Genomic DNA, 112,045 nt, shown 5'->3' with positions numbered 1-112,045 from the left:
CGGCCGGCTTCGACGTGACGACGCCCGTCATCATCACGAACGCCGAACTGTACCCGGAGATCACGAGCCAGGTCACCGGCCCCATCTCGCACGGAGAGGCGCTGTACCTCGCGAAGTCGGTCGAGGCCATCGCGCTCGCCAAGTAGGCGCATCCACGCCTCCAGCCCTACATCCACCTGCTCACGAACTCACGCACGAACGCATCGCAGAACGAAGGAGACACGCGTATGACGACAACGAACTTCCCAGACGGATTCCTCTGGGGCGGCGCGACCGCAGCCAACCAGCTCGAGGGCGGCTACCTCGACGGGGGCAAGGGCCTCTCCATCCAGGACGTCATGCCGAAGGGCATCATGTCGCCTCCCACCGAGGGGCCGACGGACGACAACCTCAAGCACGTCGGCATCGACTTCTACAACCGCTACGCGGAGGACATCGCGCTCTTCGCGGAGATGGGATTCAAGACGTTCCGCTTCTCGATCGCGTGGAGCCGCATCTTCCCGAAGGGCGATGAGCTCGAGCCGAACGAGGAGGGCCTCGCGTTCTACGACCGCGTGCTCGACGAGCTCGAGAAGCACGGCATCGAGCCGCTCGTCACCATCTCCCACTACGAGACGCCGCTGCACCTCGCGCAGCAGTACGACGGCTGGGTGAGCCGCGAGCTCATCGGCTTCTACGAGCGCTACGCGCGGGTGCTGTTCACGCGCTACGGCTCGCGCGTGAAGTACTGGCTCACGTTCAACGAGATCAACTCGGTGCTGCACGCCCCGCTCCTGAGCGGTGGCATCCTCACCCCGAAGGAGCAGCTCAGCGAGCAGGACCTCTACCAGGCGATCCACCACGAGCTCGTCGCGTCGGCGCTCGCGACGAAGATCGCGCACGAGATCGCCCCGAACGCGCAGGTCGGCTGCATGCTCATCGCCATGCCCGTCTACCCGCTCACGCCGAGCCCGGCCGATGCGCTCGTGGTCATGGACGTGGACCACTCGAACCTGATGTTCGGCGACGTGCACTTGCGCGGTGAGTACCCGGGCTTCGCGCTTCGCCTCTTCAAGGAGAAGGGGATCAACCTCAACATCACGGATGAGGACCGCGAGATCCTGAGGAACACGGTCGACTTCATCTCGTTCAGCTACTACATGAGCATCGCCGAGACGGCGGACCCCGCGGCTGGCGCCGGCGAAGGCAACATTATGGGTGGAGTGCCGAACCCGACGCTCGAGAAGAGCGAATGGGGCTGGGCGATCGACCCGGTCGGCCTGCGCATCGTCATGAACCAGTTCTGGGAGCGGTGGCAGAAGCCGCTATTCATCGTCGAGAACGGGCTCGGGGCGAAGGACCAGCTCGTCGAGGTCGCCGGGGTCAAGACCGTCGAGGACGACTACCGCATCGCGTACCTCAACGACCACCTCGTGCAGGCCGGCGAGGCCATCGCCGACGGCGTCGAGCTGCTCGGCTACACGACGTGGGGCTGCATCGACCTCGTCTCGGCGAGCACGGCGCAGCTGAGCAAGCGGTACGGGTTCATCTACGTCGACCGCAATGACGACGGCTCGGGCACGCTCGAGCGCTACAAGAAGAAGTCGTTCGACTGGTACGCCGAGGTCATCCGCACGAACGGTGGCAGCCTGCAGGCGTAACGGCCAGCCCCCATCTCCTCCGGTAGTCCATTACTCGGGGGATCGGCGCTCGCAGAGGCGGGCCGCGCACATCGCGCGGCCCGCCTTTCGTTTCGGTGCACGCGATCGGACATACCCGGACAGGGGGATTGCCGAGGGTCACTGACCAACATCAGTGCAATATTCGGGTCTCCAGGCGCCGCGGGGCGCGTTTCGCCCGATATCGCACTGATGTTGGACAGCCGGGCTCAACACGCTCTTCGACCCGACCGCCGGGGATGGCGTCACGCGAGGCTGCGACGACCGCGTGCTGCCTCAGAGGCAACAGCGAGCGGATGCGCTCGCGGCGGCCCTCGAGGCCGAGGCCCCCGGGGTCTTCGAGATCGACGCGCCGGAGGGCGGCCTGTTCCTCTGGCCGCGCATCGCGGACGACTCGATCGACGCCGACAGGCTCGCGGACGACGCGACGGCCGAAGGTATCAGCTACCAGCGCGGCTCGTTCTTCCCCTCAGGGCCTGGCACGGATTCGGATCGACGCCTCCGGCTCTCCTACGGCGACACGTCCGTCGAGCGACTCCAGGAGGGTGCCGTCCGCCTCGGCCGCGCCGTCGCGAAACAGCGCTGATCGTCGCGCGCCTGCCGTCTCGGGCGCCTGCCGTCTCGGGATGGCAGAGTCACTTCGTTGAGGAAAGTTTCCCGGAAAACAGCGAGGTTCCCATCCCGAGGTGAATTTCTTTCCCGAGGCGACTTCTCTCTCGAGGTCACTTCCCAGCACGAGACGCCCCGGGGTGGTTCCGTCCGAGCCAGCTGCCCTCCGCTTCGGGATGGGAAACTCGCTCCGTTCGGGAAAGCTTTCGCCAAGACAGCGACTTTTCCATCCCGAAACCGGGGCCGGGGTCGGGGTGAGTTCGCGGGCCAGTTCGAGGGCGACTTCGCGGGCGAGAGTGGGGGCCGGGACGCGGAGGGCAGCGTCCTACGCGGACGGCTCGTCCGCAGCCGCCGCTGACTCGGCGGGTGCCGCCTGCGGCTCCCGGCCGCTCGTCGAGAGGCGCGCGAGGTGGATCTCGAGGTAGCAGATCTCGGCCTCGCTGAGCTTCCCGCCCTGCGCTTCGATGATGTCCCGCACTCGGTCGCTCGTGGCGACGATCTCGGGATACGAGTCGCGGATGGCCGTGAAGAGCTGCGGGGGAGCGCTGTCGAGCTGTGTGCGGGTCGTCATGCGCGCGTACAGGTAGCGCAGGTGGGTGACGAAGCGGGCGACGTTCGTGGGGTCGGCGGTCGCATCCGCCCCCAAGGTTTCGGTGACCACGTCGACGACGCTCTGCAGGGTCTTCGTCATGGCGACGGTCTGCGAGGTGTCGGACTTCGCGAACTGCGCGTTGACGAAGTGCATGGCGAAGGCGGTGGCCTCGTCGGCGTCGATGGCCGCATCCGCGCCGAGCTCCTCGTTGGCGAAGCCGACGGTCGCCTGCCCGAGCTGCGTCTCGCGCGGGTAGAGCTGCGCGATCTCCCACTTGAGGGGGAAGTCGACGCGCAGGCCGGTCTGGGCTCGGACGACCGCGAAGTGCAGGTGGTCGGCGACGGAGAGCAGGAGCGCCTGGCTCGGCCGCACGTCACCTGCCGTCTCGGCGTGGTCGACGGCCCGGCGCGCCACGCGGAAGACCTCGAGCGGGATCTCGCGGGCGAAGTCGGCGAGCTGCCGCAGCTCGAGCGCGGTGGAGGGGGCGAACGATTCGGTCGCGGAGGCCAGCTCGACGGTGTCGCCGAGGCGCTTCCCGAAGCCGATGCCGCGGCCGAGCAGGATGACGCGGTCACCGGCGGCGTCGACCATGACGGCGTTGTTGTTCAACACCCTCAGCAGGGTTCCCGTCTGCGTCTTCGTCATCGGGTCTCCCCTCCTCACGTTCTCGGGTTCGGCGCGCGGCGTCCGTATTCAGCCGCCGCACGCACAGATGAAGACTACGTCCGCTTGGACGCAGCCCGAGTGGATTCCCGGGGACCCCGACGTGCGGGACCCCCGGGAAGGACACTAGATTCCGGTGCCGTTGGCGCTGATGACGCCCGCGTACCAGTCGAAGGACTTCTTCTTCGAGCGCTCCATGGTGCCGTTGCCGGCGTTGTCGCGGTCGACGTAGATCATGCCGTAGCGCTTCTTCATCTCGCCGGTCGTGAACGAGACGACGTCGATGATGCCCCACGGCGTGTATCCCATGAGGTCGACGCCGTCTTCGGAGACGGCGAGCTCGACCTGCTCGATGTGCGCCTTCAGGTACTCGATGCGCGCGTCGTCGTCGATCGAGCCGTCCTCGTTCACGACATCGATCGCCCCGAAGCCGTTCTCGACGATGAAGAGGGGCAGCTCGTAGCGCTCGGTGAGCACGTTGAGGGCGTAGCGCAGGCCGACGGGGTCGATCTGCCATCCCCAGTCGCTGGCCTTCACGTACGGGTTCGGCACGGAGTTGGCGAGGCCGCCGTTGAAGATCTTCTCGTCGTTCTGCACGTCGGCCTTTGCGACGGTCGACATGTAGTAGCTGAAGCCGAGGTAGTCGACGGTGCCCGCCGCGAGGATCTCGGCGTCGCCGTCCTGCCAGCCGATGTCGTAGCCTTCGCGCTCGCGCTCCCGCACCGCGTAGGCCGGGTAGTGGCCGCGCACGTGCACGTCGGGGAACAGGAAGCGGTCGCGGCTCGAGATCTGCGCCTCGAGCACGTCGGCCGGGTTGCAGGAGTACGGGTAGATCGGGACGTGCGAGATCATGCCGCCGATCTGCAGGTTCGGGTCGACGTCGTGGCCGGCCTTCACCGCGAGAGCGGATGCGAGGAGCTCGTTGTGCGCGACCTGCAGCACGACCTCGCGCGGGTTGTCCTCCGGCGTGAGGAGCACTCCCGAGTTGGTCCAGAGGAACAGCTCGTTGCGGGTGTCGAGCTGGTTGTTGATCTCGTTGAACGTCATCCAGTATTTGACCTTCGTCGCGTACCGCTCGAAGCACACCTTCGCGAAGCGCTCGAAGAAGCCGACGAGGGCACGGTTGCGGAAGCCGCCGTACTCGCGGGCGAGGTGCAGGGGCACCTCGAAGTGCGAGAGCGTGACGACGGGCTCGATGCCGTGTTTCAGCAGCTCGTCGAAGAGGTCGTCGTAGAACTTCAGGCCGGCCTCGTTCGGCTCGAGCTCGTCGCCCTTCGGGAAGATGCGGGTCCACTGGATGGACGTGCGGAAGCACTTGAGGCCCATCTCGGCCAGCAGTGCGATGTCCTCGCGGTACCGGTGGTAGTGGTCGATGGCCTCGTGGTTCGGGTAGAACTCGCCGGCCTCGACGGAGTCGGTGATGCGGCGGGGCACGCCGTGCTCACCCGCGGTGAGCACGTCGACGACGCTCGGTCCCTTGCCGTCCGCATCCCACCCGCCCTCGAGCTGGTGTGCTGCGACGGCGCCGCCCCAGAGGAAGTCGCTTGGGAGTCTGCTCATGGTGATGAGTGCCTTTCTCGTCTGTGATCTCGTCGGGAGTTCTGGTCAGTTGCCGGTGGGCGCGGGGGCGGATGCGGACGCGACGGCGACGGCGAGCTGGTCGCCTGCTGCGACTGCTCCCGCTCCGGTCGCGACGACCTCGCTGTAGCTGCCGGAGTTGGTGATGAGGACGGGGGTGATGAGGGAGTAGCCCTCGGCCTTGATGGCGACGGCGTCGAACTCGAGGAGGAGCGCGCCCTGCTTCACCTTGGTGCCCTCGGAGACGTGGGCGGTGAAGTGCTCACCGTTCAGCTGGACGGTGTCGATGCCGACGTGGATGAGGACCTCGACGCCCTCGTCGGAGATGAGGCCGATGGCGTGCTTCGACGGGAAGACGGAGACGACCGTGCCGTCGAAGGGCGCGAAGACCTGGTGGCCTGCGGGGTCGATGGCCGCGCCCGAGCCCATGACGCCTGCCGAGAAGACCTCGTCTGGCACCTCGGCGAGGGTCAGCACCTGGCCTTCGAGCGGGCTGGCGACGACGCCGGTGCTGTTCGATGCGGTAAGGGCTGCTTCGAAGCGGGCGTTCTGCTCAGGGTCGGTGGGGCGAGCCTGGTCGAGGTCGCTCGTGGGCAGGTTCTCGGCGACGACGTCCTTGAAGCCGATGAAGTACACGAGTGCGGCGGCTCCGAAGAAGGCGACGGCGCATCCGACGACCATGCCGATGATGGAGTTGGGGTTGTCGGGGCTGACCGAGTTGACGATGGTCAGCATGCCCGGCAGGCCGGCGTACGCGTAGTAGCGCGAGCCGAAGAAGGAGATCGTGATCGCTCCGACCGCGCCGGCGATGCAGGCGAGGAGGAACGGGCGCTTGAGTCGGAGCGTGACGCCGTAGATGGCTGGCTCGGTGATGCCGAAGATGCCGGTGACGGCCGCGGAGCCGGAGACGCCGCGCATCTCCTTGTTGCGGGTCTTGAGGAACACGCCGAACGCGGCACCGACCTGGGCGATGACGGCCGCGGTCTGGAATGCCTGGAACGAGTCCTGGCCGAAGCGGTCGAAGTTGTCGAGCACGAACGGCGTGACGCCCCAGTGCACGCCGAAGATGACGGCGACCTGCCAGAAGGCGCCGATGAGGCCTGCTGCGACGGCCGGCGCGATCTCGACGAGCCAGTTGTAGCCGTTGGCGACGCCGGATGCGCCTGCTGCGGAGAGCGGGCCGATGACGAGCAGCACAAGCGGAACCATGACGACGGCCGAGATGAGCGGCACGAGGAGGGCCTGCGCGACGCCGCGAAGGTATCTGTTGAGGAAGCGCTCGAGGTAGGAGAGCACCCAGACGAGGATCAGCGGGGGCAGCACGGATGACGAGTAGGTCGTCGAGTTGAGGGCGATGCCGAGGAAGTCGATGGTCTCGCCACCCTCGATGCGGCCCGCGAGGGCGGCCCAGTCGGGGTTCATGATGGCGGCGGCGCAGAGCACGGCGATGTAGGTGTTGACCTTGAAGTGCTTCGACGCGGTGATGGCGATGAAGATCGGCAGGAACGCGAATGGCGTCCAGGAGATGAACGTGAGCACGAGGTCGGTGCCGGTGCCTTCGAACGCCGGCCAGATCATGCGCGTGATGATGAGCGAGCCCTGCAGGAGGCCTGCGGAGGCGAGGATGTACACGAAGGGTGCGAAGACGGCCGACATGGTCGCGATGACGCGGTTCAGGATGGACGGCTTGTGGGCCGTCGTCTCCGGCACGTTGTTCGAGATGTTGGCGTTCGACATGAGCGCCTCGTGCACCTCGCCGACGTGCGAGCCGATGACGACCTGGAACTGGCCGCCCGCCTCGACGACGGTGATGACGCCGGGCAGCGCGGCCACCTTGTCCTTGGCACCGGCGGGGGTGTCGTTCAGGACGAGTCGGAGCCGGGTCGCGCAGTGCGACGCCGACTGGATGTTCTTCTCGCCGCCGACGAGATCGACGATCTCGCCTGCGAGCCTGGGATAGTTGCGGACTGCTTCAGCCATGGCATTCTCCATTGATGCTTGGGATGGGGACGTTCCCGAGCGGAGAGCCTGACGACATGACGGTGCAAGAACAGATAGCGAGGTCGACGCCCTACGGAGCAGCAATGCTCGCAGTGCGTTGCGTCAGCTCCACTCGGGAGCTGTGACGTGGGTTCTTGCCTCGCTGAGTAACAGGCCCGCAGTCGCCTCGAACTCTAACCGCATCCTCGCCGATTCGGCAAGCGCGGTTCGAGCGCTACACGGGTCCGGCGACCTCCGGCGTGCCCTCGCGGCTGCCGACACCAGTGAGGCCGCGCTCGTCGAGGAGGCGCCGCGCGAGCACCGTGGAGCCTGCGACGGCGGCTGGCATCGTGAAGACCGCGCCGCCTGGAACCATGAAGCAGAGCTGCGTCGCGACGCCGAAGCCGAGCAGCTGTGCCCGGTTGCCGCGGATGACGGACGCGCGCTGATCGCCGAGCAGGCGGCGCGCATCCAGTGTCCTGCCGGTGAGTTCCCGGGAGAGCACGGTGCCGTTGAGGGCGACGCCGACGATCGCTGCGGTGACCGAGCCGACGAGCGGGATCACGCCGATGACGGCGACGACGATGGCGGAGAGGATGCCCATGCCGACGAGCCAGAGGCTGCCTTTCGCGGCGGCCCAGAAGCCGAGGCCCTCCCCGGGGTTCTCGTCGCCGAGGTCGCGTTCGACGCTCAGCCAGATGCGCTCGTAGAACGGGTCGCCGACGGTCAGGGTGATGGCCGTGAAGGTCGTCACCGACAGGAAGACGCCACCGGCGATGATGAGGGTCATGAAGGCGATGCGGAGGGTGTTGCGCCAGACCTCGTCCCACTGCGCGGCCCACGGCGTCGCCCATTCGACGATGTCGTCGACGAAGAAGAACAGCGTCACGAGGGCTGCGCCGACCAGCACGAAGACGATGAACGCCGGGATGAGCCCCAGCAGCATCATGTGCGGCTTCCGCTTCCAGTACCCGAAGCCCTGGAAGAGCGCGCCGACGCCTGCGAAGAACTGCCCGATCATGCCACCGAGACTACTGAGGCGCGGCAGGGAAGCGGATGCGTGCATCCACGTCCCCGCCGCGCCTCAACGCTCGCGGTTCGTGCGAGAAGGAACTACAGCGTGATGAGGCCGTTCGTCTTCGTGGTCGCGGCGTCGTAGCGCTGCTGCACGTTGTTCCAGTCGGCGATGTTCCAGAACGCCTTGATGTAGTCGGCGCGCACGTTGCGGTAGTCGAGGTAGTACGCGTGCTCCCACACGTCGAGCATGAGCAGCGGGACGAGGCCGAACGGCACGTTGCCCTGCTGGTCGAAGAGCTGGAAGATCGCGAGCTGCTCGCCGAGCACGTCGTAGGCGAGCACTGCCCAGCCGGAGCCCTGCACGCCGAGCGCGACGGCCGTGAACTGCGCGACGAACTTGTCGAACGAGCCGAACTGCGCGTCGATCGCGGTGGCGAGCGAGCCGGTCGCCTCACCGCCGCCGTTCGGGGAGAGGTTCGTCCAGAAGATGGAGTGGTTGACGTGGCCGCCGAGGTTGAACGCGAGGTCCTTCTCGAGCTTGTTCACGTTGGCGAGGTTGCCGCTCTCACGGGCTTCGGCGAGCTGCTCGAGGGCCGTGTTCGCGCCCTTGACGTAGGTGGCGTGGTGCTTGGAGTGGTGCAGCTCCATGATCTCGCCGCTGATGCTCGGGGCGAGCGCGGAGTAGTCGTAGGCGAGGTCGGGAAGGGTGTATGCGGTCATGGTGTGACCTTCTTTCTGTCGGTTTTCGTGGAGTGGTTCGTGGTGGCTGTTCGCGCGAGCGCTATTGGTCGAAGGACGACGCGTCGAGGCGACCGAAGCGACGGTTCTGGTACATGAGCGGCGGGGTGCTGCTGCCGTGAAGCACTTCGAGTACCTCGGCGAGCACGATCGTCGAGCCGCCGACCTTGACGGTGCTGGCGATGCGGCACCGAAGCGTCTCCCGCGCCTGGGGGAGGTACGGCTCGCCGGTGGGGAAGTGCTCCCACCCCTGCTCCGGCGTGAAGCGCGGGGCACCGCTTCGGGCGAAGTCGAGGGCGAGCGTCTCCTGGTCGAGGCTGAGGAGGTTCACCGTGATGTCGCCCGCCTCGAGGAGGCCTCCCGCGCTGCCCGTTGCGCGGGTCACCGAGAACGAGAGGGTGGCCGGGTCGACGGCGACGGAGCTGACGCTCGACGCGGTGAGTCCGACCGGGCCGGTGGCGGTCTGCCCGGCGATGATCGCCACGGCGGCGGGATGCTCCCGGAAGGCCGTCTTGAATTCGTCGGCCAGTGCTGCTTGGGCCGATGCCGCTTGAGCTGCTGCCTCGGGGGCGGGATCTGTCATCGAATCGGCTCTCTGCCTTCGCTGAAGGACGGGGATCGGAGTTGCGTGTGCGTTCTGTCTTCGAGGCTAGAACCTCAAGTATGGTTGAAGTCAATTCGAGCGGTGGGATTTCACTGTGAGCGAGACACGCAAGGACACACAGGGGTCGCCCCTGCCCTCCGACGAGCTGCTCACGGTGAGTGAGATGGTGCGACGCACCGGGGTTGCCGCATCCGCCTTGCGCTTCTACGAAGAGCTCGAGCTCATCGCGGCGGTGCGCACTGCGGGCAACCAGCGCCGGTACGCGCGGCACATGATCCGCCGCGTCTCGCTCATCTCGGTGGCGAAGCGCCTCGGCATCCCGCTCTCGGACGTGCAGGATGCGTTCGCGGACCTGCCGCGTGACGCGACCCCGAGCCAGGAGGACTGGCAGCGGGCCTCCGGGCGGTGGAAGCGCACGCTCGAGGAGCGGCGGCGCGGCATCGAGCGCCTCGAGGAGGAGCTCATGGGGTGCATCGGCTGCGGTTGCCTGTCGATGAAGGCGTGTGGGCTCCTCAATCCCGACGACGCCCTAGCGGGCGGCGGGTCCGGCCCGCGCAGGCTGGACTGAAGCGGGCTGTTGCAGTGCTTGCGCGCCGCTTCCGCTGGAAAGGGGTCCGCGATCGTGGGGGACCGCCGTTCCGTGACAAATGTCACGTCAGGAAGTGACGCGCGAGACTGGCTGGTGTCGGTGGTCGCGAATATCGTTCGAAGGACCGGCGCAGAGCCGGGACGGCAGAGAGCCGGAACAGCAAACAGGGGAGAGACCATGGCTGAGTTCAAGATCGGTGACACCGTGCAGGTGACGGGGGACACGATGACCGGCAACGTGGGGACGGTCACGTCCTACGACGAGAAGCGCGAGAAGTACCTCGTGCTCATCAGCGCCGTCACGCAGAACTACTTCACTGCCGACGAGCTGAAGCTCTTCACGGCGTAGAGCGCGGCGGTCCGGAGGAGGCTACGGCGCGGCTAGCTCAGCAGTCTCAGCGGACGCAGCCAGCTCGTCAGGCTTAGCGAGTCGACTGTGCCTGATGACTGTGCCTGGTGACTGCGCGTGGTGACGGAGCCTGGTCTCAGCTGTTCAGGCCGTCGAGGTAGGCGTCCGTGGTGCGCTTCTGTGCGGCGCGGGCGTCCGCCTCGTCTGAGCCCGCGGCGATGGATGCATCCGCCCAGGCTTCTGCGCTCTGCACGAGGAACGTGCTCGCGTCGTCCGTCTGCACCCAGGAGGTGGTCTCGAGGGGCACGCTTGCACCCGTCGCGAGGTGGTGGGCGAGGCTCGCGAAGCTGAGGTCCCAGCCGACTCCCGTCGCGCCGACCCCGAACTTCGGCCACGTCTCCTCGTCGGTCGGCGAGTGGTGCTCGAGTGAGAGGGTCGCGTGGGTCTCGTCGACCTTCGTGAAGTGAACCTCGAGGTGGGAGTGCTCGCCGTCGTACTCCCACGTCGCAGTGAACGAGTCGGGGGCGTGGCATCCCGTGATGTGCCCGTGGGCATTGTCCTGAATCTGGTAGGTGCCACCCTGGCGGAGGCTCCCGTCGACGGGGGCGAACCACTGTGCGAGACGGGAGATCTCGGTTGCGGCGGACCACAGCGAGCTGCGCTTCGCCGCGAACGTCTGCGTGAGGGTGATGACAAAGCCGTCGTGGCCGTCGAGCTCCTGCATCCGCACCGAGCGGGCGACGGCGGCGAGCTGGCCGGCGCCGTCGAACGTCGGAGTGCTGGTGGAGGCGGGCGTCGTAGTCATGTGCCCTCCTTCTGTGTGTCGGCGCGGGTTGAGCTGCGGGGTGAGGGTGATGAGCTGCGGGCGGCGGGGTCTGGGGCGCCTTGTCTTCTGGGGTGCGGGCGTGCGAGGTGGGCGCGCAACCCGTCCCTCAAGGGTCGCACCCCGGCGCATACCTTTGCAGGCTCGGCGCGGGGTTCGCTGTGACGATTACGTGAAGTTGCGGTTGCGGGCGTGCGACGACGCCGCGGGTCGTGCGGGGTGGGTCCCGTGCGTCAGGGAACGCGGATGGCTTGGGTTGCCGCGGTCTCACCCTTCCACGGCAGGAGGAAGAGTGCGAGCAGTCCGGCGATGATGGTGAGCCCGCCGACCATCCAGATGACTCCTGGCCAGTCGAAGTGCTGGAAGAAGACGCCGCCGAGGAACCCGAAGATGCTGGAGCCGCCGTAGTAGCCGAGGTTGTAGAGGGCTGTCGCCTGGGCGCGGCCTCGGCTCGGGTAGGCGCCTGCCCAGCCGACGGCGACGGAGTGGGCGCCGAAGAAGGCGGCGGTGAAGATCGCGAGTCCCGTGATGACGAGCCACAGCTGCGGCGAGAGGGTGAGGGCGAGTCCGCCGAGGGAGATGGCGGTGGATGCGAGAAGCACGAGCTTGCGTCCGTGGCGGCCGGCGAGGCGGGCGATGAAGGGCGACGAGAAGGAGCCGGCGAGGTAGGTCACGAAGACGAGCGACACGAGCCAGACGGGCAGGAAGTAGGGGGCTTGGGTGAGGTGGAAGCCGAGGAAGTTGTAGACGGCGACGAACCCGCCCATGAGGAAGAATCCCTGCGCGAAGAGCCCGAGCATCCTGGTGCTGGAGAGGTGGGCGGTGATGGCCTTCCAGGCGCGGCCGATGCTCGCGCCGAGGGTGCCGCCTGCGTTCTTCGCGAGTGGTGCGAAGCCGCGGGGCTTGGGGATGAGCCAGATGAAGAGCACGGCCATGGCGACGGAGATGAGCGACACCGTGAGCAGGCCGAGTCGCCAGTCGAGGAGCTCGGCGACGGGGGTCGGCACGATTCGGCCGCCGAGTCCGCCGAGGGTGTTGCCGGCGACGAACGTGCCGGCGGCGCCGGCCGCCGCGGTGGGGTGGAGCTCCTCGTTGAGGTAGGCGATGGCGCAGGCGGGGACGCCGCCGAGGGCGATGCCCTCGAGGAGGCGAAGCACGAGGGCGAGCTCGAAGCTGGGCATGAGGATCATGAGCAGGCCGAGGATGGTGGCGCTCGAGATGGAGATCGTGATGGCGCGGACGCGACCCATCCGGTCGGCGGCGATCGACCACGGCAGCACCGAGATGGCGACGCCGAGGGTGCCCATGGAGACCATGAGGGCGGCGGTCGCGGGGTCGATGGCGAAGGTCGTCGAGATCTCCGGCAGCAGCGCCTGCGGGGCGTACAGCTGCGCGAACGTCGCGAACCCGGCGCACAGCATCGCGAGCTGGATGCGCCGGTAGTCGCGGGACCCGCCGAGGTGACCAAGCCAGGGGTTGCCTGTGGATGGGGGCTTCGGGGTGTTGGTGCGGTCGGGCGTCACTCGTTCGAGGGTACTCCGGGGCCTTCGGGTCGGCGTTGTGCGCCTGCATGGGTGCGCGCGCATCGTTCGTCACCTCGCCCGAATGTCCTGCGACCCGCCGGGTTTGCGGACCGGTCGGGTCGTGTGTAAGCTATCCCCTGGTCAATCGCGCAAGCGAAACACCGGGCGCCCGTAGCTCAACGGATAGAGCATCTGACTACGGATCAGAAGGTTAGGGGTTCGAATCCCTTCGGGCGCACAGTACAAGAGCTTCACAGTTCGGGTACACAGCTCTGTGTTGAGACAGATGCAGGAAAGGCTCGCGAAAGCGGGCCTTTTTTGTCGCCTGCTGCATTCTGCCTGGTGGGCCCAGCCTGGTGGGCCCAGCCTGATGTCTCCTGCCTGCCGCCTCGGCCCCGCGAGTCAGTCGCGCCCGCGAGTCAGCCGCGCCCGCGAGTCAGCCGCGCCCGGTGGTCCGGAGCGCTTCGGAGTTCGCCGCCGCGTCGCGGCGCGCGGTGCGCACGAGTGCGATGCTGCCGAGGATTAGCACCGCGAGGGCGCTGACGGGCGCGAGCATCAGGCCGAAGTATCCGAGGCCCACGAGGAACTCGGCCGCCGCGGGGTCATCGGGGCGGAGGCCTGCTGCGAGCGCGAGGGCAGCGAGCGCGACTCCGAGGGTGACTGCTGCTGCGATGAGCAAGGGCTTCATGGGGTGATCCTGGCACACCTGTTCATTCCGCAACGCTGCACTTCCAGAGGCGCTGACCCTTCCGCGGTTCCCCTCTCTCCACAGGTTGGGTCTCTCCACAGGTTGGACGCCGATCCCGGGTCTTTCAGAGTGTGCCTCGTATGGTTGGAGTCGGTATTCGAGATCACTCCGGGGGAGTTCGTGACTGTGCGTAGATCATCACCTGCTGTCGGCGCTGTCGGCGCGCTTGCTGTTGCGCTGCTGCTGAGCGGATGCACGCTCGCGGAACGCATCGGCGCCGAAGGCTCCGGTTCGCCCAGCGCGCCCTCGACGGCCGCGTCCTCAACGGGCGCATCCTCGTCGGGGGTAGCGACGCCCGCGACGCCAGCCCCCACGACGTTCCCGGTCGCCGACGCCCTCGAGGGCGACGCACTCGTGTGCCAGGATGCGAACGCGGCCACGGATGCGATGTTCTCCCTCTCGGCCGATGGCGCGAGCTACGACGGCGATGCGGACAAGCAGGCGCAGTTCACGGCGGCCGTCGACCAGCTGCTCGCTGCACGTGACGCGGAGAAGGCCGACCCGGAGGTCAAGAAGGCGATCAGCGATCTCGTCTTCACGTTCACGGGGCGAGCCTCAGACCGCGACGACTGGCTCATCTGGGATGCTGCGCGGACGCACGCCGCCGACCCAGACTCCGGCACGGTGGATGACGCGCTCGACGATGCGGATGACGCCTGCGACGACGTCGGCTACGACTGGGTCGACTGGGCGCCCCGCACCTAGCCCGGTCAGGCTACGACTGCACGGGTCGGACGTCAGCGTCGGCCCGCACGCCTGGACCTGACCGGCTGTCTCCGCGCGCCTATGCCGGGGCGTCTCTGCCCGCTATCCTCTGCCCATGATCATCGTGACGACCAATGACGTTCCCGGATCCTCCATCACGAGCGTGATCGGCGAGGTCTCCGGCCTCACCGTGCGTTCTCGCAACATCGGTGCCCAGTTCGCGGCGGGCTTCAAGTCGCTCGGCGGCGGGGAGCTGAAGGGGCTCACCACCCAGCTCGAGCAGGCGCGCGCGGAGGCCGTCAAGCGCCTCGAGTCGGCAGCCGAGGCGGCAGGCGCCAACGCCGTCGTCGCGATGCGGTACGACTCGAACGAGATCGACCAGAACTTTCAGGAGATCGTGGCCTATGGGACGGCCGTCGTCATCCGCTGAGGCCACCGGCTTGGTGGGCTGAACGAGCTACGTGTCACGGGCCGCGCAGCCTCGAGACTTTGGGGTCACGCCCGCCCCTTCAGGATGAGGTTCCAGTAGACCCAGGGCAGCACGTGGCGGTCGAACACCCACGTGAGGCGGCGCTCGCGGGCGAGGCCCTTCCAGAACGGGATGCTCGGCCGTTGCTTGAGGGTGTCGTCGAACTCCCCAAAGACGACGCTCGAGCGCGACACCGTGAAGGGGGCGACCGTGTAGCCGTCGTAGTCGCTCTCCGGGGCCTGTTCGCGGAGCACGCTCACGAGGTTCTCGGCGAGCGCCTTCGTCTGCTTCCTCAGCGCACCCCCGGAGCGCTGGCTGCGCGACACGGCGGCATCGCCGAGCGACCACACGTTCGGGAACCGGTGGTGCCGCATCGTGTGCGTGTCGACGTCCACGAATCCGCGTTCGCTCCTCATCTCGGGGGTCGGGTAGGCGAGCTCAGCGCCTGCGAGCCCGGCCTCGGCGATCCATTCGGGAGCCCGCTGCGGCGGCTCGACGATGAGGGCGTCGTAGGGGATGCGCTCGCGGTGTTCCCCAGCGGTCTCGATGACCGCGGTCTTCGCGTCGCCGAGCACCTCGGTGAGCTGTGCCTCGCGGCGCACCTCGATGCCGTATTCGGTGATCTTGCGCTCGAGCTCGCGGTCGATCGCCGGCACGCCGAGCGGCGTCGCATCCGGCAGCACGAGCACGACCCGGATGCGGTCGAGCACGTCCCGGGATCGCCAGTAGTCGCAGGCGAGGTACATGGGCTTCTGGATCGCGCCGCCGAATGACGCGGGCTCAGGCGCCTGCACGAACACGGCCGTTCCCTGCCGCAGCTCGCGCAGCATCCGGGAGGTCTTGTGGGCGAGGCTGATCTCGTAGCTGGACGCGACGTTCGGGGTGTCGAGCGCGGCCTGGAGGCCGGGGATCGCATCCCAGTCCTGCACGACGCCGGGGCAGACGACGAGGTGCTCGTAGCCTATGCTTCGACCGGATGCGAGGACGAGCGACGACGTCTCCGGGTCGACCGAGGCGACGACGTCGCGGATGAGCGTCACGCCGTCCGGCATCACGTCGGCCTGCGGTCGCGCGGCCTGGCTCGCCTTCGCGGTGCCGCCGGCGACGTGCGAGAGGAGCGGCTGGTAGACGTGGTTCTCGCGCGGCTCGACGACGGTGATGTCGTCGACGCCGGCCCGCTGGAGTCGGCCCGCGACGGACAGGCCAGCGTTGCCACCCCCGATGACCAGCACTCGGTAGGTGGTGAGCGTCGGCTGCTGCTTTGGTGTCGGCTTCGGTGTCGTCGCTGACTGCGGTGCTGGCTGGGCGGCGCCGTTCGGGGTGGGGGTCATCAGAGCGACGCTATCCGCCAGTCGCTGTCGGGGGAGCCGCGACCGGGTCATGGTCACGCAACTCCCAGCCTGCTGCCACCATCGCGAAACAACTGAGCGGGTGCGGCGATGCCGCCTACGAACGTGAGCGTCCGAGCCACCAGTCGGGTGACGCGGCGATGATGGTGCGCGCTGCAGCGTCCACGTCCACGTCCCCGTTCACGTCGCCGAGCTCGCCCGAGCGCAGCCACTCCTCGATGGCGCTGACGGTGCCGCTGCCGGCGTAGGCGACGAGGATGCGGTGGTGCCGTTCGTCGTCGATGCCGGGCTGTGCTGGCGGAGCGATCTCGGGGTGCCGCTCGAGGTGGGTGAGGAGGCCCGCCTCGACTCGGTCGACGAGGGTGTCGCGCACGGGCCCCGTGAGGCGAGGCGCCATGGCATTGAGGTAGATCTGCGCGTGGCGGGCGACGTGCCGGAGGAGCTCGCGTTCGGGCTCGTCGAAGACGCTCAGCTCGGTGCCGCTCGTGGCTGGCAGGTTCGCGATCGGGGCCATGAGGGCGTCGATCTCTTCCCCGAGGAAGTCCGCGAGGAGGTGCTCCGGGGTGGTCGCGTGACGGTAGAACGTGTCGCGGGTGATGCCGGCGGCCCTGGCGACCTGGGCGACGCTCACGTCGGCGATGGGCTGGGCGGCCGCGAGCTCGTAGATCGCCGCGCGGAGGGCCGAGCGGGTTCGTGCCTGACGCGGGTCCATTCGCCAACCCTATGGGGTGCGTGGCTCCTTCTCGGCAAACTATCCGACAGGTGACTGATAGCGGGCGTATGGTGAAGGGGCTCGCCAACGAGGGCGGGCAGAACGGAGTGAGCAATGTCACAAGAAGCAAGCTCAAGCACAGCGAGCAGCGCCGGGACCAGCGCCGGGACCAGCGCCGGCCGGTTCGCCGGCAAGGTCGCGATCGTCACGGGCGGGGTCTCTGGCATCGGCGCGAAGATCACGGAACGGCTCGTGGCGGAAGGCGCGTCGGTTGTCGTCGCCGACATCAACGCCGAGCTGGTCGCCTCGACGGGCGAGACATTCGGCGCCAGCGTCGTCGGCCGCCGCACGGACGTGACCGACGAGGACGACTTCGCGGGGCTCGTCACCGAGACCGTCGAGAAGTTCGGCACGCTGGATGCGCTCTTCAACGTCGCGGGCGGGTCGCGCTCCGGCACGCTCACCGACATCTCCTTCGAGGACTGGGACTTCACGGTCCGCCTCAACCTCTACAGCGCCTTCAACGGCACCCGCCTGGCGGCCCGGCAGTTCCTCGCCGAGGGCAAGCCGGGCGCGATCGTCAACGTCGCGTCACTCAACTCGCTGGTGCCGATGCACTTCGGGGTCGGCTACACCGCGTCCAAGGCTGCCGCCGTCATGCTCACGAAGCAGGCGGCGCTCGAGCTCGGCGAGCACGGCATCCGCGTCAACGCGGTCTCGCCTGGCCTCGTCGCGACGCCGCTCACGAAGGGCCTCACCGACCTCCCCGGGGTGCAGGAGGCGTACGACGAACGCATCCCGTTCCGGCGCGCAGCGCAGCCGGAGGAGATCGCATCCGCCGCCCTGTTCCTCGCGAGCGACGACGCCTCGTACATCTCGGGCGACAACCTCGTCGTCGACGGTGCCTGGTCCACGACCGGCTACCCCGACCTGCGGAAGTTCCTCGCATGAAGGCGGCAGTGTTCCACGCGAAGGAAGACGTTCGCGTGGAGGAGGTCGCCGAGCCGACGCCCGGCCCCGGCCAGGTGAAGCTGCGTTGCGCGTACGCCGGCATCTGCGGCTCCGACCTGCACGTCTACTACGCGCCCGAATCCTCCGGGCTCGACTTCGAGCATCCGCACCCCGTCACGGGGTCCATGCCGCCGCAGATCCTCGGGCACGAGTTCTCGGGAACCGTGGTCGAGCTCGGGGAGGGCGTCGACTCGGTTCAGATCGGCGACCGGGTTGCGGTCTGGCCGATCTACGCGTGCGGCGAGTGCGCCGCCTGCCGTCGCGGCAAGCCGAACGTGTGCACGAAGATCGGCTTCCACGGCCTCTCGTCGCACGGCGGCGGCATGGCCGAGTTCACGACGGTGGATGCGACGAAGCTGCACGTGCTGCCCGAGAACGTCGATCTGCGCCTCGGAGCGCTCGTCGAGCCGATGGCGGTCGCGTGGCACGCGGTCGAGCAGAGCGGTGTGCAGGCGGGGCAGACGGCGCTCATCTCGGGTGCCGGTCCGATCGGCATCGGCGTGTGGTTCGCGCTGCGGGCCAAGGGTGTGGAGACGGTCATCGTCTCGGAGCCGAGTGCGGGGCGCCGGGGTGCGATCGCCGGAGTCGGGGCGTCAAACCTCGTCGACCCCACCAAGGAGGACCTGTCGGCTCGCGTCGCGGAGCTCACGGGCGGGGACGGCGTGGATGTCGCGTTCGACGCCGCCGGGGTGGGGCCCGCCGTGGCCGCCTCGCTCGCGAACCTCACGCCGGGCGGTCGGGTCGTGGTCGTCGCCATCCACGAGCGGCCCATGGACTTCCTGCCGACGCAGCTGGTCATGGGGGAGACCGCGATCGTCGGCACCCTCGCCTACCTGCAGAGCGACTTCGACGCGGTGATCGCGGCGATGGCGGCCGGCGGATACACGGCCGACGGCTGGGTGGATGACGTGCCCGTCGACGACGTGGTCGGGGCCATCAAGCGCCTGCGTTCGGGCGAGGGCATGAAGGTGCTCGTGCGCACGTAGGCAGACGCGAGGCTCGGCGTGCGGGGGCTCTCCCGGCGCTGCCCTGCGCTCTCCTTACGCCCTCCCGCAATACCTGTCGCTACCCGCCGTGCACGCGGACCGTGCTCGGCGGGTTCGCGGCGAGCTTCGATGCCGGGCGCACGGGTCGCCGCTCCAGGTTGCCGCCGCAGTTCGGGCACGCGCGACCGGCGAACGTGCCGACGCAGTCTCGGCACCACGTGCATTCGAAAGTGCAGATGTAGGCCTCGGCGTGCGGGGGCAGGTCGACGTCGCAGCGCTCGCAGTTCGGGCGCAGCTCGAGGGCCATCAGGCGAGCCCGTTCTTCACCGCGTAGGGGTCCCAGCTCGCGTCGGCGTGCACCTCGAGCTCGGCGGCGTCGGTGAGCGTGGTCGCGACCTCGGGCCCGTGGATCGCGGCGATGATAGCGGCCGTCATGTCCATGCCGGCGGCGACGCCGGAGGACGTCCACCGGTTCCCGTCCTCGACCCAGCGGGCCTGTGGCACCCAGTCGACGGATGCGCCCTGCGATGATGCCCACGCGAACGCCCGCTTGTTGGAGGTCGCGCGGAACCCGTCGAGCAGGCCGGCCGCCGCGAGGAGCGCCGAACCGGTGCAGACGGAGGTCACGAGCCTCGCATCCGCTGCCCACCTCCCGAGCCAGGCCAGGAACTCGGGGTCGGTGGCGAGCGGGCGCGTTCCCTGCCCGCCCGGGACAAGCACGATGTCGGGGCTCGCGGCGTCGGCGAACGCGCTCGTGGCGATGACCTCCGGGCCCTGCGAGCTGCGGACCGGGCCGGCCTGTGGGGCGATGAGCTCGACGTCGCAGAGGGACGGGTCGATGCGGAACAGCTCGACGGGGCCGAACACGTCGAGGAGCTCGAACCCCTCGAACAGGACGACGGTGACGCGGCGCTTCGCTTCAGGCATGACGCCATTCTCACAGTGCGCGGCCCGGATCTTCCAGCGGAGGCCGCGGATTGCCTCGCCGAGGGCTGAGTTGTGGCCGTCGGGTGGCGACCGGAGCGACCACAACCCCACTTTTGCGGTCTCGGCTGACGCTCATCTGCTTCCGCCAGCATGTTCCGCATGAGCGATTCCCCCGAGACCCAGCCCGCCGGCGACCTTCCCAGCGACGCGATCGACTTCGCGGACCTCAACTTCAAGCTCGCCGTCATCCAGGAGCTGATGTACGAGCAGGAGCTGCTGACGCCCCAGTTCGTGCTCACCGATTTCCTCGAAGAGCACGTGGACCGGGAAGTGGACCTGTCGAAGGAGATCTCGGAGCCGATCCCCGAGGTGCTCGAGTACTTCCGGTCGCTGCCGGTGCCCACCGAGTTCGCGCCGGCTGTCGAGGAGCTGTTCCAGGACGGCGGGAACGACATCTACATGGAGATCGCCCCGCAGTGGAGCGGCGAGGACTCGACCTTCGACATCGCCGACTTCACCGACACCCGCCACTTCCCGAACCTGTCGGCGATGACCCTTCTCGGCGTCGACGAGGAGGTTCTCGACGGGCTTCGCCGGAAGGGCATCGACGCGCAGCTGCTCTGAGCGCCGGTTGGCGAAGGCAGGTGCGCGTCGGTCAGCAGCTTCGGGGCGGCGCGCACCCGTCTGTCGCTGGTGACCGGCGCGCCGCTCAGCGCGTCGGTCAGCGCACGGCGAGAAGGATCTTGCCGACGTGCTCGCCGGACTCCATGCGCCGGTGGGCCCGGTGCGCGAAGTCGAGGGTCTCGACGGTGTCGAGCAGGGGCCGCACCTTGCCCGCTTCGACGAGCGGCCACACGTGCTCGCGCACCTGGGCGATGATCTCGCGCCGCTCTTCGAGTGGGCGCGAGCGGAGGGTCGTTCCCCAGATGCGGCCGCGCTTCTGCATGAGGCGCCCGACGTTGATGGTGGCCTCGTCGCCGCCCTGCGCCGCGATGACCATGATGCGGCCGTTGGTGGCGAGGGCGTCGACATCGCGCGCCAGGTAGTCTCCGCCGACGAGGTCGAGGATCACGTCGACGCCGCGACCGTCGGTGGCGTCGGCGATGACCTCCACGAAGTCCTGGTCGCGGTAGTTGATGCCCCGGGTCGCGCCGAGCTGCTCGGTCGTGGCGACCTTCTGGGCGGTGCCGGCGGTCGCGTAGACGGTGATGCCGAGGGCGGCCGCGAGCTGGATGGCGATGGTGCCGACGCCGCTGGTGCCGCCGTGCACGAGCAGGGTCTCGTCCGCCTTGAGCTGCGCGCTCATGAAGAGGTTCGACCAGACGGTGGCGACGGCTTCGGGGAGGCCGGCCGCTTCGACGAGGTCGACGCGCTTCGGCATGGGGAGCACGAGCCCTTCGTCGACGGCGACGCGGTCGGCGTAGCCGCCGCCAGGCAGGAGCGCGACGACGTAGTCGCCGACCTTCCAGGCCGTGACGGACGCCCCCGCGGCGACGACGGTTCCGCTCACTTCGAGGCCAGGCCAGTCGGGTGCCCCGGCCGGTGACGGGTACTTGCCTTCGCGCTGGGCGACGTCGGCGCGGTTCACGCCGGCGGCGGCCACATCGATGACGACTTCGAGGGGGCCGGGGGTCGGCTCGTCGACTTCGGAGAGGATGAGGGCCTCCGGCCCGCCTGGCGTTGGAACCGTGATTGCGCGCATGGGGGTCAGTGTTTCATGCGGGCCCCTATACTCCCTCACATGTCAGGCCTCCCCACCCCGTCAGGCCTCCCTCCCGAGTCGGGGCGCGAGGACGCGTCGGTGCGGGGCGGTTCGGTGGCGCGGCCGGAGCTGAGCGTGCTCGCCCGCGTGCGCGCCGCATCCGCCGCCCTCGGGCCCAGCGAGCGCAAGGTCGCGCAGATGGTGCTGACGCGACCCGACGAGGTGGTCGAATGGTCGACGGCTGAGCTCGCGGACGCCGCTGGCACGTCGACGGCCACCGTCATCCGTGCGTGTCAGAGTCTCGGGTTCCGCGGCTTCCAGCACCTGCGGCTCGACCTCGCGCGTTCCGCTCCGCTCGCGCCGCGAGAGCAGGCGCAGTCGGTGGAGGCGAGCACCTTCGACGATGCGATCGACGCCGTGCGGCTCGCGCAGGACAGCGTCGACCCGGAACGCATCGCCGCGGCCGTCGACGCCCTTCGCGGTGCCAGGCGCATCGTGCTCGTCGGCAGCGGGTTCTCGGGGCCGCCCCTGCAGGACTTCGCGATGCGTCTCAGCACCCTCGGGCACTCCGTCGAGGCACCGGTGGATGCGCTCGCTCAGCAGTTCGCGGTGCGGTCGCTCTCCAGCGGCGACGCGTGCCTGACGCTCAGCTACTCGGGCGCGAACGTGCAGTCGCTGCGCGCGGCGGAGGCCGCCAGGGCGCAGGGGGCAACCGTGGTGCTCGTCACGAGCTACGCCCGTTCGCCGCTTGGGCGGGTCGCCGACATCGTCGTGACGACGGGGCCGGCGGGAACGGCGCACGACATCGACCCGTTCCTCGCGCGCCTCGGCCACACCGTCGTGCTGCACACGCTGCACTCCACGCTGGCGCAGGCGCTCGGCGACGACGCGGCCGTCGGCATGCGCCACGTCGTGGCCGACGCGCTCTCCGAGGACTGAGCCGACCACCCGCTGCTGCACTGCGGCGACCACCTGCGGCTGCACTGCGGCTGCACTGCGGCGACCACCTGCTGCTGGACTGCGGCGACCACCTGCTGCTGGACTGCGGCGACCGCCTCCTGCTGGACTGCGGCGACCGCCTCCTGCTGCACTGCGGCGACCACCTGCTGCCGGCAGTCGTGCAGGTGCCAGCGGACGTCTGAGTCGCCGCCTCGCGAACTCGCCTCGCGGCGTTCATCCGCTCGCTCGACGCCCGTCACCGCGCGTTCACCCTCGCTCGACACACTCCCGATGTAACGACGTTCCAAGCCGTACGGAATCCGTGTAACGGATGCTCCCCCGGTGCTTGGAACCGAGGCAAGTGGTGGAAACGCAACGGGAGGTGCTCGTGAGAGCAATCGAGATCGACGGGCTGTTCAACGCCCGCGCAGCTGACGCGAACTCGCCGTGGATCGTGCGCGCTGGCTCCCCGGACGCGCTCTCGGCCGACGGTGAGTCAGCGCTGCGGGCGCTGGGCGTCGAGCTCATCCTCGACCTCCGGGAGCGCGCCGAGTCTGGTGACCGCACCCACGGCGTCCAGGTGCGCCAGGTCCCTCTCTACGGAAGCGAACCGCCAGTCGCGGGCCGTCTCGAGGACATCTACGAGACGCTCCTTCGGCGTCGCGGCGGGGCGCTCACGGAGGCTGTCGCCGTGCTCGCCAACGCCGAGCGCGGCGTGCTCGTGCACTGCACCGCCGGCAAGGACCGCACGGGGCTCGTCGTCGCTCTCGCGCAGCTCGTGGGCGGTGCAAGCGAAGCCGACGTGGTGCGCGACTATGCGCTCTCCGGGGCCGCGGTCCGCTCCGTCCGCGAGGCGTTCGCCTTCGCCGTGGCCGACGCGTACCCGTCGGATCAGCGCGACGAGATCCTCCGCCTCCATCTCGACAGTCCGCCGGAAGCGCTCGAGCATGCACTCGACATCATCCGTGAGCTCGGCGGCGCCGAAGCGTACCTGCGCTCGCATGGCCTCACCGACGATCAGGTGCACGCCCTGCGCGGCAAGTCCGGCCGGACCACGGCGAGCGCGCTCGCCCCGTCGGTCGAGTCGGGCTCCTCGACTTCGCGCGCCCCCTCGGTCGCGCCCACCACGACGGCCGCGTCATGACTGCCGACCTCGCGCATCCCGTCGACCTCGCCCATCCTGCCGACCTCGTCCACCCCGCGGGTCGCGTCACGCCCGACGGTCCGCGCCCGTCGGGGTCGCGTCGCACGACGGTGCTCCACCTGAGCGACGTGCACGCAACCGCTGTCGCATCCCTCTACGGGGTTGTCGACGGCATCACGCGGATGCGCGCGGCGAGCGACTACGCGCGCGCCGCGGGTCTCGAACCCGATGCGATCGTCATCAGCGGAGACCTCATCGAGCGCGGGAACGCGGCCGCCTACCCGGCCCTTCGCGACGCCCTCCTCGAGCTGGAGGATTCGTGGGGTGTGCCAGTGCTCTCGGTGCTCGGCAACCACGACGAGAGGGCCGCCGCTCGCATCCTCCCCGGTCATCGGGCGTCGGTGGGTGCGCGCGCGGAGGACGCCTCGCCCCGCGCCGTGCGGGTCGGTGCGTGGCGCTTCGTCTTGCTGGACTCGTCCACGGGGACGCTGGGGGCGGAGCAGCTCGCGTGGCTCGACGCCGAGCTGAGGTTGCCTGCCGGCACCGGCACCGGCACCGGCACCGGCACCGGCACTGGCACTGGCAGCTCCAGCTCCCTCGCGCCCTCGGGGACGGTTGTCGTCATGCACCACCCGCCGCTCGGGTCGCCGCTGCCGATGCTGGCGCGGGCGGGCCTCCGCGACGCCGCAGACTTCCTCGACATCGTCGAGGGCACCGACGTTCGCGCGATCCTGTGCGGGCACTTCCACCATCCGCTGTCCGCCACGATGCGCGGCGTGCACGTCTCTGCGGGGCCGGCGCTCGCCTACCACCAGGTCATGGACGCCGAGCCAGGGACGGTGAGCGGCTTCGACCGCTCGATGTTCTCGCTGGTGCACCTCGGCGCGGACGGCGTCAGCACCTCCAGCGTCGGCGTCGAGCATCCGGCCCTGCTCTTCACTCTCACCCCCACCCCCACCACGTCTCAACCTTCACCTGTCTCCTCCTGAACAGACCCGCTCTCCTCGAACAGTTAGGTCATCATGAACTCTTTCCGTACCCCAGCCGCGCTCGCGGCCTTCGGCCTCGCCGGGGTCCTCCTCGCGGGCTGCGCAAGCTCCCCCAGCACCGCCGCCAGCGGTGACGCCAGCCCATCGGCGGAGTCCACGCTGGAAGCCGCCACCATCACCCTCTACACGTCAGAGCCGCAGGAGAAGGCGGATGCGCTTGTCGCCGCCTTCAACGAGGTGCACCCGCAGGTCACCGTCGAGGTGTTCCGGGCGGGCACGGGCGACCTCACGACGCGAGTCGCGACCGAGCAGGCCTCCGGCGGCGTGCAGGCCGACGTCTTCCTCGCGGCAGACGCCGGAACGTTCGAGGACTACGCGGCCGACGATCTGCTGCTGCAGTACTCGCCGGCCGACGTCGAGTCGCTCAACCAGGACATCGTCGACCCGGAGGGCTACTACACGGGCACGCGCATCATCCCGACCGTCATCGCCTACAACACGGGCCTCGTCAGCGAGCCGCCGACGTCATGGGCTGAGCTCACCGACGCCGAGTACGCGAACAAGCTGGTCATGCCGAACCCGGACGTATCCGGCGCGGCCGCCTACAACGCCGCCGTCTGGCTCGACGAGCCAGCGCTCGGTGAGGAGTGGATGACGAAGCTCGCCGCCAACAAGCCCGTCATCGCGGACAGCAACGGCCCCGTCTCGCAGGCCATCGCGACGGGCGCACAGCCCGTGGGCATCGTCGTCGACTACCTGGCGCGCGAGCTCGCCGCCCAGGGCTCGCCGATCGCGGTGTCCTACCCGACCGAGGGCGTGCCCTACGTGTCGCAGCCCGTCGGCATCTTCGCCGACACCCAGGAGGCGGGCGCGTCGAAGGCGTTCGTCGACTTCCTCGTGAGCGCTGACGGCCAGGAGCTTGCCGTCAGCCAGTCGTACCTGCCCGTTCGCGAGGACGTCGGAACTCCAGAGGGTGCTCCCTCCATGGACGAGATCACGATCCTCTCCCCGGAGCTCGAGACCATCCGCGCCAGCCAGGATGCGGCCGTCGAGAAGTTCCGCACGCTGTTCCTCTGATGACGGCGCTGCTCCTCTCATGACCGCAACCCTCACAACACCCCGGGGCGGTGCCGCTGAACGCAGCGGTGCCGCCTCGGCGGCGGTCCGGAAGACTGCGCGTTCCTGGCTGGATGGGGTCCACGGCCTGTCGCTTGCCCTCTGGGTCGCGGTCGCCGCGTTTGTGCTCGTGCCGATCGGCGCGATCCTCGTGCTCGCCGCCGGCGGCTCGCAGCTGCACGTCCTCTGGCAGGGCGACGTCGTCGAGGCCGCGACGAACAGCCTCGTGTCGGCGGGCGCATCCGCGCTCGGCGCCGTGGTGATCGGCACGGCGCTCGCGGTGCTGCTCGACCGCACCGACCTGGCGGGACGCCGCGGCCTGCGGCTCCTCGCGCTCACCCCGCTGCTCGTGCCCCCGTTTGTCGGCGCGATCGCGTGGCTCGGCATCGCCGGGCCGACGAGCCCCGTGAACCTCTGGTGGTCGCAGGCGTTCGGCGGTCCGCTGTGGTCGATCTACGGCGCGGACGGCGTCATCCTGCTCCTCACCGTGCACAGCTACCCCATCGCGATGCTCATCGTCTCGGCCGCCCTGCGCCGCGTGCCGTCCGACCTCGAGCAGGCCGCGCGCATCGCCGGGGCGAGCCCCGCCCGCAGCGTGTTCACGATCACCGTTCCCCTTCTTCGGCCCGCCCTGCTGTCGTCGTTCGTGCTCATCGCGGTCGGCAACCTCGCCGACTTCGGCATCCCCTCGATCATCGGACTGCCCGAGCAGTACACGACCCTCGCGACGCTCGTCTACCGCTACCTGCAGTCGGGGACCGTGGATGAGCCGCTTGCGGTCGTCGCGACGATCGGGGTCGTGCTGCTGCTGCTTGCGCTCGCGGCGCTGGTCGTCGACTTCCTCATCGGCAAGAGCCGTTGGGAGCTCGACTCGTCGTCGTCCGCGCCGCAACTCCTGCCGCTCGGGCGGGCGCGCATTCCCGCGTCCATCGTGACCTGGGTGCTGGTGCTCACCGTCACCGTGCTGCCGTTGCTCGCGCTGCTGCAGCAGTCGCTGCTCCGCGCGCCGGGGCTCGCCCTGGCGCCCGAGAACCTCACGCTCGACAACGTCGTGAAGGCCGTCACCTCCGCGAACGCGATCCAGGGCGCCACGAACTCGGTCATGCTCGCGGTGCTCGCGGCACTCATCTGCGGGTTCCTCGGGCTCGGCATCGCGGTGCTCGTCACCCGAACTCGGATGCGCGGCAGCGGGCCCCTCCGCGCGCTCGCCATGCTGCCGCAGGCGGTTCCCGGCATCGTCATCGCCGTCGCGTGGCTCGTGCTGGCACCCCACATCGGGCTCTTCAACACGCCATGGCTGATTCTCTGCGCCTACGTCACCTCGTTCACGGCGCTCGTCGTGCAGGCCGTGGCGGCGCCGCTTGCGAGCACCCCGGCGAGTGCCGAGGAGGCCGCGAGGATCGGGGGAGCGGGGCGGATGCGCGCGCTCGTCGACATCTCCAGCCGCATGGCGGCGCCCGCTGCGATCTCCGGTGCGGTCCTCGTCGCCGTCACCGCGGTGCGCGAGCTGACGCTGTCCGTGCTGCTCCTCTCTCCCGGATCGCAGACGCTCGGCGTCGCGATCTTCAACCTCCAGCAGGCCGGGGCGTTCAACACCGCCGCAGCGCTGTCGCTCATCGTGGCGCTCCTCGGCGTCACCGTCATCGGCGTCGCGACGAGGGCGCCGAAGTAGCGGTCGGCGCTCACCTCGACCTTCTCTCTGCATCACCATCCTGGAAGGAAACACCGTGGCATCCGTCACTCTCGACTCAGTCTCCGTCCGCTTCCCGAGCGGCACCGTCGGCCTCGACGACATCGACCTCGCGCTCCGCGATGGCGAGTTCCTGGCGCTCGTCGGCCCGTCCGGGTCGGGCAAGACGACGCTGCTGCGCACGATCGCCGGTTTCCAGGCCCCCACGTCGGGGCGTGTGAGCATCGGCGAGCGGGTCGTCGCCGGCGGGGGATCCGTGGTGCCACCGGAGGCCAGGGAGCTCGGCATGGTGTTCCAGCAGCACGCCGTCTGGCCGCATTGGAACGTCGGCCGCAACGTCGACTACCCGCTGCGCCGCGCCCGTGTCTCGAAGCCCGAGCGCCGTCGCCGCGTCGATGAGGCGCTCGAGATGGTCGGCCTGGACGGCTCTGCGAAGCGCGATCCGGCGACGCTCTCGGGCGGTCAGCGGCAGCGGGTCGCGATCGCCCGCGCGCTCGTCGGGAGGCCGCGGGTGCTACTGCTCGACGAGGCCCTCTCCGCGCTCGACGAGCCGCTGCGCGACAGCCTCAGGCTCGAGCTGCACACGCTCACGCGCGAGCTCGGCCTGACGGTGGTGCACGTCACCCACGACCGCTCCGAAGCGCTGGCCCTCGCCGATCGCGTGGCGGTGCTCGACGGCGGGCGCATCCAGCAGCTCGGCACCCCGGAGGAGCTCGTGACGCGTCCCGCGTCGCCGTTCATCGCGAAGTTCCTGTCCGACGCGACCATCGTGGACGGCACAGTTGGCGGGGCGGTCGACGGCGCAGTCGACGGGGCGGGTTTCGCGGCGGATGCGCACCCGCTGCGCGTGGACCGGGGCGGGCTCGAGGGGCACCAGCAGGAAAGCCGCGGTCCGGTTCAGGCGGCCATCCTCCCGAGCGACGTCGAGGTGGAGATCGTGGGCACGGTTGCGGGCTCGGTTGTGGGCAGGGCTGCGGTCGGTGCTGCGGTCGGTGCGACGGTCGCGGGCCCGACGGATGTTCCAGGCCAGTCGGCCCACGCAGTCGGGGTAGGCGATGTCCTGCGTGAGGGCGTCTCCTGTCAGTCAGGCGAGGCAAGCGATACAGGCGAGGCAGACCTCGCGGGTGACGCGACGGTCAGGTCGGCGCTCTTCACACCGGAGGGCAGCGACCTCGTCCTCGACTGGGCTGGCCTGCGGTTGCGCGCGCGGACCCGCGGCGTTCGGCCGAAGGTCGGCGACCGGGTCACGGTCCGCGTCGCGAGAGCACGGATCTACGGTGCTGGTGTTGGCGCTGATCTCGGGGCTGGCGCTAGTGCTGGTGTTAGCGCAGATGTCACGGCTGCGGTTGCGGGTCCCGCGGCTGCCGACTCGGGGTCCGGAGTCCGCACATCCGCAGCTGCTGACTCCAGCTCCGGAGTCCGAGCATCCGCGGCTCCTGACTCCAGCTCCGGAGTTCGCGCATCAGCGGGTGGTGTCGATGCATCCTCCCCGTCGGCGACTCGCTCGGAAGTGACCGGGCCGACTGCCGGTCCGGCCCCGGCTGGCGCGCCGGAACTCGCAGTCGGCGTTGCCGGCTCCTCGGGGTCGGGGGCATGACGCTCGCGCTGGTGCGGCACGGTCGCACCGCCTGGAACCTGGAACGCCGGCTGCAGGGCCGCAGCGACATCGCCCTCGATGCGCACGGGGCGGCGCAGGCGGAAGCCGCGGGCCGGCTCCTCGCCCGCGCGCAGTGGGGCCGGGTGGTCACCTCGCCCCTTGCCCGTGCGGCGCAGACCGCGGCGATCGTGGGCTCGCACCTCGGCGCCCCCGATCCTGTCGTGGAACCCGGCCTGCTCGAGCGCGACTTCGGGGAGGCTGAGGGGATGCGGGTGGCCGAGGCCGCAGAGCGATGGCCGTCTGGCGACTACCCGGGCTCGGAGTCGGCAGTTGAGCTGGGGAGGCGAGCTGGCAGCGCCCTCGGCGCCCTCCTCGAGGCGCCCGGGACTGCGGTGGTCGTGAGCCACGGCGTCTTCCTGAGGGCGGGGATCGAAGCGATCACGGGTGGCGTGTGCCCTCGCATCCTGAACGGGCAGGTCGTGCTGCTCGAGCCCGGCGCTGGGCGTCGGCCGACGGCGCGCTTCCTGGGGGAGTGACGGGCGCCCCTGGCTACAGTTGATGCCGTGTCTCCCGCTTCCCGACCGGCCTCCGCCTCTGACCTCGCTGGCCAGCACGTCCAGGTCAGGTACATCCGCCACGGGGAGGTTCGGGCGCGGGTGTCGACGATCGGAGCCGACGGCGACCGGGCGTTTGTGCTCGTCGCGGGCATCGGCGTCGCCTCGAACTACTACGAGAACCTCGCACCCGGGCTCGGGGAGTTCGGGCCGGTGCACGCCCTCGACCTGCCCGGTTTCGCGGGCGTGCCGTACCCGAAGCGGCCCATGAGCATCCAGCGTTACGCAGCTGTGGTCGGCACCGTCATCGACGAGCTGGGGCTCGTCGACCCCGTCCTCGTCGGCCATTCGATGGGCACCCAGGTGGTGGCCGAGCTCGCCTCGCAGCGCCCCGAGCTGAGCACGCTGGTGCTCATCGGCCCCGTCACGAACCCCCGCGAGCGGTCGCTGCTGAAGCTGGCGTTCCGGTTCCTCGAGTCGTCGGCGCACGAGCCGTTCAGGGTCGCGATGCTGGCTGTCGGCGCCTACCTGCTGTGCGGGTTCCGCTGGTTCTCCGCCGTGCTGCCGCGCATGATGCGCTACCGGATCGAGGACGTGCTGCCCCACATCCAGGCGCACACGCTCATCATCAGGGGCGAGCACGACTCGCTCGTGCCGCGCTCCTGGCTGCGCGAGATGGCCGGGCTGCTGCCTCGAGCATCCACGTGGGAGATCGAGGGCGCCGCGCACTCCGTCATGTACGACCACGCGAAGGGTGTCGCCGAGCTCTGCGTGGACCACGCGCGGGAACCCTTCGACACGCGAAGCGCGGAGGGTGCCGGGCAGGATCTCGCCGCCGACGCCGCGGCGGGCAAGCTCGTGCAGGTCGCCGACGAGGAAGCGCGCAACCGCAGGGTGCACGTCACACCCCGACTGGTGCTGCAGGTGCTGCGCTCGCGGTGGAACGAGTTCTTCGCAAGCGCCGACAACCGCCCGCAGGACATCGCCGAGGCGAAGACGGAGCACTTCCAAGCCCAGCTCGAGGCGTTCGGCGCTGCCGAAGCCGATTCCGCTGAAGCCGACCCCAATGGTGGAAGCCAGTCGGAGGGTCGACAGAGCCAGGATCATGCCTGACCGGGCCTGACCTTACTTGACCTGACCTGACCTGACCTGACCGGGCCTGACCTGACCTGACCTGACTTGGCCGGGCCTGACTTGGCCTGACCGGGCCGGGCACGTGGCCTGGCATCTGAGGCCTGCCACCTGGCTTGACCCGGTTTGGCACCTGACGTTTGGCGCCTGGCGCCCGATGCCCGAGGTCTAAAGCCTGAGGCTTGCACCTCACTCCCTTGCCTGTCGGTGTGGCCTGATACGCCGTCAGCCGCATCCGTTTGCCCTTGGCTGTTTGTCCTTCGGCGTCAGTCGTTGTGCCGTCAGCCGCTTGGCTGAGCCGGTCCGAGCACCGCGTCGAGGAGGCGCTGGAGACTTTCGTCGCTCGACTCGGTGCGGCTCAGCGCGCGGAGGAGGAGCGCGCCGATGATGGCCTCACCGATCTCCTCGAGCCGTGCATCCGCTGCCAGCTCGCCATCGGCGATGGCGATCTCGAACCGTTCGGTGAGGGAGTGGCTCGCGCCGAGGCTTTCGTGCAAGCGCCGGCCGATGTCGGCGTTCTCGACGGATGCGGCGATCAGCGAGCGGACGAGCAGCTCGCCCTGCGGCTGACCGAGGAGCGCGAGAACGGCGCTGAGCCAGGCCGTGAGGTCGTGGCGCAGCTCACCCGAGTTCGGCACGGTGAAGCGGTTCGGGAAGAGCTGCCCCTGCAGGAGGCAGTCGGAGACAAGCGCGCCCTTCGAGGGCCACCAGCGGTAGATGGTCTGCTTCGAGACGCCCGCCTCTGCGGCGACACCCTCCATGGTGAGGCGCTCGTAGCCGCGCTCGGCGAACAGCTTCGAGGTGGCCTCAAGCACCGCGACCCTGGCGGCTTCGCTGCGCACCGGGCCCTGTCGGTGGCCGGAAGCGGCGCGCTCGTCGACGCCTGGGGCTTGCTCTGAAGCATCTGCGGCTTGCTCTGGCATGCCCGCCATCATATTCACAAACTGCGTAGACGAGACGTTGCGTATGATCTAGGGCGGCGCTCCCTCAAGCGGACGGTTTGGGCTCGAGCGCCACCACGAACGAGCGCGCACGATCTTGTGCGCCGAGAGGATGCTGATGGCCGAACTGCTGTACCGCCTGGGGAACTTCGCGACCCGCCGAGTGTGGGTCGTCGTGGGGGCCTGGCTGGTCATCCTCGGGCTCGCCGTCGGTGGGTTCCTGATCGGGTTCAAGGGCCTCACGTCGAGCTTCGACGTGCCAGGCACGGCATCCGGGGAGGTCATCTCGGACCTCGAGGAGCAGCTGCCCGACTTCGCGGGCGCATCCGGCACCGTCGTCTATTCGACGGCGGACGGGTCGGCGCTCACGGACGCGCAGCGCGCGGAGATCAGCGCGGTCATCGCGGATCGCGGCGACCTCGCCGACGTGGCCGACGTCATCGACCCGTTCTCGGCGACCGCCGAGCTCGAGGGGCAGGCGGCGCAGGTCGAGAGCGGTCGTACGCAGATCGCCGAGGGTCAGACGCAGCTTGACGCGGGCCAGGCGCAGCTCGATGCAGGAAAAGCCCAGCTGGATGCCGCGCAGGCGCAGCTGGATGCCGCGAAGCAGCAGCTCGAGGCGGCGGGCAACCCGGCGCCGCAGGTCGAGGCCCTCGCGGGGCAGCAGGCGCAGCTGGACGCACAGGTGCAGGCGCTCGCCGAGCAGCAGGCGACGTTGGATGCATCGCAGGCTGAGATCGACACGCAGCTGCAGCAGCTGGAGAACGGCGCGACGCTCGTGGAGCTGTCGGACGGCATCAGCCTCGTCTCGGAGGACGGCTCGACGGCGATCGTGAACGTGTCGTTCACGGAGCCTCGCCTGGAGCTGAGCGAGGAAGCGAAGCAGGGCGTCATCGAGTACTTCGAGGCGCACCCCGTCGACGGTGTCAACGTGGCGTTCTCCACGGACATCGCCCAGAGCGTGCCGCAGATCTTCGGCATCGGCGAGGCGGTTGGCCTCGTCTTCGCGGCCATCGTGCTGCTGGTGCTGCTGGGGTCGGCGCTTGCCGCATCCCTCCCCATCCTCACGGCGCTCGTGGGCGTCGCGATCGGCGTCGTCAGCGTGCTCGCGTTCTCCGGGGTCGTGCAGATGGCGTCGGTCACCCCGGTTCTCGGCATCATGCTGGGGCTCGCGGTGGGCATCGACTACTCGCTGTTCATCGTGAACCGGCACCGCAAGCAGCTCATGCAGGGCATGGAGGTGCGCGAGTCGATCGGCCTCGCGAACGGCACCGCCGGCAACGCGGTGGTGTTCGCGGGTGCGACGGTCATCGTCGCCCTGCTTGCTCTCAACGTGACGGGCATCCCGTTCCTCGGCCTCATGGGCACGGCCGGCGCGGTGTGCGTGCTCATCGCGGTGCTCATCGCGGTGACCCTCACGCCTGCGCTGCTCGGCAAGCTCGGGATGCGGGTGCTGAACAAGCGGCGGCGGGCGCACATCCGCAAGCTGCACGGCACGGGCGGCGGGGTTGGCGAGGCCGGCGGCACCGCAACTGGCGGTGTCGGGGTCGTGACGGGTCAGGTGCGTGCCGCGCACGCTGCACCGCTGAAGGCGATGCCGACGTGGCGGGCCATCGTCACCGTGTTCGCGGGCGTTGCCGTGCTGCTGACGATCGCTATCCCTGCGCTCTCCATGAGGGTCGGGCTGCCGGATGGGTCGTCGGAACCTGAGGAGTCAGCGTCGTATCAGGCGTTCACGATCACGGAGGAGCAGTTCGGGGCGGGCACGACTGGTCCGCTGCTCGTGACGGCGACGTTGCCCGAGGGGCTCGATGATGCTGGAGTGCTCGACAAGCAGGTGCTGGTCGCGGAGAAGCTCGCGTCGCTCGAGGACGTGACGGCGGTCGCCCCGATCGGGGTTTCTGACAACAAGAGCCTCACGGCGTTCCAGGTGATTCCGGCGGAGGGGCCGAACAGCGTCTCCACGGAGCAGCTGGTCGGTGAGCTGCGTGCGCTGCCGGAGATCGAGGACGGCATCACGCTCGGCGTCGCGGGTCAGGCGGCGATCAATATCGATATCTCCGAGGGTCTCAACTCGGTGCTGCCGCTCTACATCGCCCTCGTGGTCGGGTTGTCGCTGCTCATCATGATCCTCGTGTTCCGGTCGATCCTCGTGCCGCTCATCGCGACGGGCGGGTTCATCCTGTCGCTGTTCGCGACGTACGGTGCCGTGGTTGCCGTCTTCCAGTGGGGTTGGTTCGCTGACCTCATCGGGCTGCACGCGACGGGCCCCATCCTGAGCTTCCTGCCGGTCATCCTCGTGGGCATCCTCTTCGGGCTCGCCATGGACTACCAGCTGTTCCTCGCGTCCGGGATGCGCGAAGCGTACGTGCACGGGGCGGAGGCGAGGGTCGCGGTCGTGCAGGGCTTCCGCGCAGGCCGGGCTGTCGTCATCGCGGCGGCGCTCATCATGGTGTCGGTGTTCGGCGGGTTCGTGTTCGCCGAGTCGACCATGATCCGTTCGATCGGGTTCGGGCTCGCGTTCGGTGTGCTGCTCGACGCGTTCATCGTGCGCATGCTCATCATGCCGTCGCTCATGCACCTCCTCGGCAGGTCAGCGTGGTGGCTGCCGAAGTGGCTCGACAAGATCATGCCGAACGTCGACGTCGAAGGGGCCGCGCTGGAGCGCAAGCACCCCGTGCACTGAGGCGCGGACGAGGCACAGCTGAATTGCGTCTACGGCGAACCGCTGCCTCGAAATCCGGGGCGGCGGTTCGTCGTAGTTACGCCTGCAGTCGTCGGTGCAACCGTGGTTGTGGTCGTCGGTGCAAACGAGGTCGTGGTCGAGGTCGAGGCGGGAGCGGCTGTGCTCCCGTTCCCGTTCCCGATCCCCGACCTCGATACCCAAACGGCGGTCGGGGCCGGTCAGCGCTCGCGGAGAGCCTCGTCCATGTCGGCCGTCTCCACGGGCCCGCCTGGTCCGTATTTGAGGAGGACGGTGCCCTTCGGGGACGCGACGGGCGGCTCGAGGAGCGTCAACCCGAGGGGTGGCCCGTCGTCGGGGAAGAGGCGCTTCCCGGACCCCAGCACGACGGGATAGACCCACAGGTTCAGCACGTCGAAGAGCCCCTCCCGCACCAGCGCCTGTGCGAAGTCGACGCTCCCGACCACGTGGATGCTCGAGTGCCGCCCCCGGAGCGCGGCCACCTCGGTCGCCAGGTGCGGCCCCACAAGGTGTGACGTCGCCCACGGGAGTTCTGGGTTGCCGCGCGACGCCACGTACTTCGGGATGCTATTGAACACCGACGCGATGCTGTCCGACGGACCGGCCGCGTATCGCGGCCAATACGCCGCGAAGATGTCGTACGTCTTGCGGCCCAGCAGCAGCGCATCCATGCTCTGAATGCCTGCGTTCACCTGCTCGCCGTCCACCTCATCGATGAGCGGCCCCTGCCAACCCCCGAACCTGAACCCACCCTCCGGGTCTTCCTCCGGACCGCCCGGAGCTTGCTGCACCCCGTCCAGCGTCGTGAAGAGGTCGATGATGATCTGGCCGGCCATGGCGTCTCCCTTGATCGCACTCATGAGCGTGCTGCTTGCTGCTTGCTGCTTGTTGCTTTGGGTCTTGCTGCTCTTGCAGTTGGCGTCGCAGCCCCGACCGTTCTCCTGACGGCTCTCGCGTCCGTTGGCGCGGCCGATGCCACGGTCGATGCCCGACCGCCGCCGTCAGCCCTGCTGCGAGCGCGGATGCTTCGCGGCCGTCCCATCGTGTTGTCGCGTTGCACCTGACTGCCGCCGCCCCTGCATCTCAATGTACGACCGTGAGACGCCCTGCCAACGGTGAACGGGGTGGGAATCCGAAGGCCTAAAAGGGCGGTGGATCGTGCGAGGAGTCCGGGTCCTCCTGACCCAGGCGGTCTCCGGTTCCCGCCCCGCCCTCTGGCAGGTTCTGCGCCAAGCCTTCAGCGTTGTCTTGGTGCGCTGTTGGACGGAACTCCGGCTGCCGCGTCCGAGAGCCCGCCGCGTCGATGGCCGCCTTCTTCGCCGCACGTTCACGCCGGAACTCCTCCAGGAAACCGACCTTCGGGAAGCGCCGACCACGATCCTCGTCGCCAGCGTCGCCAGCGTCGCCAGCGTCGCCAGCGTCGCCAGCGTCGTCGGCGTCGGCGTCGCCGGTGTCGCTGGAGTCGCCTGCGTCGGGGGATGCACGGGTGTCGCCAGAGTCATGAGGACTGTGAGGCTGGCCAAGCTCGCCAAGCTCGCCAAGCTCGCCAAGCTCGCCAAGCTCGCCAAGCTCGGCAAGGCGCGCAGGGTCGCCAGGGTTTGCAGGGTTTGCAGGGTTCGCAGGATTTGCAGGGGTGTTTGGCCCTCGCGGGGTTCTCGCGTCTGGCGGGTCGACGGCGTGAGCATCCGCGGCAGGGAGGGGCGGCGGCAAGGCGGTGAGTCTCCCGAACTGCACTGGCTCGTCTCGGAAGAGGAGTCCGGTGGGTGAGCTCCATTCGTAGGTCCCATCCGCCAGTTGCTGCGCGGCCCAGTCACCGTGGTGCTTGCCCGTGTGGTCGCCCTTGCAGAGGTGGCCGAGGTTGGGGAGACTCGTGGGTCCGCCTTCCTCCCAGGCCTTCGTGTGGTCGATCTCGCAGCGGTTCGCCGGCATCATGCAGCCCACAAAGCGGCACCGACCGTCGCGAACGGCGAGCCGGCGTCGCATCGCACTCGTCGGTCGGTAGCTGTCGACCTCGACAAGCGTCCCCTTGATGGGGTCGGTGAAGATGCGCTCGAACTCGGGAGCCGCGTCGATGAGACGGCGAACCTCCGCAGTCGGAACGGGGATGTAACCGTCAAGAAGGGCCGGAGCTGAGGCCACACGCGGCGGCGGAGCGTCGGTAGCGCCAGGCGAATCCGGTGGCACGCCCGGCACCATTCCGCGGTGCTGAGGCGCCGCCGGAGCAAGGTACGCCTCGACGGGGACCACGAAGGCGATCTTCGCCTCGACGGGGTCTCGGCCCTTCAACTCCTCCGGCGTCGCCCGGAGGAAGCTGTCGCTCAGCACGTCGGCTCGCACCTCATCCAGCGAACGTGGCTCGGGCAGAGGGCCCTCGTTCGGGTCAGCTGCATCCGCACGCGTCTCCGCGCCCGCGCCCGCGCCCGCCGTCCCATCCTCGAAGTCGCCCGTAGACAGATGGGAACCGGCCAGCTGCCCGGCCGGATCGCCGGCCTCGGCCTCGAGAGAGTCCGGAGCGTGACCGGAGTCCGCAGCGTGATCAGAGCCTGCAGCGTGACCGGAGTCCGCAGCGTGATCAGAGCCCGCCGCGTGACCGGTGTCGGCAGCGCGATCAGAGTCGGCACGCTCTCTAGCTGCCCGTCGCTCGGCGTCGCTGATGACGCGCGCCTGCCTCGTCGTGCGGTCGAAGACAAGCCTGAGCTTCGCGTAGGAGTCAACGATGGACAGCTCGCCGAGCCCGTCTTCGAGCTGCGCAAGCGTGACCCTCCGAGCGCGGCGGGCCCGCTCGAAGCGCTCATCCAGCGACTCCTCCGTCAGCTCTTCGGCAGCGCGCTCCGCAAGCGCCTTGATGCGGCCAGGCGTCGTCGAGACTGCCTTCTCGAGCACCACCCTGCAGAACTCCGCCCTGCGGCGCTCGAGCTCGGCCGGGTCGGGATGCGCGATGCGAAGACCGGCGTCGACGATCACGAGCGCGTGCGCCCGACTGATCGCTCCGGCCTCCATGGCGCCCTGAACCGGCTCGAAGACCTTGGCAATCGCATACGCCCGACCGAGCTCGATCTGCACCGACCGCTGCGACCTTCCCGACACGGCCCCGATCTCGCCCGCAAGCGACCGAACCTCGAGTGCCGGACTTGACGTGCCAGCGAGCTCATCGCCGCGGAGGCCCATCTCGAGCGCCTGAGCGTGGAGCTCGGCCTGCTCGCCGTGCAGCCTGTTGAGCTGCCGCTGGTTGTCGGCGAGCGCGGAGATCAGCAGGGCGCGGCGTGGGCCGGCCGCGCGGTCTTCGGCGTCTTGGCAGGCCCCGTCGACGACGGCGGGTTCGACGCCAAGTCGTGCCGCGAGGCGGTCGCGCACCTGACGGGTCCTGACGGAACGGGTGGGCACCCCTTGCCGCGAAGCATCGTCGCATGCCCCGTCGACGACGGCGAGTTCGACGCCGAGGCGAGCCTCGAGGCGGTCACGGACCTCACCCGTCGTCGCGGAACGACCGAGCGCCGCTGCCTGCGGTGCCTTGGTGTCGACGGGTTCGTTCTGCATGCCTGCATCGTCTCCCGGACCACCGACATTCTGCGTTTCGGGCGTCACTTCTTGGCCATAGGTGCCACATTTTCCGCGGGAAAGGGGGGACAGGCGAGCCGGCCCATCACCCGACGAACCCCATTCACGGGGGTATCGCTCGGAAGGGGCAGACAGTGGACCGCCGCGAGCGCACCGCGCCCGCGTGAGGTGAGCATCCATCCGCGAGGGCCCAGCACCCACCCGCCTGAACACAGCATCCATTCGCGCGCCCCGGCTAGCGTTGTCGCATGACTTCACCGCTCGCGGCCCCGACGCTCGAGATCCAGCGCACGCTGTGGGTGTGGTGCGGCGTCTACGTGTCGGCCTGGGTGAGCGGCCTGCTGGTCGGTGCCCCCGACGTCGCCCCCAGCGACAGCTCGGCCACCATCGCCGCCGCCTACGCCACCTCGCCGAGCGTGCTCGTCAACGCGGCACTCGTGCATGGCCTCGCCGCCGTCGCCCTTTACGGGATGTCGACCCTGCTCGGCAGCGAGCGGATGCGCAGAGCCACCCGCGGTGCGGGCCTGGCAACGCTTGTGCTCTCGCTCATCCAGTTGGCAGGCGAAGCGCTCCTCACGTTCGGGCTCGCATCCGACGGAGCAGCAGGCGTGATCGGTCTCGACTCCGGGCAGATCTGGGCGGCAATCCAGGTCGTCGACGGCGTGAAGATGCTGGCGCTGGCGGCCCTCGTGCTGATCGTGCTGATCGGCCAGACTCGGCGCGTGCTCTGGGCGACGCTTGTCAGCGGTGCGACCGTCCTCGCGCTGCTCGTATCCGCCGCCAGCTACCTGACGCTGAGCGCACCCCTCATGGCCGGCGCCTACGTCGCGCTGCCGCTGCTCTTGATCTGGGCCGTCGTCGCGGCCCTTCGCTTCGGCACGCCGACCGCCGGTCCGGAAGCCGCGCAAGCCACCTAGCCGCCGAGCTGGACCCCCCCGCAGGCCAGCCGACCGCTGAGCCTCGGACGCTCGGACGCCCGGACGCTCGGACGCTCGGACCCCGAACCCCGGACCCCGAACCCCGAACCCCAACCCGAACGACGCAGCGACGCCCTATGACCTGATCGCGTCGATCACGTTGCTGCGGGTCGCGATGACGGCCGGGATGAACCCTGCCAGCAGCCCGACACCGACACTGACGACGATGCCGAGCACCGCAGCATCGACCGGGAACGGCACCGAGTCGGTGAGTCCGAGCCCACCCGTGATGGCCTCCTGGACAAGCGGATTCTGCAGCAGCACGATCGCGCAGCCGATGCCCACGACGCCTGCGAGCAGCGTCCCCACGACACTCTCCAGCAGGATCGAGAAGAAGACGCGCCCACCCGTTGCTCCGAACGAGCGACGGATGCCGATCTCTCGCACCCGCTGCTTGACCGTCACGATGGACAGGTTCACGAACCCGATCGTGCCGACCAGCAAGACGATGCCGCCGACGGCCGTCACCAGGATCTGCACGGCCAGGAACGGATCGTCGCCCCACGCCAGGTAGTCCATGCGCTGCGCTTCGACCGCTCCGCCTTCCCCGAGCGCCGCCTTCAGGTCCCGAACGATCTGGCTCGACAGCTGCTCGTGGTTCTCGAGGGGCAACCACAGCTCGTAGGTGGGGAACATGGCGGAGTCCCCCTCCGCGCCAGCAGCCAACGGGTCGGTGAAGGATCCGCTCATCATGCCGCCACCGCCCATCATCCCGCCGCCCGAGCTGGCGCCGAGCAGGTGCTGCGCATCGCTGAGAACGTAGAGCTGCTCCGGATAGTCCGGATAGATGTTCGCGGAGACACCGACCACCACGGCCGTGGTCGGAGCGGACCCTGCGACCTCGAGCGTCGGATGCTCAGCCATCGAGGGGTTGCCGAGCCGGTTCCACATGGTCTCGTTGACGACGACCGCTGGCGCGAGGCGGTCGGCGTCGCTGGCCGTGAGCCAGGACCCGTCGAGCAGTTTCACCCGGTGCATCTCCCCATACGCCGGATCGACGATCATCGACTCGACGTCGGCGACCCCGTCAACGAACTGGATGCGCGTCGCCGCGTACCCGGACGTCGACTGGTACGTGATCCCGTACCGTTCGATGGCGGCGGCGTACGCCGCCTCGTAGACCTCCACCTTCTCGTCGGTGGCCTCGCTCGACACCATCAGCTGGTAGCTCGCGGGCCGGCCGCTCGAGCGTTCGGAGATCTCGATGGACGACTGCCGTGTTATCGACCCGAGCCCCGTGACCGCGACGATCGCGAACACGGCGATCCCGATCCCGACGAGCGCCAGCGTGACGCGCACCCGGTGCACTCGCAGCTCATCCCAGGCCTCGATGAACGCGCCGGTGACCTGCGTGAACCAGCTCATGTGCTCCCGCCTTCCGCGGGAGTCGCCTCGGTCGTCCTGGCCCTCGTCGCAGTCGCAGTCGAGGGCGCGGTCGAGTCGACGTCGAGCTCCAGGTCCAATTGCAGGTCTGTCGCCGTGCTCCTGTCCGAATGCAGACCGGTGCCCGGATCCATGGCGGCATCCGTACCCCGGCCGGCGCTCGAAGGAACGAGCACGCCCGCATCGAGCCGCAGCATCCGGTCGGCTCTCGCCGCGACGTTCTCGTCGTGGGTGATGGTGACCAGCGCGGCCCCCGTCTCCTTCGAGATGTCGGCGAGCAGCGTCATGACTCGCGCGCCCGTCTCGACGTCGAGCGCCCCGGTGGGCTCATCGGCGAGGATCACCCGCGGCCGGCGCACGATGGCGCGTGCGATCGCGACGCGTTGCTGCTCGCCACCGGAGAGGCGAGTGGGCAGCGAGTCGAGGCGATGATCGAGGCCCACATCGGTGAGCGCCTCCCTGGCGAGCGCGTCGCGCCGCCAGAACGTGCGGTCGCGGGCGTAGAGCAGCGGCATGGCGACGTTCTCCGCCGCCGTGCGTCCCTCGAGCAGGTTGAACTGCTGGAACACGAAGCCGATCTGGGCCCCGCGCATCCGGTCACGCGCCCGCAGGCGCAGGGCCGCAGTCGGCTTGCCGTCGAAGAGCAGCTCGCCGCTCGTCGGTGCGTCCAGGAGCCCGAGGATGTTCAGCAGCGTCGACTTGCCCGACCCCGAGCGGCCCACGATGGAGAGGTGCTCGCCCTCTTCGATTCGCAGGTTCACGCCGCGCAGGATGTGCAGCTCGCTGTCGTCGGCGGCCCGCACCGACTTCGAGATGTCGCGGAGTTCGATGAACGCCACGTCAGCCGCCGAGCATTCCGCAGACCTCTGTGCCGCTCATCGGGTCGATGAAGCAGTCCTCCGGGCTCGCCTGGTCGGCACCCGGCACGAACTCGAGCACGATGTCGGTCTCGGAGACCCCCTCGGCGATCTGCACGAGCGTGCCGTCGGTGAGGCCCAGCTTCACGTCGCGTTCCTCGATGGCGCCGTCGGCCCCCTGCACGAACACGACGCCCGTCTCTGCCTGGCCCTTCACGGCCGTAATGGGGAGCGTGAGCACGTTCTCCGCCACCCCGCCGTGCAGCACCACGTTGGCTTCGAGGCCGGGGAAGACGGTCACCTCGGCAGGAACACGGCACGTGACGGTCGTCGTGTCCGTCGTCTCAGGGGCACCGGATGCGCCACTCGGGTCCTGCGCGGCGCTGCTGCTCTTCGCCGCTGCACCGGACGCGATGCGCAGCTCGGTGCACGTGAAGGGTGCAGGGCCGGCCGTGATCGTCACCTGCGCATCCGTCGGCGTCGTCGCGAGACGGTACAGCTGGGCCGGTGGGATCGTGCCCTTCACGACGAAGCTCGCCGGAGTGATCGCCACCGGCGCCTCCCCGACGGACACCTGCTGCTCTGCGATGAGGTTGAGCTTCGTGATCGTGCCCGACGTCGGGGCGACGATCTCGTTCCACTCGTACTCCGGCTCGGCCGCCGGCGCGGGCTGGGCCTCGCCGGTCGCATCCGGTGCCGTCGGAACCACGGCGGTCGGCGTCTTCTCGTTGCGGATCGACGCGAGCACGTCGCCCGCCTCGACGCGGCCGCCCTGCGTCGCGTAGACGGCGTCGATCGTGCCCATCATGGGCACCTTCGCCTCGACGGCGGGCGACTCCTGCACGTTCGCGGTCAACGTGACGTCGTTCGTGATGGTGCCGAGCACGGGGCTGATCGTCGGCTCGACGATCTCGCCGGTCGGCAGGGCGGCGGACTCCTCAGGTGCGGAGCTGAAGAAGGCGATCTTGACGAGCGCGACGGCGATCACGGCCACCAGGAGGATCTTGATTCCCGGCCAGATCCAGGACTTCCATGCGCGCACGCCGAGCTCCATTCTGTCCGCATCGCAGGACCGCGACGAGATCTGCGGGTCACGCCGGCCTGATGCGGAAGCCGACCCCGCGCACAAGGTAGCAGGGGCCGACGACACTGGGCGCGCCCATCCTGGACCCGGGGACTCGCCCCCTGCCACAATGAGACGTGACCACTTCAGCGCCTGACCTCGGCCTCCTCCTCGACGTCGACGGCCCCATCGCAAGCCCAGTGACCCGCACGGTCGCGATCCAGAGCATCCTCGATGACCTCGTCACGCTCGCCGCCGCGGGCGTTCCCATCGCGTTCATCACGGGCCGCTCCGAGGAGTTCATCCGCGAGCGAGTCATCGAGCCGCTCTTCGAGAACGGGCTCGCCGAGGCGCTGCAGCAGCCGGGCGCGCGCATGTTCGGCGTGTACGAGAAGGGTGGAACCTGGTCGGCGATTTCACCCGAAGGGATGAGCGAGCTGCAGATCGACGAGACGGTTGTGCCGCCCGCCGCGTACGTCGCCGCGATCCGCGAACTGGGCGAGGGGGAGTTCAGCGACGTCCTCTTCTTCGACGAGACCAAGAAGGCCATGATCTCGGTCGAGCAGCGCACCGACGTCAGCTCTGAGGCCTACCTCGAACGGCAGAAGGCCTTCGACGACGCCGCGTTCGAGCTCGCCGCGCAGCAGGGCGTCGGCATGCGCCACGGCGACCGCGAGGCCCCGGATGCGCAGGGCCTCGTCCCGTTCCGCATCGACCCCACGATCATCTCGACCGACATCGAGTCGGTGAAGCTCGACAAGGACCACGGCGCGCGCCGCGCCCTCGCCGAGTTCGAGGCCGCCGGCCCGCTGCCGAGACGGTGGCGCTCGGTCGGCGACTCGCGCAGCGACTACAAGATGGCCGACGAGCTGCACGCCAGCGGGTACGACGCCGCGCACGTGGACGTCCGTCCCGCCGATGGCATCCTCGAGAAGGACTACGACGTCGTCACGTTCGGCGACCTCATCCACGACGATGCCGGCGCCGCGTTCCTCCGCGAATGCGTGCGCGAGCTCGGGCTGGAGAGCTAGGGCGCGCGAGCGGCCTCCCGCGGGCGCAGACCTGCGAGAAATGCAGGTTCGTCTCGCGGGGAACATGCATCTCCCAGAGGTCTGTGCCTGGACGGCGCGCAGTTCGGCATCATCGCCGCCGCCGCCGCCCTGCTCCAGTTGCTCCTCCTGCGAAAGGGCGCCGCGCGATCCCGCGCACGCTGACCCAGGCTTGCCCCCAGCCTGACGCTCCCCAGCGGCGTAGGTCCGCTCGCCTCAGTCCAGCGTGATGCGCAGCGCCGCCGCGGCCTCGCGCGCCCGCTCCCGCGCCTCGTCGACGTCCGCGCCACGCGCGAGCGCGACGGCGACCCGCCGCTTGCCCGCGACGTTCGGCTTCCCGAAGAGCCGCACCTGCGACGTCGGGATGGCGAGCGCAGCATCCACACCCTCGATGACCGGCACGCCCGTACCCTCGGCGAGCACAGCGCAGGACGCGGCGGCCGGCTCCCCGGACCCAGCTCCGATGCGCAGCGGCTCCGACACCGGAAGGCCGAGGACCGCGCGGGCGTGCAGCGCGAACTCCGAGACATCTTGCGACACGAGCGTCACCAGGCCCGTGTCGTGCGGACGCGGCGACACCTCGGAGAAGAGCACGTCATCGCCGACGATGAACAGCTCGACCCCGAACAGGCCGTAGCCGCCCAGAGCATCCGTCACCGTCTTCGCGACGACCTTCGCCTTCTCGAGCGCAGCCTCGGGCAACGCGGCCGGCTGCCACGACTCGCGGTAGTCGCCGTCGACCTGCGTGTGCCCGACCGGCTCGCAGAAGACGGTGCCGCCGACGTGGCGCACCGTCAGCAGGGTGATCTCGGAGTCGAAGGGCACGAAGCCTTCGACGATGACCCTGCCGCGGCCCGTGCGCCCACCTTCCTGCGCGTAGTCCCACGACGCCTGGATGTCGTCAGGTTCGCGGATCACCGACTGGCCCTTCCCCGACGACGACATGACCGGCTTCACGACACAGGGCAAGCCGACCGCTTCGATGGCGTCCGCGAACTCGGCGAACGTGTCCGCGAAACGGTACGGCGACGTCGCGAGGTCCAGCGCCTCGGCGGCCAGCCTGCGGATGCCCTCGCGGTCCATCGTGAGCTGCGTCGCCCGCGCTGTCGGCACGACGCGTGTGCGCCCCTCAGCCTCGATCTCGGCGAGCACCTGCGTCGCGATCGCCTCCACCTCGGGGATCACGATGTCCGGATGCTCGAGCGCGAGCACAGCGCGCAGCGCAACCGGGTCGAGCATGTCGACGACGTGGCTGCGGTGCGCGACCTGCATCGCGGGGGCGTTCGCGTATCGGTCGACCACGATGACCTCGACGCCGAGGCGCTGCAGCTCGAGCGCGACCTCCTTGCCGAGCTCGCCGGCGCCGAGCAGCAGCGCGCGCGTCGAAGCGGGGGTGAGCGGGGTGCCGAGGGTGCCATCCGTCATGCACGCATTCTCCCACCCCCGTGTTTCCGGCGGGCGAGTCGCGCTCTCCGAACGCGCGAGGCGAGCGTCTAACCGGCCGGCGAGGCGCGCTCCCACGCGGCCCACAGTCGGGCGTATTCACCGCCACGGCGAACCAGCTCGTCGTGAGCGCCCTCCTCGACCACCTTCCCGGCCCGGAGGACCACGATCCTGTCGGCGACGCGTGCCTGCGACAGGCGGTGCGCAACGACAACCGAGGTGCGGCCGCGGGTCGCCGCCGTGAGCGCGGCGTCGAGGCCAAGCGGGTCGTCGCCCCCGCCCTCCGCGGTCGCCTCGTCGAGCACCAGGATCGCAGGATCGCGCAGCAGCACTCGGGCGAGAGCGAGCTGCTGGGCGGCGGCACCGTCGAGCGCGAGGCCGGATGCGCCCACGCGGGTCTCGAGGCCCTCGTCGAGCTCGAGGAGCCACTCGGCCCCGACAGTGCGCACCGCGTCCGCGAGCTGCTGGCCGCTCGCCGCCGGTGCGCTGAAGCGCAGGTTCTCGGCGATCGTCGCCGCGAACACGTGGATCTCCTGCGTCACGAGCATCACGCTCGCGTCGCGCTCGCGGGCCGCCGCGGGCCGCCCACCCACGAGGACCGAACCGCCCGTCGGGTCGAACGCGCCGACGATGAGCTGCGCGAGCGTGCTCTTGCCCGACCCGCTCTCACCGACGAGCGCGACCCGCTCACCCGGCGCGACAGTCAGGGTGACGTCAGAGAGCTGCATCCGCTCGCCGTCGTAGCTGAAATCGACCGCGTCGACTGCGATGGCGGGCATCGCAGGTAGCGGCGACTGCGTTGCTGGTGCCAGTTCGACGAAGGGTGCAGGCGCCACGTCACCCTGACTGTCGCTCCCACGGTGCCGGCCGGCCCCGACGACTCCCACGAGCCGCGCGAGACCGACACCGGCGAGCTGCAGCTCGTCGATGCTCGACAGCAGCGATCCGATGGGGCCGAAGAGCGCGAGGAAGTAGAGGGCAGCAGCGGTCGCGCCGCCGATCGAGACGGCACCCGCCTGCACGAGCCAGAAGCTGACGATCAGGATCGCCGCGACGCCCAGGTACTCGCCCACGTTCAGGCGCCCGAAGAACGTCGTGCGGATGCGAGCCGCCTCGTACTGGAGGTCGATCGACCGCAGGCTGCGCGCATCCACCTCGGCGAGCTGAAGCGCTTGGCGGCGGTGCGCGCGAATCGTGTCGGCCCCGCTGACGCCCTCGATGATGACCTGTCCGCGCTCGGCCTCAGCGACCCGCATCTCCGCATATACGGGGCGGGAACGACGGATGAAGGACCACGTCGCGAGCACCTGCACGGGCACGGCCACCAGCGCGGCGAACCCGAGCCACGGGTTGATGGCGGCGATGCCAGCCAGGGACAGCACGATCATGAACGACGACTGCGTGACCGCAGGCAGCACGCCGGATGCGGCCTCGGTCACGGACTCGACGTCGCCGGTCACGCGCGACACGATGTCCGACGAGTCGGAGCTCTCGGCCTGGCTCGCGCGCATCCCGAGCACGACGCCCAGGGCGTCCTCGCGGAGGGAGCTCACGAGCTCCTGCACCACCGCGACGAGCAGGCGGATGCCCGCGTAGGCGAGCAGCGCTGAGACCGCCGTGACGACGAGCAGCAGCAAGCCGGGCGTGACGAGCGCGGCCACGCCGGCGCCTCCCGTGACGAGGTCGACGAGCCAGCCCAGGAGACGCGGAACGAGCAGCGTCGACGATGACCCGCCGAGGAGCAGCAGCACGACAGCGGCGATCCGCGTCCGGGATGCGCGCAGCAGGGCGGCGACGGCGTGCGCCGTCTCGCGGCCCGTCGCGATGGGCAGGAGGGCAGGCGTGCGCACTGTTGGCGCCGTCTTCGTGGTCATCGGCGGGCCAGTTCCTCGTCGGCGTGCGCTTCGTGGGCTTCGTTCCCCGCCCCGCCGCCAACCTTGCCGCCAACCTCGACGACCCGGTCGCAGGCGGCGAGCAGCAGGGGGCTGCGGGTGACGAGCAGCGTCGTGACCGGATGCTCGCGGAGCGATTCGGCGACACGCGCTTCGGTCGCCGGGTCCAGCGCGGAGGCGGGCTCGTCGAGCACCAGCACGCGAGCGTCACTCGCGAAGGCGCGGGCGAACAGGACGCGCTGGCGCTGCCCACCCGAGAGGCGACGGCCGCGTTCGCCGAGCTGTCGGTCCCACCCGAGGGCGGAGACCTCCGTGAGAGCCGCGCGCTCTGCGGCTGTATCTCGGCGTGAGCTGGAGTTCGTCGGACGCTCGCCCGCCGCCGCGAAAGCCCCAGCCGTCGTCCCTAGTGCTGGCACTTCTGCCAATCCCTCCGTCACCTGCGCCTCGAGAAACAGGTTCTCTTCGAGCGTCGCCGAGAAGACGGTGGCGTCGTGGGGTGGCGCGAAGACGAGGCGGCGGTAGGCGTCGGGGCCGATCGTGCGGGCGTCCAATCCCGCGACGGTCACCTCGCCGGCCTCGAGCGGAACCCGGAAGGCGAGTGTCGCCGCAAGGTCGCGTGCGGCCGCTGGCGTCGAGGGCTTGATGCCGACGAGCGCCCCTGGGGCCACGTCGATGAGGCTCCCGTCCGGTGCCCGCCACGCGAACGACGCGGGGGAGTCTGTGGAAGCGCGCACCGCATCCACGAGCCCGGCCCCGCCGGAGTGCGTGTCCTCGATCGGCACAGCGTGCTCCTCACCGAGCACCGCGACGACTCGGACCGCCGACGCGCGCTTGTGCAGCCAGTTGGAGGCGAAGGTGCCCACGTGCGCGAGCGAGCCCTGCAAGTACTGGCCGAGCCCGACGACGGCGACGAGCTCGCCGAGCGTGATCTGCCCCAGCGAGGCGAGTGCTGCCGCCGAGAACGCGAGGACCGCCAGGAACGCACCGGACGCGACACCGCTGACCGCGAGGTACCGCTGGATGCCGCGGTTCGCGGCGATCGCGCCGGTCTTCGCCTCCGCACTCGCGTCCCGGTACCGACGTGTGGCCTCCGGCTGTGCGCGGATGCCGCGGATGATGCGGAGCCCCGCGACGAGGTCAGTTGCGACGTCGCTGGCGGCGCTCGCCGATGCCTGCTCTCGGGCCCCTCTCGCTTCAATGGGCTTGGACGTCGCGTGCATGCCCACGAGGATCAGCAGCGACGCGACGAGCACCCCGATGCCGAGCGGCACCGAGATGGCGAGCAGCGCGGCGGACGATACGAGGATCGCCGCGGCGCTTGCCCCCTGCTGCACAACCGACCACGAGACGCCCGCGACTCGGTAGCTGTCGGAGGTCGTGATCTGCAGCAGCTCACCCGGGCTGCGGCGACTCGTGACCCCGTTCGGGTGCAGGACCCGCGTCAGCAGCGACCGCCGGAGCTCCAGCTCGCCGTGCCCGTAGATGCGCACCATGAGCCTCGCCGCCCACCGATAGGAGAAGGAGAGGACGAGGAAGTTCACGAGCAGCACGCCGAGCATCAGCGCGAGCTGGGCGACGTCGTCGGTGACGATGGCGCGGTCGATGATGACGCCGACGATGACCGGCACCAGCGCCTCGGCGGCTTCGTGCACGACGTAGCCGAGCGTTGCGAGCGTGAGTCGCCAGCTGCGCCCCGACGCGAACAGTGCGTCTCGCATGACGGATGCGGGGGTCGGGGCCTGGGGGTTCTCACGGGGCATCCGTCGATAGTAAGGTTCACCTAAGTCCCGCTAGCGATGCGTTCGGCCAACTTCTGTTGCGCTCCGGACAACCAGGAGATCCACCGTGTTCCAGGCGCTCGAATTCAGCCAAGGGCCTGCGACCGTCGAGGTCAGGCCCGTTGGCATCCCCGCACCGTTCCTCCTCACGACGGCCGTGCTCCCCGGCCCGAACCTCGGGGACCGGGAGCCGCACGTGCATCCCGAGGGCATGATCATGTGGCCGTCGCGCGGCAGTGTCGTGGTGCTCGTCGAAGGCGCCCTGCGCACGCTCGCCGTCGGGCAGGGCATCTGGGTGCCGCCCTTCACACCGCACACGATGGAGGTCGACGCCTCGTCGACCGGATGCTGCACCTACTTCACGAGCGACGTCGCCCCGGACTGGCCCTCGGTCGGCACCGTGCAGCTGGGCGCCGCCTTCCGCGAGCTGCTGCTGCACCTCGCCGAGTCGCCCATGCAGACCGACCAGCGCCTGCGGGCGCAGACGGTCGTCATCGAACTGCTGCCAGAGGCGACGAGCTACGTCGAGACGGTTCCCGTGCCCCGCGACGAGCGCCTCGCCCCGCTCGTGCGCCGCGTGCTGAACGACCCAGCTGACGATCGTGGCGTCGAGGCGTGGGCGTGGCAGCTGTCGCTGAGCGTCCGCACGATCGCCCGCATCTTCGCGTCGGAGGTCGGCATGACCTTCTCGCACTGGCGCACCATGGTGCGCATGGCCGCGGCCGCGCGGATGCTCGCCGACGACGTCCCCGTCGGCACCGTCGCGGGTCGCGTCGGGTACGCCACGACGAGCGCGTTCAGCGCCGCCTTCCGTCGCGCCATGGGGTCGAAGCCCAGCGACTGGCGGCCGTAGACCCGCGGCCAGCAAGGTGAGGCGTGAGGCGTCAGGCGTGAGGCGTGAGGCGTGAGGCGTCAGGCGTCAGCGTCAGGCGCGCGGCGCTCGGGGCCGGGCAGGAAGTGCATCTGCTCGAAGCGCCCGTACTTCACGACGAGGGCCTCGACGAGGTCGCGCTGGTCCTCGTCGTCGATGCGGATCTGCGTGTGCCCGTTGTAGAGGAGCAGGTCGTGGGCGTTGGAGAAGATGAGCCGCTCCCAGCGGCTCGACCAGAGTCGTCGCCCGCGTTCGTCGAACGCGACGATGTCATCGTCGGTGAGCGTCATCATGGCGACGCCGTCGCTGCCGCGCACGATGAGGCCGACCGGGAACTCGGTCTTCTCGTACTCCTCGAAGTACACGTTGAAGCCCACGAGGGCGAGCGGATACACCGAGCGCAGCTCCCGAGAGACGCGGGAGACGCGCACCTGCCGCACCTCCGGGATCTTCTCGGCGGCTTCAGTCGGAGCGTTGTCCCCGCTGGCAGCTGCGCCTGCGGTGTCGGCGTCTTCCGGCTGGGTGCGGTTGCCGTTGTCGGTGTCGTCCGCGGCTGGCTTCGGCGCGACCGGTTCCGGCTCGACCGGAATGGCGACGATGCTGCCGGGGGTGTGGCTTTCGCGCCAGAGCTCCCACAGGCGCTGCTCGCTTGCCGGGAACGAACCCGTTGAGGTCGCGTAGGGCTGGTCTTTGCCGATGACGCGGTGCGTGTACTGCCAGACGGGCAGGCGGCGCGGCCGGGGGCGGATGCTGAGGTCCCCGAACACCACGATCGTGGCGATCGCGATCACGGCGAGCACGAAGATGACGAGCAGCCCCCCGACCAGCTCACCTTGATTCACTCTCGAAGCGTAGCGCGGCGCGCGGGTGGCCCGCGGCCAGATGCGGTGGCAGGAACGCGACGCCGAGTGACCGCGGAACGATACGCCACGTCCGTAGGCTCGGTGTGTTGTGAGGTAACCCTTACTTCTCGCGTCTGCACTCTGTCGAATGGAGCCACCTTGACCTCGACTGTCACCCGCCGCTCGTCCGCCCCGACCCGACCTTCGACGCACCGTTCCGTGCACCGTCGCTGGACCGGGGCTCTCGCCGCCGCCACCGTCGGGGTGCTCGCGCTCGCGGGATGCGCATCCGGCGACGCTGCGGCAGCCGACGGAGTGATGGCGACGCCAGCGGAGGAGGGCGCCCTGCCAGTGACGATGACCCACGCCTTCGGCGAGACGACGATCACGGAGGCCCCCGAGCGCGTCGTGACCGTCGGCTGGGCGACGCAGGATGTCGTCGCCGCCTTCGGCACTGTCCCCGTCGGGATCCCCGAGACCTGGGGTGGCGATGAAGAGGGCTACTCGCCGTGGTTCCGCGCCGAGGTCGAAGAGCTCGGCGGCACGATGCCCGAGATCCTCAACTACAGCGACGCCGGGGACCTCGACTTCGAGCAGGTGCTCGCGCTCGCACCCGATGTCATCCTCGCCCCGCACTCCGGCCTCACCGAGGTCGAGTACAACCGCCTCACCGAGATCGCCCCCACCGTTGCGTACCCCGAGAAGCCGTGGGCTTCCGAGTCGTGGCAGTCGCTTGTCGAGATCGTCGGCGACAGCCTCGGGCAGCCCGCGAAAGCCGACGAAATCATTGCGGAGACCCAGGGTCAGCTCGACACCGTGAAGGAAGAGAACCCCAAGTTCGCGGACACGACCTTCGCGTACGGCCTCACCCTCAGCGACGGTGGGACGGAAGCCGGTATCTACATTCCGACCGACCTGCGCGTGCAGTTCCTCACCGACCTCGGCCTGCAGAACACGCCAGCCATGGACACCGTCCTCGGCACCGTCGAGGGCGACAACTGGTACGGCGCCGTCAGCCTCGAAGAGCTCGACACCATCCCCGCCGACCTCTTCGTCGCCTGGTCCAACAGCCCGGAAGAGCTCGAGTACACGCTGAACCACCCCACGTTCAAGCTGTGGGAGCCCATCGCCACCGGCAACTACCTGTTCCTCGAGAGCGAGCCGCTTGCCATGGCCACCAACGCGCCGACGCCCCTCTCCATCCCATGGGCCCTCGACGAGTTCGTCCCCATGCTCAACTCGGCGATCGACGGCAACGGAGTAGGCGGCGCAGAATGACCTATCGCACCGCGTCCGAAACCGAGGCGAGCGACTACGTCGAGCGCATCCACCGTGCTGTCGTCACGGGTGTCAGGCAGCTCGGACCCGGCATGATTCGGGTCACGCTCGGCGGCGACGACCTGCACGACTACCCCACGACGGGGATCGGCGACGAGTACGTGCGCCTCTTCTTCCCGGACGAGGCGCACCTCGAACCTCACCTGCCGTTCGTCTCCGGCCGCGGCTGGGACTACGAAGAGGGCGTCGAGCCATCGCAGATGCGCACGTACACGATCCGCGACCACCGGCCGGGTGAGATCGACATTGACTTCGTGATCCACGAGGGTGGCATCGCGAGCACGTGGGTGCTCGGTGCGAAGCCGGGCTACGTGCTCGGCATCAACCCGCCGCGCGACCTCTACGCGCTTCCAGAGGGCGTCACGAAGCAGGTGCTCATCTGCGACGAGCCCGCCCTCCCCGCCGCCTTGCGGGTGGCGGAGCTGACGCCGGACGTCGAGACGGAGATCGTCTGCGAGATCCGGGATGCGGGCTACGAGCTGTTCCCGTCCGTCGGTCTCAAGGCGGCGAACTGGGTGCGCGGCTCCGGCAACGGCCACCGCCCGAGCCGCCTCGTCGAGACCGTCAAGCGCCTCGACATCCCGAACGACGGCAGCGTCTACGTGTGGGTCGCGGGTGAGACGCGCGTGACCCGCGAGGTGCGCAGCCACCTCCGCCACACGCTTGGCCTGCCCGGCTCCGCGTACAAGGTCGTCGGCTACTGGACCTACGAGGTCGAAGCCTGGACGGCAAAGTGGGAGGCGCTCGACGAGTCGATCAAGCAGCAGATCATGGACCTCTACGGTGAGACCGAGAACGGCGAGCCCGAGATGGACGAGGAGGCCCGCATCGACGAGGTCTTCCGCATCTACGCCTCGGTTGGGCTCTAGCCGCATCGTGGTCGCAGTCAGCACTGCAGGGCCGCGGGCAGCAGGGCCTCGTCCAAGCTCGGGCGCCCGCGGCAGCCGCCCGGATTCCCGCGGTAGCGGCCTGGATGCTCGTGGCAGCGGCCTGGCGAGCAGTAACGCGAAGCGCACCCTGGCCCTGGTCATCGCCCTCGTGGTGCTGGCCGGAACGGTCGCGCTGAGCATCTTCGTGGGCGCCCGCGCCATCTCGCCCGACGTCGTCTGGGAGAGCATCCTCGGTTCGCGGGCGACGGAGGAGCACATCATGGTGCTCGACCTGCGCATCCCTCGCACCGTCGTGGGGCTCGTCGTTGGTCCCGCGCTCGGCCTGTGCGGCGCCCTCATCCAGGCGTTCACCCGCAACCCGCTCGCCGACCCCGGCATCCTCGGCGTCAACGCCGGGGCGAGCTTCGTCGTGACGCTCGCGGTCGGCATCTTTGGCTTCACCGCGCCCGGCCAGTACGTGTGGTTCGCCCTCATCGGCGCGTTCCTCGCGACCATGCTCGTCTACGCCATGGGATCCGTCGGCGGCGGCACGGCGACACCCTTGACCCTCACCCTGGCGGGGGTCGCGATCAGCGCCGTGCTGGGCGGGTTCACCTCGGCGATCGTGCTGAAGAACATCGACGCCCTCAATGTGACCCGCTTCTGGGGCGTCGGGTCCATCGGCGGCCGGTCCACGGACGTGCTCCTCACCTGCCTGCCCCTCATCCTCATCGGCGTGGTGCTCGCGCTGTTCTGCGCGCGCTCCCTCAACGCCCTGTCTCTCGGCGACGAGCTCGCCGCCTCGCTCGGGGTGCGCATCCGCTCGACCAGAGTGCTCGTGGTCATCGCCGTGACGCTGCTCGCCGGCACGGCCGTCGCGATCGCGGGCCCCATCGGCTTCGTCGGCCTCATGGTGCCGCACGTCGTGCGCTGGTTCGTCGGCCCCGACCAGCGCTGGATCCTCGTCATGTCGATCGTCATAGCCCCGATCCTCCTGCTGGCCGCCGACATTCTCGGTCGCATCGTGCTGCCCTCCGGCGAACTGCGGGTCGGGCTCGTGACGGCCATCATCGGCGCGCCCGTGCTCATCGGGCTCGTGCGCCGCAAGAAGGTGAGCGGGCTGTGACCGCGACGCGCGAGGAGAAGCCAGGAACCGCATCCGCGCCGAACCTCACAAGCGCTGCGCTCGGCGGAGCCCGCCGACCGATGAGTGGCCCAGCCACTGGTGGCATCGACTTCGGCGACCGCACCTACGCGGTGCGCTTCGGCCGGTTCTCGAACCTGCACCGCCGCCGCGCCGTCATCGTGTGCGGCGCGATCGTCGTCGCCATCCTGGCCCTCGGCGTCGTCTCGCTCGGCTACGGCACGCTGGCACTCTCGCCCGGCGAGGTGCTGGCGGCGCTCTTCGACGCGGATGCGTCGCGCGCGCACCGGCTCGTCGTGTTCGAGTGGCGCCTCCCGCGGTTCCTGTTCGCCGTGCTCGCGGGCCTCGCCCTCGGCGCGAGCGGCGCGATCTTCCAGTCGATCACCCGCAACCCGCTTGGCTCCCCAGACATCATCGGCTTCTCGACTGGCTCCTACACGGGCGCGATCATCGTGATGCTGTGGATCGGCTCGACCTCCTACTACGCGATCGGGGTGGGCGCTCTGCTGGGCGGGGCCGCCGTCGCGTTGGCCGTCTACCTGCTCGCGTATAGGAAGGGACTCCGCCCGTTCCGCCTGATCATCGTGGGCATCGGGGCGAGCGCCATGCTCGCCTCCGTGAACTCGCTCATGATGATGAGGGTCAGCCAGGAGGAGGCGATGCTCGCCGCCGTCTGGGGCTCGGGCTCGCTCAGCGCCCTCGGCTACGCGCAGCTGCTGCCGGCCACGCTCATCTTCGCCGCCCTCATCGTCGGGTGCGGGTTTCTCGGCCGCCCGCTCGCGGCCCTCGAGGTGGGTGACGACGCGGCGCTGTCGCTCGGCGTGCACGCGAACCGGACCCGCGCGTTCTCGACGCTCATCGGCGTCGCCCTCACGGCGCTGGTCACCGCCGCGGCCGGCCCCATCGCGTTCATCTCCCTCGCCGCGCCGCAGATCGCGCGGCGCCTCACGAACAGCGCGAGCCTGCAGCTCCTCCCGTCCGCGCTGGTCGGCGCGCTCCTCCTGGTGGCAGCCGACCTCGTCGCGCAGCTCGTCGACCTCCCCGTCGGCGTGCTCACCGTGTGCGTCGGCGGCATCTACCTCGCCTGGCTGCTCGTCCACGAGCAGACCACGAAGAAGGGACGTCAGTGATGACGATCGAAGCTCACACCGTTCCGGACACCACCCAGGCGAAGCCGGCCGCATCCGCTGCGAGCACAGTCGGTGCTGCCAGCGCTGCGGGTGTCTCCAGTGCTGCCGGCACCGCCGACCTGCGGGCCCGTTCCGTGCATGTCGGCTACGACGAGCAGCGCATCATCGAGGGCCTCGACTTCGAGGTGCCCGCGCACTCGTTCACGGTCATCATCGGCCCGAACGCGTGCGGTAAGTCGACGCTGCTGAAGGCCCTCGCGCGCTTGCTCAAGCCGAGCGACGGCAGCGTGCTGCTCGACGGCACCGACATCTTCACCCTCAAGACGAAGGACGTCGCCAAACGCCTCGGCCTGCTGCCGCAGACGTCGCTCGCCCCGGAGGGCATCCGCGTCGCCGACCTCGTCGCGCGCGGCCGGTTCCCGCACCAGGGCATGTTCGACCGATGGTCGGCGGCCGACGAGCGAGCCGTGACCGAGGCGATGGCCGCGACGAGAGTGGATGCGCTGTCGTCGCGCTTCGTCGACGAGCTGTCCGGTGGACAGCGGCAGCGCGTGTGGGTTGCCATGGCGCTCGCGCAGGAGGCGCCCGTGCTGCTGCTCGACGAGCCGACGACGTTCCTCGACATCTCCCACCAGTACGAGCTGCTCGAGCTGTTCCGTCGGCTCCGCGGCGAGGGGCGCACGCTCGTCGCCGTGCTGCACGACCTCAACCAGGCGGCCCGCTTCGCGACGCACCTCCTGGTCATGCGCGACGGCGAGATCGTCGCGCAGGGAAAGCCAGGCGAGGTGCTCACGGCGGGGCTCGTCGAGGACGTCTTCTCGCTGCCCTGCCGCATCATCGACGACCCCGAGACGGGCACGCCGCTCGTGATCCCCCGCGAAGGGGCGTGGGCGGAGTAGGGGCAGGTCTCTCTGCTCTTCTTCTCCCGTTCTCCTCTGCCGTTCTCATCTGTTCCGCTGTTGCTCCGCGCCTAGCCTGCGCAGTGCCGCCCTCTGCAGACCTGGGCCTCACGCATCCGCTTCGCGCAAGTTGGCTGCAGAAGCCCCAGGTCTGAGCCCGGCCCCTCTGCAGACCTTGGGGGTTGCGCATCCGCGTGGCGGGGAGTGGATGCGTGAGGCCCAGGTCTGTCCTGCGCGGGAGAGGGATAGAGCGCGGAGGAGGCGCGGAGGGGCGGCGGGAGACAGGGGAGAGGGTGCCACGGGGTGGCGCCGTTGGCCCTCTCCGAAGAAGAGTGGCGCCACCACGTGGCCATCGTGTGGTTGCCGCCGCCACAAGGAGGCGCAGCGGCGGCAACCCGATCAGGGGATCGAGGCCTGCTTACAGCCCCTGCGCGAGGCGGTAGTAGGCCTGGTTCCAGCGCACTTCCTTGCTGAACTCGCGCAGGGTGGTGTCGGCGTCGATGCGCAGCAGCTCGGTCTTCGCGATGGTCGCGAAGTCCTCGAACACGTCGATGCCAACGGCCGTCGACATGACCGTGTGGTGCGCGGCGCCCGCCGTCAGCCAGGCAGCGGCCGACACCTCGAACGACGGCTCCGGCTTCCACACGGCGCGGCCGACGGGCAGCTTCGGCAGGGGAGCGGTGGGCTCCACGACCTCGACGACGTTCGCAACGAGGCGGAACCGGTCGCGCATGTCGCTGAGGGCCACAACAACCGCGGGGCCGGGGTCGGCCGTGAAGACGAGGCGCACCGGGTCGTCCTTGCCGCCGATGCCAAGCGGATGCACCTCGAGGGTCGGCTTGGCCGTCGTCAGCGAGGGGCTCACCTCGAGCATGTGCGCGCCCAGGATGAGCTCGCTGCCCTCCGTGAGGTCGTACGTGTAGTCCTCCATGAGGCTCGCGCCACCGGGCAGGCCGGCGCCCATGACGTTCGCGGCCCGCACGAGGATGGCCGTCTTCCAGTCGCCCTCGGCACCGAAGCCGTAGCCCTCCGCCATGAGTCGCTGAACGGCGAGGCCCGGGAGCTGCTTGAGCTCGCCGAGGTCCTCGAAGCTCGTCGTGAACGCGCTGAAACCGCCAGCCTCGAGGAACGACCGCAGGCCAAGCTCGATGGCCGCGCCGTCGCGCAGCGACTGGTGGCGCTCCGCGCCGAGACGCAGCTCGGGGGCGACGTCGTACAGCTCCTCGTACTCGGCCACCAGCGCATCCACTGCCGCGTCATCGACCGCGGCGACGGCGTCGGCGAGCTCGTTGACGCCCCACGTGTTGACCTGCACGCCGAAGCGCAGCTCGGCCTCCGTCTTGTCGCCCTCCGTGACGGCGACGAAGCGCATGTTGTCGCCGAAGCGGGCGAGCTTCATGGTGCGCACCGCCTGCCAGGCGGCCGCGGCGCGCGACCAGCTGTCGATCTGCCGCGTCACGCTGGCGCTCGACGCGTGGCCGACGACCGTCTTGCGGGGGATGCCGAGGCGCGTCTGGATGTACCCGAACTCGCGGTCGCCGTGCGCCGCCTGGTTGAGGTTCATGAAGTCGAAGTCGATGTCGGCCCACGGCAGCTCCACGTTGGCCTGCGTGTGCAGGTGCAGGAGGGGCTTCGCGAGCGCGTCGAGGCCCTGGATCCACATCTTCGCGGGGCTGAACGTGTGCATCCACGCGACGATGCCGATGACGTTGTCGTTCGAGTTGACCTCGAGCGCGGCGCGGCGGATGGCGTCGGAGTCGGTGAGCACCGGCTTCCAGACGATCTTCACGGGCGTGTTCGGCGACTCGTTGAGAGTCTCGACGATGGCCTGCGACTGCTCGGCGACCTGACGCAGCGTCTCCTCGCCGTAGAGGCCCTGGCTGCCGGTGAAGAACCAGATCTCAGCCGTGTCGAAGGAAGTGGTGAGTGCGCTCAACTGAGGGCTCCTGTCGGGTCTTGTCCGTAGACGTTCTGGTAGCGGTCGAACAGCGAGTCGACGGCCTGCTGGGGGATGGGGTCAGGGCTGCCGAGCTGGCGGGAGATGTGCACGGTGCGGGCGACGTCCTCCACCATGACGGCGGCCTTCACGGCGTCGCGGGCGTCCTTGCCGATCGTGAACGGGCCGTGGTTCTTCATGAGCACGGCCCGCGAGCGGTGCCCGCGCAGCGTCTCGACGATGCCGCGCCCGATCGAGTCGTCGCCGATGATCGCGAACGGCCCGACGGGGATCTCCCCGCCGAACTCATCCGCCATGGCCGTGATGACGCAGGGGATGGGCTCGCCGCGTGCCGCCCACGCGACCGCGTAGTCGGAATGCGTGTGCACGACCCCGCCCACCTCAGGCATGTTGCGGTACACGTACGCGTGCGCCGCCGTGTCGCTCGAGGGGGAGCGCTCCGAGCCTGGCGTGCCCGGGACGACCTGCCCGTCGAGGGTGCAGAGGATCATGTTGTCGGCGGCCAGGTCGTCGTAGCTGACGCCGGACGGCTTGATGACGAACAGGTCCGTGCCCGGCACCCGGCCGGAGATGTTGCCGCCCGTCCAGACGACGAGCCCGTAGCGCACGAGCTCGTCGTGCAGGGCGGCGACCTCGGCGCGGATGGTGTCGATGCTCGCCTGCACTTCGGCTGTGATGGTCTGAGTCGTGATGCTCACGCGCTGACCTCCTCGTGGGTTGCGGGAACGGATGCGGCTGCGTCTGCTGTGGATGTGGATGCGGCTGCCTCGGCTGTCGATCCGTCGGCGAGCGCCTCGCGGCGGCGGCGCTTGAGGCGCTTCATGACCTGGTTCGCGCCCCGCCCGAAGTGGTCGTGCAGCAGGTCGTACTCGGCGTACAGCTCGTTGTAGGCGGCCACGGCGTCGGGGTTCGGGACGTACCGCGCGCGGGTCACCCGGCCCATGGCGGCGGCCGCTGCGCGCGCATCCGGGTACGCGCCTGCGGCGATCGCGGCGTGGATGGCTGAGCCGAGTGCCGGGCCCTGCGCGCTGTCGATCGTGGAGATCGGCATGCCGAGGATGTCGCTGTAGGTCTGCATGAGGAACGCGTTCTTGAGCAGGCCGCCGGCCGCGATGAACTCGGTGACAGGTACCCCGGAGGCGTTGAAGGTCTCGACGATCTTGCGCGTCCCGAACGCGGTCGACTCGAGCAGCGCACGGTAGACGTCCTCCGCCTTGGTCGCGAGCGTCGCCCCGACGAGCAGGCCGGAGAGCTCGTGGTCGACGAGTACCGAGCGGTTGCCGCTGTGCCAGTCGAGGGCGACGAGGCCGTGCGCGCCGACCGGCTGCGTGGCCGCGAGGTTCGTGAGGTGCTCGTGCACCGAGACGCCGAGTTCGGCCGCTGCCCGCTCGTAGCGCGCTGGCACCTGGTTCTCGACGTACCAGGCGAAGATGTCGCCCACGCCGGACTGGCCGGCCTCGTAGCCGTAGAGGCCCGCGACGATGCCGCCGTCCACGACCCCGCACATCCCCGGCACCTCGGCGAGGGTGTCGGAGCTCATGACGTGGCAGGTGGAGGTGCCCATGATGGCGACCATCTGGCCGGGTTCGGTCGCCGCGGCGGCCGGGGCTGTGACGTGCGCGTCGACGTTGCCGACCGCGACCGCGATGCCTTCAGGCAGGCCGGTCCAGGCTGCGGCCTCCGCCGAGAGCGTGCCGGCGGCGTCGCCGAGCTGGCCGATCTCGTGCGCGAGCTTCTCGTCCGCGAAGCCCGCGAAGTCGGGGTTGAGGGCGGTGAGGAACTCGCGGCTCGGGTACTCGCCGTCCTGCAGGATGCCCTTGTAGCCGGCGGTGCAGGCGTTGCGGATGTAGGTGCCCGTCAGCTGCCAGACGATCCAGTCGGCCGCCTCGACCCAGTGATCCATGGCGGCGTACACCTCGGGGTCCTCCTCGAGGAGCTGGAGGCCCTTCGCGAACTCCCACTCGCTCGAGATGAGGCCGCCGTACCGGGCGAGCCACGTCTCACCACGGAGTGCGGCGAGCTCGTTGATGCGGTCGGCGTGGGGCTGCGCGGCGTGGTGCTTCCACAGCTTCACGTAGGCGTGGGGGCGCGTCTCGAAGCCAGCGACCTCGTTGAGGGGCGTGCCGTCGGCGAGTGTCGGCACCATCGTGCAGGCCGTGAAGTCGGTGCCGATGCCGATGACATCCGCCGGGTTGATGCCCGCGTCGGCGATGGCGGCGGGCACGGCGACCTTGAGCACGTCGACATAGTCGCTCGGCACCTGCAGCGCCCACTCGGGCGGGAGCTTCTCCCCGGTTGCCGGGAGGACGCTGTCGACCACAGCATGCGGGTAGGGCAGCTCGCCGACGCCGAGCTCGGCGCCGTCCCGCACACGAACGACGACGGCACGGCCCGAGAGGGTGCCGTAGTCGACGCCGATGACGTAGGTGTCGCGCTCGCCTGGCCCTGCGTGGGCTGCGTCGTTGGCGCGCGATTCCGAGTTCGTCGCATGGCTCATCCTGGCGGTCTCCTTTGGCTCGACCGGACGTAATGTGATCGATCACACCACGGAGGAGCCGGGATGCGCAAGCCCGAGTCTGTCGGCGAGGCGCGCGGGCGGGTGCGCCGATTCCAGAGCTACAGTCGGCGGGTCGAGGCGCGCACGATGAGCTCCGGCAGCACGTCCGGGGCGCCCTGGGCTCCGTCGAGGAGTCGGGCAACGCACTGGGCTCCCGTCGCGGCGAAGTGCTGGCGCACGGTGGTCAGCGGGGGCCAGAAGTGCGCGGCCTCGGGGATGTCGTCGAACCCCACGACGCTGAGCTGCTCCGGCACGGAGACTCCGGCGTCATGCGCGGCGTGGAGCACTCCGAGGGCAGTCTGGTCGTTTGCGCAGAAGACGGCCGTCGCGTTCGACTCGAAGATGGTGGCGGCAGCGGCGTAGCCGGCTTCCGGGGACCAGTCCCGAGCGTCGACGTGCCGGGGCGTCAGTCCGCGAGACTCCATCTCGAGGCGGAAGCCCCGGAGGCGGGACGTGGCATCGATCCAGTCGCCGGGGCCGGCCAGGTGCACCACGTCGACGTGGCCCAGGTCGAGCAGGTGCGCGGTCGCGACCCGCGCGCCTTCGAGCTGATCCTCGGCCAGATCGACGCCCCCATCGCTCGTCCAGGTCTGCAGGGTCACGAACGGGATGCCCGAGGTCATGTTGCCGAGCACCTCGAGCAAGGGGGTCTGCGGCGCGACGGCGACGATGCCCTCGACGTTGAGGCTCGCCAGGTTTCCCAGCGCCTCCTCGATCGACGCGACATCGAGGCCGTCCGTCTGCTCGACGATCGTCGTGTATCCGCGCGTTCGTGCGGCCTCGGTGATGGCGATGATGCTCGAGGACGGGCCGTACTCGCCGCTGGCGGTCGAGAGGACGCCGAGTGTCCGGCTCCGCTTCGAGGAAAGTGCCCTCGCGGCGAGGTTGGGGCGGTAGTTGAGCTCGCCCATCGCGGTGAGAACTTTCTGCCTGGTCGCGGGCCGCACGCTCGAGTGGTCGTTCAGCACTCTCGAGACGGTCTGGTGCGAGACTCCCGCCGCCCGGGCCACGTCGAACACGCTGGCAGCCCGCTTCGGTTTCGTCGCATCCACAGGTCCGCTCGTCATTCGGCAATTATGCCCGCACGCGCGACGCTGCGCCGCCCGAATAACAATTCAGATTGACGGTTGCGCCCACCGGATGTGATCGATAACATTCCCGACAGATGCGAGGAAGCATTCAACTGCGCAGCGTCACGACCGGCCACGGCACGAGTGAACTGCTCTCAACGAGGAGAGACCAGCGTGAACAAGACAACCATCAGGACCATCGCCGGAATCGCGATGGCAGGGGCACTCACCCTGAGCATGGCGGCCTGCTCCGGCGGATCGGGTGACGCCCCCGCCGGGAGCGACGGCGAGCTCATCACCGTCGGCTTCGTCGCCGTCGGACCGGAAGGCGGATGGCGCACAGCGAACGAGCAGAACATCCAGGACTCGTTCTCGACCGAGAACGGCTTCGAGCTCAAATACGCCCCCGCCACCAACGGAGACCAGAACTCCCAGATCACCGCCTTCACCTCCTTCATCGACGAAGGCGTCGACGCCATCCTGCTCTCGGCAACCGAAGCAACAGGCTGGGAGAGCGTCCTCGAACGGGCCCAGGAAGCCGAGATCCCCGTCGTGCTCCTGGACCGCGGAATCGAGCCGAACGACGAGGCGCTCTACACGAGCCACATCGCCCCGGACAACGTGGGAATCAGCTCGGCTGCCGCCGAATGGGCGAACGGCCAGTTCGCGGACGGCGGCAACTACGTCGTGCTCGAGGGCCCTCCCGGCCTCTCCGTGGTCAACGACCGCAACAAGGGCTGGGACGAGAGCATCGACTCGAACCTGACGAAGCTCGAGAGCCAGTCGGCCAACTGGTCGACGGAAGAGGCGAAGAGCGTCTTCGAGACGATCCTCAAGTCGAACAGCAATGACGTGCAGCTCGTCTTCGCCCAGAACGACGAGATGGGCCTCGGCGCCGCCCTCGCCGTCGAGGAAGCCGGCCTCAAGCCGGGCACCGACGTCAAGATCATCACGATCGACGGCACCAAGGCTGCACTGGAAGCGCTTGCCGCCGGCCGCCTCTCGTTCGTCGCCGAGTACAACCCGCTCTTCGGAGACGTCGCCGTCGACGTCGTCAAGGCCGCAGTCGCCGGAGAGACCGTCGAGAAGAACATCGTCGTCGAGAGCGTCACCTTCGACTCCCCGGACGCAGCCACGGCCGCGCTCCCAGACCGCAAGTACTGACTCGAATCACGTTCATCGGTGCGCCACCGCTCTCTCGGCGGCGCACCGATGAACCCCACCCCCGACACTCGACGCCGGCCACCGGCAGAACGCTAGGCGATCATGGCAGCGAATCAGCCAATCGTTGAGATGAGCGGCATCTCAATCGAGTTCCCAGGAGTCAAAGCACTCCAAGACGTCAACTTCCGGCTCTACCCCGGCGAAGTGCACACGCTCATGGGCGAGAACGGCGCAGGCAAGTCCACGCTCATCAAGGCCCTCACCGGCGTCTACAAGATCGACGCCGGCGCCATCCGCATCGCCGGTGACGAGCGGCAGCTCAAGGGCACGGCGGACGCGCAGGCCGCGGGCATCTCCACCGTCTATCAGGAAGTCAATCTCTGCGACAACCTCTCCATCGGCGAGAACGTGATGCTCGGACACGAGATCCGAGGGCCCCTCGGGATCAACTGGCGCAAGACGAACGCCGCGGCCCGAGAGGCACTCGGCGCGCTCGGCCTCGACCACCTCGACCCGAAGCGGTCACTCTCCAGCATCTCGCTCGCGATGCAGCAGCTCGTCGCGATCAGCCGGGCCATGGTCATCAAGTCGAAGGTGCTGATCCTCGACGAACCCACGTCCAGCCTCGACGCACAGGAGGTCGAGGGCCTGTTCGCCGTCATCCGCCAGCTTCGCGAGCAGGGGGTCGCGATTCTGTTCGTCTCCCACTTCCTCGACCAGGTCTACGCGATCAGCGACCGGCTGACCGTGCTCCGCAACGGCCAGTTCGTGGGCGAGTACGCCACCGCCGAGCTCAGCAGAGGCGACCTCATCTCCAAGATGATCGGCAAGGAGTTCTCCACCCTCGAGTCGCTCGGGGCGAACCGACGCGTCGACGCTCGAGATTCCGCAGACATTCCCCTCTACCGGGCGCAGGGCGTCGGCAGGAAGGGATCGATCGACCCCGTCGACATCGAAGTGCACCGCGGTGAAGTCGTCGGCTTCGCGGGGCTCCTCGGCTCCGGACGCACCGAGCTCGGGCGCCTGATCTATGGTGCCGACAAGCCGGACTCCGGATCAGCGCAGCTCAACGGGAATGACGTCGAGGTGCACTCTCCTTCCGCAGCGCTGCGGAAGCACATCGCCTTCTCCACCGAGAACCGGCGGGATGAAGGCATCGTCGGCGACCTCACGGTGCGCGAGAACCTGATCCTCGCCGTCCAAGCGCGGCGAGGCTGGGCACGGCCCCTCTCCCGCCGCGAGCAGAACGAGCTCTGCGCGAAGTACCTCACCGAACTCAACGTGCGCCCCGCTGACCCGGAGCGCGCCATCCGCAACCTCTCCGGTGGCAACCAGCAAAAGGTGCTCCTCGGGCGCTGGCTCGCCACGAAGCCCGAGCTGCTCATCCTGGACGAGCCGACCCGCGGCATCGACGTGGGAGCCAAAGCCGAGATTCAGGAGACCATCGCGCAACTCGCCGAAGACGGCATGTCGGTCATCTTCATCTCGTCGGAGCTCGACGAGGTGGTCAGGCTCAGCGAGCGGATCGTCGTCCTCAAAGACCACCGGAAGATCGCGGAGATCGCGAACGGGCCGGACGTCACCGCGGACCTCATCGTCCAGACCATCGCCGCCGACGGAGTGGAGGGCATCGACCCGGTCATTCCAGACACGCCTGACGCCCCGACCACACCACCCGCATCCGCCAACGCCGAGGGAGCACGCGCATGAGCCAGTCCACGGCCCCGCACACCACGTCGCCCGCGGGCCCCTCGCCCCAGGATCCTCGGCGGGCACCGGACGCCATCCAGGCGGCACGAGGCGCATTCCGGCAGCCCTACATCTGGGCCGTCGTCGCACTCGTCCTCCTCATCGTCATCAACCTGATCAAGGACCCGGGCTACCTCGGCGTCTCCGTCAATCAGGCCACCGGTGACCTCAACGGCAACCTCATCGACATCCTCCGCGCCAGCGCCCCGGTCATGATGATCGCCGTCGGCATGACCCTCGTGATCGCCACTCGCGGCATCGATCTCTCCGTCGGCTCTGTCATGGCCGTGGCCGGCGCCGTCTCGATGGAGTTCATGGCATCCGCCCAGAACTCGTTCGGCTCGGCGCTCACCGCCATCGCCCTCGCGCTGCTCATCAGCGCACTCCTCGGCACCGTCAACGGACTGCTCGTCTCGGTGGTCGGCCTGCAGCCCTTCATCACGACGCTCATCATGATGCTCGCGGGGCGCGGGCTCGCCAAGGTCATCACGGCCGGCCAGAACACGTCAGCCACCAACGACTCGTTCCGCTGGATCGCGAACGGCACCATCGCCGGATTCCCCGTGATCTTCCTGCTCGCCGTCGGCATCGTCGTCCTCGTCGCACTGCTCGTGCGACGCACCGCGCTCGGCCTCATGATCGAGTCCATCGGCATCAACCCGAAGGCGTCCAGCATGGCGGGCATCCGCCCCATCGGACTCCTGTTCTTCGTCTACATCTCGAGCGCCATCCTCGCGGGAGTCGCGGGCATCCTCAGCACGGCCACCGTCATGACAGTCGAGGTCGCCAAGACCGGATCCGCGTCGGAAATGGATGCGATCCTCGCCGTCGTCATCGGCGGGACCTCGCTGGCCGGCGGCAAGTTCTCCCTCACCGGCAGCGTCATCGGCGCGCTCCTCATCGCGACGCTCGACAAGACCGTCGTCTTCCTCTCGATCCCATCCTCCGCGACACCGGCCTTCAAGGCCATCGTCATCGTCATCGTCTGCCTGCTGCAGTCGCAGCGCGTCCGCGACTTCTTCAAGCGACGACGAGCGCAGACCCCCACAGGGCCCGCGAGTCCCGCACCAGCACCAGAGGCGGTTGCCGCATGACCACCATCGTCGAACAGACCACCGAAGTCACCCGGCTCGCGAAGTTCAAGCCGAACCTCGACTCCCTCCCGACACTCGCCGCCGTCGTCATCTTCGTCGGCATGCTCGCCTACGGGGAGCTCGCCTACGGCGGCATCCTGCAGTTCAGCACGCTCTCCAACCTCCTCATCAACAACGCCTACCTGATCGTGCTCGCCATCGGCCTGACGTTCGTCATCCTGACCGGCGGCATCGACCTGTCCGTCGGCGCGGTCATCGCCGTCAGCAGCCTCATCGGGGTCATGCTCTCGAGCGCAGGACTGCCCGCGATCCTCGTGATCGTGCTGATGATCGGCATCGGCTCCCTCTTCGGCCTCGCCTCCGGAATCCTCATCCACTACTTCCGAGTGCAACCGTTCATCGCGACGCTCGCCATGATGTTCCTCGCCAGAGGACTCGCCTCGATGCTCAGCACCGAACCACAGCGACTCGCCGACGACTCGCCCATCCGCGGCCTCTCCGCCGAGATCAAGATCATCGATGGCCCGAAGATCAACGACCTCGTCGTCACCCCGGCCGTCATCATCGCGGTCGCCATCATCGCGGTCGCCTTCTTCGTCCTGCACCGCACCCGCTTCGGGAGGACCGTCTACGCCATGGGAGGCTCGGAGCAGTCCGCGCTCCTCATGGGCCTCCCGGTCGCACGAACGAAGGTCGCGATCTACGTCATCAGCGGCACCCTCGCGGGCATCGCCGCCGTGCTCTACACGTCGAAGCTCGGCATCGCGCAGAACATCACGGGCGTCGGCTGGGAGCTGGACGCGATCGCCGCAGTCATCATCGGCGGCACGCTGCTGACCGGTGGCGGCGGGTTCGTGCTCGGCTCGGTCGTCGGCGCCCTCGTGCTCGGGCTCATGAACGTCCTCATCACTCGCGACGGCAGCATTCCCCCGGAAGCGACGACCATCATCACGGGTGGCATCCTGCTCGTGTTCGTGCTGCTGCAGCGGGCCGTGACCTCCAGGAAACGCAGATCTCAGTAGGGGGTCGCCCGTCCAGCCTGGGCACTGCCGAACCGGGGCGCATGCGGCCTGGCGGGCCTCCATCCGCGGGCCTAAGCTCAAGCCATGAACGGCATCACGGCGGGGAACGCGCGCGTCTTCGCGGCCGCCGTCGCCGTCGCGGGCCTCCTTGCTCTGAGCGCCTGCTCGGCGAGCCCGGCCCTCACCATCGGGGCGGATGCACCCCCGTCCGTCAGCGAGACGGCGCCGGTCGAAACGGGCCCTGGCGTCATCGGCGAGCAGTTCACGCCAGTCGTCGTCTCCGCGCTCGCCGACCCGATCCCCGTGCTCGGAACCGACGAGCGCATCCACCTCGCCTACGAGCTGCAGTTCACCAACGGGTCGCCGTCCAAGGTGAAGATCACGGGAGTCGAGGCGAGCGCGAACGGCACGGCGCTGCAGGAGCTCGACGGCGACGACCTCGACGATGTGATGCGCGTCGCCGGCACCACCGACGGCGGGGGGCTCGAGCTCGGCCCCGGGCAGAACGCGACCGTGTGGATGGACGCCACCATCGCATCCGACGCCGACGTCCCCGACCGCATCGAGCACACCGTCACCGTCGAGATGCCCAAAGCCCAGCCGCCCCTCTACGAGAAGACCATTCAGCAGAGCACGCAGGCCGTGAGCGTCGACAAGCGCGACGTCGCCGTCATCGGCCCACCCCTCACCGGTGACAACTGGCTGGACGCCAACGGCTGCTGCGGACTCACCGCGCACCGCGGCGCCGTCAGCCCCATCAACGGCACCTACTGGGCGCCCGAACGGTGGGCCATCGACTACGTCAAGCTCACCCCCACCATGAAGCTCTCCGACGACGGCGCCCGCGACAACGCACGCAGCTACCCCGGCTACGGACAGAACGTCATCGCCGTCGCCGACGGCCCCATCGTCGCCATCACCACCGACCGCCCCGAACAGGAACCAGGCACCGCACCCGGCCCAACCCTCGCCCTCGACGAATACGGCGGCAACTACGTCGTGCAGGACATCGGCGGCGGCAACTACGCCTTCTACGCGCACCTCAAGACCGGCAACCCCTTCGACCTCCAAGTCGGGCAGCAGCTCACCCGCGGCGACCGCCTCGGCCTGCTCGGCAACACCGGCAACACCGACGCCCCGCACCTCCACTTCCACATCATGGACTCCCCGAACCCACTCGCCTCCAACGGGCTGCCGTTCGTCTTCGACACGTTCACGCTCGACGGGCAGGTCACCTCGCAGGCCGCCCTCGACGCCGGCGAGCAGGGCAAGGCGTACAAGGTCGACAAAGCGAACTCGGGGGAGCGAACCGGCCAGGTGCCGCTCACCGGGGACCTCATGACCTACCCCGGCGAATAGCGCGCGGGAGGGGGCGCTTCCTCTCTGACGGCTTCCTCCGTCCGGGATCGCTGCCAGTCGATGTGCCCCTATGGGCTGGCGAAAAGGGCCATCTCTCTGGCAGCGATCGTGCTGGCTGGCGCCGCCGCGCCTCGCGGATGCTCTCAGGATGAGAGGCGTACCGTCGTTGCGTGAGCGTGCACATCCGCAGCATCGGCACCGCAGTGCCCCCGACCGAGCTGCCGCAGACCCAGGCCCGTGACCTGTTCGCAGGTCAGCCAGGCATCGACCGCCTCGGTGCCCGCCTCATCGGCGCAGCATTCGACGGCTCGGCGATCGACCGCAGGCACACGGTCGTAGATGCGCTCGCGGGCGGAGAGGCTTCAGCGCTCGTCGCCGACGGCCAGGTCCTCGACGCGTCCACCGGCGCTCGCAACCAGCTCTACGCGGAGCGTGTCCCCGAGCTGCTGCTCGGCGCCGCACGTGCCGCGCTCGACGGCAGCGGCCTCGACGCGAGCGACATCACGCATGTCGTCACCGTCTCCTGCACCGGCTTCTACGCGCCCGGCCCCGACTACGAGGTCGTGCGCGGCCTCGGCCTGTCTCCTCGCGTGCAGCGCTTCCACCTCGGCTTCATGGGCTGCTACGGCGCCTTCCCGGCACTCCGGGCAGCGGATGCATTCGCCCGCGCCGACCCGAACGCCGTGGTCCTCATCGTGTGCGTCGAGCTGTGCACCATCCACCTGACGAGCTCCAACGACCCCGAGCAGATCGTCGCCACCTCCGTCTTCGCCGACGGGGCCGCTGCCGCGCTCGTGACCGCGCGTCCCGCGCCGGCCGGCGCGAGCATCCTGACCATCGACGCCCTCGAGAGCACCATCACCGACGAGGGCGAGTCGGAGATGGCGTGGACCATCGGCGACAGCGGGTTCCGCATGCGCCTCTCCGGGTACGTGCCAAGCATCATCGGCGCCTCCATCGGCGACGTCGTCGAGCCGCTTCTCGCGCCGACCGTGCCGTCGGAGACGCCGCTGTGGGCGATCCACCCCGGCGGGCGGAGCATCCTCGACAAGGTCGAGCAGTCGCTCGGGCTCACCGAGGCGCAGCTCGCCCCGTCGCGCGGCGTGCTGCGCGACTACGGCAACATGTCGAGCGCGACCGTGCTGTTCATCCTCGAGCGACTCCTCGCCGACGGTGCCGACGACACCTACCTCGAAGGGGCCGGTGAGGCGCTCTGCGCGATGGCGTTCGGACCCGGTCTGACGGTCGAGGTCGGGCGGTTCACGCGGATGCGCGCGTGAGCGTCGCGACCTGGGCAGCGGCCGGCCGCGCTGCGGTCCGCGACGTCGTCTTCGCCGCAGTCGCGCAGGGCGGGCCCGGGCTGTGAGGCCTCCCACGCTCCCGTCGCTTCGTCCCCTGCCGCGCGACACGACCTCGCTCGAGCTCATGGACGACCCCGACTGCGACCGCGACCGCCTCTTCGCGACATATGCCCAGTTCCGCGCCGTGAACGGGCTCGTCGCAGGATGGCGGCGCGTGTACCTGCGGGACGTGCGGCCCGTGCTCGACCGGCGGCGCGCATCCAGGCTGCTGGACATCGGTTTCGGGGGCGGTGACATTCCGCTCGCCCTCGCCTCATGGGCGGCGCGCGACGGACTCCGCCTAGAGGTCACCGCCATCGACCCGGATGAGCGGGCGCACGAGTTCGTGGAGTCGCGCGGGCTGACACAGACCGGCGTCGACTTCCGGGCGGCGTCGAGCGGCGAGCTCGTGGCAGCGGGGGAGCGCTTCGACATCGTCACCTCCAACCACCTGCTGCACCACCTCGACCCGCACGCGCTCGCCAGCCTGCTCGCCGACAGCGCGTCCCTTGCGCCGCTCGCCCTGCACAGCGACATCGAGCGCGGGCGCCTCGCGCTGGCGGCGTTCGGCGTCGCGACGAAGCCCCTCGACCGAGGGTCGTTTGTGCACTACGACGGGACGCTGTCCATCCGCCGCAGCTACACGGCCCCCGAGTTACGGGCTGCCGTGCCGGACGGGTGGCTCGTGCGGCGCCAGTTCCCCTACCGGCTGCTCCTGACGCGAGACGAGACCCTCACGCCGCAACGGTGAGCGGATGCTCGTCCCGCGTTGAGCTCCTGGTTCCGGCTCCTCCAGTCTCTTGCACCGGCTCCAGCTGTCTTACGCACGGCTCCTCCAGCCTCTCGCACGGCTCCAGCCTTCGCTTCAGGCCGCCCGTGTAGTTTCGGCGTCGTGAATGTGCCCCCGCTGCTGGTCGCCGCGACGACGAGCTACGCCGCCAACTGCGCGCTTGGCGCCGGGGTGGCGACCGGGGTCGTGCGAACTGGACGCTGGCACTGGATCCACCACGCTCTCTACATCTGCACATCCGCGCTGACACTCGCCGCAGGCGTCGCGCTGCTCACGAGCCGCGACGAGGGCCGCCGCCGAGCCGGCAAGCTGCTGCTGCCGACCGCGGTGCCGCTCGCCGCGATCCCCTTCGCCGGCACCCACTCGCGGCGCCACCCGTCGCTCGCCCTCACCGCCGCCCCCTTCTACGCGCTCGCGGTGCGCGCATCCACGCGCCGCTGACACCTGCAAGCCAGACAACCCTTCTTGGCCTTGTCCTGGCGATCGCTGCCAGCCGAATCGCCCTTCAGAGTGAGTGCTAGGGGGCCATTTTCCTGGCAGTGATCGCTCGGCATACGTTTCAGGCGGATACGACAGACTCAGCGCATGGAATTCCTCGACGTTCTGCGACGCCGCAAGACCACGAACGGCCCCTTCCTTCCCGATCCCGTCAGCGAGGAGCATCAGCGCCTCCTCATGGAGGTCGCCGGACGCGCACCCTCGCAGCTCAACAGCCAGCCATGGCGGTTCGTCGTCGTCGAGGCGCGCGAGACGATCGAGGCGATCGCGAGCATCAGTGGCGAGAGCATGACGACCGCCATGAGCAACGGCACGTTCTTCGAGCGTTACAAGCCGTACTTCCGCTTCAGCAAGGAGGAGATGGAGCAGCGGCGCGACGGGATGCTGTTCGACAAGCTCCCCGCACCGCTGCGGCCGTTCACGAGCCAGGTCTTCACGAAGCGCGGGCAGTTCCTCATGAACTCCCTGCGCGTGCCCAACACGCTCGGCGAGGAGAACCGCAAGCTCGTCGCCGGATCCCCACTCCTCCTCGGCGTCATGCTCGACCGTTCCGAGTACCGGCCGGGGGAGCTGTCGTCGTTCTACTCGGTCTTCAGCATGGGCGCGGCCATGGAGAACATCTGGCTCACCACGGGCGAGATCGGCATGGGGATACAGTTCGTGTCGTTCCCCATGGAGGTGCCCGGCCAGTGGGACAAGATCGTCGACCTCCTGAAGGTGCCGGACGAGTTCGAGCTCATGGCCGTCTACCGCCTCGGCTACCTCCCCAAAGAGCAGCGCCGCCCCGCCATCGACTGGTCGTCGCACCAGCGCAAGCTGCCCTCGCAGTACGTCTTCCGCGACACCTGCGAGACCCCACAGCAGGGATGGGACGAGGCCGAGCCTCCATCTGGCAGGTAGCTCGGCCAGGCCACGAACCCGCCGCATCTCCGTTTCGGGATGGGAACCTCGCTTCGTTGTGGGGAACTTCCCGCAACGAAGTGAGGTTCCCATCCTGAAATCGGGGGCTGCGCGCGAGCGAGCGGATGCGCGAGGTCGGGCCAGCGCATCCGTCGGCTCTCGCGGTCAGCTCGCGCTTGAGTGCTCGAGCGCGGTCCGGGCGACCTCGCCGGAGAGCACGAGCTCAGCCACGGCCTCCATCTCGGGGCTGAGGAAGCGGTCGGGGCCAGCGCCGGCGGAGACGGTGGAGACGAGATCACGGACGGCTGCGGTCGCGCGGCCGGGCTCGAGCGGGGCTCGCAGCTCCAGTGCCCTCGCGCCGGTGAGCACCTCGATGGCGAGCACCCGCCCGAGCCCGTCGAGGGCGCGGCGCAGCTTCCGCGCCGCGGCCCACCCCATCGACACGTGGTCCTCCTGCATCGCCGACGACGGGATCGAGTCGACGGATGCCGGCACCGCCAGCCGCTTCAGCTCAGACACGATGCCTGCAGCCGCGTATTGCGCGATCATGAGGCCGGAGTCGACGCCGACTTCGTGTGCGAGGAACGGCGGCAGCCCGCGGTTGCGGGCCGGGTCGAGGGCGCGGTCGGCGCGCCGCTCGGAGATGCTCGCCACGTCGGCGACCGCGATGGCGAGGAAGTCGAGCACGTACGCGACGGGCGCCCCGTGGAAGTTGCCGTTCGACGCGACCCGGCCATCCACCGTCACGACGGGGTTGTCGACGGCGGATGCGAGCTCACGCGAGGCGATCAGCGCCGCGTGTGCGACCGTGTCGCGGGCCGCGCCGTGCACCTGCGGGGAGCAGCGCAGTGAGTAGGCGTCCTGCACTCGGCCGTCGTCCGCGCCGCGGTGGCTCGCGATGATGGGGGAGCCAGCGAGGAAGCGCCGCAGATTCGCGGCCGAGTCGCCCTGCCCGAGCTGAGGGCGCAGGGCCTGCAGATCAGCGGCGAAGACGGCGTCGGTTGCGAACTGGCTCTCGACCGACATCGCCGCCGCGACGTCCGCCGTCGTGAGCAGCATCTCGATGTCGTGGATGGCGAGCAGCAGCATCCCGAGCATCCCGTCCGTGCCGTTGATGAGCGCGAGGCCCTCCTTCTCGCGGAGCACGAGCGGCTCGATGCCGGCCGCGACGAGCGCGTCCCGGGCATCCACCTCGGAGCCGGATGCGTCGCGCACCGTGCCCTCGCCCGTCGCGGCGAGGGCCAGGTGGGAGAGCGGGGCGAGGTCACCCGAGCAGCCGAGCGAGCCGTACTCGCGCACGATCGGTGTGATGCCGGCGTTGAGCGTCGCCGCATACGTCTCGACCACGACGGGTCGCACGCCGGTCCGTCCCGTCGCGAGGGTCTGCAGGCGGAGCAGCTGCAGCGCGCGGATCACGTCGCGTTCCACTTCAGGGCCGGTGCCGGCCGCGTGCGACCGCACGAGGCTCGCCTGCAGCTGCACGCGCCGCTCGGGCGCGATGAACGTTGTCGCCAGCGCGCCGAAGCCCGTCGAGATGCCGTAGTGGGGGTTCGGATCGTCGGCGAGGCGCTCGATGAGCTCGCGAGAGTGGGCGACCTCGGCAAGCGCCGACGGTGCAACCTCGACGCGAGCGCCGTGACGCGCGACCGCGACGACCTCGGCTGGTTCGAGCGGGCGCAGGCCGAGGACGACGGTCTCGGAGCTGACGGTGCTGATGCCGGCCCCGCCGGCGCCGCCGGTGCCGTGCGCGGCGCTCTGGGCGGCGCCGGTCGTGTCGGCGGCGCTGTCCTGGGGCTCGTTGTGACCGGTGGCGGGCGCTGCTGTGCTCATGTGTCGATTCCACTCCACCCATTGCGCGATGTCTGCGCGAGGAGGACACTCAGTGTCTGTGATCTCAGACGATTGGCTCGGCGGCGGCGACCTGAGACCTGCCGCGCAGTTGGCGGTCGGCTCGGTGTCCAACATGAGTGCAATATCCGCCATCTGGGGGCTCTTCGCGCTGTTCTGGCCGCTTTCTGCACTGATGTTGGACAGGTCTGCAGCGACTGCCACCGCGACGGGCGCCCCAAGGCCGATGTCCCGTCGTCGCCTGGCAGAGGCAACCGCGTGACCGAGGCCAGCGGCGAAGCATCCGCCCGCGCCCAGGTGCCGGCGGCCGATCAGACCCTCGCGATCCTCAGCTTCCTGAGCCACCAACGGGGTCCCGTCGCGGCGAGCACCATCGCGACGCAGCTCGGCATCCCGCGGTCGACCGTCTACCACCTGCTGACGACGCTCCTCGAGCGGCGCTTCGTCGTGCACCTCCGCGGTGAGCGCCGTTGGGGTCTCGGCACGGCCGCGTTCGAGCTCGCGGGCGGATACGCACGGCAGGAGCCCCTCGCCCGAGTCGGCCATCCGGTAGTCGCCGACCTCGTCGACCAGGTGGGGGAGAGCGCGCACCTCGCCGTGATGAGCGGCCGCGACGTGCTCTACATCGTCGACGAGCGCGCGCCGCGCCGCCCGGTGCTCGTCGCCGAAGTCGGCGTACGGCTGCCGGCGCACCTCACCGCATCCGGTCGCGCGATGCTCGCCGCGATGCCGCAGAAGCAGGTGCGAGCGCTGTACCCGGATGCTGCGTCATTCGCAGACCGCACGGGCCGCGGCCCGAGAACCCCCCGCGAGCTGCGGGTGATTCTGGACGGCATCCGCAGCGGCGCGTTCGCGTCAGAGAACGGCGAGGTGTCCGTTGGGATGCGCTCTGTCGGGATGCCCGTGCTCGACCACGCGGGTTGGCCCGCAGCGGCGCTCGCCGTCACGTGGTCCGAGGAGCGCCCGCAGGACGAGGCCCGCCTGCGGGCGCTGCTCGAGGGAGCCGCGGGAGAGATCAGGCGCCGTATCCATGGCTGATAGGCGGCCCGACAGGTCGGCTCAGCTGAGGTGCGGCGGGTTGCTGGTGTCCGGCTCGTAGTCGGTGGTTCCGAGCGGATGCCGTCTGCGCTGCCTGGCGCCCTTGATCATCGTGACGGCGCCGTAGCCGCCGGCGAATCCTCCCACCCAGGTGAGCGCGTGCAGGTAGGCGGGGCCGCCCATGAGGTCGGCGACGAGGGCGATCACGCCGAGCGCGAGCCCCGCGACGAGGTATCCGAGTGCGAGGCCTTCTTGTCGAGTCATGTTCGTCTCCTTATGACAGGCAAGCGTGGGGGCTGACGCCGCTGAGCGTAGGGCCGATCGATCCGGCCGCTGGGGCCCTTGCGCGGCGTCAGCTTTCTGCGCTAGGCCCGGGAAAGGCCTGGGCGCGCTGAACCCGGCGGGTGTGAGGATGGGCGCATGGCTCGCATCCTCATCACCGGTTCCACTGACGGTCTTGGCCGCGCGACGGCCGAGGCGCTGCTCGACCAGGGGCACGAGGTGATCGTGCACGCGCGCAACCCGGGGCGAGCGGACGCGGTGGCGACGCTGGTTCGGCGAAGCGCGGACGTCGTCGTCGCTGACCTCGCCGACCGCGAGGCGGTGCTGGATACCACGCGCGAGCTGAACGACGGCGCGGCCATCGACGCGGTCATTCACAATGCCGGAGTCCTCTCGGGCCCCAGCCTCCTGCCGGTCAACGTGGTCGCGCCCTACCTCTTCACCGCGCTGCTGAGCACCCCGACCCGGCACGTCTACCTGAGCAGCAGCATGCACCGAGACGGCAGAGCGACGCTCGACGGGCTCGACTGGACGGGTGAATCAGTGTCTGCGAGCTACGCCGACACGAAGCTGCTCGTCGCGGCCTTCTCGGCCGCGGTCGCGGGGCGATGGGCTCCTCGCGTGCTCGCGAACTCCGTCGACCCCGGCTGGGTGGCGACGAAGATGGGCGGCGCCGGGGCGCCAGACGACTTCGACCTGGGGCATGAGACGCAGGAGCGCCTCGCAGTCGACCCCGATCTGCAGGTCACGGGCGGCTACTGGCATCACGGCGCGCAGCAGCAGCCCGCGAGCGGGGTGCGCGACCCGGAGTTCCGTGCACGCCTCCTCGAGGAGCTCGCATCCGTCACCGGCGTCGCGCTCACTGAACGCTGACGCGCACCCCGGCCTGACGGGCACTCCGCCTGCCGCGCACGCGCGCGCGAACGCGGGCCCCGCGCATCCACCAGGAAAGGAGGACCTGGTGGATGCGCGGGGCCCGCGCAGATCTCGGTCGTGCGGATCTCACGTCGCCGCTGGAGACACGGCGACGTCGCTCGGTGCGCTCTAGCCGCGGCCCTGCACGGCGTACGGGTTGAGGATGGCCTCTTCCGTGCCGGGGAGGATGCCTTCTTCGGTGGCGGTGGGGTGGCCAGCGTCCGGCGGGAACGACTCGGTCATGGAGAGCGGCATGGCGCCGTTGCGGTAGAGGTTGTTGGAACCGGTGGACGGCTTCCAGTCGTTGGGCTCCCAGTCGGGAACGTAGTTGCGGTAGCCGCCGGTGTTGACCTCGATGCGCATGCCGCTGGGGTCGCGGAGGTAGAGGAAGCTCTGCTCGCCGATGCCGTGGATGGAGGGGCCGTACTCGATGGGGACGTTGTTCTCCATGAGCACGTCGGCGCCCTGGAGGAGCTCCTCGCGGGTGTCGACCCAGTACGCGTAGTGGTTGATGCGGCCGGGGCGCGACGAGCTGTCGAGGACAACCCCGAGGTCGTGCGACTTCTCGTTCGTGGTGAGCACGGAGAAGACCGTGACGGGGTGGTCGTCGAGCACCGTGTAGGCCATGATGCGGAAGCCGAGGACCTCGTTGTACCACTTCGCGAAGCCGCGCACGTCGGAGGCGGCGACGGTGACGTGGTCGAGCTGGCGGGGGCCGACGGCGTGCTTCGAGCGCTTCTCGGGGCGGTCGGGGAAGACGGAGGCGTGCTCGGCGTCTGCCTGGTACTTCTCGACGTCCCAGTAGAGCTCCATGGTGTGGCCGTATGGCCCGGTGAAGGTGTACGACTTGCCGTGGCCGACGCTGCGCTCAGCCCACTGGCCCTGGACGCCTGCGGCCTCGACGCGCTTGGCGGCCTCGTCGAGTGCTTCGGCGCTGGAGGTGCGCCATCCCATGATGTTGAGGGCTGCTTCCGGGCCTTCCGCGATGACGAGGCTGTACGTGTAGTAGTCGCCCCACGAGCGCAGGTAGACCTTGCCGTCTTCGCGTGCGACGACGCGCAGGCCGAACTCTTCTTCGTAGAACTTCACCGAGGCCGCGACGTCTGGCGTTGCGATCTCGATGTGCGAGAGGTGGGAGAGCAGTTTGATCATCGTCGATCCTTTTCGTCTGGTGCAGTGCGTCTGTGGCGGTTCTCGGCCGCGGTGTGCGCGTGCCGTCTTGGGCACATGACAACTTTCGTCTCGAACCCACATATCAGGGAAGCTGAACTTCATGATGCCGAGCATCATCGATGTGGATGCTCTGCTCGCGGCTACCATTGCGGCATGTCCGGTGGCGGTGGTGACGAGCGCAGTGTCGCGCAGAAGCTGTTCGCGATCGCCGAGGCGTTCTCCGCGCGGGAGGAGCTGACGCTCACGCAGATCGCGGCGGCGGCGAACCTGCCGGTGTCGACGGCGCACCGCATGCTCGCATCCTGGACCGAGTGGGGCGGCCTCGAGCGCACGGATGCCGGCGCCTACCGCGTGGGCATCAAGCTGTGGCGCCTGGGTGCGCGGCGCACGACTGCGGAGCGGCTCCGCGCGATCGCCCGGCCCTACTTGGAGGACCTCCTCGAGTCGACGGAGGAGAACGTGCACATCGCGGTTCGGGATGGCCTGGGCGCGGTGTACCTCGAACGAATCTCGAGCCCGAACGCGGTGCGCGTCATCTCCGACGTCGGCGCGCGTCTGCCCCTGCACGCCACGGGGGTCGGGCTCGTGCTGCTCGCGCATTCACCGCTCGAGGTCTTCGACGAGGTGGTCGCGTCGAAGCCGCGCCAGTACCTGCCGAACACGATGACCGACCCGAAGGCGCTGCGACGTCGGCTCGCGGAGATCCGCGCGACGGGTCTCTCGAAATCTGTCGAGGAGATGACGCCGGGGGCCTTCTCCATGGCCGCCCCGGTGGTGGATGCGCACGGCGAGGTCGTCGCGGCGGTCTCGATCATCGCGCACGTCGAGCGCCTCGCGGAGCCGCAGTTCGCGCTCGGGGTGCGGATGGCGGCGCGCGGGATCTCGGGTGCACTGGGGCGCTGAGGTGATGAGGCGCGTGGATGGGCCCGGTTGCCCCGGGTGTTTCATGCCAGAGTGTCGCACCTGATCCCGGATTGCGGGATTCCGTAGGTTAAGCAACATCGTTGCCGTACTGTCAGCCATGCCCGCACTTCGCGCGCTCGCCGCCCTTGTGCGGCACGAGGAGGCCTTCATGGCAAATCCCACCCTTCCATCGAACTCCGCCCCCCGCAGAGCTCGAATCCCTCTCCTGGCTGCAACCGGCAGCGTGCTCGCCGTGCTCGCCTTCGTGCCCGCGCTGCTGCAAGCCAACTCCGCGCAAGCCATCGGCACTGCAGTGGACCTCGGCACCGCGTCGAGCTTCTCGGTGCTCGGCGGCGCATCCGTCTCCAACACCGGTGACAGCATCCTCTCTGGCGACCTCGGTGTCGCCCCGGGGAGCGCCATCTCAGGGTTCCCGCCCGGCATCGTGCTCGGCGAGACGCGGCCCCTTGAGGATGCCGCCGCCGCTCAGTCGGATGCCGCGATCGCGTACAACGCGCTCACCAGCCAGGCGTCCGACGCTCCGATCGCCGCGGACCTCGGCGGCCAGACCCTCGTGGCGGGCGTCTACAAGGCCGACACCTCGGCCGGGTTGACCGGCACGGTGACCCTCGATGCCGAAGGCGACCCGAATGCGGTCTTCATCTTCCAGATCGGTTCGACCCTGACCACCGCGCCGAACAGCACCGTCGCCCTCGTCAACGGTGTGCAGGCGTGCAACGTCTTCTGGCAGGTCGGGAGCTCCGCGACGCTCGACACGGACACGACCTTCGTCGGCACCATCATCGCGCTCGCATCCGTCACGGTGAACACCGACTCGACCATCGCGGGCCGTGCCATCGCACGATCCGGATCCGTCACTCTGGACGACAACACGTTCACGCCCGCGCTCTGCGCGCCGCCGACCGAGACCGAGCAGCCGACGGTCCCGCCGACGGAGACTGAGCAGCCGACGGTTCCGCCGACCGAGACCGAGCAGCCGACGGTGCCGCCGACCGAAACTGAGCAGCCGTCGGTTTCTCCGACGGAGACGGAGCAGCCGACGGTTCCTCCGACGGAGACGGAGCAGCCCACGGTTCCTCCGACGGAGACGGAGCAGCCGACGGTCCCGCCCACGGAGACGGAGCAGCCCACGGTTCCTCCGACGGAGACGGAGCAGCCGACGGTTCCTCCGACGGAGACTGAGCAGCCGACGGTTCCTCCGACGGAGACTGAGCAGCCGACGGTTCCTCCGACCGAGACTGAGCAGCCGACGGTTCCTCCGACGGAGACTGAGCAGCCGACGGTCCCTCCGACGGAGACTGAGCAGCCGACGGTGCCGCCGACGGAGACGGAGCAGCCGACGGTTCCGCCGACTGGGACCGAGCAGCCGACCGCATCCCCGACGACAACCTCGAGCTCATCCCCGACGACAACGTCCAGCGTGGCTCCCGGCCCGGTGAAGACGACTTCGCCGGAGCTCGCGACCACCGGTGCCGCTAACTTCAACCCGTGGATGGCGTTCGGAGTCGGGACGCTGCTTCTCGGAGGCGCCCTGAGCCTTCTGGCGCTGCGCCGGAAGAACACGGCGTAGACCGGATCCACGCTGAAGAGCCGCCGCACCCTCCACGGGGTGCGGCGGTTTGCGTTGTCCCCGGACTTCTGGAGGATCTGTTGCTGATCGGATGCCAGGTTCGAGCGTCCGTCCTCGCGCTCGCGCGGCCAGGCTCCTTGTGGCGGGCAATGAATGTAGTTAGGCTAACTACATGACTTCCGCGACCCCCACCACCACGACCGAGAAGTCCACCGCGCTGTCGTCCTCGGACACGTACTGGGACTCCTACCAGCAGCGGACGCTACCCAAGGAGTTCCTCGCCCTCTGCGCGATCGGGGCGACGCTCAGCGTCGGCTTCCTCGCCGCGGTCTCCGCCTTCCTCTGAGCCCGGACTGGTTCCGCGCCGATGACTGACGTCTCGAACAACCGCGAAAACCGCTCGACGACGCGCGAGCATCCGTCACCCACTCCAGGCGATGACGCCTCGGAAGCCGTCGACGAACTGCGTCGCGCGGAAGCGCGCCTCGGCCGCCGGCGCCAGGCGACCGGCGAGCTGAGTGAAACCCACCGGTCTGCGATGAGGTTCATTCTCGAGCGCACCAGCGACGGCATCACGACCAGCCCCAGCGCCCTGGCGGAGTACCTCGACGTCACGAGTGCGTCGGCCACGATGCTCGTGCAGCGCCTCACCGAAGCTGGCCTCATCCGCACCATGCCTGACCCCGATGACCGTCGACGCAAGATGATCGTCCCGGTCGACACCGACCTCGATGTCGATGAGATCGACCCGGTCACCGGTCAGATCCGTCACCTCTCAGAAGACCTCTCGCCGCAGGAGGCGAAGCTCGTCTCGCTGTATCTCGACCGGGTCACCGCGGTCGTGGATGGGGAATCCTCGAACGGCTGACGGCAAACTGCTCGAGATGGGCAACCATCGCGCTCGTCCAGTGCCCGCCGTCGAGAGAACCCGACGGCGGGCGTCCTGGCTAGCTGGGCCCCTGGACCAGCTCGCGGCTAGCTCCTCGCAGCCGCGTCTTCGAGTACCCAGCCGGGGCGCACGTAGTGGCACGTGTAGCCGCCCGGGTGCTTGCGGAGGTAGTTCTGGTGTTCTTCCTCCGCGTCCCAGAATTCGCCGGCCGCTTCGACCTTCGTGACGACCTTGCCGGGCCAGCGACCCGATGCGTCGATGTCAGCGATCGTCTCGCGTGCCACTCGCTCCTGCTCGGGGGTGAGCGTCAAGATCACCGAGCGGTAGCTCGCGCCACGGTCGTTGCCCTGCCGGTTCTTCGTGGTCGGGTCGTGTACCTGGAAGAAGAACTCGAGCAGATCACGGTACGAGGTCTTCGATGGGTCGAACTCGACCTCGACGGCCTCGGCATGGTCGCCGTGGTGCCGGTAGGTGGCGTTCGGGGTGGTGCCGCCGGCGTAGCCAACCCGCGTGCTGAACACCCCAGGCAGGTCGCGGATGAGTTCCTCGAGCCCCCAGAAGCATCCGCCGGCAAGGATCGCGCGCTCGTCAGTCATCAGATGCCCGCCTTGTCCTCGAACAGTCCGATGTACTGGCCGTAGCCGTCCGTTTCAAGGTCCTCGAGCGGAACGAAGCGCAACGCAGCCGAGTTGATGCAGTAGCGCAGCCCTCCCTGGTCGACGGGGCCATCGTCGAAGACATGGCCGAGGTGGCTGTCAGCGGCGGCCGATCGCACCTCCGTGCGCCGCATGCCGAGCGACGTGTCGGAGTTCTCGACGATGTTCTCCGCGCTCAGTGGCTTCGTGAAGCTGGGCCACCCGCATCCGCTGTCGTACTTGGTGGTCGAGGCGAACAGGGGCTCGCCGGAGACGATGTCGACGTAGAGGCCCCGGTCGTCGTTGTGCCAGAACTCGTTGTCGAAGGGGCGCTCGGTCGCCGACTGCTGTGTCACGGCGTACTGCTCAGGCGTGAGGCGAGCGATGGCGTCTTGGTCTTTCGTGTACTGCGTCATGGGTATTTCCTCTCCAACATCAGGTCAACACGCGGGCGGGCGAAAGCGTTCCGACATTGGATGCGCGTCTTCGCGCTTGTCGGCGGACGCTCAGGTAGGCGCACAGGAAAAGCCCGCGGGGTCCGGCCAGGACGTCCAGATCGAAGCCGATCCCCGCGGGCGGGTCGGCCGCTCGCAGAAGCGGCCGAGTCTTGAATTCTGTGGTGTCTAGCGGCTCTTGCCGAGCACGTGGATGGCTCCCGTCGTGACGCCGACCTCGAGCTTCTCGAGGGTCACGCCGCGGGTCTCAGGAACCTGCGTGATCGTGAAGATCAGCGCGAGGGCTCCGATGCCGGCGAACAGGAAGAACACGCCGCTGATTCCCATCCCCGCGATGAGGCTCGGGAAATAGAGGGCCAGGAACCCGTTGGTCGTCCAGCCGAAGAACACCGAGATGCCGATGCCGAGGCCGCGCATGTGCAGCGGGAAGATCTCGGCGAGGTAGACCCAGACGGCGACGTTCAAGAACGTCTGCATGGACGCCACGAACGCGACGACGAGGATCAGGATGACGAACGGGCGGGCAGGGTTGCCAACAGGGAGCAGCAACGAGGCGGCGCCGATGAGCAGGTGGCAGGTCGTGGTGAGCGTGAGCCCGATCGCGAACGTCTTTCGGCGGTCGACTCGGTCCATCAAGTACAGGGCGACGAAGCCGCCGATGACCGCCACGACACCCGGCGCGATGTTCGCGATGAGAGCTGCCGATTCCTCGAAGCCCGATTCGATGAGCACAACCTGGCCGTAGTACATGATCGAGTTGATGCCCGTGAGCTGCTGCATCATGGCAACGCCGATGCCGATGAGCAGGATGCGGATGAGCCACTTGTTGGTGAGCACGGCCGCGAGGCCGACCTTCGACTCCTTCTGCTCCTCCTCCGCCACCTGCTCGACCTCGCCGAGCTCGGCGATCGCACGCTCCTCGGAGCGCACCGTCTTGAGCACGGCGAGCGCATCCGCGTGGCGGCCCTTCTCGACGAGCCAGCGCGGCGACTCCGGCATGCGCAGCATCCCGAAGAACAGGCAGATCGCGGGGATCGCGCACACCGCGAACATGATGCGCCAGACCCCGTCGATGTGGCTGAGCGTGTTGCCGAGGATCGCGTTGATGACAAACGCGGAGAGCTGGCCCGTGACGATCGCGACCTCGTTGCGGCCCGTGATGGAACCGCGGATCTCGAACGGCGCGAGCTCGGCCAGGTAGACCGGCACCACGGTGGATGCGCCGCCGACGGCGAGGCCCAGCATGACGCGGCCCACGACCAGCAGGGCGAAGTTCGGCGACGCCACGACGATGACCGTGCCGACGAAGAAGAGGACGGCGAGGATGATGATCGTCCTGCGCCGGCCGATGGCGTCGGAGATGCGTCCGCCGAAGACCGCCCCGAAGGCTGCGGCGAACACGAGCGAGCTCGTGACGACGCCTTCGGTGAAGGCGTCGAGGCCGATCTCGGCGGCCATCGGACGTAGCGCGCCGTTGATGACGCCCGTGTCGTAGCCGAACAGCAGGCCGCCGAAGCAGGCGACGATCGAGATGAGCCCGAGCCGCTTGCGGTACGGGCCTGGCGTGAGTTTGGGGAGGGCCGTCTCTGACGCTGATGCCCCGTGCGTGGAAGTGATGAGAACTCCTTTGTCCGCGATCTGGGCCGTGTCGACCGGCCGATTGCAGGCAACCTTATACGTACTAGACGCCGACCGCTAGTACGTAATAGTCTTCGTGTGCTGGGCGCACCCAGCAGCACAGTGTCGTGTCGGCACCGCCGTCCCCAGGAGAAACACCATGACCACAAACCCCCTCATCCGCGTCGCCCTGATCGGTGCCGGCCGCATCGGCAGCAACCACGCAGCGCTCATCGCCCGCGACATCCCGAACGCCGAGCTCATCGCCATCGCCGACCCCGTCGAGGGTGCAGCCGCGAAGCTCGCCGAGACGCTCGGCGTCGAGCAGTCGTACACCGACATCGCCGAGCTGCTGGCCCGCCCCGACCTCGACGCGGTCGTCATCACGGCCCCGCCGCGCTTCCACACCGCCCTTGTCGAGCAGGCGGCCGCCGCCGGAAAGGCCATCTTCTGCGAGAAGCCGACCGGCGTCTCGCTCGAGGAGCTGCGCCGCATCGAGGCCGCCGTCGAGCGCCACGGCGTCGTCTTCCAGGTGGGCTTCAACCGCCGCTACGCCAACGGCTTCCCCGAGCTGCGCTCCGCCCTCGACGCGGGAACTCTCGGCACCCCGCAGCTGCTGCGCTCCGTGACCCGCGACCCGGGCCTCGCGAACCCCGCCGCGATCCCGCCGTTCACGATCTTCCTCGAGACCCTCATCCACGACTTCGACACCCTCAACTTCTTCAACCCTGGAGCCCGCGCGACCTCGGTCTACGCCGTCGCGGATGCGCTCGTCGCCCCTGACTTCAAAGACAAGGGCCTCCTCGACACCTCCGTCGTCACGATCCGCTACGACAACGGCGCCATCGCAACGGCCGAGGCGAACTTCTCGGCCGCCTACGGCTACGACACCCGCGCCGAGGTCTTCGGCAGCGCCGGCATGGCGACTGCTGGCGAGCTCGCCGCGTCCAGCCTCCGCCTCTACGGCGCGGCCGGCGCATCCTTCGACACCGTCCGCGCCGACACGCAGCTCATGCGCGCCGCCTACACGGGTGAACTGCAGGCCTTCGTCGACGCCGTCGCCGGCGTCGAGAGCCCTCGCCCGGGCACGGAAGCCGCGCTCGAGGCGATGGTCATCGCGCTCGCCTGCATCGAGTCGGTCAAGACCGGTGCAGCGGTCGAGGTCGTCCGATGAGCGGGGCTGTCGCTGACACTCAGGGTGACGTAGGCCGCGAAGCGGGCGGAAACGGAGCCGTCGGCACCGCCACGTCACCGTTTGTGCTCGCTGCCTGCGCGGAGATGCTGTTCCTCGACCTGCCGTTCGAGGAGCGCGTTCGCCGCATCGATGAGGCCGGGTTCGAGGTCGAGATCTGGCGCTGGTGGGAGAAGGACCTCGATGCGCTGGTCGCGACCGGCGCGACGTTCGGCTCCATGTCGGGCTACATCCGCGGCGAGCTCATCGATCCGGATGGGGCCGACGCGATCGTAGAGACGGCGCGCGAGTCCCTCGAGGCGGCACAGGTGCTGAACGTGCCGCGCCTCGTCATCCACGGCACGGGTCTCGACGACAACGGCCTGCCTGTACGCCCGAGCGCGCACACGACCCCGGCCGACTGGCTCGCCGCGCTGCGCACGCTCGAGCGGCTCGCGAAGCTCGGCGAGGAGTACGGCAAGGTCTTCACGCTCGAGAACCTGAACCACGCCGTTGACCATCCCGGGGTGCCGTTCAACCGTGCGAGCGACACGATCGCGCTGGTCGCGGCCGTCGACAGCCCGCACCTCCGGCTCAACCTCGACCTGTACCACGCGCAGATCGGCGAGGGCGATCTTGTCGACCTGTGCGGGCGCGCGCTGCCGTACATCGGCGAGATCCAGGTGGCGGATGTGCCCGGCCGTTGCGAGCCCGGGACGGGCGAGATCCACTACCCGCGGGTCGCGCGTGCGCTCGACGAGCTCGGCTATGCGGGAGTCGTCGCGATGGAGGCGTTTGCGTCCGCCGACTCCGACCTCGCGCTGCGTCGGTTCCGGGAGGCCTTTAGCATCGAGGTATGAGCGACGCCGACGCACGAGACGCCCGCCGCCCGGCACGACCGGGCGGCGGCAGGCGCGTCACGATGCGCGACGTCGCCGATGCGGCGGGCGTCTCGCAGCCGCTCGTTTCGATCGTCATGCGGGATGTGCCGGGCGCGAGCCCCGAGTCGCGGGCGCACGTCCTCGAGGTCGCGGCCCGGCTCGGCTACCGGCGCGACGAGCGGGCGCGGATGCTCAAGCAGGGTCGGTCGCGGCTCATCGGCATCGTCTTCCATGCGGCGCAGCCGTTCCACGGTCAGCTCATCGATGAGCTGCAGCTCGCTGCGCGGACAGCTGGGTACAACGTGTCGCTCGCCGCGGTCACCAAGCGGCGGGGTGAGGCGGATGCGGTCGAGGCGCTGCTGGGGGAGCGGGTCGAGGGGCTCGTGCTGCTCGGCGCATCGCTGGACGAGCAGCAGCTGAACCGGATCGCCGACGAGGTCCCCGTCGTGACGGTGGCCAGTCAGTACTCGTCCGAGCGCTTCGACAGCGTCTCCATGGACGACGCACGCGGCACCGAGCTCGCCGTCCAGCACCTGCACGAGCGCGGGCACTCGCGCATCCTGTACCTCGGGGCGCCGGGCGTCTCGGGGGATGAGGTGCGCACGGAGACGTTCCTCGAAGCCACGGCCGAGGCCGGGCTCGGAGACGAGGTCGCGATCGTCGCCGGGGGAGCGTCCGAAGCCGCGGGCGCGGAAGCCATCGAGGATGCGCTGCGGCGTTACCCCGACACGACCGCCGTGATCGCGTTCAACGACCGCAGCGCGCAGGGTGTTGTCGCGCAGGCGCGCCTCCTCGGCAAGCGCGTCCCCGAGGATCTCGCCGTCGTCGGCTTCGACAACTCGGAGCAGGCCGAGCTGCCCTACCTGCAGCTCACGAGCCTCGCGCAGGACCCCGCGCAGCTCGCTTCCGCCGCCGTCGAGATGGTCGTCGGGCGAGTGGATGCGAACGCGGAAGGCGAGTCGCCGCGGATCGGAGAGCACCGCATCCTGCCGACCGAGCTCGTGGTGCGGAGCAGCAGCGGGGGCAGCGGCAACCCTGTTGAGCGCTCGCGGTGATGGACCGCCGGCAGCCACCCTTCGACGGAGCGCGGCCGTCTCGACCGAGCGGTTCGCGGCCTCGCACTCGACATGACGCGCGCCGCCAATACCTGTCACTCGGTGCCGGCGAGCTGACGTCAGTTGCGACGTTCACGATGCTGGGGGTGTGGGCCGCGCCGACCATCCTGACGACTGGCATGGACCTCGCGGCATTCTGGTTGGCGCTCGCCCCACTGCTCTTCGTGCTGCTGCAGGGCGGCGCCTACTGGCTCCTGGCGCGGAACTGGGTCGGGGCTTCGAGGATGCCCGTCGGGCTCGCCCGCGTGTTCGGGGCTCTGAAGTGGCTGAACCTCGCGGTGTTTGGTGGCGCGCTCGTCGGCATCGTGCTCTGGTGGCCCAGTTCGTGGCCGATCGCGGCTCTGATCGTACTCACGTGGGTGTTCGGCGTCGTCGAGTACATCAACTACTACGTCGTGCGACTGAGCTACCCGGCCAGAACTTGGCTGCTCGAGGTTCGACGTAGGCGAGCTCCCCGTCTGATCAAAGACTTGAATCAAGTCGTTCCGCCTAGCGGCTGATCTGCTCACCCGCACCTGAACGCTCGGTACGCTCGCGCTGGCGGCGACCCAATGCGTTGCCAAGTGCCCGAATCGCGGTCGCCAGGACAACGAAGGCCGCGAGGAGCGCGACGCAGTACAGGGCGACGCCTCCGTAGCCGCCGACTGCTGCGGGGTTGAAGAACGGGTAGCAGTAGAACCCAACCACGGCTCCCCGAGCGACGGAGTAGACGGGTGTAGGCCACAGGCACCACCACCCAGATGAACCGGAGCCTCGTCCTGCCGGCCGCCAGTGACGCTCCAGCTCATTACCTCGGGCCCCGGCCGTTTCAGTTGGGTCCTGGACGCCACCCGATTCGATGACGTTCAGGCGCCCGTCGCATAGACGTTCTGTGACACTTGCGTTGCGCCGCGGCGGGGCTCCTCGCCGTCGGGCACGACCGCGTAGCGGAGGCCGTTCCCGATTCCAGTGCTGCTGATGCCGCCACCCCCGCTGCACGCCCCGCCCCACTCCTGCGCTTCGGTGTAGTAGAGCAGACACACTTCGTACTCGTCGACGCCCGGGCCGAGCCAGAGCTGAGCTCCGCCATACTCTCCGACCCATCGCGTCGCATCGACGTCGAATCCCTCGAGGGCGTGGTCGTCCAGGTCAGTCGGCAAGGGTTTTTCGACCACCGGGGCGTTCTCGAGGTCAGCGTAGGTGGATGCGCTCGTCGAGCACCCGGCGGTCGCCGCGAGCAGGAGGGTGGCTCCGGAGAGGAGAAGCGCCTTCGGTGTGCGTGCCATGTGTCCATGGTTTCACGACGTTTCTCGCGGCGGTCAGCGGTCAGCGGTTCGCGATCATGCGCGCCCGCCGCCTCGCCCACGAGGAAGGAGCACCCCGACGCAGCGCGTCGAGATGCCCCTCGGACCGACCCCAGTACTTACGGGAACAGCTGGTTGACCTGCTCCGCTGCCTGCTTGAGCGTGTTCTCATCGCCCTGGCCAAGGAGGACGGCCTCGACGGCTGGCTCCATGATGGCGAGGATCGAGCTCCAGTTGTTGGCGATCGGGGCCTCGACGTATTCGCCCGCCTCGAACGCGTCGTAGTAGACCGAGACGTCGATGCCGGCAGCATCGAACGCCTCACGGGCCTTCTCGCTTGAGGTCTCGACGGCCGGGAAGACGACAGCTGCTTCAGCCACGATGTCCTGGCAGTCGGCGGTCGCCAGGTAGGCCACCAGCTTCTTCGACGCCTCCGGGTTCTCCGTGCTTGCGATGACGGAGTCCGCCAGGCCGTTCATGACACCCGCGCGATCGCCGCTCGGGCCGACCGGCAGTGGTGCGATGCCGGTCTCGACGCCGGTCATGCCGAAGTACGCCTTGGCGTTCCAGCTGCCGTCGGTGACGAGCGCGTAGCGTCCGGCGCCGTAGGCCTCCTGGATGCTGGTGCCGGAGATCGCCGACTCGTACCCGGGCATGTAGCCCTTGTCGATCAGGCCAGACCACCATTCGATGGTCTCGATGTACTTCTCGTCGGCGTAGTTGAACTCGGTGCCGAACGGGTTCTGGTCGGCGTAGGTCCAGTTGTTCGTCAGCGCGTACGGGCTCCACTGGGTCTGACCGAAGGCGCCGATGCCGGACTTGGCTTTGAGGCCGAGGCCGTAGACGGCCACGTTGTTCTTATCGAAGCCGGCTTCGTCGCCGCGCACGCCGTTCGCGTCGACGGTGAGGTGGGCGATGGTCTTCTCCCAGGTGCCGCCGTCATCCGGGTTCCAGTCGAGAGTGTTGAGGTCCTCTGGCGTGTATCCGGCTTCGGTGAGGTAGTCGGTGTTGAAGAGCGTCGCGACCGTGTCCCAGTCCTTCGGGAGGCCGTAGCGCTTGCCGTCTTCGCCGATCCATCGTTCCGCGAGGCCGTCGCGGAACGACTCGAGGTCGACCTCCACGTCGTCGAGGTCGAGCAGCGACCCGGAGGTCGCGAGCTCTGGGTAGAACGACGCGTGGTTGGTGATGACGTCTGGTGCGTCGCCGCCCACGAGGCTGGTCGTCAGCGTCTCGAAGTAGTCGTTCCAGCCGACCTGCTCGATCTGTACGGAGATCTCTGGGTTGGCTTCGGTGAAGTCGGCGATGCACTGCTCGTAGCTGGGGAGCTGGTTGGAGTCCCACAGCCAGTAGCGCAGCGACGCGGCTTCGGAGCCGCCGTCGCCGCCGGCGCTGGCACCGGAGCAGGCGGTGGCTGCGAACAGCGTGCCGGTCACGACCGCGGCGATGGCGATCTTCTTGGCGTTCTTCATTGAGTGCCTTTCGATTCGTGTGGTGCGAGGGGAGGTGCGGGTCATTTTGTGCCCGAGTACCCGATGGAGTTGATGATGCGCTTGCCGAGGAGGAGGAAGAGGATGATCACGGGGAGGGCCGCGATGAGCGTCGCGGCCATGAGGCCGGCCCAGTCGGGTCCGCCCTGTGGGGTCTGCGATCGGAACACGCCGAGTGCCACGGTGAGCACGCGCACGTCTTCTGCGCGCCCGACGACCAGCGGCCAGAAGTACTCGTTCCAGCTGTTGATGTAGGTGAGGATGGCGAGCGTCGCGATCGGCGAGCCCGTGAGCGGCAGCGCGATCGACGTGAAACGGCGGATGTGGCCGGCGCCGTCGAGGATGGCGGCCTCCTCAACCTCGCGGTTGATGCCGAGGAAGAACTGCCGGAGGAAGAAGATCGCGAAGGGTGTCATGAGCATCGTCGGTAGAGCGATGCCGAGGTGCGTGTTCAGGAGCCCGAGGTCGCGGATGGTGATGAAGTTCGGGATTGTCGTGAAGATGACCGGCACCATGAGGGCGCACAGCAGGATGCCGAAGACCAGGTCGCGGCCAGTCCACTTCAGCCGAGCGAAGGCGTAGGCCGCCATCGAGCAGAACACCACCTGGCCAACGGTGATGAGCGTGGCGACGATCACCGAGTTGCGAAGGTAGAGCCAGAAGTCGATCGAGGCGCCTGACCCGCCCTCTGCCATCGATTCCTCGGTGGTGGCCAGCCCAAGGACCCGCTTGTACGCGCCGAGAGTGAAGTCGACGGGGAACGGGTTCCCCGGGTTGCCAGCGAGCGAGAGGTTGTTCGACAGCGAGGTGCGGAGCATCCAGTAGAACGGGAACAGGGTGATCAGCAGCAGGACCCAGAGCAGCACCCACGCCGCGATGCGACCGATCGACGCTTTCTGACGTGGCTTCTTGCCCGCCACTTCGGACTCCGCGGGCTGCTCCGACGGGGGCGTCGGACTTGCGTTCTTGCTTGTGCGTGAACTCTTCGTCATGGTCATGGTGTCATCCCAGGTCGGTCTGGTTGGCGCGGGTCGCCCGCAGCTGGATATAGGTGAATACCGCGAGCAGAACGAACAGGGCGACGGCCAGGGCCGAGCCGTATCCGAAGTCGCCACGAGTGAAGGCCACGTCGTAGATGTAGTAGTTGATGACTCGCGTGGCGTTGACCGGTCCGCCGCCCGTCGTGACCGCGACGGTGTCGAACACCTGGAAGGCGCCGGTGACCGTGATCACCAGGACCATCGCGAGGATGGGACGCAGCAGGGGAAGCGTGATGCTGCGGAACATGCGCAGCTCCCCAGCGCCGTCGATCGCACCGGCCTCGTAGACATCGCGCGGGATCATCTGAAGACCGGCGAAGATAAGCAGCGCTGTGTAGCCGAGGTGACGCCACACGTTGATGAACGCGATGGTCGGTATCGCCCAGGCCTGATCGCCGAGGAAGGCGATTCGGTCGAGCCCCAGCCAGGCGATGAGCTCGTTGATCGGCCCGATCTGGTAGTCGAACAGGTAGAACCAGACGAGCGCGGCGATCACGTTCGCGATCATGTACGGCAGCAGGGCGATGCCGCGGATCACCAGCGACTGCGTGAGTCGATGCAGCAAGACCGCGACGCCGAGGGCGAGCAGCGTCTGGAAGCCGATGTTGAGCAGCACGTAGTAGACCGTGACGCCGAGCGCATTCCAGAAGACCTCATCCGCGAACATGCGGGTGTAGTTGTCGAGTCCGACCCACTCTGGGTCGGTGAGCAGGTTGTACTTCGTGAAGCTGAAGTACGCGCCGCGCAGCGCAGGCCAGACGAAGAAGGCCGCGAAGCCGATGATCGCTGGTGCGGCGAACAGCCAGCCGGCCAGGTTCTCCCGGCCGAGCGGGCGGGGCCGGCGCTGGCGCTTGCGGCCCTTGGCCGGGATCGCCAGGGTTTCGGTTGCCATCAGTCCTCCTCGCCCACCTGCGTTGCGCGGATGAGCAGTGCGTGGTCGGGCGCCAGAGCTGGCACCTGGATACCGGCGTGGCCGAGGGCCTCACCTGTGGTTCGGACACCGGTGCTCCACCAGGCCGGGAGCGGGTGGCCGTTGTACTGCAGCACTCCGTCGGCGGGGGCTGCGGCGCTCACGTCGTAGGTCGCGGCGGGGTCGAGTCCGGGAAGCGTCACCGCGCCAGGAGGCGCCCCGACACCGGTCGCGACAGCGGCGACCGAGAACAGCGCATCCGAGCGGTCCTGCCCGACGACACCGCGGATGCTGAGGGCCGGATCGGGGTGATCACTGCGCACCACCTCACCGGTGTGCAGGAGGGGGCGGAGCTGCTTGTAGAGCTGGACCCAGCCGCTGAGAGCCTCCAGCTCGTTGGCGGTGGCCTCGCGCAGGTCCCACTCGATTCCGAGGTTCGAGAGCAGCGCCGTCATCGCGCGATAGGACAGTGCGTGGCGTCGCTTCGTGGCGTGGGCGATGCTCGACCCGATGTGTGAGCCGAGGAGCTCCGGCGGCACGGTCACGCTGGTCCAGAGATCGATGCGCTGACGTTCGTTCGCATCGATGCAGTCGCTGGCCCAGATGCGGTCCGAGCGCTCGAGAACCTCGAGGTCGGCCCGGGCGCCGCCTGAGGAGCATGACTCGATCTCGAGGTCTGGGAACTCGGAGTGGAGCTCGTCGAGGAGTCGGTAGAACGCCAGCGTCTGACCGTGCACCGCAGCGCGTCCGCCGTCGTGGGCCGCGTCGGTGAGGTCGCGGTTGTGGTCCCACTTGATGAAGGCGAGGTCGAGCTCGCGCACGAGACCGGCGATGGAGTCCCGAACGTGTGCGTAGGCCGCAGGGTTCTGCAAGTCCAGCACCTGCTGGTATCGCGAGGTCGGTGGCTGCCGGTGCCCGGGGGAGAGGATCCAGTCCGGGTTCGCGCGTGCGGCGTCGCTGTCGGGGTTGATCATCTCGGGTTCGAACCACAGCCCGAACTCCATGCCGAGGCCGCGCACGTGCTCGGCGAGCGGGAGCAGTCCATCCGGCCAGATCGCCCGATCGACGGTCCAGTCGCCCAGGCCAGATTGCTTGCTCCGGCGACCGAGGAACCAGCCGTCGTCGAGCACGAAGCGCTCGACGCCGACCTCGGCTGCCTTCGTCGCGAGATCGAAGACCGCGGCGGGCTGGTGGTCGAAGTAGACCGCTTCCCAGGTGTTGAGGACAACCGGGCGTGGGGTCGTGCGATTGCGCTCGCGCGCCCGCAGGTGGTGGTGGAAGCGGCGGCCGACGCCGTCGATGCCTTCACCATAGGAGCCGTAGATCCATGGAGTCGAGTATTCCTCGCCCGTGGTGAGGGCCACTTCTCCGGGGAGCAGGATCTCCTCGCCGCCGAGAATCGTGCGCCCGTTGGTCTGGCGCTCGACGAACGTGCGGTGATTTCCGCTCCACGCGGTCTGCGCAGCCCACACCTCGCCGTGGCGGAAGCCGAAACCTTGAGTTCCTACCGCGTACAGAAGGCTCGCGTCGTGGCCGGTGCGACCGTGGCGTCCCTCGCGGGCGTGGGTGCCGACGGTGAGGGAGTGCCGCTGTGCTTGCGCTTCGCGCATGTGGCGTCCCGCGAAGTCGAGCACTTCACCGGCGCGAGTCGGTACGGGGAGCCCGAGACGCACGGCGTCGACGGCGTACGTTTCGGCGCCCGTGTTGCGCACCGTGAGGCGGGAGCGCACGAGACCGGATGTCAGCAGCTCGAGCACCAGGTCGGCTTCGATCTCGAGGGCGTCGTCCGCGAGGGCCGCGACGAACCGATTCTCGACTCGCGCGTCGGCCGACGTCTCGAGGCTGACGTTGCGGGTGGACAGCTGCAAGGCGAAATCGCGGCCGCCGCGGTGTCCCTCGACGCCGGGGGCACCGACCCACCCGCGGCTGGCATCCGGAACGATGCTGAAGGGGACGGGGCTGTCGATGCTGTTTGAGGCGATCTGCGGCCTGCTCGCGTCGGCGAACGATTCGAGGCCCGCGGCGTTGAGTCCGAGGGGGCGACCCCAATGGATGATGCGCGGGACCTGCTCCGACCGCGCATCCACGATCACCTGTACGTCTGCGCCGTTCAGTTCGAGAACGCGTCGCTCCATGGATTCCATCAGCACCATTGCCTTTCAGGGGGTAGCCATGATTATTGCAACAATAAACACTCTGGTCAATCTGCTCCTCGAAACCCTGGTTTGGCGTCCACTGCGTGCGGATGGGGCTGCTTTACCTACTGCAGCGGTAGCAATGTCGAGGTTTTATGTTTCAGCTTGGAATGGTGGAGCGGTACGATGAACGTCATGGCGATCATTGAGACCGGGACGCAGACCATCGACACGGCGCGGGCCGTTGCCCGCGCGGTTGTCCTGCATGGGCCGATCTCCAGGAGCGACGTGGCTCGCCGCCTTGGGCTCTCGCCGGCGAGCATGACCCGCCTGGCAAGGCCACTCATCGAGCAGGGCCTCCTCGTCGAGGCTGACGCCGTTGCCGATCCAGTGCATGGCCGCCTCGTGCGCCCACTCGATGTGTCCCCGACGTTGCGGTTCATCGGCGTGAAGGTGGCGGTCGACGCTGTCCACGGCGTGCTGACGGACGCCCGGGCGTCCATCCTTGCTCGAGTGGATCAACCCCTGCCCTCGTCGACCCCGGACGACGTCATCCGCGTCGCGGCCGCCGTGATCGCTCGTCTGGCCCAGGGGGAGCCGGTGCACAGCGTCGGCGTCTCGCTCGGCGGCCACACCGACGACCACTCGAGCGTGGTGCTCTCGCGCAGTCTCGGCTGGCGCAGCGTGCCGCTGGGGCAGCGGCTCTCCGGAGAATCTGGACTCCCGGTGATCGTCGAAAACGACGTGACCGCTCTGACCGTCGCCCAGCATCTCTTCTCGTCCGATCGCGACAGTGAGCGCTTCGCGCTGGTCACTGTGGGCGTGGGGGTGGGATGCGGGCTCGTCATCAATGGTGACGTCGTCAGGCAGCTCGACGCGGCATCGCCGTCACCCAGCATGCTGATCCTGAATCCGTCGGGACCGACGGTTCCGGAGGGCCCGCGAGGAAGCGCGCTCGCGTACCTGGCTTCGACCAACGTCGCCATCGCCGCCTCCGCGGCGTGCGGGCGACTGCTCTCCTTCGACGAGGCCATCGAGCTGGCGCAAGCCGGTGATCAGGGAGCGCTCCTCGTAGTGACGGAGGCGGCTTCCTACCTCGGCCGGTTCATCGCCAGCATCGCCACGATGTCGTACGTCACGCGCTTCATCCTCTCTGGCGAGGGCATCGCGATCGCCAAGGTCGGAGCGGCGGCGATGCACGAGGCCATAGCCGAGTCGCGGCCATCGTGGAGCACGGAACTCGACACGGAGATCGTGCCAACCACTATGAGCGATTGGGCGCGCGGCGCCGCATCCGTCGCGATCTGGGAGATGATCGAGCGCTACTCCGCGGACGACCGCTGGTAAGAGATTCCCCGCACGGCCTCCACGAGGCCATCGTCGTCTCCGATGTTTCCCGGCACGAGCGCGAAGGGCGCACGGGCATTCTCGCCGACGGGTTGCCACACGATGCCGGCGCCGACGCGACCGCGAATGATCGCCCGCTCGAGGTGCAGCGCTCGTGTGGCGATGTCGCTCGAGGTGATGCCGCCCTTCGCCACCACGAAGGTAACGGTGAATTGCTGTGTCGTGCGCCGGGTTACCGCCACCAGGGCGTCTGACACGCGGCGCGCGAACGCGAGGCTGCGGTCGGGGTCGCTAAACGTGCGCACGGCGCGGCCGCTGGCGGTCGCGACGGCCTGGGTGCCCGTGGGGTCGTCGTCCAGGATGACGACCGTCGGCCGCGTCACGAGGCGTCGGTCAGGCGGCCGGCGATGTCGAGGGCGTTGAACATCGAGGCGGTGTCAGCCTGCCCCGTGCCCACGATGTCGAACGCCGTGCCGTGTGCAGGGGTGGCGATCGCGATGCCGAGCCCTGCTTCCACCGTCACACCTCCCGCGAACCCCATCGCTTTGAGCGCCAGCTGGCCTTGGTCGTGGAACATCGTCACGATGCCCTGGTAGCCCCGTCGCTTCGCCGTCACAAAGAGGGTGTCCGCAGGGAATGGACCTTCGACGTTCAGGCCCTGTGCCGCGGCCGCTTTCACGGCGGGCGCGATGATGTCGATCTCCTCGGTGCCGAAGCTCCCGTTCTCACCGCCGTGCGGATTTAACGCGCAGACGGCGAGCTTTGGGTTCGTGAAGCCCGCAGCGCTCATCTGCTCGGAGAGCAGGCGGGTGACTGCGATGATTCGTTCTTCGGTGATCAGGTCCGCGACCGCGCGCAGCGGCACGTGTGAGGTCACCCGAGATGTCCACAACCCTGCGGAGGCATTCAGCTCGGAGACCTCGCTCTCAGCCTGCAACTGACCCTCGAACCAGCGCATCTCGTCGTACTCCTGCATGCCGGAGGCGTGGAGGGAGGCCTTGTTGAGTGGACCGAAGACGAGGGCATCGGCGTCCTGGGACTCGATTGCGTCGAGAGCAGCACGGAGTGCGGTCAGGGCCCAGCGGCCGGAGTCGCCATGCACCTCGCCGACGGGAGTCGACGGGAAGTCGGTGAGCGGACGGACCTCCACGCCATCGGCTGCCAGGAGCTCGTCCATCGAGTCGCGGAGGTCGGCTTGCTTGAAGCCGCGACGAAGTTCATCTTCCGCTGCGAAAACAATTAGGTTGTCACCCTCGCCGCTGGCTCGTCGTGCAATCGCGCGGGCGAGCAGCTCGGGGCCAACTCCGGCGGGGTCTCCAGCTGTGACCGCGATGCGCTTGCGTGGGGTGGGGGTTGTCATCGTCATTGATCCACCTTTCGGTATGTATTCCGTCGTGGAAACTATACTAGTCAGGTTTGGTGGGACGGGAGATGTGGGGGCCTCGTGGAACCCACCCTTCCGATTCGCGGATGGGGTTCAAGTCTCGTCAGAGAGAGGCACCATGAACCGCACGGAGCACGACGACTACGGTGCTGAGCTGAATGTAGAGCTCGAGCTGCGTGACGTCCCGAACGGCACCATCGAGCGCATCGTCCGTGAGGTCAGGAGCCACCTCGCGGAGTCTGCGGAGGGTCCGCGTGACTCATTCGGTTCGCCGCAGCACTATGCAGACCAGTTCGTCCCGGCTTCGTGGATGCGACGGATGCTTGTTCGTCGGCTTCGTGGTCTGGATGGCCGTCGGGTCGCGTCGGCGCTCGGCGTCCTTGGGGGTTCGAGAGTAAACCCCTCCGCCTACCTCCGCCTACCGCCGCCGGAAGTCGCCAGCGACGGGGCAGTCGAACGGGTCGCGAGCCTGCAGCCCGACTCGGTTGAGGTACTCGATCACGATGCGGTACGACTCCAGCAGCGAGGTCTCGGTGTACGGCACGTCCTGCGCTTCGCAGTAGTCGCGGATGATCTCGCGGGCGCGCGCAAGGTGCGGTCTGGGCATGCTGGGGAAGAGGTGGTGCTCGATCTGGTAGTTGAGCCCGCCCATGAGCGCGCTGGCCCACCAGCCGCCTCGGATGTTGCGCGAGGTGAGCACCTGCCTGCTGAAGAAGTCGAGCTTCACGTCGGCGGGGATGAGCGGCATGCCCTTGTGGTTGGGGGCGAACGACGCCCCCATGTAGACGCCGAAGACCGCCATCTGCACCGCGATGAACGCGACCGCCAAACTGAGCGGGAGCATCCAGAAGATCGCGCCGAGGTAGATCGCGAAACGGACCGCGATCATCGTCAACTCCACCCACCGGCCGGTGATCTTCTCGCGCGCGAACAGCGACCTGATCGACCGATAGTGGAGGTTGTACCCCTCGAACGTCAGCAGCGGGAAGAACAGGTACCCCTGCTTGCGAGTGATCACCGCCAGCAGGCCACGCTGCTCGCGAGCCGACTCCTCCGTGAACGAGATCGTGTCGAAGTCGATGTCCGGATCCTTCCCCTTCTTGTTGGGGTTGGCGTGGTGACGCGTGTGCTTCGTCATCCACCAGCTGTAGCTCATGCCGACGATGCCGGCCGCAAGAAACCGGCCGAGACGGTCGTTCGCCCTGCCGGAGGTCAGGACCTGACGGTGGGATGCTTCGTGCGCGAGGAACGCGAACTGGGTGAAGATGACCCCGAGTTCCGCCGCGATGAGCAGCTGGAACCAGCTGTCACCGAGCAGGACGAACCCGGCGATCGCGGCGGCGAGCGCGACGAGGAGACCCGCGGCGAGCGCACCGTAGAACCCGAGCGTGCGATCGAGGAGCCCCTGCTGGCGGATCGCCTTCGACACGGTGCTATAGCTCTGCGTGACCCGAGGAGGCTTGTCTCCCTTGCTCGTCCGGCGGACCGCGCCGTAGCTGCTCGGGGTGAGTTTCGATTCGGGCGACTGCACGGCCGGCTCCTTGCTCGGTCGGCACGAGGCGTCAGGCGACCCCGTGGCAGGGCTTGCAATTCCGAGCAAGGATCTTAGTTGAACGGCGGTGGCGGAGCTAAACGGCGCGGGCTCGGCCGGTGACGGCCTGGGCCTCCGGCGAGAGCGCGCGGGCCGCGGTTCGAGGCGCGCCCTACGGCAGGAGCTTCGTGTGTCGCAGCTCGACGAGTGCGCGTGCGCTGCCCTCGTCTGCGATCTTGCTGGCGCCGTCCGCGAGCCAGCCGTGACGCTCGTAGAAGCTGATCGCGCGCTGGTTGCCCGACAGCACCCACGCGTAGGCGTCCGTGTGCCCGGCCGTGCGGAGTTCCGTCTCGGCGTGACCGATGAGCGATGCGCCGACCCCCGTCGACCAATGGTCCGGATGCACGTACAAGCCGCCGAGCTCACCGCGGTGACCCTCACCGGCGTCTCTCCCGGGTCCGAACGCGACCCAGCCGACGATGCGCTCACCTTCCTCGGCGACGAGCAGTCGGTGCGGCCGCGCGGCGCCGAGGTCCGTGGTCTCCCCGCGCGACGATGCGGCGATCCAGCGCTTCCAGCCTTCTGAGCGTTGCTCGACGCTCAGGCCAGCCAGCACCTCCGCGGGGATGAGGCCCACGTACGCGGCCCGCCACGAGTCGACATGCACGACCGCGACACCGCGCGCATCCGCTTCGGTCGCCCATCGGAGCGTGCTGCCTCTCATGCGGGCAGGCTATCGCGCGGTCGACACCAGGTCCTGGCCGGGCAGCGCCCACCGGCGGCGGAGGTAGTCGGCGACGAAGATGTTGCCGAGGAACGGCAGCACGCTGAAGATGATGACGCCGGCGAGCCACGCGTCTGTCCCTCGGAACGCGAAAAGCCCGATCGTCGAGACGACGATGACGGCCACGGACGCGAGGATGCCGTTCCTGCGCACGCGCGACGACCAGTGCTGGCTCGCGCCGACCATGATGAGGCCGGCCACCCAGCCGAGGACCGGCACCAGGTACCAGCCGACAATGAGGGCGACGGACGTGATGATCGGGTACGCGCGGCTCGGCCCGGTGTCTTCGAGCGACGCCGTCTCCGCCATGGCGTCGGCGGCGATCGTGCCTGGCGCCCCGAGCTCCCGGATGCGAACTCGGGTCTCGTCGACGTCGAGTCCGCGGAGCGTGTCCGCGATGTCGTTGAGCACTTCGTCCCTGACCTGGGGTGCCCCGTCGCGGAGCGCGGTCTGGAGTTCCTTCAGATAGCTGCCTGCGACTTCGTTCTGCGATTCGAAAGGCTTCATTGGTCTCCTGCTTCCGTCTGATCGCGCGAGCCGATGCTGTCGGTCGTGGTCGTGGTCGTGGTCGTGCGTGGTTGGGTGACTTCCTCCACGGCGGAGGCGAACGGTGCCCACTGGGATCGGAACTGCTCCAGCTCGGCATGCCCTTGGCTGGTGAGTGCGTAGTACTTCCGTGGGCGCGCCGAGTCGGAGTCGTCGGCGTGCGCGGCGATCAGCCCGCGCTCGCGCAGGCGAGTCATCAACGGGTAGAGCGTTCCGATGCTGCCGATGAGCCCGAGGGAGACCAGTCGTTCTGAGATCAGCCACCCGTACATGGGCCCCTGTTGGAGGAGTCCGAGGACGCAGTACTCGACGACACCCTTGCGAAGTTGCGCACCGACTGAGGTTGTCATGCATTGCACTTTACTTTGCAATGCAAGGTATTGCAATGCATGGCGTGTGGGGCGGGCCGGGTCAGCGCAGTTCGCGCGCTCGGTAGAACCGCACAGCGAGGCCCGTGCCGACGGTGATGCCGATGACGCCGATGGCGGCGCACGCGGCGACGACACCCTCGAGGGGCAGTGCGGAGAACGTCTGGTCGCCGAGGATGCCGGCGGCCTGGCCCACCCAGGCTCCACCCGCGATGACGATCACCGGCGCGTAGACCATGAAGCGTCCGCGGGTGTAGCCGACGCGGAAGAGCACGGGGAGCTGCACGCCGACCGCCAGGCCGACGATCGCGAACGCCGCCGCGTAGCTCACGATGAGGAGCTCTGGCGCGAGCTCGCGGTTGCGCACCAACGCCATGACGAAGGTCACGACGGTCGCGACGGCGACGGCGGCGAGGCCGTACAGGAGCACTGCGACCGCGCGGCCGACGACGACTGAGCTCCGCGAGATCGGGAGCACTCCGTAGAGCGTGTCGAGTCGATCGCGTTCATCGCCCAGGAATGGGGCGGACAGGATGAGTGAGGTGACGAGCGCGGATGCGGCGATCGCCATTCCCGGTACCGGGAGCACGATGCCGACGAGGGCGATGAACGCGAGCAGCAGGAGCGTCTGCTTCTTGACGGCCCACGACATCAGGTCGAAGCGAGTGAATGCGAGCGTCATGCTGTTGCCTCCTCGTGCGCGGCGTTCAGGTGGATGATGATGTCGTCGATGGTCGCCTCGTCGATCACGACCTCAGGTCCGTACAGCGGGGAGTCGTCCACGCGGATGAGCGCGGACCATCCCTGGCCGGTGTGCTGGGGGCCGAGGGCGCTCGCGGGTACCGTTCCCGTGCCGCGCGCGATGGCGAAGCTCTCCTTGACGTCGGGGAGTGGGCCGCGGTGCGCGATGCGCCCGCCCACGAGCACGATGAGGTCGTCGGCGAGCTCGTCGAGGTCGGTCGTGATGTGCGTCGAGAACAGCACTGCGTGCTGCGGGTCGACCATGAACTCGCGGATCACGTCGGTGATCTCTCGCCGTGATGCCGGGTCGAGGCCGCTCGAGGGCTCGTCGAGGATGAGGAGTTCGGGTCGCTGGGCCAGTGCGCACGAGAGTGCGAGCTTCACGCCCTGGCCTCGCGAGAGCTCACCGACTCGTCGCTTCTGTGGGATGGCGAACTGCTCGAGCAGCTGCGCGAAGCGGGTGTGGTCCCACCTCGGGTAGAACGGCGCGAGCCTGCGGCCGAGCGAGGTCACGTGCCAGTCTTCGGCGGCCGTCGGTCGGTCCAGCACGATGCCCGTCTTCGCGAGGGCTGCGCTCGCGCCGGCGGGGCCGCCGAGCACCTCGATGCGTCCCGCATCGGGGGTGATCAGGCCGAGCAGCGAGCGGATGATCGTGGTCTTCCCGGCGCCGTTCGGGCCGACGAGTCCGACCACGGAACCGCGTGGAATGGTGAATGAGATGTCCTCGACCGTGAAGTCGGGGCGGGTGATGCGCAGGTCCGTGATCTGCGCTGCGTCGTCAGTCATTGTTCCTCCAAGCCTCATCGAGGCGTCGGTGCATTTCGTCGATGTCGATGTGGGCGCTTCGGGCTGCGATGAGCAGCTCCTGCAGTGCGGCGGCGACTCGCTGCTCCAGGGCTCCGGAGGCGATCGTGGGGTCGACCTCCAGCACGACGAATCCGCGGCCGTGCTCGTTGCGGACCAGGCCCTCGTGGACGAGGTCGTTGTAGGCGCGTGTCACCGTGATGACACTCACTCGGAGATCTGCAGCAAGCTGGCGCAGTGACGGCAACGTCTCGCCCGCCGCCACGTCTCCGGACAGGATCGCCGACCGTACCTGCGTCTTGATCTGCTCGTAGATGGGCGCCGAGGCGCTTGTCGAGATCAGTACTTTCCGCATGCGAACTCCACTGTACATAAACACCATAACACCAGAACAGTTCTCATTCTAGACCCGTCGTCCGCGGCACGATGGTCCGTCACCTCGAGCGCGGACTTGCAGCTTCCGTAGCGTCATGTGGTGCAGTGGATGCAATCCCGCCCACCCAGAGGAAGGCCGCACATGTTCTCGTCGTTCATCCCGCCGCGCCAGGTCACGATCGGGGGTGCCGCCAAGTTCGTCGGCACCACGCCGCGCGCGATTCGTCACTACCACCAGATCGGCCTGCTTCCGGAGCCCGAGCGAGGGAGCGACGACCGGCGTCGTTACGGCTACGACGAGATGATCCAGCTGCTCTGGATCCGCCGGATGGCCGACGCTGGCATCGCCCTCGACGATATCCGCGACGCCTTCGCTGACGCGGGCGACTCCGACTCCGCCGACAGTGGCAGTGGCGAGGAGGGTGGCGACGTCGCGCGCATCCTTGAGCGACTGGAGGAGTCTCTCGTCGTCCGGCAGGTGGAACTCGAGCAGCAGCGGATCGCCGTGCAGCGTATGCGTGCGCAGGGCAGCAGGTTGGGTCTGCTCTCCGATGTCGTGAGTGACCGCCTCGCGGGCCTTCCCGAGGGTGCCCTGCGGCAGGACGACCTGGACTCCCTGCTCGTGACGGAGCGGATCTTCGGCGTGCTCGGCGCATCCGTCCAGGCGTCGCGATTCATCGCCCTCGCCACTCACCCGGGCCTTCGGCGCGAGTGTGACCGGGTCGACGCCGCCGAAGAGGCGCTCGACAACACGGTCGCCGTCGACGACCCTCGCGTGGCGGAGGTGGCCGCCGAACGGGCCGCTTTCGAGGCCAAGCTCAACGAGGTCATCGAGACCTCCGGCCTGGCGCAGGCTGACAACGACCGGTTCGACGCCTGGGAAGAGTCGCATCCTGCTCCTGCCGATGACGACGAGGGCGCCGAGGGCACCGCCGAAGATGCCGGTGCAGCGCGCGGGACAAGCCTCGTCGAGGCCGTGCAGATGATGCCGTACGACTTCTCCCCTGCACGCTGGCGGAGCATGGAGCTGGCGCAGGAGCTGGCTCTCGAGCTCTACTGATCGGCACGAGTCCGAGGGGCATGCTCATGCCTTTCCGTGCGGGCGAGTCAGGCCGAGCGCGAAGGTGCGCTTCTGAGGAGCTCGGTGATCCTCGTGAGGTCGGCCTCATCGACGGCGGCGAGCGGTGAGCGGGTCGAGGCGAGCCCGACGATCGCTTCGCGGGCTGCGAGCCCCTGTGGGGTGAGTTCGATGACACGCTGTCGAAGATCGGTGGGGGACGGTTTTCGAGTGACGAGGCCTTTGGCTTCGAGCTGGTGGCACATGAAGGTCACGTTCTGTGGGGTGCAGTGCGTCCGTTCGGCGGCCGTGCGCATCGACGGCGAGGGGGCGTCGGGGTCGACCACCCAGAGGAGATGAGCGGTGCCTGCGGTGAGCCCGAACTCGCGGAGCGCTGGTTCGAGGGCGTCGTTGGTGCGCGCGACGACGTCGTATACGGCGAAGAGGGCTGCAGACAGCTTCTGCGCGCGTTCGTCTTCCATATGGACAAGCTAGCACTTGCTACAAGTCTTGAAGCTTCTGCTACGGTAACTTCAGAACTTGAAGGAATTATCAACGCGCCAACGCGCCTCAGCAGAGAGCCGTACCTGTGAACACATCACGACTCGGAGGACAGTCGGTCATTGTCACCGGTGCGACGAGCGGCATCGGATTCTTCATCGCTGAAGGGCTCGCACGCCTCGGCGCGCAGATCATCGTGGCAGCCCGGTCCGCGGAACGGGCGCAGACCGCGATTGCGCTCTTCCCGGAGCCCGGCCGCCACCGTCACCTCGAACTCGACCTCTCGGACCTCGCATCCGTTCGCGCGGCCGGATCGCGCGTCGGCACCGGCCAGCCCGTGCACGGTCTCGTGATGAACGCCGGCGTCATCGCCGCCCACCCGAGCTACGTTGAAGGGCCCTTCGGGGTGGAGTCCACTGTCGGGGTGAACGTCCTCGCCCACCTTGAGTTCCTGCGGTTGAGCTTCCCTGCGCTCATGCGCGCACCTGCGGCGCGGGTCGTCAGCACGGGCAGTTTCCTCACGAGGAAGATCCCGTTCGATGCGGAGGATTGGCTTACTCCGGGCTCCTATCGCCCTCGAGTCGCCTACGCAGCCTCGAAGCACGCGGCAGAGATCCTGGGGTTCGAGCTCGACAGGCGGCTCATCGGGGGCGGCTCGCCGGTCAGATCGATCGTCAGCCACCCCGGCTCCGCCATCGACGCGCTGACGCCGGATCGGCCACCGCTGCATCAGCGACCCGCGGTTGTCCGCGCACTCGCGACGGTCATGGGTCCGGTGTTCTCGAAGGTCGCGCAGGGCAAGGACGTGGCTGCGCAACCAGCGATCGCGGCGATGACTGCGCCCGTGCTTCCAGCTGAGGCCTACTTCGGACCGCGCACGGGAGCCACCGGCACACCGATCCTCGCATCGCCGGTGCCGACGAGCCTCAGTCCAGAGCTCGGTCGTCATGTCTGGACGCAGGTCGAAGAGCGTCTCGGGGCCTCGATCATCCCTGAGCAGTGAGATGAGTGCCTAGGTGAGCGAACCGAAGGCCAGCTCTCCTTCGAACAGGACCGCCGACGGGCTCATCTGACCGAGCTGATCGAGCTCCACGTCGAAGAGGTCCCTGTCGAGGACAACGAGGTTCGCGTCCTTCCCGACCTCGAGAGACCCGACCCGGTCATCGATCCGGAGCTGCCGCGCCGCCTCGATGGTGTGCCCGCGCAGGAGCGCCGTGACATCGAAGCGCGAATCGCTGCTGGGCCGGACACTCCCCGGGTAGCGATCGGGGTCGAGCGGCAGTTCCGGGTCGACCCGGGTCGCTGCCACCTGCATGCCGAAGAACGGGTTGCCGCGATGGAGTTCGTAGTTCGTCACCACGTCGCTCGCGAAGGTCATCGAGGCTCCGGCCTGCAGGATGCCTCGGAAGTCGTACATCCGATTCCAGCGCTCCTCCCCGAGGTAGCTCTTGGCTTCTTCGCCGAAGTACCCAGCGGACCAGTGGTTCGTCCAGTTCACGATGATGCCCAGCTCGGCAGGTCGGTGCATGTCGGCCGGGTCGATGAGCTCGCAGTGGGCGAACGTCACCTGGGTCCGCCAGGCCTCGCCTGCCTCAGATAGCGACTTCTTGGCGGCGTCGACGGCATCGCATCCAGCCCGGAAGGCGCGGTCGCCGACCATGTGGATGTGCACGTCGATCTCCGCCTCGTTCGCCAGCAGCAGGCAGCTGACGAGCTCGTCGGTCTCGATCTGCATCTCGCCGAGGCTGCCAGAGTCGTTGTGGACCAGCGGAGCGAGGACCGCGCTGTTCCCGCTCTCGTTCGTGCCGTCGAGGAAGAGCTTGAGCGTGCGCACGCGGATGTGATCCGTGCCGTGCTCGCGGTCGAGGCGCTGGGCTCGTTCGATCGCGTCGGGGAGGTCGGCGAGGGTGCGGAATCGAACGGCGCCTTCGTACCTGGAGTGCAGTTCGCCGCGCCGGTGGAGCTCGCGGAGCGCCGGGAGCACATCCTCGTCCTCGATGAGCGCCTCGAAGAGGGACGTGACGCCGTGCCGCGTCATGAAGTCGAAGAACGGCTTCAGGCTCTCGGCGGTCAGCTCCTCTGGTGGGCGCCACCCGATGGAGTCGTACAGGCGGTCGATGAAGCGGAGGTGCGCGAACTCGAGGATGTGCCCCGTCGGCACGCCCTGTGCGTCACGGACGAACATCTCGAGGCCAGGCACGGGGTCTGGCGTGTGCTCGTCGACCTCGAGCAGCTCGAGCATCTTCGAGTTGACCCAGTGCGCGTGGTCGCTGAAGTCCTGGCAGAGCACGGGGCGGTCGCTGATCGCCGAGTCGAGGAGCTCCTTCGTCGGGGCGCTTCCCGCGAACAGCGTGCTCGGGTAGTACTCGAAGAACAGGTACGGCGCCTCCTCCTTGGGGTGCTGCTCGCCGTGTTTGCGGATGAAGGCGAGGATCGCATCCACGTCGTCCGTCTGCGGGAGGGAGACGTGCCAGGCGCTCTTCGCGACGCCGCTGGGGTGGGTGTGGGCATCGATCAGACCGGGCAGCACGAGTCGTCCGCCCAGGTCGTGGATCTGATGCGCGCCCGCTGGTGGCGCCGGGGTGTCCTTATCCAGTACCTCCGCGATCCTGCCGTCACGGATGACGACTGCACTCGCCCATGGAGCGGCCTCGTTGGCGGTGAAGAATCTGCCGTTCGTCAGGGTCAGGTCCACGTGAGCGCTCCTTGCGGGTAGAGACGTAACAACTTGGAAATGCAGTCTGGCATAAATTAGCAATGTTGGTAATCTATTCGTCAGGGGCACGCTTCGTGCTCCACTCCGCTCGACAATGCAGTCGACGGAGACCCCAGAGGAGCACCCGTGAGTCAAGCCACCCAGTTCGTTCGATCACTCAAGCTGCGTCACCTCCTGGCGTTCGGGCTTGCCTACCTCGCCCCGACGGCCATCTTCAACTTCTACGGCATCGCCACCGAGCTCAGCGGCGGCATGATGGCCCTCGCGTACCTCGTCACGCTGGTCGTCATGTTCTTCACCGCGTACTCGTACGCGCAGATGGTGAAGGCCTTCCCGGTCGCAGGCTCCGCCTACACCTACGTGCAGAAGAGCGTGCATCCCTACCTCGGATTCGCGACCGGCTGGGTGTTCCTGCTCGACTACATGCTGCTGCCGATGATCTGCTACCTACTGTTCGGGATCTACATGGAGGAGTACGTTCCCGCGATCCCGACGGCAATCTGGGTCGTGCTCGCCGCTGCGTTCGGTGCAGTCATGAACATTCTCGGAGCCAAGATCTCGGGCCGACTCAACATCGCCGTCGTCTCGGCCCAGATCATCTTCGCTGTCGTGCTCATCGGCCTGATCGTGAACTACGTCCTGCAGGGCGGCGGTGCGGGCGGCCTCTTCGTGCCCGAGGCCCTCTACAACGCGGCCACGTTCAACTTCGGGAACGTCATGTGGGCGGCGTCGATCCTCGCCGTCTCGTTCCTCGGGTTCGATGCTGTCTCGACGCTTGCGGAGGAAACCCACGAACCGACCGTCACGATCCCGCGCGCGATCCTGATCATGTGCGTCGGTGCAGGGTTGGGCTTCGCGACGATCGCCTACTTCCTGCAGATCGCGTGGCCCAACGGGTACGCTGAGTTCGAGGACCCAGACACAGGGATCTTCGAGCTCCTGCCGCGCATCGGGGGAGAGGCACTGAACATCACGTTCTTCGTCGCTGACCAGGCCGCGAGCATCCTCTGCGCGATCGCCGCTGTCGCCGCCGTCTCACGCGTGCTCTACGGCATGGGCCGGGACGGCCTGCTCCCGAAGCGGTTCTTCGGCAAGCTCTCGCCGCGATTCGGGACCCCAGTCAACAACATCGTGCTCGTCTCAGTCGCGGCCATGGGTGCCGTGTTCTTTACCGACAACCTTCTCGGCGCGACCTCGCTCACGAGCTTCGGAGCCATCACCGGCTTCATCATGGTCAACATCGCCGTGATCAACCACTACTTCGTTCGCCTGCGCCGGCGTTCGGGGACGGATGTGATCCGCTACCTCGTCCTCCCGCTGATCGGCGTCGCCACCAATGTCGCACTCTGGGTGAGTATCGATTCCTCAGCGAAGATGCTCGGCATCACCTGGCTGATCATCGGAGTGATCTACCTCGGCTTCACGACGAAGGGCTTCCGCCGTCTGCCCGCGCAGATTCGCTCGGAGGATGAGGTGGGCGATGACGAGGGTACCCGCAGCCTCGAGGTCCCGAGCGCCGACCGCAGCTGAGTCCCGGTCCGGTGGTGGTCGTGGCTCTCAGGCAGTCGCCGCCGCGTGGATCATGGACGCCGCCACATCCCGAAGTCGGCCGGTCTGCTTGGCGGGGAACTGGAGCACGCTCATGCTTGAGGACCCGATGGTGAGGCAGAGCATGGCGTAGCCAAGCGCCTCGCTCTCGGCGGCGTCCATCTTCGGATACGTCGCCCTGATCGCGGTTGCGACTTCGGTGACAACTGTCTCGTAGCTGTCGAGCAGGCGTTCCCTGACGCGTTCGTCGTGCTGGGACCAAGCCAGGAACGCGTCGAAGACGGCATCGTCTGGACTCGCTTCGACGCCGGTGCCGAAGAGGAAGTCGAGCACTCCTGCGAGGCCAAGACCGGTGTGCGCGGCCTGCACGCGTTCGTGCATCTCTTGTGCGTACGGTTCCATCGTCGAGTTCCAGACGAGTTGGATGAGCTCGTCGCGGTTGCCGACATAGTGACGGATGTGTGCCCGGCTCAGCTGAGCTTCGGAAGCTATGCGCTCCTGTGTCGCCCCCTCGACCCCGTACTTGCCGATGACTCGCTTCGCGGCCTCAACGATCTGCGGGCGTCGCTCGTGCACAAGACTCGGTCGGCCCATCTGGCCCCTCCTTCCACTTCCCACCACAGTACGAGATCGCCACCGGGAAGCAGGACGCGCTCAGTCCTTGGTGTCCCTTTTGCGGGGCCACCGGATTCACGGAGGTGCTCGATTCTGAGGAGGGGGACAACCTCTGCTGGCTAGCTGCCCTCGATGAGGCCGAGGTGCACGAACGCGGCGTGCAGGCCGTTGTCGTCGACGGACGAGGTGACGAAGTCCGCGGCTTCCTTGGCGGCGGGCGTCGCGTTCCCCATCGCCACGCCGACACCGCAGGCGAGCAGCATCTCGAGGTCGTTGCCACTGTCGCCGACGGCGATCGCATCCTCGATACCGAGGCACAGTGATGGCAACAGCGCCTCGATGGCCGCCGCCTTGTGCACCCCGAGCATGGAGATCTCGCCGCCGCCTGTGCCGAGACCGGGCATGGTGCCGCCAACGATCGCGTACTCGGTGCCGAGCCGCGCCTGAACCCGGTCGAACGTCGACTGGTCGTCGCTGCTGAACACGACCTTCGCGGTCCGGTCGAGCTCCAGTGGGCCGGAGTCGATGACGTGATGCCTCAGCCCCGACTCCTCCAGATCCGTGAACCCGAACTGGGTCAGGATGCGCCGCATCCGCGACCGGTGCCCGACCGTGGTGTGCATGGCGTGCCGACCCTGCAGGCTGTAGTCGACGCCGAGCTCGTCGAGGGCGCGCGTGAGGGCGGTCGCCTCCGCCTCGCTGAGATGCTTGTCGACGATCCACGACCCCTCGTAGAGGACGTACGCGCCGGCGCCCGCCACCATGCCGTCGAAGCCGACCGCCTCGACCCGCGGGTCGATCTCCAGCGGGCTGCGCCCCGTCGCGAGGAACACGAGATGCCCGTTGGCCTGCGCCTCCTTGATGGCGGCGTGCGCCGACTCCGGCACCTCGCCGAGGTCCGTCGTCAGGGTGCCGTCGATGTCGAGGAACACCGCCCGCCGTGAGGTCGTCCTGGGTGCATCCACCACCGAAATCTACCCGCGCGCGGCGAGCTCTGCGCCGAACATAGCCGACGAAGGGAGGTTGTCCTTCGCGAGCGGCTGGCCGTCGGCGACTGCCTGCGTCCAGTCGTGGGTGGTCGCGACAGCCGCGAAGTTCGACTGCAGCAGAGTCATGAGCGTGGTGTGCACCGTCTTGGCCGGGGCGAAGCCGGCGCTGTTCGCGATGTTGATGGCGCCGGTCGCATCCGAGAGCACCTCGACGGCGATCCCGTGCGCCTCCGCTTCGACCGCCGAGGCGATGATGCAGTTGTTGGTCATGAAGCCGACGAGGGTGATCGTGTCGATGTCCTGCTCTCGCAGCCAGGGGAGCAGGTCCGTGTCGGCGAACACCGAGCCGTACTGCTTGACGACGCTCTTCCACTCGGGCTGCCGACGCTGCTCCACCTCTGGGTGCAGGGCGAACTCAGGCGTCGTGGGGTTGAAGACGGGCGCCTGGTCGCCGGCCGTGTGCTGGACCGCCACGACCGGGACTCCAGAATCGACCACCGCGTCGATGGCGGCGGCGATGTTGGGCAGGGACTCGGCCAGCGGTGGGAACTGGATCTCGAGGGGGTCCGAGAAGTACTGCTGCTGCACGTCGACGAGGACGAGGGCTCTGCGAGGGGAGGTCATGATCTTCTGCTCCAGACGTTGGTGACGGCACGCGCCGTGCCTCCATGTTCTGCCGCCGCGACTCGTGGTGCCACTGGCAGGAATGCACGCTTACGATGAGATCACGCCAAGCAAAGGGGAACGCATGAAGATCGCGGTCTACGCCTTCGATGGGGCCTCGATGTTCCACCTCTCGGTGCCGCATCTGGTGTTCGACGAGGTCGCGCGCAGTGGGGCGGCGCCGTGGCAGACGTCCCTCTTCTCCGAGGATGCAGGCTCGGTGACGACGTCGGAGGGCTACACGCTCGGTGGCATCGAGGGGCTCGACAGTGCTCGCGACGCTGATCTCATCGTGGTGCCCTCCTGGATTCAGGATGGAGTCGCGCCGAGCCCCGCGCTCGCGGAGCTGCTCCAAGAACGTCACACGAGAGCGGTGCCGATCGTGGGCCTCTGCCTTGGCGCGAACGCGCTCGCGGATGCGGGCCTGCTGGCCGGGCGCAGCGCCGTGACGCACTGGAAGAGCACCGAGGAGCTCGCGCGGCGCCATCCGGAGATCTCGGTGGAGCCGTCCGCGCTGTACCTCGACCATGGGGACGTCATGACCTCGGCCGGCACCGCATCCGGTATCGACGCCTGCCTCCACATCGTGCGCACCCGGCTCGGGTCGGCGGTCGCGAACCGCGTCGCGCGCCACCTGGTCGTCGCGCCTCATCGGGAGGGCGGGCAGGCGCAGTACATCGAGCGGCCCGTGCCCGCCGACTCGAGTGGGGGAGCGATCGCGGTGGCCTGCGCGTTCGCGCTCGAGCACCTCACCGAGGAGCTCAGCGTGGCGCGCCTCGCGGAAGCGGCGCACCTCAGCGAGCGGTCCTTCGTGCGCGCCTTCCGCGAGGAGACGGGGTCGACGCCGGCCGCGTGGGTGCGCTCGCGCCGCCTCGACGAGGCGCGCACCCTCCTCGAGACCAGCGAGCTGTCCGTCGATCAGATCGCCGCGGCCTGCGGATTCGGGAGCCCCGTCACCCTGCGGCAGAACTTCGCGGCCGCATTCGGGAGCACCCCTTCGAGCTACCGGAGGCGGTTCGGTGAGGGAGCGGGGGATGGTGTGTGACGGGTCGGTGAGGGTTGCTCAGTTCCACGAATGGGCGGTGCGGGCTCGAGCGGCTGAGCTCACCGGGTCGTCACGTCGTACGTGGTTCGGACGAGGCCATCTTCGGTGGCATGACTGCCCCGGACCGTGAGGAGTACGTCGGCGTCGATGGCACCGAAGAGTGATCGCCCAGAGCCGAGAATGATGGGAGCAACCGACAGGGTGATCTCGTCGACGAGGCCTGCGCGAAGGAACGACTGGATGGTGCGGCCACCGTCGATGTACACCTCCGCCGCTCCGCCTTCCTCCAGGAGTCGAGTCGCCTCGTCGACGGACTCGGCCCTCGTCACGCGCGCATCCTCGACCGCTGCTCGCGAGGTGAGCACGATCACCCGCTTCCCGTCGAACGGCCACCCGTCGAAGCCCAGCACCGACTCGTACGTTGCACGCCCCATGACGATCGTGTCGATGGTCGGGGAGAATGTCTCCCAGACGAGTGCGGGGCGGTCGCTGTTCCCACTAACCGCGTGCGGTCGGGGCGACGGGTCGGTCAGCCACTCGAGTGTGCCGTCCTCCCGCGCGATCTTGCCGTCTGCGCTCACGCCGATGAAGACGCGGCCGCGCCAAGTACGAGAATTCATTTCCACATCTCCAGAAATCGATCGAGGGTCATCAGGGAAGAAACCGGTTCGCGGTTCACTGCGGTGCGCAGCAGGGACCCGTGCAGGGCATCGAGCAGCACCGCGCCTCCGGCCCGCGCGTCGGCGAGGCGCGGAAGGTCCATCGCCTCGAGGAGTTCAGCGAGTCGGGTGGCTTGTCTCTCCCAGCCCTCCGCCAGCAGCGCGCTGAGCATCGGGTCTCGAAGTTCCCCGATGATCTCCGACAGGGCGTACAGGGCGCCTGCTGCCGAGCCAGCGCCGAATTCGCGCCCCACGTACTCGCGGAGCGCGTCGCCAGGGTCCACTCCGGCGGGCGGAGGTCCCTGTGGGATGAGCTCGACCCACCGCCGTGTGAGGGCCTGGACGAGCCCCGCCTTCGAGCCGAAGCGCTTGACCAAGCCCGAGGCGCCGATACCGGCCGCCGGGGCAACATCCGCAAGCGACCACGGACTGAAGTCGGTGCGCTGCTCCAGAGCCTCAACGATCCGAGCCAGCAGCTGTTCATCTTCGAGTCGACGCGGGCGGGCCATGAAGTTAGTGTACACGCGTTTCTTAACTGAGATGGGTGCGCACCGCATCGGCACACGTCGCTCTGGGACACGCGAGGCCCAACCCGGCGATACCACCGGGGGACGATCGTTTCTCGCTAGCTGTCCGTGCTGCCCCCGCCCCTACCGTCGCCTTTCAGCTCGTGCCCGAGGATGACCGCATGAACTCGGTCGCGGACGTGCAGCTTGGCGAAGATGCGGTTCACATGCGTCTTCACCGTGGCGGGGGAGAAGTGGAGCGTCTCGCAGATCTCACCGTTGGAGAGCCCGGCGACCACGCACGCGAACATCTCGAGCTCGCGCGGGCTGAGCGGGTCGAGCGGATAGCTCGGGTCGTCGTCCACGGGGCTCGCAGGGCTCTCTGGGTGCAGATGCGAGCCTCCGGAGGCGTAGTGGTCTATCAGCTGCTTCGTGATCCGGGGCTCGACCACGGCCTCGCCCGAATGAACCGTTGCTGGAGCGGTGGGGTGTGACGAGGCCGATGCTCTCGTAATAGCGCAACGCGGTCGCGCTGATCCCGCTCCGCCTGCTGACCTCAGAGATACGCATGCCGGGAGCTTACGAGCGCGGAGCGGGCTTGACCTTCGAGCGGCTCGAACGTCTACCGTCAGGTCGTGCCCATCAACTTCACCTCGAACCCCGTCTCGTGACGCGCCTCGTCGCGGTCCTGGAGCGCCACCAGATCGCCTTGTACCTGGCGGCGATTGCAGCTGGCGGCGCGCTCGGCCTCCTCGCTCCCGGGGCGCACCACCTCGACCTCGCGATTGAGCCGGTGCTCGCGCTGCTGCTGTTCGCGACGTTCCTGGGCGTCCCGTTCGAGGCCATCGGCAGGTCACTTCGCGATGGTCGCTTCCTCGGGGCCGTGGGAGTCGTGAACTTCGTGATCGTGCCTCTCGTCGCATACGGACTCTCGAGGTTCGTGGCGGATGAGCCGGCCTTGCTGTTCGGGGTGCTGCTGGTGCTCCTCACGCCGTGCATCGACTACGTGATCGTGTTCGCCGGCCTCGCGGGCGGCGCATCCGACCGTCTGCTGGCAGCCGCCCCGCTGCTGATGCTCGCGCAGATGCTGCTCCTGCCGATCTACCTGCTGATCTTCCTCGGCCCGGATGGGGTGGCCATGGTGGAGGTCGGCCCGTTCGTGCGCGCCTTCCTGCTGCTGATCGTGGTGCCACTCAGTGCCGCCGCACTCGTCCAGCTCCTCGCGAAACGACGCCTCAGCGGTCGGGTGATCGAACGCGGCATGTTGAACCTGATGGTGCCGCTCATGATGGCGACCCTCTTCACGGTCGTCGCATCCCAAGCCGGAGCGGTTGGTGCTGCCGGGCCGCAGCTGCTCATGCTCGTGCCGATCTACGTCGCGTTCCTCGTGATCATGGTGTTCGTCGGCCTCCTGGTCGGACGAGTCTTCCGCCTCGACGTTCCCGCGACCCGAGCTCTGGAGTTCAGCGGTGCCACTCGCAACTCCCTCGTCGTGCTGCCACTCGCGCTCGCCCTGCCACCAGCGCTCGCGCTGGCTCCGGTGGTCGTCGTGACGCAGACGCTCGTCGAACTCGTGGGCATGGTCGCCCTCGTGCGCATCCTCCCCAGGATCACGCGAGAACGAGTGGGGGAGCAGGCACCGCTGGGCTCGTTCGGCAGCTGACCGACGCGCTCAGGCAGCAGGCTCGCAGGCCTGGGATGCTGGGGTGTGGCTCTCTACGATGCGACGTTTTCGCGGACTCCTGGCTTCGTCTCTCGGCGTTCCCTGC

The 112,045-nt window shown here is 68.7% G+C and carries 110 protein-coding genes, 1 tRNA gene and 1 pseudogene (1 of these 112 cut by a window edge); 53 read left to right on the top strand and 59 right to left on the bottom strand.

All coding sequences use genetic code 11. The features are described from left to right. From C5B97_RS03220 to C5B97_RS03210, 3 genes are all read left to right on the top strand, one after another. Window positions 1-146 carry the 3' end of a beta-glucoside-specific PTS transporter subunit IIABC gene (locus C5B97_RS03220; RefSeq protein ID WP_104310714.1) on the top strand. Its footprint begins 1,714 nt before the window's first position, so the window shows 146 of its 1,860 coding nt (coding positions 1,715-1,860); the start codon falls outside the window, past its left edge; its stop codon occupies window positions 144-146. An 81-nt stretch (window positions 147-227) separates the two neighbouring features. Beyond that, a complete protein-coding gene (locus C5B97_RS03215) occupies window positions 228-1,640 on the top strand; it encodes a glycoside hydrolase family 1 protein (RefSeq protein ID WP_104310713.1) in 1,413 nt (470 codons plus the stop codon). A 286-nt stretch (window positions 1,641-1,926) separates the two neighbouring features. Then, entirely contained in the window at window positions 1,927-2,244 is a 318-nt protein-coding gene (locus tag C5B97_RS03210; protein ID WP_181026889.1) for a hypothetical protein, read from the top strand. A gap of 348 nt (window positions 2,245-2,592) precedes the next feature. Here the strand turns inward: C5B97_RS03210 and C5B97_RS03205 are convergent, their stop codons facing one another. The 6 genes from C5B97_RS03205 to C5B97_RS03180 form a co-directional block, all read right to left on the bottom strand. Continuing rightward, window positions 2,593-3,504, bottom strand: coding sequence for a PRD domain-containing protein (locus tag C5B97_RS03205; protein WP_104310712.1), 912 nt, complete (start codon window positions 3,502-3,504; stop codon window positions 2,593-2,595). A gap of 144 nt (window positions 3,505-3,648) precedes the next feature. After that, window positions 3,649-5,082, bottom strand: a complete 1,434-nt coding sequence (locus C5B97_RS03200; RefSeq protein ID WP_104310711.1) for a 6-phospho-beta-glucosidase — start codon at window positions 5,080-5,082, stop codon at window positions 3,649-3,651. A gap of 45 nt (window positions 5,083-5,127) precedes the next feature. After that, the gene (locus tag C5B97_RS03195) at window positions 5,128-7,080 is read right to left on the bottom strand and encodes a beta-glucoside-specific PTS transporter subunit IIABC (RefSeq protein WP_104310710.1); all 1,953 of its coding nucleotides are present in this window, start codon (window positions 7,078-7,080) and stop codon (window positions 5,128-5,130) included. 235 nt (window positions 7,081-7,315) lie between these two features. Beyond that, window positions 7,316-8,101, bottom strand: coding sequence for an EI24 domain-containing protein (locus tag C5B97_RS03190; RefSeq protein ID WP_104310729.1), 786 nt, complete (start codon window positions 8,099-8,101; stop codon window positions 7,316-7,318). Window positions 8,102-8,193: 92 nt separating this feature from the next. Then, window positions 8,194-8,817, bottom strand: coding sequence for a superoxide dismutase (locus C5B97_RS03185; RefSeq protein WP_104310709.1), 624 nt, complete (start codon window positions 8,815-8,817; stop codon window positions 8,194-8,196). 61 nt (window positions 8,818-8,878) lie between these two features. Beyond that, entirely contained in the window at window positions 8,879-9,418 is a 540-nt protein-coding gene (locus C5B97_RS03180) for a flavin reductase family protein (protein WP_104310708.1), read from the bottom strand. Between the two features lie 115 nt (window positions 9,419-9,533). On the opposite strand from C5B97_RS03180, the gene soxR reads away from it, so the two are divergent. After that, window positions 9,534-10,007, top strand: a complete 474-nt coding sequence (gene soxR / locus C5B97_RS03175) for a redox-sensitive transcriptional activator SoxR (RefSeq protein ID WP_258067888.1) — start codon at window positions 9,534-9,536, stop codon at window positions 10,005-10,007. A gap of 198 nt (window positions 10,008-10,205) precedes the next feature. Next, the gene (locus tag C5B97_RS17865; RefSeq protein ID WP_179557633.1) at window positions 10,206-10,376 is read left to right on the top strand and encodes a hypothetical protein; all 171 of its coding nucleotides are present in this window, start codon (window positions 10,206-10,208) and stop codon (window positions 10,374-10,376) included. A gap of 136 nt (window positions 10,377-10,512) precedes the next feature. Here C5B97_RS17865 and C5B97_RS03170 read toward each other — a convergent pair whose 3' ends face one another. Continuing rightward, on the bottom strand, window positions 10,513-11,181 hold the full coding sequence (locus C5B97_RS03170; protein WP_181026888.1) for an SRPBCC domain-containing protein: 669 nt from the start codon (window positions 11,179-11,181) through the stop codon (window positions 10,513-10,515). 251 nt (window positions 11,182-11,432) lie between these two features. Further along, complete coding sequence (locus C5B97_RS03165; protein WP_258067887.1) at window positions 11,433-12,722, bottom strand: MFS transporter; 1,290 nt, start codon at window positions 12,720-12,722, stop codon at window positions 11,433-11,435. Window positions 12,723-12,887: 165 nt separating this feature from the next. Here C5B97_RS03165 and C5B97_RS03160 point away from each other — a divergent pair. Beyond that, window positions 12,888-12,960, top strand: a tRNA-Arg gene (locus C5B97_RS03160). Between the two features lie 198 nt (window positions 12,961-13,158). Here the strand turns inward: C5B97_RS03160 and C5B97_RS03155 are convergent. Continuing rightward, window positions 13,159-13,410 (bottom strand): hypothetical protein, encoded by a 252-nt coding sequence (locus C5B97_RS03155; RefSeq protein ID WP_104310705.1) that lies wholly within the window; start codon window positions 13,408-13,410, stop codon window positions 13,159-13,161. A gap of 186 nt (window positions 13,411-13,596) precedes the next feature. Between C5B97_RS03155 and C5B97_RS03150 the strand changes: the two genes are divergently transcribed. Continuing rightward, a complete protein-coding gene (locus C5B97_RS03150) occupies window positions 13,597-14,175 on the top strand; it encodes a hypothetical protein (RefSeq protein WP_104310704.1) in 579 nt (192 codons plus the stop codon). Between the two features lie 115 nt (window positions 14,176-14,290). After that, the gene (locus C5B97_RS03145) at window positions 14,291-14,605 is read left to right on the top strand and encodes a heavy metal-binding domain-containing protein (protein ID WP_104310703.1); all 315 of its coding nucleotides are present in this window, start codon (window positions 14,291-14,293) and stop codon (window positions 14,603-14,605) included. A gap of 65 nt (window positions 14,606-14,670) precedes the next feature. On the opposite strand, the gene C5B97_RS03140 is transcribed toward C5B97_RS03145, so the two are convergent. Together C5B97_RS03140 and C5B97_RS03135 are read right to left on the bottom strand one after the other, a co-directional pair. Continuing rightward, window positions 14,671-15,975 (bottom strand): FAD/NAD(P)-binding oxidoreductase, encoded by a 1,305-nt coding sequence (locus C5B97_RS03140; protein WP_104310702.1) that lies wholly within the window; start codon window positions 15,973-15,975, stop codon window positions 14,671-14,673. A gap of 115 nt (window positions 15,976-16,090) precedes the next feature. Beyond that, window positions 16,091-16,705 carry a TetR/AcrR family transcriptional regulator gene (locus C5B97_RS03135; protein WP_104310701.1) on the bottom strand — a complete coding sequence of 205 codons (615 nt, stop codon included), beginning with the start codon at window positions 16,703-16,705 and terminating at the stop codon, window positions 16,091-16,093. A gap of 114 nt (window positions 16,706-16,819) precedes the next feature. Between C5B97_RS03135 and C5B97_RS03130 the strand changes: the two genes are divergently transcribed. Continuing rightward, window positions 16,820-17,656 (top strand): SDR family NAD(P)-dependent oxidoreductase, encoded by an 837-nt coding sequence (locus tag C5B97_RS03130; protein ID WP_104310700.1) that lies wholly within the window; start codon window positions 16,820-16,822, stop codon window positions 17,654-17,656. Beyond that, window positions 17,653-18,702: a 2,3-butanediol dehydrogenase gene (locus C5B97_RS03125; protein WP_104310699.1), complete on the top strand. Its 1,050-nt coding sequence runs from the start codon at window positions 17,653-17,655 to the stop codon at window positions 18,700-18,702. The genes C5B97_RS03130 and C5B97_RS03125 overlap by 4 nt, the downstream gene beginning before the upstream one ends. Window positions 18,703-18,781: 79 nt before the next feature. Here C5B97_RS03125 and C5B97_RS03120 read toward each other — a convergent pair whose 3' ends face one another. Next, window positions 18,782-19,009: a DUF1272 domain-containing protein gene (locus C5B97_RS03120; protein ID WP_104310698.1), complete on the bottom strand. Its 228-nt coding sequence runs from the start codon at window positions 19,007-19,009 to the stop codon at window positions 18,782-18,784. After that, the gene (locus C5B97_RS03115; RefSeq protein WP_104310697.1) at window positions 19,009-19,629 is read right to left on the bottom strand and encodes a DJ-1/PfpI family protein; all 621 of its coding nucleotides are present in this window, start codon (window positions 19,627-19,629) and stop codon (window positions 19,009-19,011) included. Before C5B97_RS03115 ends, C5B97_RS03120 begins: the two co-directional genes overlap by 1 nt. A 159-nt stretch (window positions 19,630-19,788) precedes the next feature. On the opposite strand from C5B97_RS03115, the gene C5B97_RS03110 reads away from it, so the two are divergent. Next, complete coding sequence (locus C5B97_RS03110; RefSeq protein WP_104310727.1) at window positions 19,789-20,253, top strand: hypothetical protein; 465 nt, start codon at window positions 19,789-19,791, stop codon at window positions 20,251-20,253. Window positions 20,254-20,350: 97 nt separating this feature from the next. On the opposite strand, the gene C5B97_RS03105 is transcribed toward C5B97_RS03110, so the two are convergent. After that, a complete protein-coding gene (locus tag C5B97_RS03105; protein WP_104310696.1) occupies window positions 20,351-21,331 on the bottom strand; it encodes an NAD(P)H-quinone oxidoreductase in 981 nt (326 codons plus the stop codon). 39 nt (window positions 21,332-21,370) lie between these two features. On the opposite strand from C5B97_RS03105, the gene C5B97_RS03100 reads away from it, so the two are divergent. From C5B97_RS03100 to C5B97_RS03065, 8 genes are all read left to right on the top strand, one after another. Beyond that, entirely contained in the window at window positions 21,371-22,270 is a 900-nt protein-coding gene (locus C5B97_RS03100; protein WP_104310695.1) for a MurR/RpiR family transcriptional regulator, read from the top strand. A gap of 388 nt (window positions 22,271-22,658) precedes the next feature. Continuing rightward, window positions 22,659-23,414: a tyrosine-protein phosphatase gene (locus tag C5B97_RS03095; RefSeq protein WP_181026887.1), complete on the top strand. Its 756-nt coding sequence runs from the start codon at window positions 22,659-22,661 to the stop codon at window positions 23,412-23,414. Continuing rightward, window positions 23,411-24,403: a metallophosphoesterase gene (locus C5B97_RS03090; protein WP_104310693.1), complete on the top strand. Its 993-nt coding sequence runs from the start codon at window positions 23,411-23,413 to the stop codon at window positions 24,401-24,403. The genes C5B97_RS03095 and C5B97_RS03090 overlap by 4 nt, the downstream gene beginning before the upstream one ends. 33 nt (window positions 24,404-24,436) lie before the next feature. Further along, window positions 24,437-25,480: an ABC transporter substrate-binding protein gene (locus tag C5B97_RS03085; protein WP_104310692.1), complete on the top strand. Its 1,044-nt coding sequence runs from the start codon at window positions 24,437-24,439 to the stop codon at window positions 25,478-25,480. A gap of 19 nt (window positions 25,481-25,499) precedes the next feature. Beyond that, window positions 25,500-27,191 carry an iron ABC transporter permease gene (locus tag C5B97_RS03080; protein WP_181026886.1) on the top strand — a complete coding sequence of 564 codons (1,692 nt, stop codon included), beginning with the start codon at window positions 25,500-25,502 and terminating at the stop codon, window positions 27,189-27,191. Between the two features lie 55 nt (window positions 27,192-27,246). Further along, window positions 27,247-28,806 (top strand): ABC transporter ATP-binding protein, encoded by a 1,560-nt coding sequence (locus C5B97_RS03075; RefSeq protein ID WP_104310691.1) that lies wholly within the window; start codon window positions 27,247-27,249, stop codon window positions 28,804-28,806. After that, on the top strand, window positions 28,803-29,342 hold the full coding sequence (locus tag C5B97_RS03070) for a histidine phosphatase family protein (protein WP_104310690.1): 540 nt from the start codon (window positions 28,803-28,805) through the stop codon (window positions 29,340-29,342). Before C5B97_RS03075 ends, C5B97_RS03070 begins: the two co-directional genes overlap by 4 nt. Window positions 29,343-29,369: 27 nt before the next feature. Beyond that, window positions 29,370-30,473, top strand: a complete 1,104-nt coding sequence (locus C5B97_RS03065) for an alpha/beta fold hydrolase (RefSeq protein ID WP_258067882.1) — start codon at window positions 29,370-29,372, stop codon at window positions 30,471-30,473. Between the two features lie 299 nt (window positions 30,474-30,772). Here C5B97_RS03065 and C5B97_RS03060 read toward each other — a convergent pair whose 3' ends face one another. After that, window positions 30,773-31,414, bottom strand: a complete 642-nt coding sequence (locus tag C5B97_RS03060) for a TetR/AcrR family transcriptional regulator (protein ID WP_104310689.1) — start codon at window positions 31,412-31,414, stop codon at window positions 30,773-30,775. Window positions 31,415-31,550: 136 nt separating this feature from the next. Here C5B97_RS03060 and C5B97_RS03055 point away from each other — a divergent pair, with 136 nt between their 5' ends. Further along, window positions 31,551-34,118 (top strand): MMPL family transporter, encoded by a 2,568-nt coding sequence (locus C5B97_RS03055; RefSeq protein ID WP_104310724.1) that lies wholly within the window; start codon window positions 31,551-31,553, stop codon window positions 34,116-34,118. Window positions 34,119-34,336: 218 nt separating this feature from the next. Here the strand turns inward: C5B97_RS03055 and C5B97_RS03050 are convergent, their stop codons facing one another. Both C5B97_RS03050 and C5B97_RS17705 read right to left on the bottom strand, forming a co-directional pair. Next, window positions 34,337-34,996, bottom strand: a complete 660-nt coding sequence (locus tag C5B97_RS03050) for a dihydrofolate reductase family protein (protein ID WP_258067881.1) — start codon at window positions 34,994-34,996, stop codon at window positions 34,337-34,339. Window positions 34,997-35,276: 280 nt separating this feature from the next. Next, window positions 35,277-37,673 carry an HNH endonuclease signature motif containing protein gene (locus C5B97_RS17705; RefSeq protein WP_146080704.1) on the bottom strand — a complete coding sequence of 799 codons (2,397 nt, stop codon included), beginning with the start codon at window positions 37,671-37,673 and terminating at the stop codon, window positions 35,277-35,279. Between the two features lie 269 nt (window positions 37,674-37,942). Here C5B97_RS17705 and C5B97_RS03020 point away from each other — a divergent pair, with 269 nt between their 5' ends. Next, the gene (locus C5B97_RS03020; protein ID WP_104310682.1) at window positions 37,943-38,611 is read left to right on the top strand and encodes a hypothetical protein; all 669 of its coding nucleotides are present in this window, start codon (window positions 37,943-37,945) and stop codon (window positions 38,609-38,611) included. Window positions 38,612-38,746: 135 nt separating this feature from the next. On the opposite strand, the gene C5B97_RS03015 is transcribed toward C5B97_RS03020, so the two are convergent. From C5B97_RS03015 to C5B97_RS03005, 3 genes are read right to left on the bottom strand one after another with little or no spacing between them, the layout of a single operon-like run. Beyond that, window positions 38,747-40,036, bottom strand: a complete 1,290-nt coding sequence (locus C5B97_RS03015; protein WP_104310681.1) for an ABC transporter permease — start codon at window positions 40,034-40,036, stop codon at window positions 38,747-38,749. Beyond that, entirely contained in the window at window positions 40,033-40,893 is an 861-nt protein-coding gene (locus tag C5B97_RS03010) for an ABC transporter ATP-binding protein (RefSeq protein ID WP_104310680.1), read from the bottom strand. Before C5B97_RS03010 ends, C5B97_RS03015 begins: the two co-directional genes overlap by 4 nt. A gap of 1 nt (window position 40,894) precedes the next feature. After that, on the bottom strand, window positions 40,895-41,953 hold the full coding sequence (locus C5B97_RS03005) for a hypothetical protein (RefSeq protein ID WP_181026885.1): 1,059 nt from the start codon (window positions 41,951-41,953) through the stop codon (window positions 40,895-40,897). A 158-nt stretch (window positions 41,954-42,111) separates the two neighbouring features. Between C5B97_RS03005 and C5B97_RS03000 the strand changes: the two genes are divergently transcribed. Continuing rightward, window positions 42,112-43,005 (top strand): hypothetical protein, encoded by an 894-nt coding sequence (locus tag C5B97_RS03000; RefSeq protein WP_104310678.1) that lies wholly within the window; start codon window positions 42,112-42,114, stop codon window positions 43,003-43,005. A gap of 234 nt (window positions 43,006-43,239) precedes the next feature. Here the strand turns inward: C5B97_RS03000 and purT are convergent, their stop codons facing one another. The 3 genes from purT to C5B97_RS02985 all read right to left on the bottom strand — a co-directional run bounded on the left by purT (window position 43,240) and on the right by C5B97_RS02985 (window position 48,118). Beyond that, a complete protein-coding gene (purT, locus tag C5B97_RS02995; RefSeq protein WP_104310677.1) occupies window positions 43,240-44,448 on the bottom strand; it encodes a formate-dependent phosphoribosylglycinamide formyltransferase in 1,209 nt (402 codons plus the stop codon). Between the two features lie 68 nt (window positions 44,449-44,516). Further along, window positions 44,517-46,340, bottom strand: a complete 1,824-nt coding sequence (locus C5B97_RS02990; RefSeq protein ID WP_104310676.1) for an ABC transporter ATP-binding protein — start codon at window positions 46,338-46,340, stop codon at window positions 44,517-44,519. After that, window positions 46,337-48,118 carry an ABC transporter ATP-binding protein gene (locus C5B97_RS02985; RefSeq protein ID WP_219819756.1) on the bottom strand — a complete coding sequence of 594 codons (1,782 nt, stop codon included), beginning with the start codon at window positions 48,116-48,118 and terminating at the stop codon, window positions 46,337-46,339. The genes C5B97_RS02990 and C5B97_RS02985 overlap by 4 nt, the downstream gene beginning before the upstream one ends. Window positions 48,119-48,203: 85 nt before the next feature. Between C5B97_RS02985 and C5B97_RS02980 the strand changes: the two genes are divergently transcribed. Further along, a complete protein-coding gene (locus C5B97_RS02980; RefSeq protein ID WP_104310675.1) occupies window positions 48,204-48,989 on the top strand; it encodes an AraC family transcriptional regulator in 786 nt (261 codons plus the stop codon). A 59-nt stretch (window positions 48,990-49,048) separates the two neighbouring features. Here the strand turns inward: C5B97_RS02980 and C5B97_RS02975 are convergent, their stop codons facing one another. Beyond that, on the bottom strand, window positions 49,049-49,849 hold the full coding sequence (locus C5B97_RS02975; protein WP_104310674.1) for a hypothetical protein: 801 nt from the start codon (window positions 49,847-49,849) through the stop codon (window positions 49,049-49,051). Window positions 49,850-50,008: 159 nt separating this feature from the next. Here C5B97_RS02975 and C5B97_RS02970 point away from each other — a divergent pair, with 159 nt between their 5' ends. From C5B97_RS02970 to C5B97_RS02950, 5 genes are read left to right on the top strand one after another with little or no spacing between them, the layout of a single operon-like run. After that, complete coding sequence (locus tag C5B97_RS02970) at window positions 50,009-51,127, top strand: ABC transporter substrate-binding protein (RefSeq protein WP_104310673.1); 1,119 nt, start codon at window positions 50,009-50,011, stop codon at window positions 51,125-51,127. Next, the gene (locus C5B97_RS02965; protein WP_181026884.1) at window positions 51,124-52,056 is read left to right on the top strand and encodes a siderophore-interacting protein; all 933 of its coding nucleotides are present in this window, start codon (window positions 51,124-51,126) and stop codon (window positions 52,054-52,056) included. Before C5B97_RS02970 ends, C5B97_RS02965 begins: the two co-directional genes overlap by 4 nt. 7 nt (window positions 52,057-52,063) lie before the next feature. After that, window positions 52,064-53,182, top strand: a complete 1,119-nt coding sequence (locus tag C5B97_RS02960) for an iron ABC transporter permease (protein WP_258067877.1) — start codon at window positions 52,064-52,066, stop codon at window positions 53,180-53,182. After that, window positions 53,179-54,330, top strand: a complete 1,152-nt coding sequence (locus C5B97_RS02955) for an iron chelate uptake ABC transporter family permease subunit (protein WP_258067876.1) — start codon at window positions 53,179-53,181, stop codon at window positions 54,328-54,330. The genes C5B97_RS02960 and C5B97_RS02955 overlap by 4 nt, the downstream gene beginning before the upstream one ends. Further along, complete coding sequence (locus C5B97_RS02950; protein ID WP_104310671.1) at window positions 54,330-55,229, top strand: ABC transporter ATP-binding protein; 900 nt, start codon at window positions 54,330-54,332, stop codon at window positions 55,227-55,229. Before C5B97_RS02955 ends, C5B97_RS02950 begins: the two co-directional genes overlap by 1 nt. Window positions 55,230-55,647: 418 nt before the next feature. On the opposite strand, the gene araA is transcribed toward C5B97_RS02950, so the two are convergent. The 4 genes from araA to C5B97_RS02930 all read right to left on the bottom strand — a co-directional run bounded on the left by araA (window position 55,648) and on the right by C5B97_RS02930 (window position 60,810). Next, a complete protein-coding gene (gene araA / locus C5B97_RS02945; protein WP_104310670.1) occupies window positions 55,648-57,165 on the bottom strand; it encodes an L-arabinose isomerase in 1,518 nt (505 codons plus the stop codon). Then, the gene (locus tag C5B97_RS02940) at window positions 57,162-57,878 is read right to left on the bottom strand and encodes an L-ribulose-5-phosphate 4-epimerase (RefSeq protein ID WP_181026890.1); all 717 of its coding nucleotides are present in this window, start codon (window positions 57,876-57,878) and stop codon (window positions 57,162-57,164) included. Before C5B97_RS02940 ends, araA begins: the two co-directional genes overlap by 4 nt. A 2-nt stretch (window positions 57,879-57,880) precedes the next feature. After that, entirely contained in the window at window positions 57,881-59,683 is a 1,803-nt protein-coding gene (gene araB, locus C5B97_RS02935) for a ribulokinase (RefSeq protein ID WP_104310669.1), read from the bottom strand. A 119-nt stretch (window positions 59,684-59,802) separates the two neighbouring features. Then, window positions 59,803-60,810, bottom strand: a complete 1,008-nt coding sequence (locus C5B97_RS02930; protein ID WP_104310668.1) for a LacI family DNA-binding transcriptional regulator — start codon at window positions 60,808-60,810, stop codon at window positions 59,803-59,805. Window positions 60,811-60,987: 177 nt separating this feature from the next. Between C5B97_RS02930 and C5B97_RS02925 the strand changes: the two genes are divergently transcribed. The 9 genes from C5B97_RS02925 (at window position 60,988) to C5B97_RS02885 (ending at window position 70,729) form a co-directional block, all read left to right on the top strand. After that, a complete protein-coding gene (locus C5B97_RS02925) occupies window positions 60,988-61,977 on the top strand; it encodes an ABC transporter substrate-binding protein (RefSeq protein WP_307852801.1) in 990 nt (329 codons plus the stop codon). Between the two features lie 102 nt (window positions 61,978-62,079). Next, on the top strand, window positions 62,080-63,687 hold the full coding sequence (locus C5B97_RS02920; protein ID WP_104310667.1) for a sugar ABC transporter ATP-binding protein: 1,608 nt from the start codon (window positions 62,080-62,082) through the stop codon (window positions 63,685-63,687). Beyond that, window positions 63,684-64,820, top strand: a complete 1,137-nt coding sequence (locus C5B97_RS02915) for an ABC transporter permease (RefSeq protein WP_104310666.1) — start codon at window positions 63,684-63,686, stop codon at window positions 64,818-64,820. The genes C5B97_RS02920 and C5B97_RS02915 overlap by 4 nt, the downstream gene beginning before the upstream one ends. Continuing rightward, window positions 64,817-65,842 (top strand): ABC transporter permease, encoded by a 1,026-nt coding sequence (locus C5B97_RS02910; protein WP_104310665.1) that lies wholly within the window; start codon window positions 64,817-64,819, stop codon window positions 65,840-65,842. The genes C5B97_RS02915 and C5B97_RS02910 overlap by 4 nt, the downstream gene beginning before the upstream one ends. A gap of 84 nt (window positions 65,843-65,926) precedes the next feature. Beyond that, window positions 65,927-67,201, top strand: a complete 1,275-nt coding sequence (locus C5B97_RS02905) for a M23 family metallopeptidase (RefSeq protein WP_104310664.1) — start codon at window positions 65,927-65,929, stop codon at window positions 67,199-67,201. 170 nt (window positions 67,202-67,371) lie between these two features. Continuing rightward, a complete protein-coding gene (locus C5B97_RS02900) occupies window positions 67,372-68,481 on the top strand; it encodes a type III polyketide synthase (RefSeq protein ID WP_104310663.1) in 1,110 nt (369 codons plus the stop codon). Window positions 68,482-68,563: 82 nt separating this feature from the next. Beyond that, entirely contained in the window at window positions 68,564-69,292 is a 729-nt protein-coding gene (locus C5B97_RS02895; RefSeq protein ID WP_258067873.1) for a class I SAM-dependent methyltransferase, read from the top strand. A gap of 141 nt (window positions 69,293-69,433) precedes the next feature. Beyond that, a complete protein-coding gene (locus C5B97_RS02890) occupies window positions 69,434-69,772 on the top strand; it encodes a hypothetical protein (RefSeq protein WP_104310661.1) in 339 nt (112 codons plus the stop codon). A gap of 144 nt (window positions 69,773-69,916) precedes the next feature. Beyond that, window positions 69,917-70,729: a nitroreductase family protein gene (locus tag C5B97_RS02885; protein ID WP_104310660.1), complete on the top strand. Its 813-nt coding sequence runs from the start codon at window positions 69,917-69,919 to the stop codon at window positions 70,727-70,729. Between the two features lie 165 nt (window positions 70,730-70,894). Here C5B97_RS02885 and hutH read toward each other — a convergent pair whose 3' ends face one another. After that, window positions 70,895-72,559: a histidine ammonia-lyase gene (gene hutH, locus C5B97_RS02880; RefSeq protein WP_104310659.1), complete on the bottom strand. Its 1,665-nt coding sequence runs from the start codon at window positions 72,557-72,559 to the stop codon at window positions 70,895-70,897. A gap of 276 nt (window positions 72,560-72,835) precedes the next feature. Here hutH and C5B97_RS02870 point away from each other — a divergent pair, with 276 nt between their 5' ends. Next, window positions 72,836-73,615: an IclR family transcriptional regulator gene (locus C5B97_RS02870; protein ID WP_258067872.1), complete on the top strand. Its 780-nt coding sequence runs from the start codon at window positions 72,836-72,838 to the stop codon at window positions 73,613-73,615. A gap of 21 nt (window positions 73,616-73,636) precedes the next feature. On the opposite strand, the gene C5B97_RS02865 is transcribed toward C5B97_RS02870, so the two are convergent. Continuing rightward, window positions 73,637-73,879: a hypothetical protein gene (locus C5B97_RS02865; RefSeq protein ID WP_104310657.1), complete on the bottom strand. Its 243-nt coding sequence runs from the start codon at window positions 73,877-73,879 to the stop codon at window positions 73,637-73,639. A 156-nt stretch (window positions 73,880-74,035) separates the two neighbouring features. Here C5B97_RS02865 and C5B97_RS02860 point away from each other — a divergent pair, with 156 nt between their 5' ends. Further along, window positions 74,036-74,770, top strand: a complete 735-nt coding sequence (locus tag C5B97_RS02860) for an SDR family NAD(P)-dependent oxidoreductase (protein ID WP_104310656.1) — start codon at window positions 74,036-74,038, stop codon at window positions 74,768-74,770. Between the two features lie 171 nt (window positions 74,771-74,941). Here C5B97_RS02860 and C5B97_RS02855 read toward each other — a convergent pair whose 3' ends face one another. Next, window positions 74,942-75,964: a VOC family protein gene (locus C5B97_RS02855; protein ID WP_104310655.1), complete on the bottom strand. Its 1,023-nt coding sequence runs from the start codon at window positions 75,962-75,964 to the stop codon at window positions 74,942-74,944. Between the two features lie 174 nt (window positions 75,965-76,138). Between C5B97_RS02855 and C5B97_RS02850 the strand changes: the two genes are divergently transcribed. The 4 genes from C5B97_RS02850 (at window position 76,139) to C5B97_RS02840 (ending at window position 79,347) form a co-directional block, all read left to right on the top strand. Continuing rightward, entirely contained in the window at window positions 76,139-76,888 is a 750-nt protein-coding gene (locus C5B97_RS02850; protein WP_181026883.1) for an IclR family transcriptional regulator, read from the top strand. Between the two features lie 169 nt (window positions 76,889-77,057). Continuing rightward, window positions 77,058-78,479, top strand: a complete 1,422-nt coding sequence (locus C5B97_RS02845; RefSeq protein ID WP_104310653.1) for an ice-binding family protein — start codon at window positions 77,058-77,060, stop codon at window positions 78,477-78,479. 172 nt (window positions 78,480-78,651) lie between these two features. Next, on the top strand, window positions 78,652-78,825 hold the full coding sequence (locus C5B97_RS17860; RefSeq protein ID WP_181026882.1) for a hypothetical protein: 174 nt from the start codon (window positions 78,652-78,654) through the stop codon (window positions 78,823-78,825). Between the two features lie 21 nt (window positions 78,826-78,846). Beyond that, window positions 78,847-79,347, top strand: coding sequence for a MarR family winged helix-turn-helix transcriptional regulator (locus C5B97_RS02840; protein ID WP_104310652.1), 501 nt, complete (start codon window positions 78,847-78,849; stop codon window positions 79,345-79,347). Window positions 79,348-79,454: 107 nt separating this feature from the next. Here the strand turns inward: C5B97_RS02840 and msrA are convergent, their stop codons facing one another. The 3 genes from msrA to C5B97_RS02825 all read right to left on the bottom strand — a co-directional run bounded on the left by msrA (window position 79,455) and on the right by C5B97_RS02825 (window position 82,096). Further along, window positions 79,455-79,964 carry a peptide-methionine (S)-S-oxide reductase MsrA gene (gene msrA / locus C5B97_RS02835; RefSeq protein WP_104310651.1) on the bottom strand — a complete coding sequence of 170 codons (510 nt, stop codon included), beginning with the start codon at window positions 79,962-79,964 and terminating at the stop codon, window positions 79,455-79,457. Further along, window positions 79,964-80,419 carry a peptide-methionine (R)-S-oxide reductase MsrB gene (msrB, locus tag C5B97_RS02830; RefSeq protein ID WP_104310650.1) on the bottom strand — a complete coding sequence of 152 codons (456 nt, stop codon included), beginning with the start codon at window positions 80,417-80,419 and terminating at the stop codon, window positions 79,964-79,966. The genes msrA and msrB overlap by 1 nt, the downstream gene beginning before the upstream one ends. 207 nt (window positions 80,420-80,626) lie before the next feature. Then, the gene (locus tag C5B97_RS02825; protein WP_104310649.1) at window positions 80,627-82,096 is read right to left on the bottom strand and encodes a sugar porter family MFS transporter; all 1,470 of its coding nucleotides are present in this window, start codon (window positions 82,094-82,096) and stop codon (window positions 80,627-80,629) included. Between the two features lie 139 nt (window positions 82,097-82,235). Here C5B97_RS02825 and C5B97_RS02820 point away from each other — a divergent pair, with 139 nt between their 5' ends. The 4 genes from C5B97_RS02820 to C5B97_RS02805 all read left to right on the top strand — a co-directional run bounded on the left by C5B97_RS02820 (window position 82,236) and on the right by C5B97_RS02805 (window position 85,742). Beyond that, complete coding sequence (locus C5B97_RS02820; RefSeq protein WP_104310648.1) at window positions 82,236-83,249, top strand: Gfo/Idh/MocA family oxidoreductase; 1,014 nt, start codon at window positions 82,236-82,238, stop codon at window positions 83,247-83,249. A gap of 104 nt (window positions 83,250-83,353) precedes the next feature. Further along, a complete protein-coding gene (locus C5B97_RS02815) occupies window positions 83,354-84,106 on the top strand; it encodes a TIM barrel protein (protein ID WP_219819757.1) in 753 nt (250 codons plus the stop codon). Further along, window positions 84,103-85,182, top strand: a complete 1,080-nt coding sequence (locus tag C5B97_RS02810) for a LacI family DNA-binding transcriptional regulator (RefSeq protein ID WP_104310646.1) — start codon at window positions 84,103-84,105, stop codon at window positions 85,180-85,182. Before C5B97_RS02815 ends, C5B97_RS02810 begins: the two co-directional genes overlap by 4 nt. 137 nt (window positions 85,183-85,319) lie before the next feature. Continuing rightward, window positions 85,320-85,742, top strand: a complete 423-nt coding sequence (locus C5B97_RS02805; protein ID WP_258067869.1) for a hypothetical protein — start codon at window positions 85,320-85,322, stop codon at window positions 85,740-85,742. On the opposite strand, the gene C5B97_RS02800 is transcribed toward C5B97_RS02805, so the two are convergent. The 6 genes from C5B97_RS02800 to C5B97_RS02775 form a co-directional block, all read right to left on the bottom strand. Beyond that, window positions 85,732-85,929 carry a hypothetical protein gene (locus C5B97_RS02800; RefSeq protein ID WP_104310645.1) on the bottom strand — a complete coding sequence of 66 codons (198 nt, stop codon included), beginning with the start codon at window positions 85,927-85,929 and terminating at the stop codon, window positions 85,732-85,734. The genes C5B97_RS02805 and C5B97_RS02800 overlap by 11 nt on opposite strands. A 158-nt stretch (window positions 85,930-86,087) precedes the next feature. Next, window positions 86,088-86,507 (bottom strand): hypothetical protein, encoded by a 420-nt coding sequence (locus C5B97_RS02795; protein ID WP_104310644.1) that lies wholly within the window; start codon window positions 86,505-86,507, stop codon window positions 86,088-86,090. A 137-nt stretch (window positions 86,508-86,644) separates the two neighbouring features. Continuing rightward, window positions 86,645-87,994: a sugar ABC transporter substrate-binding protein gene (locus tag C5B97_RS02790; protein ID WP_104310643.1), complete on the bottom strand. Its 1,350-nt coding sequence runs from the start codon at window positions 87,992-87,994 to the stop codon at window positions 86,645-86,647. Between the two features lie 41 nt (window positions 87,995-88,035). Further along, on the bottom strand, window positions 88,036-89,004 hold the full coding sequence (locus tag C5B97_RS02785) for a carbohydrate ABC transporter permease (RefSeq protein ID WP_104310717.1): 969 nt from the start codon (window positions 89,002-89,004) through the stop codon (window positions 88,036-88,038). 10 nt (window positions 89,005-89,014) lie between these two features. Continuing rightward, window positions 89,015-89,944: a carbohydrate ABC transporter permease gene (locus tag C5B97_RS02780; protein WP_104310642.1), complete on the bottom strand. Its 930-nt coding sequence runs from the start codon at window positions 89,942-89,944 to the stop codon at window positions 89,015-89,017. Next, window positions 89,944-92,097, bottom strand: a complete 2,154-nt coding sequence (locus C5B97_RS02775) for an alpha-galactosidase (RefSeq protein WP_219819755.1) — start codon at window positions 92,095-92,097, stop codon at window positions 89,944-89,946. The genes C5B97_RS02780 and C5B97_RS02775 overlap by 1 nt, the downstream gene beginning before the upstream one ends. Window positions 92,098-92,292: 195 nt before the next feature. Here C5B97_RS02775 and C5B97_RS02770 point away from each other — a divergent pair, with 195 nt between their 5' ends. Beyond that, the gene (locus C5B97_RS02770; RefSeq protein ID WP_179557686.1) at window positions 92,293-93,444 is read left to right on the top strand and encodes an ROK family transcriptional regulator; all 1,152 of its coding nucleotides are present in this window, start codon (window positions 92,293-92,295) and stop codon (window positions 93,442-93,444) included. Here the strand turns inward: C5B97_RS02770 and C5B97_RS02765 are convergent. The 10 genes from C5B97_RS02765 to C5B97_RS02725 all read right to left on the bottom strand — a co-directional run bounded on the left by C5B97_RS02765 (window position 93,420) and on the right by C5B97_RS02725 (window position 99,957). After that, the gene (locus tag C5B97_RS02765; RefSeq protein WP_104310640.1) at window positions 93,420-93,827 is read right to left on the bottom strand and encodes a nucleotide-binding domain containing protein; all 408 of its coding nucleotides are present in this window, start codon (window positions 93,825-93,827) and stop codon (window positions 93,420-93,422) included. The genes C5B97_RS02770 and C5B97_RS02765 overlap by 25 nt on opposite strands. Further along, window positions 93,824-94,810 carry a 4-hydroxythreonine-4-phosphate dehydrogenase PdxA gene (locus C5B97_RS02760; protein WP_219819754.1) on the bottom strand — a complete coding sequence of 329 codons (987 nt, stop codon included), beginning with the start codon at window positions 94,808-94,810 and terminating at the stop codon, window positions 93,824-93,826. The genes C5B97_RS02765 and C5B97_RS02760 overlap by 4 nt, the downstream gene beginning before the upstream one ends. 121 nt (window positions 94,811-94,931) lie before the next feature. Continuing rightward, complete coding sequence (locus C5B97_RS18165; RefSeq protein ID WP_258067865.1) at window positions 94,932-95,057, bottom strand: hypothetical protein; 126 nt, start codon at window positions 95,055-95,057, stop codon at window positions 94,932-94,934. Window positions 95,058-95,246: 189 nt separating this feature from the next. Beyond that, the gene (locus C5B97_RS02755; protein WP_181026881.1) at window positions 95,247-96,359 is read right to left on the bottom strand and encodes an acyl-CoA desaturase; all 1,113 of its coding nucleotides are present in this window, start codon (window positions 96,357-96,359) and stop codon (window positions 95,247-95,249) included. A gap of 172 nt (window positions 96,360-96,531) precedes the next feature. Next, the gene (locus C5B97_RS02750; protein WP_104310638.1) at window positions 96,532-97,083 is read right to left on the bottom strand and encodes a GNAT family N-acetyltransferase; all 552 of its coding nucleotides are present in this window, start codon (window positions 97,081-97,083) and stop codon (window positions 96,532-96,534) included. A gap of 9 nt (window positions 97,084-97,092) precedes the next feature. Further along, on the bottom strand, window positions 97,093-97,650 hold the full coding sequence (locus C5B97_RS02745) for a hypothetical protein (RefSeq protein WP_104310637.1): 558 nt from the start codon (window positions 97,648-97,650) through the stop codon (window positions 97,093-97,095). Further along, the gene (locus C5B97_RS02740; RefSeq protein ID WP_104310636.1) at window positions 97,647-98,039 is read right to left on the bottom strand and encodes a PadR family transcriptional regulator; all 393 of its coding nucleotides are present in this window, start codon (window positions 98,037-98,039) and stop codon (window positions 97,647-97,649) included. Before C5B97_RS02740 ends, C5B97_RS02745 begins: the two co-directional genes overlap by 4 nt. A gap of 61 nt (window positions 98,040-98,100) precedes the next feature. Next, complete coding sequence (locus C5B97_RS02735; protein WP_104310635.1) at window positions 98,101-98,739, bottom strand: ABC-2 transporter permease; 639 nt, start codon at window positions 98,737-98,739, stop codon at window positions 98,101-98,103. Then, window positions 98,736-99,584, bottom strand: coding sequence for an ABC transporter ATP-binding protein (locus C5B97_RS02730; RefSeq protein WP_181026880.1), 849 nt, complete (start codon window positions 99,582-99,584; stop codon window positions 98,736-98,738). Before C5B97_RS02730 ends, C5B97_RS02735 begins: the two co-directional genes overlap by 4 nt. Then, entirely contained in the window at window positions 99,577-99,957 is a 381-nt protein-coding gene (locus C5B97_RS02725) for a GntR family transcriptional regulator (RefSeq protein ID WP_104310633.1), read from the bottom strand. The genes C5B97_RS02730 and C5B97_RS02725 overlap by 8 nt, the downstream gene beginning before the upstream one ends. A 162-nt stretch (window positions 99,958-100,119) precedes the next feature. On the opposite strand from C5B97_RS02725, the gene C5B97_RS02720 reads away from it, so the two are divergent. Beyond that, window positions 100,120-101,037, top strand: a complete 918-nt coding sequence (locus tag C5B97_RS02720; protein ID WP_104310632.1) for a MerR family transcriptional regulator — start codon at window positions 100,120-100,122, stop codon at window positions 101,035-101,037. A 47-nt stretch (window positions 101,038-101,084) separates the two neighbouring features. Here the strand turns inward: C5B97_RS02720 and C5B97_RS02715 are convergent, their stop codons facing one another. Beyond that, complete coding sequence (locus C5B97_RS02715) at window positions 101,085-101,516, bottom strand: MarR family winged helix-turn-helix transcriptional regulator (RefSeq protein ID WP_104310631.1); 432 nt, start codon at window positions 101,514-101,516, stop codon at window positions 101,085-101,087. Window positions 101,517-101,623: 107 nt separating this feature from the next. On the opposite strand from C5B97_RS02715, the gene C5B97_RS02710 reads away from it, so the two are divergent. Beyond that, window positions 101,624-102,538 carry an SDR family NAD(P)-dependent oxidoreductase gene (locus tag C5B97_RS02710; RefSeq protein ID WP_104310630.1) on the top strand — a complete coding sequence of 305 codons (915 nt, stop codon included), beginning with the start codon at window positions 101,624-101,626 and terminating at the stop codon, window positions 102,536-102,538. A gap of 9 nt (window positions 102,539-102,547) precedes the next feature. On the opposite strand, the gene C5B97_RS02705 is transcribed toward C5B97_RS02710, so the two are convergent. Continuing rightward, entirely contained in the window at window positions 102,548-104,230 is a 1,683-nt protein-coding gene (locus tag C5B97_RS02705) for an amidohydrolase (protein ID WP_181026879.1), read from the bottom strand. Window positions 104,231-104,377: 147 nt separating this feature from the next. Here C5B97_RS02705 and C5B97_RS02700 point away from each other — a divergent pair, with 147 nt between their 5' ends. Continuing rightward, the gene (locus C5B97_RS02700; RefSeq protein ID WP_181026878.1) at window positions 104,378-105,781 is read left to right on the top strand and encodes an APC family permease; all 1,404 of its coding nucleotides are present in this window, start codon (window positions 104,378-104,380) and stop codon (window positions 105,779-105,781) included. A 27-nt stretch (window positions 105,782-105,808) separates the two neighbouring features. Here the strand turns inward: C5B97_RS02700 and C5B97_RS02695 are convergent, their stop codons facing one another. From C5B97_RS02695 to C5B97_RS02685, 3 genes are all read right to left on the bottom strand, one after another. Continuing rightward, window positions 105,809-106,393 carry a TetR/AcrR family transcriptional regulator gene (locus tag C5B97_RS02695; protein WP_104310627.1) on the bottom strand — a complete coding sequence of 195 codons (585 nt, stop codon included), beginning with the start codon at window positions 106,391-106,393 and terminating at the stop codon, window positions 105,809-105,811. A gap of 140 nt (window positions 106,394-106,533) precedes the next feature. Beyond that, window positions 106,534-107,379: an HAD family hydrolase gene (locus C5B97_RS02690; protein ID WP_181026877.1), complete on the bottom strand. Its 846-nt coding sequence runs from the start codon at window positions 107,377-107,379 to the stop codon at window positions 106,534-106,536. Window positions 107,380-107,388: 9 nt separating this feature from the next. Further along, window positions 107,389-108,027 carry an isochorismatase family protein gene (locus tag C5B97_RS02685; RefSeq protein ID WP_104310625.1) on the bottom strand — a complete coding sequence of 213 codons (639 nt, stop codon included), beginning with the start codon at window positions 108,025-108,027 and terminating at the stop codon, window positions 107,389-107,391. A gap of 124 nt (window positions 108,028-108,151) precedes the next feature. Between C5B97_RS02685 and C5B97_RS02680 the strand changes: the two genes are divergently transcribed. Next, window positions 108,152-109,111, top strand: coding sequence for a GlxA family transcriptional regulator (locus C5B97_RS02680; RefSeq protein ID WP_104310624.1), 960 nt, complete (start codon window positions 108,152-108,154; stop codon window positions 109,109-109,111). Window positions 109,112-109,170: 59 nt separating this feature from the next. Here the strand turns inward: C5B97_RS02680 and C5B97_RS02675 are convergent, their stop codons facing one another. The 4 genes and pseudogenes from C5B97_RS02675 to C5B97_RS18155 all read right to left on the bottom strand — a co-directional run. After that, entirely contained in the window at window positions 109,171-109,731 is a 561-nt protein-coding gene (locus C5B97_RS02675) for a dihydrofolate reductase family protein (RefSeq protein ID WP_104310623.1), read from the bottom strand. After that, on the bottom strand, window positions 109,728-110,279 hold the full coding sequence (locus tag C5B97_RS02670) for a TetR/AcrR family transcriptional regulator (protein ID WP_146080702.1): 552 nt from the start codon (window positions 110,277-110,279) through the stop codon (window positions 109,728-109,730). Before C5B97_RS02670 ends, C5B97_RS02675 begins: the two co-directional genes overlap by 4 nt. A gap of 116 nt (window positions 110,280-110,395) precedes the next feature. Then, window positions 110,396-110,728, bottom strand: a complete 333-nt coding sequence (locus C5B97_RS18160) for a helix-turn-helix transcriptional regulator (RefSeq protein ID WP_258067864.1) — start codon at window positions 110,726-110,728, stop codon at window positions 110,396-110,398. Between the two features lie 28 nt (window positions 110,729-110,756). Continuing rightward, window positions 110,757-110,846, bottom strand: a pseudogene (locus C5B97_RS18155) (MerR family DNA-binding transcriptional regulator); the annotation flags it as partial. Between the two features lie 97 nt (window positions 110,847-110,943). Between C5B97_RS18155 and C5B97_RS02655 the strand changes: the two are divergent. Then, entirely contained in the window at window positions 110,944-111,939 is a 996-nt protein-coding gene (locus C5B97_RS02655) for an arsenic resistance protein (protein ID WP_258067862.1), read from the top strand. The last annotated feature ends 106 nt before the right edge of the window (window positions 111,940-112,045 follow it).

The sequence above is a fragment of the Pseudoclavibacter sp. RFBB5 genome, assembly GCF_002931555.1.
Lineage (GTDB): Bacteria > Actinomycetota > Actinomycetes > Actinomycetales > Microbacteriaceae > Pseudoclavibacter.
Note: the sequence above shows the minus strand (reverse complement) of the source record. Positions and strands in the feature narration are given on the sequence as shown.

Excerpts from the sequence above, each read along its gene's own strand:
- C5B97_RS02740 (WP_104310636.1), bottom strand. The coding sequence starts at position 98,039 with ATGACAACCTCAGTCGGTGCGCAACTTCGCAAGGGTGTCGTCGAGTAC.
- C5B97_RS03195 (WP_104310710.1), bottom strand. The coding sequence starts at position 7,080 with ATGGCTGAAGCAGTCCGCAACTATCCCAGGCTCGCAGGCGAGATCGTC.
- C5B97_RS03080 (WP_181026886.1), top strand. The coding sequence starts at position 25,500 with ATGACCGCAACCCTCACAACACCCCGGGGCGGTGCCGCTGAACGCAGC.
- C5B97_RS03100 (WP_104310695.1), top strand. The coding sequence starts at position 21,371 with ATGTCAGGCCTCCCCACCCCGTCAGGCCTCCCTCCCGAGTCGGGGCGC.
- C5B97_RS02810 (WP_104310646.1), top strand. The coding sequence starts at position 84,103 with ATGAGCGACGCCGACGCACGAGACGCCCGCCGCCCGGCACGACCGGGC.
- C5B97_RS03125 (WP_104310699.1), top strand. The coding sequence starts at position 17,653 with ATGAAGGCGGCAGTGTTCCACGCGAAGGAAGACGTTCGCGTGGAGGAG.
- C5B97_RS03110 (WP_104310727.1), top strand. The coding sequence starts at position 19,789 with ATGAGCGATTCCCCCGAGACCCAGCCCGCCGGCGACCTTCCCAGCGAC.
- C5B97_RS02695 (WP_104310627.1), bottom strand. The coding sequence starts at position 106,393 with ATGGGCCGACCGAGTCTTGTGCACGAGCGACGCCCGCAGATCGTTGAG.
- C5B97_RS02775 (WP_219819755.1), bottom strand. The coding sequence starts at position 92,097 with ATGGAGCGACGCGTTCTCGAACTGAACGGCGCAGACGTACAGGTGATC.
- C5B97_RS03200 (WP_104310711.1), bottom strand. The coding sequence starts at position 5,082 with ATGAGCAGACTCCCAAGCGACTTCCTCTGGGGCGGCGCCGTCGCAGCA.
- C5B97_RS03105 (WP_104310696.1), bottom strand. The coding sequence starts at position 21,331 with ATGCGCGCAATCACGGTTCCAACGCCAGGCGGGCCGGAGGCCCTCATC.
- C5B97_RS03135 (WP_104310701.1), bottom strand. The coding sequence starts at position 16,705 with ATGGACCCGCGTCAGGCACGAACCCGCTCGGCCCTCCGCGCGGCGATC.
- C5B97_RS03090 (WP_104310693.1), top strand. The coding sequence starts at position 23,411 with ATGACTGCCGACCTCGCGCATCCCGTCGACCTCGCCCATCCTGCCGAC.
- C5B97_RS02735 (WP_104310635.1), bottom strand. The coding sequence starts at position 98,739 with ATGACGCTCGCATTCACTCGCTTCGACCTGATGTCGTGGGCCGTCAAG.
- C5B97_RS03205 (WP_104310712.1), bottom strand. The coding sequence starts at position 3,504 with ATGACGAAGACGCAGACGGGAACCCTGCTGAGGGTGTTGAACAACAAC.
- C5B97_RS02760 (WP_219819754.1), bottom strand. The coding sequence starts at position 94,810 with ATGACGATGACAACCCCCACCCCACGCAAGCGCATCGCGGTCACAGCT.
- C5B97_RS02840 (WP_104310652.1), top strand. The coding sequence starts at position 78,847 with ATGACTGACGTCTCGAACAACCGCGAAAACCGCTCGACGACGCGCGAG.
- C5B97_RS17865 (WP_179557633.1), top strand. The coding sequence starts at position 10,206 with ATGGCTGAGTTCAAGATCGGTGACACCGTGCAGGTGACGGGGGACACG.
- C5B97_RS02680 (WP_104310624.1), top strand. The coding sequence starts at position 108,152 with ATGAAGATCGCGGTCTACGCCTTCGATGGGGCCTCGATGTTCCACCTC.
- C5B97_RS02720 (WP_104310632.1), top strand. The coding sequence starts at position 100,120 with ATGTTCTCGTCGTTCATCCCGCCGCGCCAGGTCACGATCGGGGGTGCC.
- C5B97_RS02785 (WP_104310717.1), bottom strand. The coding sequence starts at position 89,004 with ATGACGAAGAGTTCACGCACAAGCAAGAACGCAAGTCCGACGCCCCCG.
- C5B97_RS02675 (WP_104310623.1), bottom strand. The coding sequence starts at position 109,731 with ATGAATTCTCGTACTTGGCGCGGCCGCGTCTTCATCGGCGTGAGCGCA.
- C5B97_RS02685 (WP_104310625.1), bottom strand. The coding sequence starts at position 108,027 with ATGACCTCCCCTCGCAGAGCCCTCGTCCTCGTCGACGTGCAGCAGCAG.
- C5B97_RS02905 (WP_104310664.1), top strand. The coding sequence starts at position 65,927 with ATGAACGGCATCACGGCGGGGAACGCGCGCGTCTTCGCGGCCGCCGTC.
- hutH (WP_104310659.1), bottom strand. The coding sequence starts at position 72,559 with ATGAGCACAGCAGCGCCCGCCACCGGTCACAACGAGCCCCAGGACAGC.
- C5B97_RS02670 (WP_146080702.1), bottom strand. The coding sequence starts at position 110,279 with ATGGCCCGCCCGCGTCGACTCGAAGATGAACAGCTGCTGGCTCGGATC.
- C5B97_RS03145 (WP_104310703.1), top strand. The coding sequence starts at position 14,291 with ATGATCATCGTGACGACCAATGACGTTCCCGGATCCTCCATCACGAGC.
- C5B97_RS03180 (WP_104310708.1), bottom strand. The coding sequence starts at position 9,418 with ATGACAGATCCCGCCCCCGAGGCAGCAGCTCAAGCGGCATCGGCCCAA.
- C5B97_RS03085 (WP_104310692.1), top strand. The coding sequence starts at position 24,437 with ATGAACTCTTTCCGTACCCCAGCCGCGCTCGCGGCCTTCGGCCTCGCC.
- C5B97_RS02915 (WP_104310666.1), top strand. The coding sequence starts at position 63,684 with ATGAGCCAGTCCACGGCCCCGCACACCACGTCGCCCGCGGGCCCCTCG.
- C5B97_RS03020 (WP_104310682.1), top strand. The coding sequence starts at position 37,943 with ATGACTTCACCGCTCGCGGCCCCGACGCTCGAGATCCAGCGCACGCTG.
- C5B97_RS03155 (WP_104310705.1), bottom strand. The coding sequence starts at position 13,410 with ATGAAGCCCTTGCTCATCGCAGCAGCAGTCACCCTCGGAGTCGCGCTC.
- C5B97_RS02770 (WP_179557686.1), top strand. The coding sequence starts at position 92,293 with ATGGCGATCATTGAGACCGGGACGCAGACCATCGACACGGCGCGGGCC.
- araB (WP_104310669.1), bottom strand. The coding sequence starts at position 59,683 with ATGAGCCATGCGACGAACTCGGAATCGCGCGCCAACGACGCAGCCCAC.
- C5B97_RS03130 (WP_104310700.1), top strand. The coding sequence starts at position 16,820 with ATGTCACAAGAAGCAAGCTCAAGCACAGCGAGCAGCGCCGGGACCAGC.
- C5B97_RS17860 (WP_181026882.1), top strand. The coding sequence starts at position 78,652 with ATGACTTCCGCGACCCCCACCACCACGACCGAGAAGTCCACCGCGCTG.
- C5B97_RS02930 (WP_104310668.1), bottom strand. The coding sequence starts at position 60,810 with ATGACGAGCGGACCTGTGGATGCGACGAAACCGAAGCGGGCTGCCAGC.
- msrB (WP_104310650.1), bottom strand. The coding sequence starts at position 80,419 with ATGACGCAGTACACGAAAGACCAAGACGCCATCGCTCGCCTCACGCCT.
- C5B97_RS02815 (WP_219819757.1), top strand. The coding sequence starts at position 83,354 with ATGCTGTTCCTCGACCTGCCGTTCGAGGAGCGCGTTCGCCGCATCGAT.
- purT (WP_104310677.1), bottom strand. The coding sequence starts at position 44,448 with ATGACGGATGGCACCCTCGGCACCCCGCTCACCCCCGCTTCGACGCGC.
- C5B97_RS02920 (WP_104310667.1), top strand. The coding sequence starts at position 62,080 with ATGGCAGCGAATCAGCCAATCGTTGAGATGAGCGGCATCTCAATCGAG.
- C5B97_RS03050 (WP_258067881.1), bottom strand. The coding sequence starts at position 34,996 with ATGAGTGCGATCAAGGGAGACGCCATGGCCGGCCAGATCATCATCGAC.
- C5B97_RS02950 (WP_104310671.1), top strand. The coding sequence starts at position 54,330 with ATGACGATCGAAGCTCACACCGTTCCGGACACCACCCAGGCGAAGCCG.
- C5B97_RS02750 (WP_104310638.1), bottom strand. The coding sequence starts at position 97,083 with ATGAGAGGCAGCACGCTCCGATGGGCGACCGAAGCGGATGCGCGCGGT.
- C5B97_RS02885 (WP_104310660.1), top strand. The coding sequence starts at position 69,917 with ATGGAATTCCTCGACGTTCTGCGACGCCGCAAGACCACGAACGGCCCC.
- C5B97_RS02745 (WP_104310637.1), bottom strand. The coding sequence starts at position 97,650 with ATGAAGCCTTTCGAATCGCAGAACGAAGTCGCAGGCAGCTATCTGAAG.
- C5B97_RS03190 (WP_104310729.1), bottom strand. The coding sequence starts at position 8,101 with ATGATCGGGCAGTTCTTCGCAGGCGTCGGCGCGCTCTTCCAGGGCTTC.
- C5B97_RS03115 (WP_104310697.1), bottom strand. The coding sequence starts at position 19,629 with ATGCCTGAAGCGAAGCGCCGCGTCACCGTCGTCCTGTTCGAGGGGTTC.
- C5B97_RS02715 (WP_104310631.1), bottom strand. The coding sequence starts at position 101,516 with ATGGAAGACGAACGCGCGCAGAAGCTGTCTGCAGCCCTCTTCGCCGTA.
- C5B97_RS02730 (WP_181026880.1), bottom strand. The coding sequence starts at position 99,584 with ATGACTGACGACGCAGCGCAGATCACGGACCTGCGCATCACCCGCCCC.
- C5B97_RS02780 (WP_104310642.1), bottom strand. The coding sequence starts at position 89,944 with ATGGCAACCGAAACCCTGGCGATCCCGGCCAAGGGCCGCAAGCGCCAG.
- C5B97_RS02845 (WP_104310653.1), top strand. The coding sequence starts at position 77,058 with ATGGCAAATCCCACCCTTCCATCGAACTCCGCCCCCCGCAGAGCTCGA.
- C5B97_RS03120 (WP_104310698.1), bottom strand. The coding sequence starts at position 19,009 with ATGGCCCTCGAGCTGCGCCCGAACTGCGAGCGCTGCGACGTCGACCTG.
- C5B97_RS03070 (WP_104310690.1), top strand. The coding sequence starts at position 28,803 with ATGACGCTCGCGCTGGTGCGGCACGGTCGCACCGCCTGGAACCTGGAA.
- msrA (WP_104310651.1), bottom strand. The coding sequence starts at position 79,964 with ATGACTGACGAGCGCGCGATCCTTGCCGGCGGATGCTTCTGGGGGCTC.
- C5B97_RS02855 (WP_104310655.1), bottom strand. The coding sequence starts at position 75,964 with ATGATCAAACTGCTCTCCCACCTCTCGCACATCGAGATCGCAACGCCA.
- C5B97_RS03215 (WP_104310713.1), top strand. The coding sequence starts at position 228 with ATGACGACAACGAACTTCCCAGACGGATTCCTCTGGGGCGGCGCGACC.
- C5B97_RS03140 (WP_104310702.1), bottom strand. The coding sequence starts at position 15,975 with ATGACCCCCACCCCGAACGGCGCCGCCCAGCCAGCACCGCAGTCAGCG.
- C5B97_RS02860 (WP_104310656.1), top strand. The coding sequence starts at position 74,036 with ATGGCTCGCATCCTCATCACCGGTTCCACTGACGGTCTTGGCCGCGCG.
- C5B97_RS02910 (WP_104310665.1), top strand. The coding sequence starts at position 64,817 with ATGACCACCATCGTCGAACAGACCACCGAAGTCACCCGGCTCGCGAAG.
- C5B97_RS02790 (WP_104310643.1), bottom strand. The coding sequence starts at position 87,994 with ATGAAGAACGCCAAGAAGATCGCCATCGCCGCGGTCGTGACCGGCACG.
- C5B97_RS02865 (WP_104310657.1), bottom strand. The coding sequence starts at position 73,879 with ATGACTCGACAAGAAGGCCTCGCACTCGGATACCTCGTCGCGGGGCTC.
- C5B97_RS03170 (WP_181026888.1), bottom strand. The coding sequence starts at position 11,181 with ATGACTACGACGCCCGCCTCCACCAGCACTCCGACGTTCGACGGCGCC.
- C5B97_RS17705 (WP_146080704.1), bottom strand. The coding sequence starts at position 37,673 with ATGCAGAACGAACCCGTCGACACCAAGGCACCGCAGGCAGCGGCGCTC.
- C5B97_RS02725 (WP_104310633.1), bottom strand. The coding sequence starts at position 99,957 with ATGCGGAAAGTACTGATCTCGACAAGCGCCTCGGCGCCCATCTACGAG.
- C5B97_RS02795 (WP_104310644.1), bottom strand. The coding sequence starts at position 86,507 with ATGGCACGCACACCGAAGGCGCTTCTCCTCTCCGGAGCCACCCTCCTG.
- C5B97_RS03055 (WP_104310724.1), top strand. The coding sequence starts at position 31,551 with ATGGCCGAACTGCTGTACCGCCTGGGGAACTTCGCGACCCGCCGAGTG.
- C5B97_RS02850 (WP_181026883.1), top strand. The coding sequence starts at position 76,139 with ATGTCCGGTGGCGGTGGTGACGAGCGCAGTGTCGCGCAGAAGCTGTTC.
- C5B97_RS02965 (WP_181026884.1), top strand. The coding sequence starts at position 51,124 with ATGACCTATCGCACCGCGTCCGAAACCGAGGCGAGCGACTACGTCGAG.
- C5B97_RS02805 (WP_258067869.1), top strand. The coding sequence starts at position 85,320 with ATGCTGGGGGTGTGGGCCGCGCCGACCATCCTGACGACTGGCATGGAC.
- C5B97_RS02990 (WP_104310676.1), bottom strand. The coding sequence starts at position 46,340 with ATGACCACGAAGACGGCGCCAACAGTGCGCACGCCTGCCCTCCTGCCC.
- C5B97_RS02820 (WP_104310648.1), top strand. The coding sequence starts at position 82,236 with ATGACCACAAACCCCCTCATCCGCGTCGCCCTGATCGGTGCCGGCCGC.
- C5B97_RS02985 (WP_219819756.1), bottom strand. The coding sequence starts at position 48,118 with ATGCCCCGTGAGAACCCCCAGGCCCCGACCCCCGCATCCGTCATGCGA.
- C5B97_RS03015 (WP_104310681.1), bottom strand. The coding sequence starts at position 40,036 with ATGAGCTGGTTCACGCAGGTCACCGGCGCGTTCATCGAGGCCTGGGAT.
- C5B97_RS03060 (WP_104310689.1), bottom strand. The coding sequence starts at position 31,414 with ATGCCAGAGCAAGCCGCAGATGCTTCAGAGCAAGCCCCAGGCGTCGAC.
- C5B97_RS03185 (WP_104310709.1), bottom strand. The coding sequence starts at position 8,817 with ATGACCGCATACACCCTTCCCGACCTCGCCTACGACTACTCCGCGCTC.